The sequence below is a fragment of the Tardiphaga sp. P9-11 genome (assembly GCF_008329525.1).
Taxonomy (GTDB): Bacteria; Pseudomonadota; Alphaproteobacteria; order Rhizobiales; family Xanthobacteraceae; genus Tardiphaga.
Genome location: NZ_NPKQ01000001.1, coordinates 1,147,957 through 1,261,559, shown reverse-complemented (window position 1 = coordinate 1,261,559; position 113,603 = coordinate 1,147,957). Strand labels below are relative to the sequence as shown.

Annotated in this window: 107 protein-coding genes (2 of these 107 only partly in view); 41 read left to right on the top strand and 66 right to left on the bottom strand. The window is 62.1% G+C overall.

Annotated features, from left to right (window positions below; all coding sequences use genetic code 11):
• On the bottom strand, positions 1-372 hold the 5' portion of the coding sequence (wrbA, locus tag CIW50_RS05800) for an NAD(P)H:quinone oxidoreductase (RefSeq protein WP_149530247.1). Its footprint begins 228 nt before the window's first position; the window shows 372 of its 600 coding nt (coding positions 1-372); the start codon lies at positions 370-372; its stop codon lies off the left edge, out of view.
• A gap of 58 nt (positions 373-430) precedes the next feature.
• Positions 431-1,129 (bottom strand): pirin family protein, encoded by a 699-nt coding sequence (locus CIW50_RS05795; RefSeq protein WP_149530246.1) that lies wholly within the window; start codon positions 1,127-1,129, stop codon positions 431-433.
• Positions 1,130-1,247: 118 nt separating this feature from the next.
• On the opposite strand from CIW50_RS05795, the gene CIW50_RS05790 reads away from it, so the two are divergent.
• A complete protein-coding gene (locus CIW50_RS05790) occupies positions 1,248-2,168 on the top strand; it encodes a LysR family transcriptional regulator (protein ID WP_149530245.1) in 921 nt (306 codons plus the stop codon).
• A 1-nt stretch (position 2,169) separates the two neighbouring features.
• Here CIW50_RS05790 and CIW50_RS05785 read toward each other — a convergent pair whose 3' ends face one another.
• Positions 2,170-3,270 carry a glycosyltransferase family 4 protein gene (locus CIW50_RS05785; RefSeq protein WP_172980225.1) on the bottom strand — a complete coding sequence of 367 codons (1,101 nt, stop codon included), beginning with the start codon at positions 3,268-3,270 and terminating at the stop codon, positions 2,170-2,172.
• A gap of 387 nt (positions 3,271-3,657) precedes the next feature.
• Between CIW50_RS05785 and CIW50_RS05780 the strand changes: the two genes are divergently transcribed.
• Positions 3,658-4,626, top strand: a complete 969-nt coding sequence (locus CIW50_RS05780) for an ABC transporter substrate-binding protein (RefSeq protein WP_149530243.1) — start codon at positions 3,658-3,660, stop codon at positions 4,624-4,626.
• On the opposite strand, the gene CIW50_RS05775 is transcribed toward CIW50_RS05780, so the two are convergent.
• The 3 genes from CIW50_RS05775 to CIW50_RS05765 all read right to left on the bottom strand — a co-directional run bounded on the left by CIW50_RS05775 (position 4,598) and on the right by CIW50_RS05765 (position 8,534).
• On the bottom strand, positions 4,598-5,812 hold the full coding sequence (locus CIW50_RS05775; protein WP_246664153.1) for an MFS transporter: 1,215 nt from the start codon (positions 5,810-5,812) through the stop codon (positions 4,598-4,600). The two genes, CIW50_RS05780 and CIW50_RS05775, sit on opposite strands and share 29 nt — an antisense overlap.
• Positions 5,813-5,850: 38 nt before the next feature.
• Entirely contained in the window at positions 5,851-6,219 is a 369-nt protein-coding gene (locus tag CIW50_RS05770) for a hypothetical protein (RefSeq protein WP_149530241.1), read from the bottom strand.
• A gap of 98 nt (positions 6,220-6,317) precedes the next feature.
• Positions 6,318-8,534 (bottom strand): TonB-dependent receptor, encoded by a 2,217-nt coding sequence (locus tag CIW50_RS05765; RefSeq protein WP_149530240.1) that lies wholly within the window; start codon positions 8,532-8,534, stop codon positions 6,318-6,320.
• A gap of 237 nt (positions 8,535-8,771) precedes the next feature.
• Between CIW50_RS05765 and CIW50_RS05760 the strand changes: the two genes are divergently transcribed.
• Positions 8,772-9,812 (top strand): helix-turn-helix transcriptional regulator, encoded by a 1,041-nt coding sequence (locus CIW50_RS05760; protein ID WP_246664152.1) that lies wholly within the window; start codon positions 8,772-8,774, stop codon positions 9,810-9,812.
• A gap of 4 nt (positions 9,813-9,816) precedes the next feature.
• Here CIW50_RS05760 and CIW50_RS05755 read toward each other — a convergent pair whose 3' ends face one another.
• From CIW50_RS05755 to CIW50_RS05740, 4 genes are read right to left on the bottom strand one after another with little or no spacing between them, the layout of a single operon-like run.
• The gene (locus CIW50_RS05755; protein ID WP_149530239.1) at positions 9,817-10,713 is read right to left on the bottom strand and encodes an efflux RND transporter periplasmic adaptor subunit; all 897 of its coding nucleotides are present in this window, start codon (positions 10,711-10,713) and stop codon (positions 9,817-9,819) included.
• Positions 10,710-10,919 carry a DUF1656 domain-containing protein gene (locus tag CIW50_RS05750; protein WP_149530238.1) on the bottom strand — a complete coding sequence of 70 codons (210 nt, stop codon included), beginning with the start codon at positions 10,917-10,919 and terminating at the stop codon, positions 10,710-10,712. Before CIW50_RS05750 ends, CIW50_RS05755 begins: the two co-directional genes overlap by 4 nt.
• On the bottom strand, positions 10,916-12,982 hold the full coding sequence (locus tag CIW50_RS05745; protein WP_149530237.1) for an FUSC family protein: 2,067 nt from the start codon (positions 12,980-12,982) through the stop codon (positions 10,916-10,918). The genes CIW50_RS05750 and CIW50_RS05745 overlap by 4 nt, the downstream gene beginning before the upstream one ends.
• Positions 12,979-13,458, bottom strand: coding sequence for a MarR family winged helix-turn-helix transcriptional regulator (locus tag CIW50_RS05740; RefSeq protein WP_149530236.1), 480 nt, complete (start codon positions 13,456-13,458; stop codon positions 12,979-12,981). The genes CIW50_RS05745 and CIW50_RS05740 overlap by 4 nt, the downstream gene beginning before the upstream one ends.
• Positions 13,459-13,766: 308 nt before the next feature.
• Here CIW50_RS05740 and CIW50_RS05735 point away from each other — a divergent pair, with 308 nt between their 5' ends.
• Together CIW50_RS05735 and CIW50_RS05730 are read left to right on the top strand one after the other, a co-directional pair.
• Positions 13,767-14,522, top strand: coding sequence for a P-loop NTPase family protein (locus CIW50_RS05735; RefSeq protein ID WP_149530235.1), 756 nt, complete (start codon positions 13,767-13,769; stop codon positions 14,520-14,522).
• A gap of 47 nt (positions 14,523-14,569) precedes the next feature.
• Positions 14,570-15,238 (top strand): Rossmann-fold NAD(P)-binding domain-containing protein, encoded by a 669-nt coding sequence (locus CIW50_RS05730; RefSeq protein WP_149530234.1) that lies wholly within the window; start codon positions 14,570-14,572, stop codon positions 15,236-15,238.
• A 7-nt stretch (positions 15,239-15,245) separates the two neighbouring features.
• On the opposite strand, the gene CIW50_RS05725 is transcribed toward CIW50_RS05730, so the two are convergent.
• The 10 genes from CIW50_RS05725 to petA form a co-directional block, all read right to left on the bottom strand.
• A complete protein-coding gene (locus CIW50_RS05725; protein WP_149530233.1) occupies positions 15,246-15,791 on the bottom strand; it encodes an adenine phosphoribosyltransferase in 546 nt (181 codons plus the stop codon).
• A 27-nt stretch (positions 15,792-15,818) separates the two neighbouring features.
• Entirely contained in the window at positions 15,819-17,981 is a 2,163-nt protein-coding gene (locus CIW50_RS05720; RefSeq protein WP_149530232.1) for an anthranilate synthase component I, read from the bottom strand.
• Positions 17,982-18,199: 218 nt separating this feature from the next.
• A complete protein-coding gene (locus CIW50_RS05715) occupies positions 18,200-18,679 on the bottom strand; it encodes a GNAT family N-acetyltransferase (RefSeq protein ID WP_149530231.1) in 480 nt (159 codons plus the stop codon).
• Between the two features lie 55 nt (positions 18,680-18,734).
• Complete coding sequence (locus tag CIW50_RS05710; RefSeq protein WP_149530230.1) at positions 18,735-19,220, bottom strand: GNAT family N-acetyltransferase; 486 nt, start codon at positions 19,218-19,220, stop codon at positions 18,735-18,737.
• Positions 19,221-19,234: 14 nt separating this feature from the next.
• Complete coding sequence (locus CIW50_RS05705) at positions 19,235-19,909, bottom strand: dienelactone hydrolase family protein (protein ID WP_149530229.1); 675 nt, start codon at positions 19,907-19,909, stop codon at positions 19,235-19,237.
• A 50-nt stretch (positions 19,910-19,959) separates the two neighbouring features.
• The gene (locus tag CIW50_RS05700; protein ID WP_149530228.1) at positions 19,960-21,237 is read right to left on the bottom strand and encodes a flavin-containing monooxygenase; all 1,278 of its coding nucleotides are present in this window, start codon (positions 21,235-21,237) and stop codon (positions 19,960-19,962) included.
• Positions 21,234-22,187: an SDR family oxidoreductase gene (locus tag CIW50_RS05695; protein ID WP_172980224.1), complete on the bottom strand. Its 954-nt coding sequence runs from the start codon at positions 22,185-22,187 to the stop codon at positions 21,234-21,236. Before CIW50_RS05695 ends, CIW50_RS05700 begins: the two co-directional genes overlap by 4 nt.
• Positions 22,188-22,195: 8 nt before the next feature.
• Entirely contained in the window at positions 22,196-23,125 is a 930-nt protein-coding gene (locus CIW50_RS05690; protein WP_149530226.1) for a bile acid:sodium symporter family protein, read from the bottom strand.
• A 170-nt stretch (positions 23,126-23,295) separates the two neighbouring features.
• Entirely contained in the window at positions 23,296-25,365 is a 2,070-nt protein-coding gene (locus CIW50_RS05685) for a cytochrome c1 (protein WP_149530225.1), read from the bottom strand.
• Positions 25,366-25,424: 59 nt separating this feature from the next.
• Positions 25,425-25,952 carry a ubiquinol-cytochrome c reductase iron-sulfur subunit gene (gene petA / locus CIW50_RS05680; protein WP_116661343.1) on the bottom strand — a complete coding sequence of 176 codons (528 nt, stop codon included), beginning with the start codon at positions 25,950-25,952 and terminating at the stop codon, positions 25,425-25,427.
• Between the two features lie 602 nt (positions 25,953-26,554).
• Between petA and CIW50_RS05675 the strand changes: the two genes are divergently transcribed.
• The 3 genes from CIW50_RS05675 to CIW50_RS05665 all read left to right on the top strand — a co-directional run bounded on the left by CIW50_RS05675 (position 26,555) and on the right by CIW50_RS05665 (position 30,777).
• Positions 26,555-28,846, top strand: coding sequence for a TonB-dependent siderophore receptor (locus CIW50_RS05675; protein WP_502707357.1), 2,292 nt, complete (start codon positions 26,555-26,557; stop codon positions 28,844-28,846).
• A gap of 107 nt (positions 28,847-28,953) precedes the next feature.
• Complete coding sequence (fsrB, locus tag CIW50_RS05670) at positions 28,954-30,243, top strand: siderophore utilization protein FsrB (protein WP_149530224.1); 1,290 nt, start codon at positions 28,954-28,956, stop codon at positions 30,241-30,243.
• Between the two features lie 84 nt (positions 30,244-30,327).
• Positions 30,328-30,777, top strand: coding sequence for a tRNA (cytidine(34)-2'-O)-methyltransferase (locus CIW50_RS05665; protein ID WP_149530223.1), 450 nt, complete (start codon positions 30,328-30,330; stop codon positions 30,775-30,777).
• Here the strand turns inward: CIW50_RS05665 and CIW50_RS05660 are convergent, their stop codons facing one another.
• Positions 30,778-31,320, bottom strand: a complete 543-nt coding sequence (locus CIW50_RS05660) for a hypothetical protein (protein ID WP_149530222.1) — start codon at positions 31,318-31,320, stop codon at positions 30,778-30,780.
• A gap of 192 nt (positions 31,321-31,512) precedes the next feature.
• On the opposite strand from CIW50_RS05660, the gene queE reads away from it, so the two are divergent.
• A complete protein-coding gene (gene queE / locus CIW50_RS05655) occupies positions 31,513-32,145 on the top strand; it encodes a 7-carboxy-7-deazaguanine synthase (RefSeq protein ID WP_149530221.1) in 633 nt (210 codons plus the stop codon).
• A gap of 30 nt (positions 32,146-32,175) precedes the next feature.
• Entirely contained in the window at positions 32,176-32,541 is a 366-nt protein-coding gene (locus CIW50_RS05650) for a 6-pyruvoyl trahydropterin synthase family protein (protein ID WP_149530220.1), read from the top strand.
• On the opposite strand, the gene CIW50_RS05645 is transcribed toward CIW50_RS05650, so the two are convergent.
• Both CIW50_RS05645 and CIW50_RS05640 read right to left on the bottom strand, forming a co-directional pair.
• On the bottom strand, positions 32,538-32,987 hold the full coding sequence (locus CIW50_RS05645; protein ID WP_149530219.1) for a PaaI family thioesterase: 450 nt from the start codon (positions 32,985-32,987) through the stop codon (positions 32,538-32,540). The genes CIW50_RS05650 and CIW50_RS05645 overlap by 4 nt on opposite strands.
• Positions 32,988-33,087: 100 nt before the next feature.
• Positions 33,088-33,567 (bottom strand): MarR family winged helix-turn-helix transcriptional regulator, encoded by a 480-nt coding sequence (locus tag CIW50_RS05640; RefSeq protein ID WP_149530218.1) that lies wholly within the window; start codon positions 33,565-33,567, stop codon positions 33,088-33,090.
• A 50-nt stretch (positions 33,568-33,617) separates the two neighbouring features.
• On the opposite strand from CIW50_RS05640, the gene CIW50_RS05635 reads away from it, so the two are divergent.
• The 3 genes from CIW50_RS05635 to CIW50_RS05625 all read left to right on the top strand — a co-directional run bounded on the left by CIW50_RS05635 (position 33,618) and on the right by CIW50_RS05625 (position 35,137).
• Complete coding sequence (locus CIW50_RS05635) at positions 33,618-33,971, top strand: nuclear transport factor 2 family protein (RefSeq protein WP_149530217.1); 354 nt, start codon at positions 33,618-33,620, stop codon at positions 33,969-33,971.
• A gap of 106 nt (positions 33,972-34,077) precedes the next feature.
• Positions 34,078-34,803, top strand: a complete 726-nt coding sequence (locus CIW50_RS05630; protein ID WP_149530216.1) for an aspartate/glutamate racemase family protein — start codon at positions 34,078-34,080, stop codon at positions 34,801-34,803.
• Between the two features lie 82 nt (positions 34,804-34,885).
• A complete protein-coding gene (locus CIW50_RS05625; RefSeq protein WP_149530215.1) occupies positions 34,886-35,137 on the top strand; it encodes a YodC family protein in 252 nt (83 codons plus the stop codon).
• A 47-nt stretch (positions 35,138-35,184) separates the two neighbouring features.
• On the opposite strand, the gene CIW50_RS05620 is transcribed toward CIW50_RS05625, so the two are convergent.
• The 5 genes from CIW50_RS05620 to CIW50_RS05600 are packed head-to-tail and all read right to left on the bottom strand — an operon-like array spanning position 35,185 to position 38,885.
• Positions 35,185-36,048 carry a serine hydrolase domain-containing protein gene (locus CIW50_RS05620; RefSeq protein WP_149530214.1) on the bottom strand — a complete coding sequence of 288 codons (864 nt, stop codon included), beginning with the start codon at positions 36,046-36,048 and terminating at the stop codon, positions 35,185-35,187.
• A 14-nt stretch (positions 36,049-36,062) separates the two neighbouring features.
• Positions 36,063-37,316 carry a CCA tRNA nucleotidyltransferase gene (locus CIW50_RS05615; protein ID WP_149530213.1) on the bottom strand — a complete coding sequence of 418 codons (1,254 nt, stop codon included), beginning with the start codon at positions 37,314-37,316 and terminating at the stop codon, positions 36,063-36,065.
• On the bottom strand, positions 37,313-37,576 hold the full coding sequence (locus CIW50_RS05610) for a DUF6111 family protein (protein ID WP_149530212.1): 264 nt from the start codon (positions 37,574-37,576) through the stop codon (positions 37,313-37,315). The genes CIW50_RS05615 and CIW50_RS05610 overlap by 4 nt, the downstream gene beginning before the upstream one ends.
• Positions 37,573-38,238: a CoA pyrophosphatase gene (locus CIW50_RS05605; protein ID WP_149530211.1), complete on the bottom strand. Its 666-nt coding sequence runs from the start codon at positions 38,236-38,238 to the stop codon at positions 37,573-37,575. The genes CIW50_RS05610 and CIW50_RS05605 overlap by 4 nt, the downstream gene beginning before the upstream one ends.
• A gap of 35 nt (positions 38,239-38,273) precedes the next feature.
• Positions 38,274-38,885, bottom strand: coding sequence for a DUF1285 domain-containing protein (locus CIW50_RS05600; protein ID WP_149530210.1), 612 nt, complete (start codon positions 38,883-38,885; stop codon positions 38,274-38,276).
• Between the two features lie 261 nt (positions 38,886-39,146).
• On the opposite strand from CIW50_RS05600, the gene CIW50_RS05595 reads away from it, so the two are divergent.
• The 4 genes from CIW50_RS05595 to CIW50_RS05580 are packed head-to-tail and all read left to right on the top strand — an operon-like array spanning position 39,147 to position 45,981.
• On the top strand, positions 39,147-40,151 hold the full coding sequence (locus CIW50_RS05595) for an AAA family ATPase (protein WP_149530209.1): 1,005 nt from the start codon (positions 39,147-39,149) through the stop codon (positions 40,149-40,151).
• A complete protein-coding gene (locus CIW50_RS05590; protein WP_149530208.1) occupies positions 40,151-41,095 on the top strand; it encodes a DUF58 domain-containing protein in 945 nt (314 codons plus the stop codon). The genes CIW50_RS05595 and CIW50_RS05590 overlap by 1 nt, the downstream gene beginning before the upstream one ends.
• Entirely contained in the window at positions 41,095-43,908 is a 2,814-nt protein-coding gene (locus CIW50_RS05585; protein ID WP_149530438.1) for a DUF4159 domain-containing protein, read from the top strand. Before CIW50_RS05590 ends, CIW50_RS05585 begins: the two co-directional genes overlap by 1 nt.
• 9 nt (positions 43,909-43,917) lie before the next feature.
• Positions 43,918-45,981: a hypothetical protein gene (locus tag CIW50_RS05580; protein WP_149530207.1), complete on the top strand. Its 2,064-nt coding sequence runs from the start codon at positions 43,918-43,920 to the stop codon at positions 45,979-45,981.
• A 21-nt stretch (positions 45,982-46,002) separates the two neighbouring features.
• Here the strand turns inward: CIW50_RS05580 and CIW50_RS05575 are convergent, their stop codons facing one another.
• Complete coding sequence (locus CIW50_RS05575) at positions 46,003-46,989, bottom strand: Bug family tripartite tricarboxylate transporter substrate binding protein (RefSeq protein ID WP_149530206.1); 987 nt, start codon at positions 46,987-46,989, stop codon at positions 46,003-46,005.
• Positions 46,986-48,680 carry an FAD-dependent oxidoreductase gene (locus CIW50_RS05570; RefSeq protein WP_149530205.1) on the bottom strand — a complete coding sequence of 565 codons (1,695 nt, stop codon included), beginning with the start codon at positions 48,678-48,680 and terminating at the stop codon, positions 46,986-46,988. The genes CIW50_RS05575 and CIW50_RS05570 overlap by 4 nt, the downstream gene beginning before the upstream one ends.
• Before the next feature lie 101 nt (positions 48,681-48,781).
• On the opposite strand from CIW50_RS05570, the gene CIW50_RS05565 reads away from it, so the two are divergent.
• From CIW50_RS05565 to CIW50_RS05555, 3 genes are all read left to right on the top strand, one after another.
• The gene (locus CIW50_RS05565; protein WP_149530204.1) at positions 48,782-49,708 is read left to right on the top strand and encodes a LysR family transcriptional regulator; all 927 of its coding nucleotides are present in this window, start codon (positions 48,782-48,784) and stop codon (positions 49,706-49,708) included.
• A gap of 204 nt (positions 49,709-49,912) precedes the next feature.
• Entirely contained in the window at positions 49,913-50,290 is a 378-nt protein-coding gene (locus tag CIW50_RS05560) for a DUF2946 family protein (RefSeq protein WP_149530203.1), read from the top strand.
• A 123-nt stretch (positions 50,291-50,413) separates the two neighbouring features.
• The gene (locus CIW50_RS05555; protein ID WP_149530202.1) at positions 50,414-52,768 is read left to right on the top strand and encodes a TonB-dependent receptor; all 2,355 of its coding nucleotides are present in this window, start codon (positions 50,414-50,416) and stop codon (positions 52,766-52,768) included.
• A 174-nt stretch (positions 52,769-52,942) separates the two neighbouring features.
• Here the strand turns inward: CIW50_RS05555 and CIW50_RS05550 are convergent, their stop codons facing one another.
• Both CIW50_RS05550 and CIW50_RS05545 read right to left on the bottom strand, forming a co-directional pair.
• Entirely contained in the window at positions 52,943-53,455 is a 513-nt protein-coding gene (locus CIW50_RS05550; RefSeq protein ID WP_149530201.1) for a GNAT family N-acetyltransferase, read from the bottom strand.
• 57 nt (positions 53,456-53,512) lie between these two features.
• Positions 53,513-54,001, bottom strand: coding sequence for an NUDIX domain-containing protein (locus tag CIW50_RS05545; RefSeq protein ID WP_149530200.1), 489 nt, complete (start codon positions 53,999-54,001; stop codon positions 53,513-53,515).
• Positions 54,002-54,139: 138 nt separating this feature from the next.
• Here CIW50_RS05545 and CIW50_RS05540 point away from each other — a divergent pair, with 138 nt between their 5' ends.
• A complete protein-coding gene (locus CIW50_RS05540; protein WP_149530199.1) occupies positions 54,140-55,024 on the top strand; it encodes a metallophosphoesterase family protein in 885 nt (294 codons plus the stop codon).
• A 23-nt stretch (positions 55,025-55,047) separates the two neighbouring features.
• On the opposite strand, the gene CIW50_RS05535 is transcribed toward CIW50_RS05540, so the two are convergent.
• Positions 55,048-55,554 carry a hypothetical protein gene (locus CIW50_RS05535; protein ID WP_149530437.1) on the bottom strand — a complete coding sequence of 169 codons (507 nt, stop codon included), beginning with the start codon at positions 55,552-55,554 and terminating at the stop codon, positions 55,048-55,050.
• Between the two features lie 269 nt (positions 55,555-55,823).
• Entirely contained in the window at positions 55,824-56,033 is a 210-nt protein-coding gene (locus tag CIW50_RS05530; RefSeq protein WP_068733054.1) for a DUF4170 domain-containing protein, read from the bottom strand.
• Between the two features lie 183 nt (positions 56,034-56,216).
• Between CIW50_RS05530 and CIW50_RS05525 the strand changes: the two genes are divergently transcribed.
• The 5 genes from CIW50_RS05525 (at position 56,217) to CIW50_RS05505 (ending at position 61,857) form a co-directional block, all read left to right on the top strand.
• Positions 56,217-57,662 carry a helix-turn-helix domain-containing protein gene (locus tag CIW50_RS05525; protein ID WP_149530198.1) on the top strand — a complete coding sequence of 482 codons (1,446 nt, stop codon included), beginning with the start codon at positions 56,217-56,219 and terminating at the stop codon, positions 57,660-57,662.
• A 46-nt stretch (positions 57,663-57,708) separates the two neighbouring features.
• Entirely contained in the window at positions 57,709-58,608 is a 900-nt protein-coding gene (locus CIW50_RS05520; protein ID WP_149530197.1) for an HNH endonuclease, read from the top strand.
• Positions 58,609-58,668: 60 nt separating this feature from the next.
• A complete protein-coding gene (locus CIW50_RS05515; protein ID WP_149530196.1) occupies positions 58,669-59,904 on the top strand; it encodes a lytic murein transglycosylase in 1,236 nt (411 codons plus the stop codon).
• Between the two features lie 169 nt (positions 59,905-60,073).
• On the top strand, positions 60,074-60,577 hold the full coding sequence (locus CIW50_RS05510) for a DUF1993 domain-containing protein (RefSeq protein WP_149530195.1): 504 nt from the start codon (positions 60,074-60,076) through the stop codon (positions 60,575-60,577).
• A gap of 179 nt (positions 60,578-60,756) precedes the next feature.
• The gene (locus CIW50_RS05505) at positions 60,757-61,857 is read left to right on the top strand and encodes an alkene reductase (RefSeq protein WP_149530194.1); all 1,101 of its coding nucleotides are present in this window, start codon (positions 60,757-60,759) and stop codon (positions 61,855-61,857) included.
• Between the two features lie 110 nt (positions 61,858-61,967).
• On the opposite strand, the gene CIW50_RS05500 is transcribed toward CIW50_RS05505, so the two are convergent.
• The 20 genes from CIW50_RS05500 to CIW50_RS05405 all read right to left on the bottom strand — a co-directional run bounded on the left by CIW50_RS05500 (position 61,968) and on the right by CIW50_RS05405 (position 86,381).
• The gene (locus CIW50_RS05500; protein WP_172980238.1) at positions 61,968-63,713 is read right to left on the bottom strand and encodes an ABC transporter substrate-binding protein; all 1,746 of its coding nucleotides are present in this window, start codon (positions 63,711-63,713) and stop codon (positions 61,968-61,970) included.
• Between the two features lie 114 nt (positions 63,714-63,827).
• Entirely contained in the window at positions 63,828-64,157 is a 330-nt protein-coding gene (locus tag CIW50_RS05495) for a DUF2160 domain-containing protein (RefSeq protein WP_149530192.1), read from the bottom strand.
• A gap of 10 nt (positions 64,158-64,167) precedes the next feature.
• Positions 64,168-64,974 (bottom strand): carbohydrate ABC transporter permease, encoded by an 807-nt coding sequence (locus tag CIW50_RS05490; RefSeq protein ID WP_149530191.1) that lies wholly within the window; start codon positions 64,972-64,974, stop codon positions 64,168-64,170.
• On the bottom strand, positions 64,974-65,876 hold the full coding sequence (locus CIW50_RS05485; protein WP_149530190.1) for a carbohydrate ABC transporter permease: 903 nt from the start codon (positions 65,874-65,876) through the stop codon (positions 64,974-64,976). The genes CIW50_RS05490 and CIW50_RS05485 overlap by 1 nt, the downstream gene beginning before the upstream one ends.
• Entirely contained in the window at positions 65,876-66,961 is a 1,086-nt protein-coding gene (locus tag CIW50_RS05480; RefSeq protein ID WP_149530189.1) for an ABC transporter ATP-binding protein, read from the bottom strand. Before CIW50_RS05480 ends, CIW50_RS05485 begins: the two co-directional genes overlap by 1 nt.
• A gap of 2 nt (positions 66,962-66,963) precedes the next feature.
• Positions 66,964-68,052 carry an ABC transporter ATP-binding protein gene (locus tag CIW50_RS05475; RefSeq protein ID WP_149530188.1) on the bottom strand — a complete coding sequence of 363 codons (1,089 nt, stop codon included), beginning with the start codon at positions 68,050-68,052 and terminating at the stop codon, positions 66,964-66,966.
• Positions 68,049-69,593: a glycerol-3-phosphate dehydrogenase gene (gene glpD / locus CIW50_RS05470; RefSeq protein ID WP_149530187.1), complete on the bottom strand. Its 1,545-nt coding sequence runs from the start codon at positions 69,591-69,593 to the stop codon at positions 68,049-68,051. Before glpD ends, CIW50_RS05475 begins: the two co-directional genes overlap by 4 nt.
• Positions 69,594-69,732: 139 nt before the next feature.
• Positions 69,733-70,551 carry a DeoR/GlpR family DNA-binding transcription regulator gene (locus tag CIW50_RS05465; RefSeq protein WP_349636736.1) on the bottom strand — a complete coding sequence of 273 codons (819 nt, stop codon included), beginning with the start codon at positions 70,549-70,551 and terminating at the stop codon, positions 69,733-69,735.
• A gap of 118 nt (positions 70,552-70,669) precedes the next feature.
• Positions 70,670-70,867 carry a hypothetical protein gene (locus CIW50_RS05460; protein ID WP_149530185.1) on the bottom strand — a complete coding sequence of 66 codons (198 nt, stop codon included), beginning with the start codon at positions 70,865-70,867 and terminating at the stop codon, positions 70,670-70,672.
• An 87-nt stretch (positions 70,868-70,954) separates the two neighbouring features.
• Positions 70,955-71,386, bottom strand: coding sequence for an acyl-CoA thioesterase (locus tag CIW50_RS05455; RefSeq protein WP_149530184.1), 432 nt, complete (start codon positions 71,384-71,386; stop codon positions 70,955-70,957).
• Between the two features lie 27 nt (positions 71,387-71,413).
• A complete protein-coding gene (locus CIW50_RS05450) occupies positions 71,414-73,513 on the bottom strand; it encodes a 3-hydroxyacyl-CoA dehydrogenase NAD-binding domain-containing protein (RefSeq protein ID WP_149530183.1) in 2,100 nt (699 codons plus the stop codon).
• 7 nt (positions 73,514-73,520) lie between these two features.
• Positions 73,521-74,804 (bottom strand): acetyl-CoA C-acetyltransferase, encoded by a 1,284-nt coding sequence (locus tag CIW50_RS05445; RefSeq protein WP_149530182.1) that lies wholly within the window; start codon positions 74,802-74,804, stop codon positions 73,521-73,523.
• Between the two features lie 13 nt (positions 74,805-74,817).
• A complete protein-coding gene (locus CIW50_RS05440; protein WP_149530181.1) occupies positions 74,818-77,094 on the bottom strand; it encodes an acyl-CoA dehydrogenase in 2,277 nt (758 codons plus the stop codon).
• A gap of 236 nt (positions 77,095-77,330) precedes the next feature.
• The gene (locus CIW50_RS05435) at positions 77,331-77,954 is read right to left on the bottom strand and encodes a flavin reductase family protein (RefSeq protein WP_149530180.1); all 624 of its coding nucleotides are present in this window, start codon (positions 77,952-77,954) and stop codon (positions 77,331-77,333) included.
• A 36-nt stretch (positions 77,955-77,990) separates the two neighbouring features.
• Positions 77,991-78,590: a TetR/AcrR family transcriptional regulator gene (locus tag CIW50_RS05430; RefSeq protein ID WP_149530179.1), complete on the bottom strand. Its 600-nt coding sequence runs from the start codon at positions 78,588-78,590 to the stop codon at positions 77,991-77,993.
• Positions 78,591-78,609: 19 nt separating this feature from the next.
• On the bottom strand, positions 78,610-81,750 hold the full coding sequence (locus tag CIW50_RS05425; protein WP_149530178.1) for an efflux RND transporter permease subunit: 3,141 nt from the start codon (positions 81,748-81,750) through the stop codon (positions 78,610-78,612).
• Positions 81,751-81,777: 27 nt separating this feature from the next.
• Positions 81,778-82,884 (bottom strand): efflux RND transporter periplasmic adaptor subunit, encoded by a 1,107-nt coding sequence (locus CIW50_RS05420; protein ID WP_149530436.1) that lies wholly within the window; start codon positions 82,882-82,884, stop codon positions 81,778-81,780.
• Positions 82,885-82,996: 112 nt separating this feature from the next.
• Positions 82,997-84,343 carry an MFS transporter gene (locus CIW50_RS05415; protein WP_149530177.1) on the bottom strand — a complete coding sequence of 449 codons (1,347 nt, stop codon included), beginning with the start codon at positions 84,341-84,343 and terminating at the stop codon, positions 82,997-82,999.
• A 115-nt stretch (positions 84,344-84,458) separates the two neighbouring features.
• A complete protein-coding gene (locus tag CIW50_RS05410) occupies positions 84,459-85,040 on the bottom strand; it encodes a TetR/AcrR family transcriptional regulator (protein WP_149530176.1) in 582 nt (193 codons plus the stop codon).
• Between the two features lie 87 nt (positions 85,041-85,127).
• Positions 85,128-86,381: an Hsp70 family protein gene (locus tag CIW50_RS05405; protein WP_149530175.1), complete on the bottom strand. Its 1,254-nt coding sequence runs from the start codon at positions 86,379-86,381 to the stop codon at positions 85,128-85,130.
• 238 nt (positions 86,382-86,619) lie between these two features.
• Between CIW50_RS05405 and CIW50_RS05400 the strand changes: the two genes are divergently transcribed.
• Positions 86,620-88,962 carry a Tex family protein gene (locus CIW50_RS05400; RefSeq protein ID WP_149530174.1) on the top strand — a complete coding sequence of 781 codons (2,343 nt, stop codon included), beginning with the start codon at positions 86,620-86,622 and terminating at the stop codon, positions 88,960-88,962.
• Positions 88,963-89,039: 77 nt separating this feature from the next.
• Here CIW50_RS05400 and CIW50_RS05395 read toward each other — a convergent pair whose 3' ends face one another.
• Entirely contained in the window at positions 89,040-90,215 is a 1,176-nt protein-coding gene (locus CIW50_RS05395) for an amidase (RefSeq protein WP_149530173.1), read from the bottom strand.
• 32 nt (positions 90,216-90,247) lie between these two features.
• Positions 90,248-91,483, bottom strand: coding sequence for an amidohydrolase family protein (locus CIW50_RS05390; RefSeq protein ID WP_149530172.1), 1,236 nt, complete (start codon positions 91,481-91,483; stop codon positions 90,248-90,250).
• 266 nt (positions 91,484-91,749) lie between these two features.
• On the opposite strand from CIW50_RS05390, the gene CIW50_RS05385 reads away from it, so the two are divergent.
• The 6 genes from CIW50_RS05385 (at position 91,750) to CIW50_RS05360 (ending at position 96,738) form a co-directional block, all read left to right on the top strand.
• Entirely contained in the window at positions 91,750-92,181 is a 432-nt protein-coding gene (locus CIW50_RS05385) for a nuclear transport factor 2-like protein (RefSeq protein ID WP_149530171.1), read from the top strand.
• A 133-nt stretch (positions 92,182-92,314) separates the two neighbouring features.
• Positions 92,315-93,451, top strand: a complete 1,137-nt coding sequence (locus CIW50_RS05380) for an ABC transporter substrate-binding protein (protein WP_172980223.1) — start codon at positions 92,315-92,317, stop codon at positions 93,449-93,451.
• 6 nt (positions 93,452-93,457) lie between these two features.
• Entirely contained in the window at positions 93,458-94,324 is an 867-nt protein-coding gene (locus tag CIW50_RS05375; RefSeq protein WP_149530169.1) for a branched-chain amino acid ABC transporter permease, read from the top strand.
• Positions 94,325-94,326: 2 nt separating this feature from the next.
• Positions 94,327-95,259 carry a branched-chain amino acid ABC transporter permease gene (locus tag CIW50_RS05370; RefSeq protein WP_172980222.1) on the top strand — a complete coding sequence of 311 codons (933 nt, stop codon included), beginning with the start codon at positions 94,327-94,329 and terminating at the stop codon, positions 95,257-95,259.
• Entirely contained in the window at positions 95,256-96,035 is a 780-nt protein-coding gene (locus tag CIW50_RS05365; protein WP_149530167.1) for an ABC transporter ATP-binding protein, read from the top strand. Before CIW50_RS05370 ends, CIW50_RS05365 begins: the two co-directional genes overlap by 4 nt.
• The gene (locus tag CIW50_RS05360; RefSeq protein ID WP_149530166.1) at positions 96,028-96,738 is read left to right on the top strand and encodes an ABC transporter ATP-binding protein; all 711 of its coding nucleotides are present in this window, start codon (positions 96,028-96,030) and stop codon (positions 96,736-96,738) included. Before CIW50_RS05365 ends, CIW50_RS05360 begins: the two co-directional genes overlap by 8 nt.
• 42 nt (positions 96,739-96,780) lie before the next feature.
• Here CIW50_RS05360 and CIW50_RS05355 read toward each other — a convergent pair whose 3' ends face one another.
• The 5 genes from CIW50_RS05355 to CIW50_RS05335 all read right to left on the bottom strand — a co-directional run bounded on the left by CIW50_RS05355 (position 96,781) and on the right by CIW50_RS05335 (position 102,147).
• Positions 96,781-97,740: a Bug family tripartite tricarboxylate transporter substrate binding protein gene (locus CIW50_RS05355; protein ID WP_149530165.1), complete on the bottom strand. Its 960-nt coding sequence runs from the start codon at positions 97,738-97,740 to the stop codon at positions 96,781-96,783.
• Between the two features lie 177 nt (positions 97,741-97,917).
• On the bottom strand, positions 97,918-98,883 hold the full coding sequence (locus CIW50_RS05350) for a Bug family tripartite tricarboxylate transporter substrate binding protein (protein ID WP_149530164.1): 966 nt from the start codon (positions 98,881-98,883) through the stop codon (positions 97,918-97,920).
• Positions 98,884-98,961: 78 nt separating this feature from the next.
• A complete protein-coding gene (locus tag CIW50_RS05345; RefSeq protein ID WP_149530163.1) occupies positions 98,962-100,311 on the bottom strand; it encodes a hemolysin family protein in 1,350 nt (449 codons plus the stop codon).
• Between the two features lie 55 nt (positions 100,312-100,366).
• Entirely contained in the window at positions 100,367-101,509 is a 1,143-nt protein-coding gene (gene aroB / locus CIW50_RS05340; RefSeq protein ID WP_149530162.1) for a 3-dehydroquinate synthase, read from the bottom strand.
• Positions 101,506-102,147, bottom strand: coding sequence for a shikimate kinase (locus tag CIW50_RS05335; RefSeq protein ID WP_149530161.1), 642 nt, complete (start codon positions 102,145-102,147; stop codon positions 101,506-101,508). The genes aroB and CIW50_RS05335 overlap by 4 nt, the downstream gene beginning before the upstream one ends.
• Before the next feature lie 175 nt (positions 102,148-102,322).
• Here CIW50_RS05335 and CIW50_RS05330 point away from each other — a divergent pair, with 175 nt between their 5' ends.
• A complete protein-coding gene (locus CIW50_RS05330) occupies positions 102,323-102,469 on the top strand; it encodes a histidine kinase (RefSeq protein WP_089262632.1) in 147 nt (48 codons plus the stop codon).
• Here the strand turns inward: CIW50_RS05330 and CIW50_RS05325 are convergent.
• Positions 102,459-103,037 carry a TetR/AcrR family transcriptional regulator gene (locus CIW50_RS05325; RefSeq protein WP_149530160.1) on the bottom strand — a complete coding sequence of 193 codons (579 nt, stop codon included), beginning with the start codon at positions 103,035-103,037 and terminating at the stop codon, positions 102,459-102,461. The genes CIW50_RS05330 and CIW50_RS05325 overlap by 11 nt on opposite strands.
• 101 nt (positions 103,038-103,138) lie before the next feature.
• Between CIW50_RS05325 and CIW50_RS05320 the strand changes: the two genes are divergently transcribed.
• From CIW50_RS05320 to xerD, 3 genes are all read left to right on the top strand, one after another.
• Positions 103,139-104,179: an SDR family oxidoreductase gene (locus CIW50_RS05320; RefSeq protein WP_149530159.1), complete on the top strand. Its 1,041-nt coding sequence runs from the start codon at positions 103,139-103,141 to the stop codon at positions 104,177-104,179.
• A 32-nt stretch (positions 104,180-104,211) separates the two neighbouring features.
• Entirely contained in the window at positions 104,212-104,622 is a 411-nt protein-coding gene (locus CIW50_RS05315) for a nuclear transport factor 2 family protein (protein WP_149530158.1), read from the top strand.
• Positions 104,623-104,705: 83 nt separating this feature from the next.
• A complete protein-coding gene (xerD, locus tag CIW50_RS05310) occupies positions 104,706-105,659 on the top strand; it encodes a site-specific tyrosine recombinase XerD (RefSeq protein WP_149530157.1) in 954 nt (317 codons plus the stop codon).
• Between the two features lie 3 nt (positions 105,660-105,662).
• On the opposite strand, the gene CIW50_RS05305 is transcribed toward xerD, so the two are convergent.
• A complete protein-coding gene (locus CIW50_RS05305) occupies positions 105,663-106,445 on the bottom strand; it encodes a class I SAM-dependent methyltransferase (protein ID WP_149530156.1) in 783 nt (260 codons plus the stop codon).
• Between the two features lie 125 nt (positions 106,446-106,570).
• Between CIW50_RS05305 and gloB the strand changes: the two genes are divergently transcribed.
• Positions 106,571-107,338, top strand: a complete 768-nt coding sequence (gene gloB, locus CIW50_RS05300; protein WP_149530155.1) for a hydroxyacylglutathione hydrolase — start codon at positions 106,571-106,573, stop codon at positions 107,336-107,338.
• Complete coding sequence (locus CIW50_RS05295) at positions 107,338-107,772, top strand: cupin domain-containing protein (RefSeq protein WP_149530154.1); 435 nt, start codon at positions 107,338-107,340, stop codon at positions 107,770-107,772. Before gloB ends, CIW50_RS05295 begins: the two co-directional genes overlap by 1 nt.
• A gap of 316 nt (positions 107,773-108,088) precedes the next feature.
• Here the strand turns inward: CIW50_RS05295 and phbB are convergent, their stop codons facing one another.
• Positions 108,089-108,814 (bottom strand): acetoacetyl-CoA reductase, encoded by a 726-nt coding sequence (gene phbB / locus CIW50_RS05285; protein ID WP_149530153.1) that lies wholly within the window; start codon positions 108,812-108,814, stop codon positions 108,089-108,091.
• Between the two features lie 201 nt (positions 108,815-109,015).
• Entirely contained in the window at positions 109,016-110,194 is a 1,179-nt protein-coding gene (locus CIW50_RS05280; RefSeq protein WP_149530152.1) for an acetyl-CoA C-acetyltransferase, read from the bottom strand.
• Between the two features lie 308 nt (positions 110,195-110,502).
• On the opposite strand from CIW50_RS05280, the gene phaR reads away from it, so the two are divergent.
• Positions 110,503-111,102: a polyhydroxyalkanoate synthesis repressor PhaR gene (gene phaR / locus CIW50_RS05275; protein WP_149530151.1), complete on the top strand. Its 600-nt coding sequence runs from the start codon at positions 110,503-110,505 to the stop codon at positions 111,100-111,102.
• Between the two features lie 88 nt (positions 111,103-111,190).
• Positions 111,191-111,712 (top strand): methylated-DNA--[protein]-cysteine S-methyltransferase, encoded by a 522-nt coding sequence (locus CIW50_RS05270; RefSeq protein ID WP_149530150.1) that lies wholly within the window; start codon positions 111,191-111,193, stop codon positions 111,710-111,712.
• Here the strand turns inward: CIW50_RS05270 and CIW50_RS05265 are convergent, their stop codons facing one another.
• Positions 111,713-113,603 carry the 3' portion of a [protein-PII] uridylyltransferase gene (locus CIW50_RS05265; RefSeq protein WP_149530149.1) on the bottom strand. 905 nt of this gene lie beyond the right edge of the window, so only the last 1,891 of its 2,796 coding nucleotides appear in the window; its start codon lies off the right edge, out of view; its stop codon occupies positions 111,713-111,715. It lies immediately after the preceding gene.

Genomic DNA, 113,603 nt, shown 5'->3' with positions numbered 1-113,603 from the left:
CGTGGTTTCCTGGCCACCGTGCTGGGTCGCGGTCGACGTGAAGGCACCGCCGACCTTGCCATGCAGCGCGCCCTTCATCCACAGGCCACCGGCCTGATCGAGGAAGTTGGCCATCTGCGAGGCCATGCGGCCGAAGCGGGTGCCGGTGCCGACGATGATCGCGTCGTAATTGGCGAGATCGTCGATGGTCGCGATCGGCGCTGCCTGGTCCATCTTGTAGTAGGACGCCTTGGCGACCTCGGCAGGCACCAGTTCAGGCACGCGCTTGATATCGACAGTGGCGCCGGCTTCGCGGGCACCTTCGGCGACGGCATTGGCCATCGCTTCGATGTGGCCATAAGCGGAATAATACAGAACGAGTACTTTGGTCATGGTCAGTCTCCGTTGGATATCTGATTGAGGGGGGTGGGTTGATGATCGATGGGCGCCGTCAGGCCGCGTCCACCAGAACGAGTTCGGAATCTTCCAGCGCGGTGATCGTGACGTTGGCTTCATCACGGATGGCGACGCCATCGCGGGCATTGACGCGAATGCCGTTGATCTCGATCGCGCCGGCGGCCGGCACGAGGTAGCCGTTGCGCGCGGCACCGAGCGGATATCGCGCAGTCTCACCGGCCTTCAGTGTGGTTGCCAGCACCCGGGCGTCAGCCCGGATCGGCAGTGCCCCGGCGTCGTCCTTGAAGCCGCTCGCAATGGTCACGAACTGGCCCGAACGATCGGCCTTCGGGAACGGCTTGGCGCCCCAGCAGGGCTGGCCGCCCGTTTGGGTGGGCTCGATCCAGATCTGGAAGATCCGCGTGGTCGCCGGCTCCAGATTGTATTCGGAGTGTCGGATGCCCGAGCCCGCGCTCATCACCTGGACGTCGCCAGCCTCGGTGCGGCCGGTATTGCCCAGACTGTCCTGATGCGTGATCGCGCCTTCGCGGACATAGGTGATGATTTCCATGTTGGAATGCGGATGCGCAGGGAAGCCGGTGTTCGGCGCGATCTCGTCGTCGTTCCACACGCGCAGGCTGCCGTGACCCATATTCTCGGGGTCGTAGTGACTGCCGAACGAGAAATGGTGCTTGGCTTTGAGCCAGCCGTGGTCGGCGCCACCGAGTTTGTCGAAAGGTCTGAGGTCGATCATGACGAAATCCTCATCTGGTTACTTGCGTTTGATGCATTTGCATCCTGGGCATCTGGATATGTCCTCACAGATGGCTCATAAATAGAAATGATTGAAACTCATCGTTTCGGATTTTGACATGCCCAAACTCCCCGATTTCGAGGCGCTGGCGATTTTCGCCAAAGTGGTTGAGCTGCGGTCCTTCGCGGCGGCGGCGACCGAATTGACCCTGTCCAAGGCCACCGTCTCCAAGGCCATCAGCCGGTTGGAGGATCGCCTGGGCGCGCGGCTGTTCAACCGGACCTCGCGGCGGCTGGCGCTGACGGACGCCGGCAAGACGCTGGCGGTGAAGGCCGCGCAATTGCTGGTGGACGGCGAAGCGCTCGAGAACGAGGCGCTGGCGCAATCGGCGACACCGCGCGGGCTGGTACGGCTGGCCGTGCCGATGACCTTTGGCACCAATACGGTGGCGCATTTGCTGCCGGAGTTCCTCGCCAAATATCCGGAAGTCTCCATCGACCTCAGCCTCAGTGATGCGACCGTCGATCTGATCGGCGAAGGTTTCGACGCTGCAATCCGCATCGCCACGCTGCCGGACTCATCACTGATCGCGCGGCGGCTCTGTCCGGTGAAGCGCCATATCGTGGCGGCGCCGTCCTACTTCGCAAAATACGGTCGGCCGACGCATCCCATGCACCTCGCCGACCACAAATGCTTTGGCTACACCTATCTCTCCACACCCGGCGTCTGGCACTTCACCAATGCGGCCGGCGAACAGGCCAGCGTTCGGCCTGCCGGGCCGCTCCGCGTCAACAATGGCGAGGCGCTGCTGCCTGCGCTGATTGCCGGATTGGGGATCAGCGACTTGCCGGATTTCATCGTCGGCGACGCGTTGGCAAGCGGCGCGCTGGAAGCCGTGTTGCAGGACTGGTCGCAATCGTCGAGCGGTGTCTATCTCGTCACGCCGCCGGGCGGTCCGCGCCCCGCCCGCGTCGAGGTGCTACTGGAATTCCTCGCTGACAAACTCGCCGCGACCGGCAAGCGCGCACGCCGGACCTGAACTAGCTCGCCTTCATCATCTGCCCGTAGATGCCGAAATACTGGTCGCGCATTGTGGCAATATCGAATTCGGTGACGAAATTCTTCGCGGTCTTCGCAATTCTCTCCGCGACCTTCGGCTGTGCTGCAAGCGCCACAATCTTGTCGGCAAGATCCTCCGCCGAACCGACCTTGAACTTGATGCCGTTCAAGCCGTCCACCAGCAGTTCCGCAGGGCCGTCGACATCTGCGGCGATGATGGGCAGGCCGACGGCCATGGCCTCCAGCAACACCAGGCCGAAACCTTCGAAGCGTGACGGCAACACGAAGATGTCCGCCTCCTCCAGCGGCCCGCGCACGTCGGTATGACCGCACAGAAACCGAACGCGATCGGCAACGCCTTCGGCAATCGTCAACGCCTTCAGGCTGAGCAGCGGCCCCTGATCGTCGCGCGGCGGACTGCCGACAAAGTCGCAGCGGAGATTGAGCCCGCGCGCCACGCAGAGACTGATCGCTTTGATCAGGATGTCCTGACCTTTCTGTTTCGGATAGATTCGGGCGACATTGATCAATCGCAACGGTGTACCAAAGCGACGCTGTCGCGCGACCGCGTCGAATGTCGCCAATGGAATACCATTATGCACCTTGAAGAGGCACTTCAGTTTGGCGGCTTGGCACTCGCGCTCGACCGCCGCCGAAATTGCGATGTTCCAGTCGACGAAACGCTGATGGAGTCGAAGCTTCACGCGGTCCCATGCATTGACGAGGCCTGTGTTGTGGATCGTGTAGCCAACGCTCATTGGTCGGTAGAGTTTGCTCAGCATCGCGAAGTGCTTGGCGCCGCTGTCATGCGCATGAATGACGCGAACGTCGTGCTTGCGTATGATGTTGAGCAGCGTCAGGATGATGCGTGGATTGCGGTTCCCGGGTGCACGCTTGAGGAAATAGACGGGATGACCGGTGGCCGCCAACTCGGCGGCGAGATCGGGATGGAACCAGTCATTGATGACGACGAAGACCTGCGGAACACCCTCCTCCGACGTGCAGCTAGCCGCAAAATTAATCAGCAATCGCTCTGAGCCGCCCACTGTCAGCGACGAAATCAACTGAAGTACAGACGCCACTTTGAAATGCTCCCGGCCCGAATGCCGGGCGACTTCCAAATCCGTCGCACTCCAAACGGCCCGATTGCGAAATAGCGCGAGGGCTTTTGTCTGTTCAGAGTAATCCATTCCCTATTTCTGCTGATGGTCATGGCTATTCTGCGGCGCACCAAATGCGTCGCGGAAGCGAATTCTGGCGGAAAGGCGGCAGAGTTGGGCGGGAATGCGCACCCAGGTTGACGGTGCGCCAAAACACATCAGATTTTCCGAAAGCGCAAAACTTCCACGCTATTTCCAGCAACGCTACATTCGTTGCTTTCGCTCGATGATATTCAGTCAGCCATTTCATTGACTGAATCCGTGTCGGACGTAGCTTTGATGCTCGCCACTGCATCAGAGAAAGTGACCATGACCGCCTCTTCCACATCGCGCCGCTTGCTTTCAACGCTCATCGCCACCGCCTTCAGCGCAGCACTCGCCACCTCCGCCTTTGCAGCCGATCAGATCACGCTGCGCATCGGCGACCAGAAGGGCGGTAACCGTTCGCTGCTGGAAGCGGCTGGACTCACCAAAGACCTGCCTTACAAGATCCAGTGGTCGGAATTCCCTGCAGCCGCGCCGATCCTCGAAGCCATCAATGCGGGCGCGCTCGATGTCGGCCACACCGGCGATCTCGCTTTCCTAACGGTGTTTGCCAACGGCTCGCCGATCAAGGCGATCGGCGGCGTGCGCGCCAATGCCGATACGCAGGCAATCCTCGTGCGGCAGGACTCGCCGATCAAGACCGCGGCCGACCTCAAGGGCAAGCGCCTCGCCGGCACGCGCGGTGGCTGGGGCCAGTTTCTGATCGACGCCACGCTGGAGAAAGCCGGCTACAAGATCACCGACGCCACCTTCGCGCCGCTCGGTCCCGTCGATGCCAAGATCGCGCTGGTCGCTGGCTCCATCGATGGCTGGGCGGTCTGGGAGCCCTATGTCTCCTATGCCGTGCTGAAGGACAACGCGCGCGTCGTCGCCGATGGCGCTGGACTCACGCCGACGCTCACCTTCATCATCGCCTCTGACCAGGCCATCGCCACCAAGCGCGAAGCAATCGCTGACTTCCTGCGGCGTCTCGACAAGGCGCGCAACTGGTCGCGCGAACACATCGAAGACTACGCGAAGAACACCGCCGAACTGACCAAACTGCCGGAAGATGTGCTGGTGCGTGCCTACAAGGCACAGGACACCCGGCCGATCGCCATCGACGACGGCGTGGTGAAGGAGTTCCAGGAGGCGTCGGACCGCGCCACACGCTACGGAATCCTGTCGAAGCAGGTCGACGTCAACAAAGCGGTGGATCGCAGCTTCACACAGGCTGCGCCGGCGTCGAACTGACGGAGGGCTGCGCGGCGAGAATGCGCATCGTCGCAATCGCCGCGATCAGCGACAACACTGTGGCGACGCTGAACAGCGTCCCATAGCCGAGCAAATCGGCAATGCGGCCCGACAGCATCGAGCCAATGAAATAGATAATGAGCTGGGCACATGCTAAAATCGTGAAGTCGGTGCCCGGCTGATCTTTCGAGGCCGCCGCCATGAACAGGCTGTAGAGCGCCACAATCTCCATATAGCGGATCAGCGTCTGGAATCCGGCCGCGCCGAGGATCGGCCAGATGCCGCTGACCACGCCCAGCGCATGCGCCGTGAACAACGCAAAGCAGATGGTGCGGAGAATGCCCAGCAAGCCGAGCGTCCAGCCGGTGCCGCAGCGTTGCAGCAGCCACGCCGCACCGGCAGCGCCTGCGAGACCCGCCGTCGTCGCAGCACCACCGGAGAGATAACCGATCTGTTTGAGCGGCACGCCGGCATCGACGAGGTAACTGCCCTCCATCGCCTTCACGAGGCCCTCGCTCATCCGGTAGATCAGCGCGATCCAGAGAATGTTGCGCACCTCGCGGCGGCGCAGGAAGGCCATCACCGACGGCCGCGGCTTCGCGGGATCCACATGTTCGGCTTCGTCCTCGCGCATGGCGAAGGCGGCAAAAAGCGGGATCAGCGAGAAGCCGGCGATGGTCAACAGCATGCCGGCCCAGCCGATATGGGTATACAGCACGAGACCCAGCGTGCCGCCGATCACTACGCCGAAGGCGACGGATCCACCCTGGATCGCATTGCCGATGGCGCGATCTTCCGGCGCGAGATACTTCGCGGCATAGCCGTCGGTGGCAACGTCCTGCGTCGAGATCAGCAACGAACCGAACAAGCCGACGGTGATAATGCCCCAGATATTAGTTGCGCCGAGCGGGATCAAACACAGCAGGCTGACAATCACGCCGGCCTGGGTCACGATCACCCAGCCAGCGCGATGCGCGCGCGCGAAGGGACGAATGCGATCGACGACGGGAGCCCAGAAGAATTTCAGCAGCAACGGCAGGAACCAAAGGCTGAGATAGCCGATCTCGCTGCGCGAGACTCCGGCCTCGCGCATGATCGGTGGCAGGGCTGCGGCGAACAGATAGGACGGGATCGCCTGCGCCAGATACAGCCCACCGAGCACGACGAACAGGCGCTTGCGTCCCATAACGGCAACCGGCGTGGATGCGTGAAGCCCCGCGGCGCTCATGCGGGGTCGCGATGGTCGGCGAGAAAGGCGCGCGCGGCGGTCTCGTCCTCGAGTACCACCAGCCGCATTGGCCAGAGCTTCTGAAACGTCTCTTCCATCTTCCTGTTGGCTCCGGGCCGTACGATCGCTGCCGCGCGGCAGTGCGCCGAGATATGACTGCGGGTGGCCTTGAACCACAGCGCCTGTTCGCGCTCGCCCGCGACCGACAGTTTGCCGCCGCCACCGAAGATGGTGAGCAACTCGAACGGTTGGTCGTGCTGGCCGATCCGGACCAGCGCGGCCAGATAGTCGCGCTCGTCCGTATCGGCATAGGGCGGCAGAAACCGTAGCGTCAGCAGGCTACCTGCGATATCCAGATCGACCATGATGGCAATTCGAACTCCCTGGGAAGTGGCCTTGGAAGGTTTGTCTTGTTTGAGCGTGATCTGATCCGAAAGCCGGCGACCACTTTTCGAGATCACGCCTAGAATGTCTTGCGATAGCCGACAGTCACCGTACGCCCCCATGAATAGACCGGCAGGTTGCGCACCGACGTCGCGGTCGGATTCTGCAACTCCGCATCGAACAGGTTGTTGACGGCTGCATAGGCCTCGCCGCCATAGACCGGTCCGCTCAGCGCGGCATTCATCGTAAAGCCACCCTCGATGGGATAGACCGTATTGGTCAGGTTGATGCCGCGGTTGCGGCCGGCATAGCCCTCGCCCTCGATGCGCAGCTTGATGCCATTGTCGAAACGATAATCGCCGAAGATCAGACCACGCACCGGGCTTCCGATCCGGTTGTTGGGCAACCACGAGTCAAGGACGCCGTCCTTGTTGGTGTCATAGCGGCCTTCCTTGTAGCCGATCGTGGTGCCAAGCGTGAAATTACGATTGATCGCCATCTCGCCGATATATTCGACGCCGTAGATCATTTCCTTCTGCTGCGAGATCAGGTTGGTGACGGGATCGAAGGTCACGCCCTTCTCGGAGGTGCTGACGAAGCCGGTGATGCTGCCCTTGTAGGGGCCATCGCCGCCACGGATGCCAATTTCGTAATTGTTGACGATCTGGGCTTCCGGCGCGATCGAACTGAAGGAGATAGTCTGACGTGCAACCGGCAGACAGTTCGGCGTCGCCACCGGACAGGCATAGGCCGTGGACGACAGGCCGGCACGGCGCGTATAGGCGCCGACATCAGGCAGCGCATAGCCCTGCGAGAAGCCGCCGAACAGATCGATCTTGTTGTTCAGCTTGAAGGTGGCGCCCAGATTATAAGTTGGCGAGGCATATTCGTACTGTCCGCCAACGACGTTGAGCTGCGGCAGCACCAGCGGCACGACGCCGAGGCCTGGAAACGCGACAGCCGCATAGGCCGATGGGCGGAGGAAGTTGTCGACGCTGAGATCAAAATGTTCATAACGCACGCCACCGCGCGCGGTCAGGCGATCGGTGATCGGTACCTGCAGCAACGCAAAGCCGGCGGTCGTCACCTGCGTCAGCGGCGTGAACACGTCGCGGCCATCGGTGAGCGTCTGCCAGGTCTTGTCGTGAGTGACGTCGCTACCCCAGGTGATCTTGGCGCCATTCCAGATGCGGTCGAGCGGCGTATCGATGGACAGATTTACGCCGCCGCGCTCCGAATACAGCGTGGTCTGGTTGGCCGAGCTGGTCGGGCTCCGCGGATTGCCGGAGTAATAGACCAGCGAGTTGTAGGGATAGGAGAACTCCGAATAGTTGAACCGCTTCTTGATGTCGTTATAGAAGCCGACCACGCTGAGATTGCCGAGCACGAAGTCGGTATCGCTATAGCGCAATTGGAACGAGCGCGAATCTTCCAGCACGCTCTGCCCGGTATAGGGCTTAGTGAAATCCGGCTTCGCATAGGCGCCGGAATAATCGGTGAGATATTTCGGCGTCTGGTCGAGATAGAACTGGCTGACCGACGCTTCGATGCGCTTGCCGCCGTCGAAGTCGTAACCGATCTTGCCCAGGAAATTTCCGCTGACGAGGCGATCGCCGCCGCCCTGGCCGAGCATCGCATCCGATGGCTGCTCGCGGCCCGCGCCGTCATAGGTTTTCTGCGCGCCGCGGCCGCTACCGACGAACACATAGTCGATGCCGTTGGTACCCTTACCACTGACCGTCGCCGACATTTCCGGCGCCAGCGAACCGCCGGGATCCGCCGTGAAGGTGCGCAATGCAGTGTTGACGCTGACGCGCGGACCGCCCGGCTGAGCCTTCTTGGTGATGAAGTTCACGGTGCCACCGGTGGCGCCGGCGCCATAGAGGCTGGAAGCACCGGCGACGAGTTCGACCCGCTCGACCGTATTCAGGTCGATTAATGCCAGGATGCGCGAGACATCGCGCAGCGGCGTTGTCAGCGGCACGCCGTCCATCAGCACCAGCAGGTCGCGGCCGCGATAGCTCTCCGAGGCGCCGGAGATGGTCTGGTTCGAGACCGAGAAACCCGGCAGCAGCTTGGCAAGCAGCGCGGATGCGCTGCCGTTCTGCTTGAGCTGTTCCTCAATCTCTTTCTGTTCGACCACCTGCACCGTCTGCGGAATATCTGAGATCAATCGTTGCGCACGCGCGGCGGTCACCGTGATCTCGTCGAGCGTGACGCCCGCGCTTTGCTGCGCGACGGCCTGCGATGACATGAACCCGACGACGGGGATGAGAACGAATTTGCTGTAACGCATGGGCTCGGGGTCTTCCGTTTGTTCGTGGCGACGAAGCGCTGGAGACATCGAGCCGGTCAACTCGACCAGGGGCCGCAGCAGTTTGGAATCAATGTAAATTCCAGACGCGGCTTTACTCTTCTTACGCCTGCGCATTCCGTCTATCGTTACAGCGATACGGCACAGCCCATGGCATGACTTGGACTCGATGAATTGATAGTCGGACTGGAGCGAACGAAGCGGTTTGGATTCGATGCTGTGGCAAACGCGCATCAGTCACGGTCTTCGTCCTGCGCCGATGCCGCTCCCGATTGCCCGCTGGTGCCGCTCTGGCTCGTCGCCGACGATATCGACGACAGCTTGCGCAAGCCGTTAGAAAGCCGCCTGCCGTGGAAGAGCGTACAGCGCAATTCGCTGGGATCGTTTCGCGCCGCTCCGTTCCACTCGAAGGCGATCCTGCGAATGCAGCCGCATCTCGGATTGATGTCGTGCTTCGATCCGGCGCCGCTCTGGACCATGCCCGACGACGATAGCGCCACGACTGGCAACGACACACCGCAGGACATCCTGGTGCTGCGTCCATCCGATGGCGTGGTGATCGTCCAGCAGGACGGCCAGCGCCAGATATGCATGCCGCGCGAGGCGATCATTCTGGATCCCAGCCGCGCCACCACCTTCATCATGAAGGATGTGAGCCGTGTCGATTGCCTGCTGCTTGCAGGCACTGGCCATACCGGGTTGCGCCACATCGCCCACGACAATGGCGGGCTGATCGCGCTCGGTCACTACGCCGCCGCAGTGATGCGCGGCTTGCTGCCGATGAATTCGGCGGCGCTCACCGGCCTCGCCATCGACTACATGAACGGCCTCGTCGGCACGATAATCGACGAGGCGGATGCACCGGAACGACGCGCGGGTCTGCGGCAGGACCGGCCTACCATCAGTCTGCTGTCCCTCAAGGCCGATATTGAGGCCAGCCTCAGCCAGCCGACGCTGTCACTGGAACGGCTGGCGACGACACATGGCGTGACCGCGCGCTATTTCCAGAAACTGTTTGAGGCCGAAGGCCGCACATTCTCGGATTATCTGCTGGAGCGTCGGCTCGAGCGCGCCTTCCACATGCTGCGCGACGGCCACCGGATAGACCGCACCGTCAGCACCATCGCCTTCGATGTCGGGTTCGGCGACCTGTCTTACTTCAACCGCACCTTCAAGAAGCGATTCGACGCGACACCCCGTGAAATACGGGCGCGGTTTGAAACGATGCTGCTGGATACGATGCCGGACGCGGACGCCTGAAGCGTCAGTTCACCTTAGCGACCGTCGTGTCCTTGCGCGGCAAGATCTCCACCGTCGCCGTGCGGCCCGCGACCAGCGTCGCACCTGCCTGAACAGCGTCGAGTGCGATGCGCACCGGCACGCGCTGGGCGAGACGGACCCAACTGAAGGTCGGCGTCACATTGGCCAGCAAGTTGCTGCCCTCTGCCCGGTCGCGATCCTCGATGCCCGCAGCCACGCTCTCGACATGGCCAGTGAGTTTGGCGGCATCGCCCATCAGATGAATATGGACGGAATCGCCGACGTGAATGCGCGACAGCTTGGTCTCCTCGAAGTATCCATCAACATGCAGACTCGATGTATCGACCAGCGCCATCACGCCCTTGCCGGCGGCGACATAGGTGCCGGGACGCAAATCCATGTTGGAGATCACGCCGGAGACCGGAGCATGAACCTCGCTGCGATCGAGGTTGAGCTGCGCCACCGCCTGATCGGCGACAGCCTGATCCAGTGACGCCTTGGCCAGGAGCTGCGTTGCCAGCACCTGCTCCTTCTTCTGCTGCGACACCGCCGCAGTGGTAAGGTCATTGTAGCGCTTCAGATCGAGATCGGCCTGCTCGAGGCTGGCCTTGCGGCCGGCCACGACCGCCTCGGCCTGCTGCAGTGCCAGGGCAAAGCGCGCGCGATCGATCCGCATGATGACATCGCCGCGCGTCACTTTCTGATTGTCCTTCACCAGGATCTCGGTGACGAAGCCGGACACATCTGGCGCCACGGTGACCACATCAGCGCGGACGCGGCCGTCGCGCGTCCACGGCGCATCCATGTAATAGATCCAGAGATAACGCCCCACGGCGAGCGCAGCGACAACCGCCAGCGCGGTGACGGCGAAACGACGAACAAAACTCACAGTGTTTTTCATGACAGCAATCCGGAGGATAAATAGACCACGCCGCCGAGCAGGCAGACGTACAGAGCAAGATCGAACAGTGCGCGGTGCCAGACATAGCGATAGAGGCCCGAGCGCTCGATCAACGGGCGCAGCAGCGCGCCCATGGCGTAAGTGATGACCAGCCACAGCATCAGCGATGGCATCAGCACACCGAACAGATCGATTTCATATCTCATGCCGCCACACTCCCGGCGAGAAGGCCCGGTTCGGGCAGATAGGCGGGCGCGGATGGAAACAGTCCACGGCGAATGCCGACGAGTCCGATCAGCGCATCCGCGCGCCCGGCCCCGCGCTCGCTGATGGCCTCCGACAGCGCGTGATCGACCTTCGCCAGCAGCGGCTCGGGCATCGCGCCGCCTCTGTAATTGCGGAAGCTCACGGCCAGTTCGTCCAGCATCGTGTCCATGGCACTGAGGGTAGGTGACGACAGGTGATGCCGCGCGCGGCGCAGATCGACGATATTCAGTCCGACGCGCAATTCGCGCAGGTTATCGACCGTGCGCAGTTCGGAATCTTTCAGCGCCGTCAGCCGCGGCGCCAGCAGACCGATACGGTTCAGCATCAGCCCGGCAAAGGCGGCACGATCGCGATTGCCGCGCTGTTCGGCGGCCTGCGCGATGGCGATCCAGCCGCGCCGCATCAGTCGCTTGACGCTCCATTCGGCGCCGACCGAGCGGATCAACTGGATCGAGATGACAGATAGTTCGGTGCCGACGAAGAAGGCGACGCTGGAATTGGCGAACGTCGCGAAGTCCGCGTTATAGGTCGTCTGCAGCGCCATCAGAGTCGCGGTATTCGCCGCCAGCAGCATGCCAATGAAGAACGTCGCCGGACGTGCGATCAGATAGCCAAACAGCAGGAAGGTTGGCGCCAGCGCAGCGACCAGCAGTTCGACATCGGTAATGGCCGGCAGGATGGCGAACAGATAGATCGCGATGATCACCATCGCGACCAGCGTCCATTTGGCGAACCCGCGCAAGCCGACGGCGGGATCATCCATGCTGGCGAAGAACGAGCAGCCGACAGCCGCCATGGTCGGCGCCGTCGCGCCATCGGTCCAGCCAGTGGTGATCCAGAAGGCACAGCAGACCAGAATGGTGATGAACACGCCGGCTGCGGACCACAGCGCCATGCCGTGATCGACATGCCGCACCGGCGCGACGCCGGCTTCGGCCTGAAACGCAAGTTTCGCGCCCGGCGGACGGCCGCCTTCGGCAATCGCCTGATTGAGGACGCGGCAATCCGCGGAAATATCGACGAGCTCGCGCATCCGCAGCAACAGGCTCGCGATCATGATCTCGTTCCACGACGACGACGCGCTCAGCTTCGGCTGCTGCGCAGCGATCATGCTGCGTAGTTTGTCGGCGGGCTCTCGCGCCGTGCCATTGTCGGCAATCCAGGCGGAGACGTCGTCGACCAACGCCATCAGTTGCGGATAGGTCGTCCGCGCATCTTCGCCCAAAGCGTCGATGCGGTCGCCCATGGATGACAGCAGCGGCAGGAATGTCAGCATCCGCGTGCGCAGCGCGCGCATCCAGCGCGAGGCCTCGCGTCCGCCGAGCCGGTCATAGGCCAGATGATCGGCCAGCGTATCGATATCGACGGCATCGGCCGCAAGCTTGAGGCGTAGATCGCGGGTCGCCGGATCGGCGCTTCGGCCGGCGAGCACGTCTTGCGTCAGCCTGCGCGCGTCGGCAAGCCAGCTATCGACGCGCGCGGCGACGGCAGGGCCGACGCTGCGCGGCAGCAGAATGGTCGAGACCAATGTCGCGCAGAGGATACCGACGATGATCTCCTCACTGCGCGCCACGGCGGTATCGAAGATCGCGGCGGGTTCGTTAACTGAGGGAAAGCTGATCAGCGCGCAGGTGTAGCCCGCCAGCATGAACATGTAGCCGCGCGGCGCCTTGTCCAGCAGCGACACATAGAGACAGAGGCCGACCCACAGCGCGATGGCCAAGCTCAGCAGTTCCGGTGAATTGACGAGGTTTGGCACCAGCACGACGCTGGCGGAGGCGCCGACCAGAGTGCCGATGACGCGAAACAGCGCTTTCGAACGCGTCGCGCCAGCCAGCGGCTGCGAGGCGATATAGACCGTGGCCAGCGCCCAATAGGGCCGCGGCAGATCCATCGCAAAACCAATCAGCAGCGCCATCATGCCGGCGATAAAGGTTTTCACGGAGAAGATGATATCGGCGTGACGGACAAGAAACGGCGGTTGGGCAGCAGTGGAGGTCATGGCAGTGCGTCCGCCTCCTCGGCGGCCTCATACAGGCGATTGGCCGATTGCTCGATCCGTCCGAGCACATCGAAGGCGATCGCGAGCTCGTCCGGCGCAATGCCTGTCATCAAGTCGGCGCGCAAGCGGCGCATCACACGCTTGATTCCCTCGGCCTTGGCCTGGCCAAGCTCGGTCAGATGCAGCACCTTGGCGCGGCGGTCGGTCGGATCCTCGCGGCGCTCGACCAGCCCTTCTGCGGCGAGCAGATCGATCAGCCGGACCACCGATGGACCTTCGAGCCCCATTTCATCCGCGAGCACGCCCTGACGCACATTCTCCCGCCCGGCGCGTGACAGGATCAGGAGCGGATGGGCCGTCGCCTCGGACAGGCCATGCGCCGACAGGGTCTGGTCAGCCTTGCGGCGCCAGACCCGTGCCAGTCGCGCAACCAGCAGGCCCAGTTCGGCCTGGATATGTGCTTGGGAGTGGGGCATGGAATTTAGATAGGATGCTATCGATTAGGCTGCAATCGATTTTGTGCGGCGCGTCAATCACGCTGTGGTGAGGATTCGACGACGGGCTGGCAGACGCGTGAGCCCGGCCGGCAAGCCTGGATTGTCGAACGGCGCCCGCGGCCGAAAGAGGGAATTTTCTTAATGTTTCCCGTGGGCCGCGCCTTTCAGCGATTGAAATCCCCCTTGTTTCTGCCATGTTCGCGCCCAAAGCAGGCATCGGGTAGTGTTCTCAAGCGCGCGAATCTCCATCGCGCGGATGCTCCATTTGAAAGCGGCAAAGGAATTCCATGGCGAAGCCAGCAGTGATTGTCGTCGGCGCGGACAAGGGTGGCGTCGGTAAGACCACAGTGTCGCGGACGGTTCTGGATTATTTCAGCGCCAACAACGTCCCGACACGCGCTTTCGACACCGAAGCGCCGCGCGGCACGCTGAAGCGGTTCCATTCGGACATCACCGAGATCGTCGACATGACGACCACGGCCGACCAGATGAAGATCTTCGATACGCTCAACAGCGCGTCCCCCTCGGTGACCGTGATCGACGTCCGCGCAGGCCTGCTGTCGCGGGCGTTGGCCGATCTGCGTGACATCGGTTTCCTCGATGCCGCCAAGTCCGGCCAGATCACCTTCGCCGTGTTTCATATTTTGGGCCCATCGATCGCCTCACTGGACGAAATCGCCGAGACCGCCGGTTTCATGGACGGCGCCAAGTATTTCCTGGTGAAGAACTTCATCAACAACACCAGCTTCTTCGAATGGGACCAGGCGACCTACAACTCCTATTTCCACCGCATCAAGGGTGCCACCGAGATCACCATCCCGAAGCTGAACGAAATGGCCTATGAGCAGGTCGAAGTCTCCAGCGTGCCGTTCCTGAAATTCGTCGCCAACAAGGGACCGCAGGACGAGGCCGCGAATTACTCGTTCGTGCTGCGCGGCTATGTCCGGCACTGGCTCGCCAATGTCTGGAGCGAATTCGACCGCATCAAGCTGACCGACATCGTCCACGACAAGCCGGGCGCCCGCACCCCCGGCGAGAAATAACCCGATTATCGATTGGATGGGCGGCGGTTTAGCCTGATATTACGCCGATGCGCCGCACGCCCGTCTATATCATCTGCTCAACGCGACCGATGGTCGGCAAGACGCTGCTCGCACGTCTGCTGTGCGAGTTCCTGAAGCTACAGCGCGGTGATGTCATCGGCTTCGATGTCAGCCTCAAGGAGCCCTCGCTGCTGGATTTCCTGCCGAAGCTGACCGAGACCGCCGACGTGGGCGACACCTTCGGCAAGATGTCGCTGATGGACCGGCTCATCATCAATGACGACGTCGCCAAGGTGATCGACCTCGGCTACCACGCCTTCGACGAATTCTTCACAATGACCGGCGAGATCGGTTTCGCCAAGGAAGCCGCGCGCCGCGGCGTCGCGCCGATCGTGTTCTTCATGGGCGACAGCAATCGGGCCTCATTGCGTGGCTACGAGATGCTGCAGCAGCAATTCTCCCGCAACTCGCTCTATGTGATCGACAACGAACACGTGCTGCGCGGCGAGATTCCGGTCGCACTGGCGCAGGGCCGCCTGCTGCGCATTGCGGCACTGCCGGTATTTCTCAAGACCTATATCGACCGGCTGAATTTTTCCTTCACCGGCTATTTGCGCTCGGAACAGGATTCATCGACCGAACTGCACCAGTGGATCCGGAAGAACTATTTCAGCTTTCGCGAGATCGAGCTGGGGCTGTTGCTGCAGGGGTCGTGACGGGCAATCAATGCCCGTCAAACGTCATCAACGTCCGCACCGGCACGTTCATCGCACGCAGCTTCGCAGCACCACCGAGATCCGGCAGGTCGATGATGAAACAAGCCGCCACCACCTCCGCGCCGATCTGGCGCATCAGTTTCACGGCGCCTTCGGCGGTGCCGCCAGTGGCGATGAGGTCATCCACCAGAATCACGCGCTCGCCGGGCTTGATGGCATCGGCATGCACTTCCATCTCGTCGATGCCGTATTCCAGCGAATAGGCAATGCGCACGGTCGTATGTGGCAGCTTGCCCTTCTTGCGGATCGGCACGAAGCCGGCCGAGAGCTGATGTGCCACCGCGCCGCCGATGATGAAGCCGCGCGCTTCCATGCCGGCGACCTTGTCGATCTTCAGCCCCGCCCAGGGCTGCACCAGCTCGTCCACCGCGCGACGGAACGAGCGCGCATCACCGAGCAATGTGGTGATGTCGCGAAACAGGATACCCGGCTTCGGATAATCCTGGATGGTGCGGACAGACGCTTTCAGATCGTGTGCAAGTTCGGGTGTCATCAGGGTCTTTCGATTCTTCAGATGGAATCAGCCGGGGCGTTGCCCCAGCCGAAATGCGTTTTCGACGATACGTAGACCGACCTCACCGCCAAGCGACATCAGCGATTCCGGGTGGAACTGTACGCCGCCCACGGGAAGCGTCTTGTGTTCGATGGCCATGGCGACGCCGTCTTCGGTCGAGGCCGTGACGGTCAGTACATCCGGCATGCTATCCTGCTCGACGAACAACGAGTGATAGCGGCCGATGACGATCTCATTCGGCAAACCGTTCATCAACCGCCCGCCTCTCACCTGCACGCGCGACGGGCGGCCGTGGGCCGGCTGCGCGAGTTGTCCGAGCACGCCGCCGAAATATTCGCCGATCGCCTGCACACCCAGGCACACCCCGAACACCGGCAGCTTCTTTTCCATTGCTGTATCCAGCGTCTTGCCGATGCCGAAATCGGCGGGACGTCCCGGCCCCGGCGACAGCACCAGAAGATCGAAGCTCTCGCGGTTCAGCACGGTCTGCGCGTGGACATGCCGGACCACGCTGACTGTTGCACCAACCTGACGGAAGTAATCCGCCAGCATATGCACGAAACTGTCGTCGTGATCGATCAGCAATACCTTCTTGCCCGAGCCCGACGCATCGGGCGCGAAAGACGACAGCGACTTCGGCGGATCGCCGCGGAGCGCCTGGAACAAAGCCGCGGCCTTGGTCTGGCATTCCTTTTCTTCGGCGACGGGATCCGAGTCGAATAGCAACGTCGCGCCGACGCGGACCTCGGCGAGGCCGTCCTTCATGCGAATGGTGCGGATGGTGATGCCGGTATTGATACCGCCATCGAAGGACACCGCACCGATCGCGCCAGCATACCAGCGCCGCGATGAGCGCTCGTTGTCCTCGACGAATTGCATTGCCCACAGTTTCGGCGCACCGGTCACCGTCACCGCCCAGGCGTGCGTCAGGAACGCATCGAGCGCATCGAAACCGGGGCGCAGCATGCCTTCGACGTGATCGACGGTGTGAAACAGCTTTGAATAGGTCTCGATCTGCCGCCGCGCGAGAACCTTGATGGTGCCGGGAACGCAGACGCGCGCCTTGTCGTTGCGGTCGACGTCGGTGCACATGTTGAGTTCGAATTCGTCTTTCTCCGAATTCAGGAGCTGGCGAATCTGCTCGGCATCGCCGATGGCATCGACGCCGCGCGCGATGGTGCCTGAAATCGGACAAGTCTCGACCCGACGGCCATCCGAGCGCACGAACATCTCGGGCGAGGCGGCGACGAGAAACTCGCCATCGCCGAGATTCATCAATGCGCCATAAGGCGACGGATTGATGACGCAGAGCCGCTGGAACACTTCCGCCGGCGAACGTTCGCAAGGCTCTGCGAACAACTGGCCGGGCACGGCCTCGAACAGATCCCCGCGCGCGAAGGCAGCGCGGGCATTCTCCACGGTGCGCTGATATTCGCCGGGCGCGTGATCGGCAAAGCCCTGGCGCGGCGCCTTGTTGTAGCCGCTGTCCGGCGTATCGCGCGGCAGGCCCTCGGTCGAGCGATCCTTCCAGCTGAAGTCGTAGGACAGCAGCACGCCGCGGCCGGTGGCGCGGTCATAGGCCAGCAGCGTATCGGGCAGATACAGCACGATGTCGCGCTGATCGGCCTCGCGCGCACGCTTCTGCTTCAGGTCTTCCATCTGGAACACGAGATCGTAAGCAAACGCGCCATAGAGGCCGAGCATCGGATCATCCGACGAGAACAATTGCGCGACCATGTCGCGCACCAGCGACATCACGCTGGCGCGGCGGGTGCGCTGGTCTTCCTCGACCGGCGCCTCGCCACGGATGATGTGGCCCGTGAGCTTCGACATCGTCCGGCCATCGAGCGCAATGCAGGGATCGCGCAGCGTATCGGCAAGGAAGGCGATCAGCACCTGGCCACGCTTGTTCAGCGCGGTCAGCGAGAAGTCCGTTCCGGTGGTTTCCAGCAGCAGCGGCGGATCGGAAAAACCGAGATCGAAGCTCTCATAGCGCCCGGGCACGGTGGTGCCCGACGACAGCACCACGCCGCGACGGTGATCGAGCCGGACGATCAGATCGTCCAGCGCGGTGCCGCCGGTGAAAGTTTCGACATGGCGCGCCACGGAGAGACCCGCACGGGTCTTGTAGGTGCTGTCAGCGGGGAGTGAAAAAACCGACCTGTTCATGGTGTCCTCTTAGGAAACGTGCCGGAGGGGCGCCACACAGGACAAACAAGCCAAAAGAACAACAAAGGCCGTCGCACTGCGATGGCGGCCTTCGACGATTGAAAAAAAGCAAATCGCACCGACCACCTCTTCAGGAGGTGCGCCACCAACGACGGCTGTTGCGGACAGGGGTGCTCATGGCCGGCAAATCACCATGGCCGGGCCGGAAGGTCAAGGGGTCAGAGGATTTGCGGCCATTCCCGCATGAATACCGTCAGTTTCAGCGGCCCGACGTCATCCTCGACAGGCGTCCAGCCAAGGTGCTCGTAATATGCCCGGCGCGGTGGGGCGGCGCAGAGGTAGACACGCGAATGTCCCCGTTCAAGCGCCTCCCGGCAGGCCCGATCGATCAATGCGGGTGCCACCCCCTGCCGGCGGGCTTCGGGCTCGGTCCAGACTGCGGCCACCCATGGCGTGTATTGCGGACGTTCGTCGAGATCAGACACCAGCAGTGAAGCGGTACCGAGAAAGTCGCCCTCACGATGTGCCACCAGCGCCACCGGCAATCCCGCGCCGACCATGTTTTCGCGCAGCCGCTCGACGATATAGACCTCCGGCACGTCGTGGCGTTTCCACCACGCCTGCCAGATGCGCTCGGCCACGATATCGAAGAAATCGGGCCGCCGGCGCAGGTCGGAGATGGTGAAATCTGGTGTCATGGGATCCGACCTACAGTGTGATCCACGCAGCAGCAAGCTGACATGGGGCCACACATCATGGCTTGGAGGGCCGGGCGACAAGCCGCTTCAGCATGGGAAAGGATGACGTCGTGCCGAATTTTCCCTGCGGCACCCCGCAATCTTCATAGCCGGCAGACAGATAAAGCCGATGGGCCGTCTCGGTGCTGATCAGATGGCAGACGTCGTTGCCATGGTCCCGTGCGGTCGCCTCAAGCTGTGCCAGCATCGCCTTGCTGACGCCTTTGAAGCGCGCATCGGGCGAGACGTAGTTGCACGTAATCTCGCCATCGTGTCTGACGATGCCGACGGCGAGCACGGTTTCTTCCTCGACCGCCACGAGAACGAAATTGTCCGGATGGGCAATCCAGCTCCCGACCACCGCCGGCGTCTTGTTGGCGAGCCAGCGCCTGAGGATCGCCGGATCGTCATGATGGTCGGCACCGCAGAGCTCGGCGATGGAGCGGCGCAAGACATCGCATATCTCGGCCGCCTCATCGAGTCGCGCTTTGCGGATCAACATCCGATCGAAAAACCTCAGCCCAGATGCTTCTTGAAGAACGCGGTCGCGCGGCCCCAGGCGAGCTCGGCGGCTTCGCGGTCATGCACGCTGACGCGCTGTTCGTTGACGAACGCGTGGTCGGCGTCATAGCGGAAGAACTCGGCCGACTTGCCGGCGGCCTTCAGGCCGTTCTCGAACGCATCGACCACGGCGGGCGTACACCAATCATCGCGATTGGCGAAATGGCCCTGCAACGGCACCTGCACATCGGCGGGCTTCGCCGCCTGCTCCGGGGGGATGCCGTAGAATGCCACGGCGGCCTTCAATTCGGGAAGCTTGCACGAACCGATGATCGTCACCGCACCACCAAGGCAGAAGCCCGTGAGGCCGACCTTGGCGCCGTTGCGCGACAGATACTGCGCGGCACCGCGCACCGTCTGCGTGGTGGCATCCATGAAATCCAGCGAGTTCATCTCTTTGCCGGCGGCGTCCGTGTCATGATAGGGGACGACCACGCCATTATAGAGATCCGGCGCCAGCGCATCGAAACCGGCCAGTGCGAGGCGGTCGGCCAGGCCCTTGATCTGCTCCTGAAGGCCCCACCATTCCTGGATCACGACGACACCCGGTGCATTGCCGGTCGAGGCGTTGGCGAGATAGCCCTTGGCTTCCTTGCCGTCCGGCCGCTTGAAGCTGATCGATGTTCCCATGGTGTCCTCCGCTTGGAATGGCTCGGGGCAACTTATAGACCCCTCACGTGTCAACTCAACCGGGCCAGCGCGCGCTGCAGGTCTCGTTTGTAGGTCAGAAAATCAACAAATAGTCCGTGCTCGCCGCCGTCGCGCCGTACCGGCTGCGCGAACCATTGCGTGATCTCTTGCCGCAGATCCGATGCCGCATCCGGCCGTGCGGCGCGCGCAGCAAGATAGGCCGCGATCACGCGGGCCTGCAGCGCACGCCCCTCCCATCCGACGCCTGCGCCTTCCAGCAGCCCGGCCACATACAGGCCGTTATCATCGGACGGGAACATGTTCATGAACAGCCTGGGTGCGCTGGTTGCGTCCTGCCAGTCGAGTGCATTGAGATCGTCGAGGAACGGAAACGTGATCCGGTAACCGGTCGCGAGCAGCACCAGATCGACCTCGTCGCGGCGGCCATCGGCAAACACGACCAACTTGCCGTCGAATTCTCGGACCGGCTTGCGCAGGGCAACATCGCCCTGACCGAGATGCTGCAGCACCAGCGAATTGACGATCGGCGTGCGGTCATAGAGCCGATGCTGTGGCTTCGGCAGGCCGAAGCGCTCCGGCGCACCGACGATGAAGCGCAGGATCGGCTCATGCAGCCTTGAGCGCAGGTTCTTCGGAATGACGAAGCGCTTCGGCTTGTGATTGCCCTCATCCGCCGGCTTGCCGCCGAGAAACTTTGGCACGAAGTGGTTGCCGCCGCGCACGCTCCACAACACCTTGTCGGCGCGATGAACCGCATCGACCACGATATCGCAGCCGGTATTGCCCATGCCGACCACCAGTACGCGCTTGCCCGCGAAGATGTCGGCGCTCTTGTAATCCTTCGCGTGCATCACCGGGCCATCGAACGTGCCTGAGGTCTTCGGGATCAGCGGATCGCTGAGGTGGCCATTGGCGATGATGATGCCGACATAGTCGGACGCCGTGCCATCGCTGAAGGTTGCACGCCATCCGCTACCCAGCCGCGTCAGGCTGCGCACGCCAGTGTTGAAGCGGATGAGCGGATAGAGATCGAAATGCCGGGCATAGCTCTGCAGATAATCCAGCACCTGACGATGGCCGGGATAGGCCGGCCAGTCCTCCGGCATCGGGAAATCCGCAAAGGCCGTGGTGCGCTTCGACGAGATCAGATGCGTCGAGGCATAGACGGCACTGGGCGCCGCGCCATACAGCCACTGGCCGCCGACATCGGCATTCTGCTCCACGGCTTCGACGGCATGGCCGGCCGCCTTCAGGCTCTGGATTGCGGCCAGACCCGCAGGGCCCGCGCCGATGACGAGAAAGGTCATGACTTTGGCTCCAGGCGCTCATCGCGATAGCGCTCGAACACCGCGCGCGCATCAAGACGTGGCGTATATCCGAATTCGGATTTGAGGCAGGCGTTATCGAGCACCGGGCGGTACTGGATAAACTTGACGTTTTGCGGTGTCAGTTTTGTCAGGCCGAGCGCATGGAGTATCCACAGCACGCCCTTCATCACCGCCGGCGGAATTGGGATGAATGGCTTGCCGTTGAGGCGGGCGATCTCGCGCAGGCTGAGCGTGCCATCGCCGGCGAGATTATAGATCCCGTCTCTGCCGGTACGCACAGCCTGTGCCAGCGCCGCCACCACATCGGAATCGGCGATCAGCGAGAATGGAGTTGCGGTGCCGCTGAGGCCGGTCACAACGGCGCGCTCGAACAGCGCAGTGATCTGGTTGTTCGTGGTCGGCCCCAGCACCGTGCAGGGGCGGAACACGGTCTGCCGCAATTGCGGATGGTCTTGCCGCCAGCGCGCCAGCATCTCCTCGACCTCGCGCTTGTTGCGCGCATAAGAAAAGTCCGCGTTGCCACGCAGCGGATCTGTCTCGCGCAGCGGGACGGGATTGTCGGCGTGATAGCCATAGGTCGCGCCGCTCGACGTGACGATCAGATGGCCGACGCCGGCCGCAAGACACGCCTCCAGCACGTTAAGCGTGCCCAGCACGTCGATCTCGTAGTCACGTCTGTCGTCACCGCCGACAGCCACGACGGAGGCCAGATGCACCACAGTGCGCGGCTTCACACGGGCAACGATCTCTTTCAGTCCGGGATCGCGAATGTCGCCGTGTTCATAGGCAATGCCGGACAGACGTTGCGGCGGCGGCACCTCGCGCAGATCGAGCGCCGTCACGGGATCGTCGCCACCAGCCAGTTCGCGCAACAGTGCACTGCCGATAAAACCCGCAGCACCGGTGATCAACACACCGCTGTTCGTCATCGCGTCGCTCATACTGCACCACCCGCACGCAGGTGGTGTGGATCGCGCCGTTTCCACCAGGCCGCCAGCGCCCAGCCTGACACCAGATGCCAGACGCCCCATCCGGCTGCGACCAGTGCCGCACCGCCAAGGCCGTCGAACTGCGTCAGGATCAGCGCCAGTCCCAATCCGGAATTATGCATACTGACTTCGATGGTGAGCGCGCGTGTATCGTAGTCGCTCAGCCGCAGGATTTTCGCGACGCCCCAGCCGAGCGCAACCCCGATGGCGTTATGCAGCACGACAAATGGCAGCACCGACGTCGAGAACACCGAGATGTAACGCCAGTTGGTGATCGTCGCCGCGAGGATGAAGCCGATCAGAAAGACAAAAGACAATATCTGCAGTGGCCGCCGCAATCGATCGGCGAGCCCAGGCAAATAACGCACCGTCAGCAGACCCGCGACCATGGGCACGCCGAGCAGCAGCAAGGTCGATCCGATGAAGGACACCGGATCGACGCTGACCTGCTTCAGCAGCGCTGCGGTCTGCGGATTGAGCCCGGCCCAGAACAGAATGTTCAGCGGCGTGGTGATCACCGCCAGAAGACTCGATACGCCGGTCATCGACACCGACAGCGCGGTGTTGCCGCGCGCCATGTGGGTGATGAGGTTGGAAATGTTGCCACCGGGACAGGCCGCCACGACCATCATGCCGAGCGCGATGGACGGCTGCGGCTTCAGCAGCATGATGATGGCCCAGGTGACCGCCGGCAAGAACAGCAGTTGCGAGACAAGTCCGGCAATCGGTGCAGCCGGACGCCGGAACACATCGACGAAATCGGCTACGCGCAGATCGAGCGCAACGCCATACATGATCAGCGCCAGCACGATGCCGAGCGCCAATTGCCCATTCGGGCTGATGTTCAACAGAATATCGTCGATCCCCGCGCCCGGCATCCATCCCCCTGATAAGCGTGGATGTTCGTGACGCTCACCGAGCCCGCGCCTCCCGCCTTAGCGCGAAGCTTAGTCAACGGTTCCCCGGGAATCCATGGTCCGTGCGCGCAACGCCTGAGAACGAAAAAAGGGCCCCGTCAGGGGCCCTTTTCAAAGCATGGTGCCTGCGCTCAGTGAGCGTTGGCCCAGACCTTCTTCTTCGTGAAATACATCAGGAACGCGAAGATGATCAGGAACACCATCACCTGCAGGCCGAGACGCTTGCGGGCCTCGAGATGCGGTTCGGCCGTCCACATCAGGAAGGTCGCGACGTCCTTGGCGTAGTTCTCGACCTTCTGCGGGGTGCCGTCGTCATAGGTCACCTGATCGTCGGAGATCGGCTTCGGCATCTTGATGGCGTGGCCGGGGAAGTACTTGTTGTAGTAGGCGCCTTGCGGCAACGCGAAATCCTTCGGCGCCGGATCGACGTAACCCTGCAGCAGGGCGTCGATGTAGTTCGGGCCCTTTTCCTGGAACTGGGTGAAGAAGTCGAACACGAACTGCGGAAAACCGCGATCATAGTTGCGCGCCTTGGCCATCAGCGACAGATCCGGCGGATAGGCACCGCCGTTGGCTGCGCGTGCCGCGTTCTCGTTCGGGAATGGCTTCGGGAACGGGTCTGCGAGACGGCCAGGACGCTCGAACATGTCGCCGGCGTCGTTCGGACCGTCCTGCACCTTGATCTCGGATGCGACTGCCTGCGCCTGTGCTGCCGTGAAACCGGGACCGCCTTCATCCGCGAGATTGCGGAAATGCAGCAGGTTCATGGAGTGACAGGTCGAGCAGACTTCCTTGTAGACCTTGTAACCGCGCTGCAGGGCACCGCGATCAAACTTGCCGACAGGGCCCCAGAAGCTCCACGACAGCGACGGCGGCGTCGGGCCACCATGCTCGTCGGCCGCCTCGGCCTTCTGCGTGCCGCCGGCCATCAGGCCACCGGCGAGAACCAGCGCGACGATCGCGGACACAGCCTTCTTGCCGTATTTCGCCAACACATCATCGGCGATCGAGTTCGGTATCGCACGCGGCGTCTCGATACGGCTGAGAATCGGCAACACGATCAGGAAGTAGGCGAAGTAGCAAAACGTCAGGACACGGCCGGCGATGATGTAGATGCCTTCCGCGGGCTTGCCGCCGAGCCAGCCGAGCAGGACGGCCACCACGACGAACATCCAGAAGAACTGCTTGGCCAGAGGACGATACTTCGACGACTTGGTCTTGGCGGTATCGAGCCATGGCAGGAAGGCCAGCACGATGATCGCCGAGAACATCGCGATGACGCCGCCGAGCTTGCTCGGGATCGAACGCAGGATGGCGTAGAACGGCAGGTAGTACCATTCCGGCACGATATGCGCGGGCGTCACGCCCGGATTGGCCATGATATAGTTATCGGGATCGCCGAGATAGTTGGGGATGTAGAACACGAACCAGGCATAGAAGATCATGAAGCACACCATGCCGAAACCATCCTTGATGGTCGCGTAGGGTGTGAACGGCACGGTATCCTTCTCGGTCTTCGGCTCGACGCCGGCCGGGTTGTTCTGACCGGCGACGTGCAGCGCCCAGACGTGCAACACGACGACACCCGCGATCACGAAGGGCAGCAGGTAGTGCAGCGAGAAGAAGCGGTTCAGCGTCGGATTGCCGACCGAGTAGCCGCCCCACAGCAGCGTCACGATGCTCTCGCCCACATAGGGAATCGCCGAGAACAGGTTGGTGATGACGGTGGCGCCCCAGAAGCTCATCTGGCCCCACGGCAGCACGTAGCCCATGAAACCGGTCGCCATCATCAAGAGGTAGATGATCACGCCGAGAATCCAGAGGATTTCGCGCGGTGCCTTGTACGAGCCGTAATACAGGCCACGCAGCATGTGGATGTAGACGGCGATGAAGAACATCGATGCGCCGTTGGAGTGCAGATAACGCAACAGCCAGCCGTAATTCACATCGCGGACGATGCTCTCGACCGAGTTAAAGGCCATGTCCACATGCGGCGTGTAGTGCATCGCCAGGATCACGCCGGTGACAATCTGCACGCCGAGCATGAAGGACAGGATGCCGCCGAACGTCCACCAGTAATTCAGGTTACGCGGTGTCGGATAGGCAACGAAGGAGGAATGGACGAGGCCGATAATTGGCAGACGCTTTTCAATCCACTGCAGGGCAGGATTGGTCGGCTGGTAGGTGGATGGTCCGCTCATGATGCGATCCTGAGAAGAGAAAAAACGTTATCGGCGCGAGTTCGGATGGGCTCCGACGCTCAGCCGATCTTGATTTTGCTGTCAGAGACGAAAGCGTAGGGCGGGATCGGCAGGTTGAGCGGAGCGGGCCCCTGGCGGATGCGGCCGGACGAGTCGTATTGCGAGCCGTGGCACGGGCAGAAGAAACCGTCGTAATTGCCTTCATGGGCGATCGGGATGCAGCCCAGATGGGTGCAGATGCCGATGACCACGAGCCACTGGTCGTGGCCTTCCTTGACGCGGGCCTGGTCGGTCTGCGGATCGGGCAGGCTCGCCACCGGAACGGCACGCGCCTCGTCGATCTGCTTCTTGGTCCGGTTCATGATGTAGATTGGCTTGCCGCGCCAGAACACCTTGATGTCCTGCCCCTCGGCGATGGGGGCCAGATCGACCTCGATCGGCGCACCCGCCGCTATGGTCGAAGCATCTGGATTCATTTGAGAAATCAGCGGCCAGACGGCGGCCGCGGCGCCAACAGCAGCCACTGCCCCAGTGGCCACGAACAAGAAATCACGGCGCGTGTGTTCCGCCGAAGACGTTGTCGTCACGATCCCAACCCTTTCTTATCTGCAGCCGGCTTTGACACCCCTGGTCACGTCTTTGCGTTGACCTGAAGCAAAAACCGACGCCCGCGATTCTCCCCACGGCGGCAGAGGACCACTTATCCTTGCCTAACAGGCAGAACACGCAGTCCAGAATCGTTCTATTGGCACCCTTGGTGCGGCAGTGCAAGCCTACGATCGGTGAAGCAGGATGCGATGCACCAGAGATTGCCCACCTTTCCGCGCGGCGGATAATTTGGCGCACCACGAGCCGCCAAGCTTCTGATCGCACGCGCAGCGGCAGGCTCGGGAGCGGCGCTCGGATTCGCCGGCCCTCGATCCGTTTCCGTTCGGTGATTTCCTGGTAACGCTGTGCGGCGATTCGTCGAGGTGGTCTATTCGCCCCGGTGCCCCCCCTCACGGGGGGCACAACGCCGACAATTCATGACCGTGAATAATTCTGCGTCGTTTCTGCAACATTTCTCGTCGAAGCAGCGCGTTTGCAGAGGTTCTAAATTCCTAATTCTATTCTAATTTTTCCTCTGCGCTAAAGCGACAGCATCCAAATCTTACCGGTAGAGCCGGCCTAACTGGGGCATCGCAGCGTCATGACAACACCACACCTCATCGAATCGACAACTCGGCTTCAGGCGCTTCGGGCTCTCTGTCTTTGCGCCGTCAGCGGCTTTGCTTTGTCGATCCCGACGGGTGCTGCCGAGGCGCAATCTGCCCTGCCGCCCGTGACCGTGGATGCGCCGCAGCAGCGTGTGCGTCCGGCGGCGGCCCGGCCGACCCAGCGCGCATCCACCAGCCGCGCCGCCCGCACCAATCGCGCAGCCCGTACACCGCAGGCCGCGCCAGCGGCGACGCCGAACGATCCCGCCGCCCGCGAGCGCGCCGGCGGCCCCGTGGTCGGCTTCGTCGCGACCCGCAGCGGCACCGGCACCAAAACCGACACACCGCTGATCGAAACCCCGCAGTCGATCTCGGTGGTGACCCGCGATCAGGTGAGCAATCAGGGTGCCGGCTCGATCGGCGAAGCACTGCGCTACACCGCGGGCGTCAGCGGCGACGTCAATGGCGGCTCCGACACCCGTTTCGGCGGCTTGCAGATCCGCGGTTTCGACATGACCATGCCTGGCCTCTACCTCGATGGCCTTCGCTTGCCGAGCAGCCAGTACGTCCACTTCCTCGGGCTTGAGCCCTACGGCGCCGAGCGCCTCGAAGTGTTGAAGGGCCCCTCCTCTACCATGTATGGCGGCAGCGGCACCGGCGGCCTGCTCAACTATGTCAGCAAGCTGCCGACGGCCAAGGAATTCGGCGAAGTCTCCATCTCCGGCGGCAGCTTCAACCGCTTCCAGGGCGAGTTCGACTTTGGCGGGTCCGCCAACAAGGAAGGCACGGTGCTGTATCGCCTGACCGGCGTCGTCCGCGACAGCGAGACCCAGGTCGATTTCTCCAAGAACAACCGCGTCTTCATCGCACCTGCGGTGACCTTCAAGCCGAATGAAGACACCAGCATCACATTCCTGTCGAACTATCAGAAGGACACCGCGGGCTGGGGACTGCAGTTCTTCCCTCCGTCCGGCACGGTTTGGGCGAACAACGGCCGCTACATCCCGAACACGCGTTTCGGCGGCGAACCCGGCATGAACCAGTTCGATACCGAACAGGCCTCGGTCGGCTACCTGTTCTCACACAACATCAACGACGCGCTGACGTTCCGGCAGAACCTGCGCTATTCCTACATGTACAACCAGCAGGCCAGCTTCTACGGCACGGGTTACGCCTCAGCTGCCGACGAGGCCGCCGGCCTGATGGGCCGTGGCGGCAGCGCCGGCACGTCAACGATCAATTCCTTCGCCGTCGACAATCAGTTGCAGGGCAAGTTCACAACAGGCATCCTGAGCCACACCGCACTGTTCGGCATCGACTATCGCAACACGTCATTCCGCGACAATGCGACGGGATATACCACCGGCAAGATCAACATCTTCGCGCCCGTCTATACCAACACCTGGACCAGCACGGGCCCGGCCGACGACACCGGCGTCAAGCAATCGCAGGTCGGCATCTACCTGCAGGATCAGATCAAACTCGGCCGGCTTTCGTTCCAGCTCGGCGGGCGGCAGGATTTCGTCACCACCGATGTCGATGCCTCTCTATTGAACTCGAAAGCTTCAACGGATGCCTCGGCCTTCACCGGCCGCGCCGCGGTCATGTACAATTTCGACAACGGCATCGCACCGTATTTCAGCTACTCAGAGTCGTTCCTGCCAGTGCTCAACACTGACGGCTTGGGCAATCTGCTGAATCCGGAAACCGGCGTGCAGTACGAAGTCGGCGTGAAGTATCAGCCGGTCGGCGTCAACGCCCTGATTACCCTGGCCGCTTTCGATCTGACGCGCGCCAATGTCGTCACCTTCCCGCCTCCGACCTACGCCGCACAGCAGACCGGCGAGATCAGGTCGCGCGGCATCGAACTGGAGGGCACAGCCACCCTCGCGGAAGGCTTCAACATCCGCGGCGGCTATTCCTACATTGACGCCGTGGTTACCAGGGATCCGGTGAATATCGGCAAGGCTCCCCCTACCGTGCCGCTCAATCGCTTCTCGCTATGGACCGACTATACGCTGCAGGGCGGCCCGCTCAGGGGCGTCCAGATCGGCGGCGGCGTACGTTATGTCGGCTCGACCTTCGGTGATGACGCCAACACCTTCAAAGTATCAGCTTCAACCGCCATCGATGCATTGCTGGCCTACAGCAAGGACAACTGGCGGCTGGCGCTCAACGTTACCAACCTCGCGGACACCCGCTATGTTGCAGCCTGCTACGGCTATAGCAGTTGCTTCTATGCCGAAGGGCGCAAGGCAATCGCGAAACTCACCTATCGTTGGTGATCTTTAGAACCCTCCTAAAACGCGACAATACGTCACCGCCGGACTCTCGACCGACGGTGGCGACACTTGGTAGTTAAACGCGACGACAACAACACGGGCGGAACGCCATGAGATTGATCTTCGGGCGCCTGCATCGCTGGGCTGGACTCCTCACCGCCGCCTTCCTGTTCTTCTCGGGCGTCACTGGCGCGATCATCTCGTGGGATCACGAACTCGACGATCTCCTCAACAGCAAGTTCAAGAACGTCACGACGTCCGGCCCCGCCAAGCCGTCGATCGAACTCGCGGCCCTGATCGAGCAGCGCGATCCGCGTGCGCGTGTGATCCACATGTACATGACGCCGGAAAAGAATGAGTCGCTCTCGTTCTTTGTTCTGCCGCGGATCGATCCCTCGACAAGCAAGCGTTACACGCTCGACTACAACCAGATCTTCCTCGATCCCAACACCGGCGTGGAACTCGGGCGGCGCTATTGGGGCGCGGTGTGGCCGGTCACATCGGAGAACTTCGTCTCGTTCCTCTACAAGCTGCACTACACAATGCACGTCCCGGAATTCTGGGGCAGCGACCGCTGGGGCATGCGCATCCTCGGTGTCATCGCCATCATCTGGACCATCGATTGCTTCATCGGATTCTATCTGACACTGCCATCACGCAAACGCGTCAAGGCGGGAGCCGCTCCCGCCGTCGCCCGCGAACTCGGCAAGGGTTTCTGGGCGCGCTGGAAGCCGGCCTGGATGATCAAGACCTCGGGCAGCCCCTACCGGATCAATTTCGACATCCACCGCGCCTTCAGCCTGTGGACCTGGGGTTTACTGTTCATCATCGCCTTTACCGCGTTCTCGTTGAACCTCTATTTCGAGGTGTTCTCGCCGCTGATGAAGAAGATCTCGGACTACACGCCGACGCCTTACGAGCAGCGTGAGTATCGTCACCTCGATAATCCGATCGAGCCCAAGATGACCTGGGCCCAGATTCTCGAGCGCGCCACCGCCGACGGCAAGGCGCGCGGCTGGACCACTCCGGTCGGCTCGCTGTTCTACGGCCCGGCACACGGCGTGTATCAGGTGTTCTTCTTCGAGCCTGGTGACGATCACGGCGCCGCAGGCGTTGGCCCGGCGTCGCTCTTTTACGACAGCGAAGACGGCCGTCCGCTCGGCGCCAAATTGCCATGGGTCGGCACCGCCGCAGACATCTTCGTGCAGATACAGTTCCCCATGCATTCGGGACGAATCCTGGGCTTGCCCGGCCGCATCCTGATTTCGGCGATGGGTCTGGTCGTGGCGGCGCTGTCCGTGACCGGCGTCGTGATCTGGTGGCGCAAGCGCCGCGCGCGCGTCAGGGTGCGCGAAACGACGGAAGAACGCTCGAACACGCGGCTTGCACCGGCGGAGTAGATCTGCCGGTCTTGTCCGGCTGCACGTCAGGCGCTATCGCCTGACTCGGGCTGCGTAATCACGCCGTAGCCGGAGACAGTCCCCGTGCGTATCGCTCTCTACCAGCCAGATATTCCGCAGAACACCGGCACCATCCTGCGGCTCTGCGCCTGCCTCGACGTCGAGGCGCATATCATCGAGCCGGCGGGCTTTCCGACATCCGACCGGCACTTCCGCCGCGCCGGCATGGATTATCTCGATCAGGTCTCCATCGTCCGGCACGATTCATGGCGGCACTTCGAGAACTGGCGGCGCGAAGCAGGCCACCGCCTCGCACTGTTCACGACCAAGGGCGCTGTGCCCTATCTCGAACACCGCTACGCCGATGACGAGATGCTACTGTTTGGCCGCGAGAGTGCCGGTGTGCCGGAGGATGTCGCCGCGGCGGCCGAGAGCCGCGTCGTCATTCCCATGCGCGAGAGCCTACGCTCGATCAATCTGGCGATGACGGTGGCCATGGCGCTGGGCGAAGCGCTTCGGCAAACGCGCGAGTAACTACCGCCCGCTCGGTACCCGCGTGGCGATGTAGTCCTTGCCCTTCGCGGTAAACGTCTCGCGGATGATGAAGCCATCCGCCGGCGACATCGGGCCTATCGGGACCGGGCCGGTGGGCATGATCAGCGTGGCATTGCCGCCGACAAAGATCAGCAGGTGGCGACGTTCGGCCAGCAGTTTCTCCGACCACATGATCAGGCCGGAATAGATCGGCTCCTTCTGCCAGGCGAACGGTGTCCCGGGATCGACCTGGCCATAGATGAAGCCGGTGGTCGGATAGACAGAAAACACGACCTTGGAATTTTCCGGCTTCCAGGATTCCGGCATCTCGTCGTCCTGGATCCAGACGCAATCGAAGGCGCGGCATTGCTGCGGCCGGGTGTCGTAGATCTTGCAGCCCTGAGCGATCGCGCAATGCTCGCACCACTTACCGGCCGGCTTGGCGAGGTCGTCGATACGATAGACCTTGCAGCACATGGTGCAGGTCCCGCACGTGCGCTTAGTGGCGGCAGAACTGCCGGATGTGACGAGCGACGGCTGCATGGTATCCAGATGCGACAATTTGACGTGATGTCATCGACCTTTGGCCGCCGCAGCCCGACATCGCAATTGACATGTCGGTGATCGACCGGGACATCCACGGTCCAGCCGTGCTAAGAGCCGCCGCTTACCCCATATGGAACCGAGATGTGGCCCGAGCCGGATCGGGCATGCCGGTTTTAGAGAGCTGAAACAGTGAGTTACGCGGTCAAAGAGATCTTCCTGACGCTGCAGGGCGAAGGTGCCCATGCCGGCCGTGCGTCGGTATTCTGCCGGTTTTCCGGCTGTAATCTCTGGACCGGCCGGGAACAGGACCGCGCGGAGGCCACCTGCCAGTTCTGCGACACCGACTTCGTCGGCATGGACGGCACGCTAGGCGCCCGTTACCCCACTGCCGAAAAGCTCGCCGACACCATCGCCGCGCAATGGGTCGGCCCTTCCGACAATCGCTATGTGGTGCTGACCGGCGGCGAGCCGCTGCTGCAGGTCGATGCCGAGCTGATCGACGCATTGCATGATCGCGGCTTCGAAATCGGCGTCGAAACCAACGGCACCGTGGCGCCGCCCGAAGGCATCGACTGGATCTGCGTCAGCCCGAAGGCCGGCGCCGAGCTTGTGATCCGCCGCGGGCACGAATTGAAGCTGGTCTATCCGCAGGCGCAGGCGATGCCGGAAAAATTCGAAGGCCTCACCTTCGAGCGTTTCTCATTGCAGCCGATGGACGGGCCGGACGCCATCCGCAATACCGCGCACGCGGTGGACTACTGCCTGCGCAACCCGCAATGGCGACTGAGCGTGCAGACACACAAGACACTTGGGATCCGCTAAGGACCAGGACTTCAAGGAAGACGACTTCCAATGTGGGAATTGACCAAATCGTTTCGCTTCGAGGCGGCGCATGCGCTGTCTCACACTACGCTCGGCGAAGTGAGCCAGGAAATCCATGGCCACTCCTTCCGTGCCGAAGTCACCATTCGCGGCGTGCCTGATCCCGTGACCGGCATGGTGATGGATCTTGGCCTGCTCGACCGCAGCCTCGATGAACTGCGCAAGACGCTCGACCACAAGTTTCTCAACAAGATCGAGGCGATCGGCATTCCGACACTGGAAAATCTCTCGCGCTTCATCTGGGACCGCGTCGCCGACAAGGCTCCGGTGGTCCGGGTCGGCGTCTTCCGCGACAGCTGCAATGAGAGCTGCGTCTATTTCGGGCCAGCCAGCTAGTCTTTCCCTGTGATCATGCAGGTGGCAGTGGCATGCGCGCAAAGCCTGCCATCCTTGTCGGTCAGGGTCCCCTCCGTCGCGGCCATCCTGCGCCCCATGTGAATGATGCGACCCTCGGCGCGGATCGGCCCTGACGCGGCCGTCATGGCACGGATATAGGTGACCTTGAGATCGAGCGTCGCGTAACCGGTGCCGGCCGGCAGCGACGTCTGCACCGCCAGCGCGATGGCGCCATCCAGCATGGTCGCAGCGTAACCGCCATGCACCGTTCCGAGCGGATTGTAGTGATCCTCATTCGGCGAGCCGACCAGTACGACCTTGCCCTGCTCCGCGGACTCGCCCTTGATGCCCAGCGTCCGGCCGATGCCACGGGCAAATCCGCCTGCAGCAAAAGCCCGCTGCACAAGCTCGAGACCGCTACCCGTGTCACCAATCTCATTCGTCATGTTCGCCTCCGCTGTCCCTGAGCGTCCTTGTTATGGGACCGGGATGACAGAGCGCATTTCTCAAGTCAATACTATTGACCTTAAGACATGGAACCTGACGCTAGTCGCGTGCCGCCTCCGCCATCACCGCCGACCATGCGGCCTGACTGCCTTCCCCTGCTCTCTTGAAGGCGCGTGCCATGATCTTGCGCTCGTGGCCGGATGCAATGCGCTCGACCGTGCGGCCGGCGGGCGTCAATTCGAGAAGCTTGAAACGGTGCCGCGCCGGATCACGCTTGACGGCCACATAGCCTTCATCGAGCAATTGCTTCATCGGACGATGCAGCGCTTGTTTCGAAATCTGCAGGATCGCCAGCAGATCCGACATGGTGATGCTGTCGCCCCGCAGCACGGTATAGAGGATGCGATGGTGAACCCGCGACAGGCCGACTGTTGCCAGATACTCGTCAGCCGCTCGCGTCATTCCGCGCCAGCCGAAATACATCAGCGCCAGCGCGTCATCGAGCGGATCGAGTTTCCTAAGGTCAACGACATTGACTTGAGAAGCGGCGATGCTAGATTTTCTGGGAGATGGGCTCATCGAAGGCTCTCGATAGGGAGACGGGACGCGTGTTGAGGCGGCAGGACGCGATGGCATTCGCGCAGCAATGGGCTGCAGATTGGAATCGGCTCGCGATCGATACGATCGTTGATCATTTTGCTCCCGAAGGCGAGATGCGCAGCCCGCTGGCGACGAAATTCACGGGATCATCCATCATAAAGGGGCGCGACGCCATTCGCACCTATTGGCACGCCGCCTATGGCGGACTGACCGAGCCAAACCTCACGTTGGAAAGCGCCGCCTGGGATGGCGAGTTGCAGCGCCTGACGATCTGGTGGAGCGCGCCGCTGCCCGGTGGACCGACCCGGGCATGCGAAATGATGGATTTCGATGCCGATCACCAGGTCGTTCGCAGCGAAGCCTATTATGGCGCGGGCAGCTAAGACGACCGCTGGCGACACGTCATGCGCCCCCGCCTGGATGCGGACTATCGCCGTGCATTTCCCACGCTGACGCCTATAGTGGACGGACTCATCGAGAGCCCATCCCGTGCGCATCCTGCTGATCAATCCCAACACCACCGAGAGCGTCACCACGCTCGTAAAACGGCATGTCGAGGCCATCGCCGGCGATGCGGCGACCTTCGTGCCCGTGACCGGCCGGTTCGGAGCGCGCTACATCTCGACACGCGCCTCGGCGGCCATCGCAGGTCATGCCGCGCTCGACGCATATGCTTCCCATGGAGGAGACGTCTGCGATGCGGTTTATCTCGCCTGTTTCGGCGACCCTGGCCTGCTGGCGTTGCGTGAAATCGCCGATATCCCGGTGGTCGGCATGGCAGAGGCATCCTGCATCGAGGCATCCAGACGCGGCCGCTTCGCCATCGTCACCGGCGGCGCACTCTGGGGGCCGATGCTCCGGGAATTCGTCGGCAGTATTGGTTTGGGCGACAAACTCGCTTGCGTTCGCACCATCGCGCCAACCGGCGGCGAAATTGTACGGAATCCCGACGCAGCACTGGCCGCACTTGCAAACGCCTGCACCGCATGTGCAACGGACGACGGCGCCGAGGTCGTGATCCTCGGCGGCGCGGCACTTACCGGCCTGGCGTCGCGCATCCAGTCCGAAGTGCCGGTGCCTGTCTTGTGTTCGGTGGAGACTGGCACCCGTGCCGTGATCGCCGCGGCAACAAAAGGTTTCGACAGCAGCCGGCCGCCTGCGCTGGAGAGCATCGGCCTCGGCGCGGAACTCGCAAAACTGCTTCAGCAAAAATAGCTGGCAGAAACATCCCCGTGTTCGGCCTGTCATGACGCGCAGCTAGACTCGACACGCGTCAAACACATTTCGGGAGCCGACCATGGAATTGAAATCAGGCGATGTCGTCATGCTGAAGTCGGGCGGTTGCCCTCTGACAGTGGCCGACGTTGACGGCGACAACATCGAATGCATCTGGCTGGGCGAGGAAGGCGATTTGTTCCGCGAGACCCTTCCGCGTGCCGTGCTCGAACTCGCCCTCGTCGTCCCGCATGACGACGAAGACGAGAGCGAAGACGATGAGACTGAAGAACACGACGACGAAGAAGAAGAGCACAAGAGCAAGGTGGCCTGATCAGGCCTTCCGCCGCCGGGCGCAAATGTCCGGCGGCAGCTTGTTGCTCACCTTTGCAGACCGAGTTTGAAAGCGTCCGCCTCGATATTGCCTGCAGCACCGCCGGTCGCGAAGACCGCAACGGTTGCATGCGCATGTTCGGGGCAATGATAGACGGCAATGCCGCTGCCCGGACCTCCGCCGGTATGTCCGACCACGCGCAGAGCGTTGACTGTCGTTCCGGTCATCACGCCAAGACCATAGGCCGCGTGTTGCCAGGGACGCCCTGCGCCGGGATCGCCCACAGCGAGCCCGTCGCACATTTCTTTGTGCAGTGCTGCCGGCAGCAAGTCCGTCGTCATCAATCGATGCAACAGCGTTGCGGCATCGCGCAAAGTGCCGACCGCCAGCCCGTGATAGACCCAGCGCGGGTCGTAAGACTGCGCATCGCCCATACGCACGTTGGCAAGATCGCTGCGCTGACCGGCGATGCATGGCCCGACCACGCCAAGCGGTTCGAACAGCCGGCGTTGCATCAAGGCATCGAGCGGAAGCCCGCTCATGCGTTCGAGATGTTGTCGGATCATGAGATAGCCGACATTCGAATAAGCGAAATCACCCGGTTCCATTCCGGCATGCAGAGCAGCGACCGATTGCAATAACCGTTCCGCGGGCCACGCTTCTTCATCGGCGGCAACTGCGGCATGATAGGCCGGAAGTGAACCGTAATCTGCCAGACCGGCACGATGCTGCAGCAACTGGCGAAGCGTGAAGGTCTCGCCCGGCAACGCATCATCCAGCGCCAACTGACCATCGCGCACCATGGTCAGTACCGTGGCGGCAATCAGCGTCTTGGTGAAACTCCACCACGGCACAACGACATCGGCATCATCGCTGGTATCGACGGAACCGGGGCGAACGACATGCTTCATGACGCCGTCGAGACCTAGAGCTGATGGTCGTGCTTGAACCGCGCAATCGTCTGGTCGGCGATGACAGTCATCACATCGACTTCCATTGGAAAGTCCAGCGCCAGCCAGGCATCTTCCGCCAGCGCCAGGACATGGCCGAGCGCCGGGCCCTTGGCGATACCGCGCGCCATGAAGTCGGCGGCCTTGAGCGGAAATACCGGCGGCGTCCATCGCTCCGGCAAGGTCACGAGTGCTTTCCACGCCGCCACATCGGCATCGCTGCCGGCGCGCGCCCAGGCCAGCATCATGCGATTACGATAACGGACCTCGCCGAGCCGATAGAGCCGCCGCCGGGCGTGCGGTTCATCCATGCCCTTCAGCCGCCACCAGCGATGGCCCATGGAATCCAGTGCCTTGGTTTCGTCATTGGATAGACGCAGCTTTTGCGCAAGCCGGCGCGCGTCTTCGGTGACAGCCACGCCAAGCGCGCCAAGCCTCAAAACCGCATCTGGTTTTAGCTCCAGCGCCTGCTCGATAGCGATCATCGCCGCGAACGACCCTTTATAGGTGACACCGCCCATGACGCGCAGCATCAGCCCGGCATCGACCATTGCATCCACCGCCGCGAAGGCCCCATCGGCCACCAGCAGCTTCAGTAACTCCATCCTGATACGTTCGGCCGATATTCCCGCCAGTCCATCGCGGCCACGAATGCTGGCGAGAGTGCCCTCGCGATCCGGCGCCCCGGCGCCATAGGCGGCATGAATGCGGAAGAACCTGAGAATGCGCAGGTAGTCTTCGGCGATACGCCGATCGGGATCGCCGATGAAGCGTACGCGCCGTGCATCGAGATCGGCGAGACCGCCGACGTGATCATGCACCACACCGTCGATCGACGCCGACAACCCGTTTATGGTGAAGTCGCGGCGCTCCGCATCGCGTTTCCAGTCGCGCCCGAACGCCACTCTGGCCTTGCGGCCGAAGGTCTCGACGTCTTCGCGCAAGGTCGTGACCTCGAACGGCGCGCCATCGACCACCAGTGTTACCGTGCCGTGCTCGATGCCCGTCGGCACGCTCTTGATATGCGCCACCTTGGCGCGACGGATCACTTCGTCGGGTGTCGCCGTCGTGGCGATGTCGATCTCGCCCACCGGTAATTTCATCAGCGCGTTGCGTACGGCGCCGCCAACGACGCGGGCTTCCTCGTCATGGCCATTAAGCAGCGCCAGTACCTGCCCGGACGGTCCTGACGTCAGCCACGGAGCGTCGTGCAGCTTGCGCGCACTCATTTTTCCACCCCGGGAACGAGCCTGCCATTTTCGATATGCGCGGGGACATAGGTCGAGCCCGGCGGCGCACCGGAAAATTGCGCGAGTAGCACGAGGCTCACGATCACCAGCACGGAGGCGGCGATGGCAAGCCTGATCATCACCGCCATCGGCCATGACGACTTCAGCACCACGCCGTTTTTGGTCGCGAACAGAAACAGGGCGTAAAGCGCAAACGGGATGAGAAAAATGCCGACTTCGGTCAGAACCGGACGGATCATGTCAGCACGATCCGTTCATACAGCACGCGCAGGATGCCTGCGGTGGCGCCCCAGATGTAGCGTTCCGCAAACGGCATCGCGTAATAGGACCGCTCCATGCCGCGGAATTCCTTGCTGTGCAGCTGGTGATTGGCCGGATCCATCAGGAACGCCAGCGGCACTTCGAAGGCGCTTTCGACTTCATTCTCATTGATGGTTAGCTTAAAGCCCGGCTTCACACGCGCCAGCGTCGGCAGGATGCGGAAGCCGAAGCCGGTCGCATAGAGATCGAGATAGCCGATCGGCTCCACGAAAGAGCGATCGAGGCCAATCTCCTCCTCGGCTTCGCGCAAGGCTGCGTCGAGCGGCGAGGCATCGGTCTGGTCGATCTTGCCGCCGGGAAACGAGATCTGCCCGGCATGGTCGTTGAGATGCGCCGAGCGCTGGGTGAGCAGCACGGTTGGCTTTTCGTGTTCGACGATGCCGATCAGCACCGCGGCGGGGCGGACTGGCCGCTCCTGCGCTACGATCTGGATCATGCGGTCGTTGCCGGCATCGCCCGTGACGGGAATGATGCTGGCGTCGGTGAGCCCCTCGGGCACATCGAAATTCAAACGTGCCTTCGCCCGCTTGAAAAACTCAACTGAACCGATATCCACGGCATCCGCGTCGGTCTTCAGCATCGGCTCATTCGCCCGGCTCACTTCAATCCGCTCACTTAGGTGGCTTCCCTGACCTGCTCCGCATTGGCCATGGCGAAAAACGCGCCCGCGGAGGCAATGCCGAACATCGCAGTACCATCGACCATCCGCTCCTCACCCATGTCAACCAGATCGTAATAGATCGCCCGCGTCACCTTGGCCCACAAGTCGCTGCGCACATGCAGATAGGGCGTCAGCCCACCGTCCTCGGCCATCTCGAATCGCAGCTGATGTTCGCCGTCACACGCCACCCAATCGTCGACATTGGTGCGAAACTTCAGTGTCGTTCCGCGCGCGTCCTGCTCCTTGAGCATCTCGACGGCGAGAAAAGGCGCATCGTCGACGGTGATGCCGACCTTCTCCACGGGGGTCACGAGAAAGTGCTTGCCGTCCTCACGCTTCAGGATGGTCGAGAAGAGCCGCACCAATGCCGGCCGCCCTATCGGCGTTCCCAAATAGAACCACGTACCATCGCCAGCGATTCGCATGTCGAGATCACCGCAGAATGGCGGATTCCACAGATGCACCGGCGGCAGGCCCTTAACGGCTTTACCATCAGTCGCTGCATCCCTTGCCGCTGTGGTCAGGCCATCCAGCCCCTGATTTGCGATCTGCCCTTGCTTCGCCATTGTTTGCCCTGACTTTACCACTGCCATTTGGCACGTTTGGTGCAAGCCTTGAAACTCAAGTCTTGAAACGTGCGGTGTCACAATCCAACTCGCCACAACGTGATGCAGTTCATAGCCGCATCCCGATATTGTGGGGATAGTTTAATTCAACAAATACATGGCCTTCGCTTAAGTTTAGCATCAGGTTCATGGAATACTAAGATGGCGTGACGACAAATGCGGCGGCGTATTTCAGGCGCCGTTCACCCGAAGGAGCAATGGATGGCTGGCGCTGACAGTGTCGAGAAACTCGAAGACGTGATTGTCCGCTCCGCGGAACAGGTGGCTGGCCAGATGCGCGCCGCCAAGGAAGCGATTTCCACTGTCATCTTCGGCCAGGAACGCGTCGTCGAAAACACGCTGGTGACGATCCTGTCCGGCGGCCATGCGCTGCTGATCGGCGTCCCAGGCCTCGCCAAGACCAAGCTGGTGGAAACGCTCGGCGTCACGCTCGGCCTCGACGCCAAGCGCATCCAGTTCACACCCGACCTGATGCCATCGGACATTCTCGGCGCCGAAGTGCTCGACGAGAGCGTGGCCGGCAAGCGCTCGTTCCGTTTCATCTCGGGACCCGTGTTCGCGCAGCTTCTGATGGCCGACGAAATCAACCGCGCCTCGCCGCGCACGCAATCCGCCTTGCTGCAGGCGATGCAGGAACAGCACATCACCGTCGCCGGCGCACGGCACGACCTGCCGAAGCCGTTCCATGTGCTGGCGACGCAGAACCCGCTGGAACAGGAAGGCACCTATCCGCTGCCGGAAGCGCAGCTCGACCGCTTCCTGATGGAAATCGATGTCGATTATCCCGATCGCGATGCCGAGCGCCGCATCCTGTTCGAAACCACCGGCGCCGAGGAGACCATCGCCAAGGCCGCGGTGACCGCCGACACGCTGATCACCGCACAGCGCCTCGTGCGCCGCCTGCCGGTCGGCGACAGCGTCGTCGAAGCTATCCTCACGCTCGTGCGCTCCGCACGTCCGGGACCGGACGCAGGCGATGCCTCGAAGCTGATCGCCTGGGGTCCTGGCCCGCGCGCGTCGCAGTCGCTGATGCTGGCGGTGCGTGCGCGTGCATTGCTCGATGGCCGTCTCGCACCGTCGATCGACGACGTGCTCTATCTCGCCGAACCGATCCTGAAGCATCGTATGGCGCTGACCTTCTCGGCGCGTGCCGAAGGCCGCACGGTCGCCGACGTGATCCGTCAGCTCAAGTCGCGGATCGGTTGATGGCCGCAGCGCCGGATCACGCCACACAGGAAATTCTGGCAGTCCGCCGCGCCGATGGCGAAAGCCGCTCGCTTGCAGCAAGCCTGCCGCGTTTGGTCCTGGAAGCCCGGCGCATCGCTGCGACCGTGATCCATGGCCTGCATGGCCGGCGCCGCGCCGGCCATGGCGAAAGCTTCTGGCAATATCGCCGCTTCGTCTCCGGCGAGCCGTCGCAGAATGTCGATTGGCGCCGCTCGGCACGCGACGATCATTTGTATGTCCGCGAGCAGGAATGGGAAGCAGCGCACACCGTCTGGCTGTGGCCCGATCGTTCTCTGTCGATGGCTTTCGCATCGAAAGGCGCACGCGACAGCAAGCTCGAGCGCGCCTTGATCGTGACTTTTGCCCTGGCTGAACTTCTCGTCGCTGGCGGCGAACGCGTCGGCGTGCCCGGCCTGATGAATCCGACCTCCAGCCGCAGCGTCATCGACAAGATGGCGCAGGCGATGCTGCACGATACATCGAACCGCAACAGCCTGCCGCCGTCATTCGTGCCGTCTGCGCTGGCCGAGATCGTGGTGCTCGGCGATTTCTGGTCGCCTATGCCGGAGATCAAGGAAATGCTGGCGGGACTTTCTTCATCCGGCGCGCATGGCGCGCTGGTGCAAGTCGTCGATCCCGCCGAAGAAAGCTTCCCTTATTCGGGCCGCGTCGAATTCGTCGAGCCGGAAAGCGGCAATGTCATTACTGCCGGCCGGGCGCAGACCTGGGCCGAGGATTACGTCGCCCGCGTCGCCGCGCATCGCGAGGAAATCCGTGCCGAGACGACCAAACTCGGCTGGCTGTTCTCGACGCACACGACGAGCCGCTCTGCGGCTGAACTGCTGCTGTTCCTGCATGGCGGCATGATGGTCAGCAAATCTGCCGGCGGCGGCATCATGGTCAAGGCAGGACGTTCAGCATGATCGGTGGTTTTCCGCTCGCTTTTGCCCAACCGCTGCTGCTGCTCGGCCTGATAAGCCTTCCGGTGCTATGGTGGCTGCTGCGCGTGATGCCACCGCGTCCGCAGCGCATCGCGTTTCCGCCGACACGCCTGCTGTTCGATATCACGCCCAAGGAAGAGACTCCATCGCGCTCGCCCTGGTGGCTGACGCTGCTGCGCCTGCTGGCTGCGGCGCTCATCATCTTCGCCGCCGCCGGCCCGATCTGGAATCCGCAGACCGGCACCGCGGGCAGCAACGCACCGCTGACCATCCTGCTCGACGACGGATGGAGCGCCGCCGCGAGCTGGGACGCACGCGTCAAGGCGGCGGATGAGCTGATCGCCAATGCCGACAGCAATCGCCGCGGCGTGGCACTCGTGCCGCTGTCGGAGCCGAACCGCGACATCACACTGCTGCCCGGCGGTACCGCGCGCGTGACACTGCGCCAGCTTTCGCCGAAGCCTTATGCCATCGATCGTGTCGATACGCTGCCGGCGCTGGAGCGTTTTTTGAAAGCCACCGGCGACAGCGAAATTGTCTGGCTCTCTGACGGAGTCGACACGGGCCGTGGCGCGGACTTCACGCAGGGCCTTGCAAAGACCATCGGCGACCGCACACTGACCATCTATGACGGCGGCGCCACGCCGGCCCATGCGCTGGTCGCAGCGGAGAATGCCGCAGCCAAAATGACAGTGAAGGTGCTGCGCGCCAATAGCGGCGGCCCCGACGGCGGCATCGTGCGCGGCCTCGACCAGAAGGGATCGCCGATCGGCGAAGCCAAGTTCCTGTTCACGCCGAGTGACCGCGAGACCGAAGCCTCGTTCGATCTTCCCGTCGAGCTGCGTAACGACATCGCACGGCTGGAAATCACCGGTGAACGCTCCGCCGGTGCCGTGCAACTGCTCGACAAGCGCTGGCGCCGCCGCGCCATCGGCATCGTATCCGGCGCGACATCAGACACAGCGCAGCCGCTGCTGGCCTCGACCTTCTATCTCACTCGCGCGCTGGCACCTTTCGCTGATGTTCGCCTTGGCGACCGCGGCGCGCCACAGCAGGCGATCACGCAGTTCCTCGATCAGAAGCTGCCGATGATCGTGCTGGCCGATGTCGGCACGCTGTCGCCGGAAATCCGCGAGCGCCTGAACACCTGGATCGATGCCGGCGGCGTTTTGGTACGCTTTGCCGGTCCGCGCCTCGCGCAGGGCGATGACGATCTGGTGCCAGTGAAACTGCGTCGCGGTGACCGCAGTCTTGGCGGCAGCCTCACCTGGGAGAAACCGCAACATATGGCGTCGTTCTCCGCGGACGGTCCGTTTGCCGGTCTGACTGTGCCGAAGGACATCACTGTCAATCGTCAAGTGCTTGCCGAGCCTAATGCCGCACTGGCCTCGAAGAGCTGGGCCTCACTGGCCGACGGCACGCCGCTGGTCACTGGCGAGCGTCGCGGCAAGGGTCTTGTCACCCTGTTCCATGTCAGCGCCGATATGCGCTGGTCGGACCTGCCTTTGTCTGGCACCTTCGTCGAAATGCTGCGCAGAGTCGTCGATATCTCCGGCTATACGTCCACCCCCGGCGCAGGTGTCGCGGGCGAGACCGGCGCGGAGACGGTTGCGCCGCTGCGCACGCTGGACGGCTTCGGTGCCTTCACGCCGCCGCCGTCGACTGCAAAGCCGCTCGCGGCCGATTATCGTGACCGCGCCACGCTCGATCACCCACCGGGTTTCTATGGCCCTGCCGATGGTCCGCTTGCCGTGAATGCGCTGGCATCGGCAGATCGCATTGGCCCGATCGACTTCTCGGCGCTCAGGGCCAACCGCGCCAGCTACACAAACGCCGAACCGCGCGACCTTCGCGGCATCCTGCTCTCCACGGCGCTGGCGCTGTTTTTGGTCGACGCGATCATCGTCGCGCTGCTCGGCGGCGCCATCGCCGCGATGTTCCGCCGCCGCGCTGTGTCGACCGTACTCGCGGTGGCTCTCGCGCTAACGACGGTGATGAGTACCCCTTCGCCATCGCGTGCCGACCAGGCCAGCGACGATTTCGCCATCAAGGCCGTGTCGCAGACCCGGCTCGCTTATGTCGTGACGGGGAATGCCGACGTCGACTCCATCGTGAAGTCGGGCATGACAGGACTGACGCTGTTTCTGGCGCAGCGTACGGCGCTGGAAGCCGGCGAACCTGTCGGCATCGATCCGGCACGCGATGAACTGTCGTTCTTCCCGCTGATCTATTGGCCGATCATTCCCGGCACGGCCAAGCCGCCGCAGGAAGCCATCAACCGCATTGACGCCTACATGAAGCAAGGCGGCACGGTGCTGTTCGACACCCGCGACGCCGTCGAGGCGCCCCCCGGACCGAATGGCGAATCACAGACGCCGGGCATGCTGACGCTGCGCAACATTCTCTCGTCGCTCGATGTGCCCGAGCTCGAGCCGGTGCCGCGCGAGCACGTGCTGACCAAGACCTTCTATCTGCTGCGCGACTTCCCCGGCCGCTTCAATTCCGGACCGACCTGGGTCGAAACGCTGCCGCGCGACGACGGCGATGACGCTGCCTCGCGTCCGGCCCGCGGCGGCGACGGCGTGTCGCCGATCATCATCACCTCGAACGATCTCGCCGGCGCATGGGCGATGCGCCCCGATGGCCAGCCGATGCTGCCGCTGACGCCCGGCGAACCGCGCCAGCGCGAATTCGCATTCCGGGCTGGCGTCAACATCGTGATGTACACGCTGACTGGCAACTACAAAGCCGATCAGGTGCACGCGCCGGCGCTCATCGAACGTCTCGGACAATAGGAGCGCGACATGCAATACGGCATCGCGTTTACGCCCCTCGTTCCGACCATCGTGCTGTGGATCGGCCTCGCCGCCATCATGGTGATCGCTGCGCTGCTGCTGCTCGGACGCGCCCGTGGTGCTGCTATACGCGTGGCAGCGCTGGCGCTGATCCTGCTGGCGCTCGCCAATCCGTCCTTTACCCGCGAAGAGCGCGAACCGCTGTCCTCGGTCGCCGCCGTCGTGATCGACAAGAGCCCGAGCCAGAATTTCGGCGAGCGCACCAAGGAGACCGAGGACGCGCAAAAGCAACTGGTCGACCGGCTGAAGCAGGTCAAAGGCCTCGAGGTCCGTGTTGTCGAAGCCGGACAGGCCGATGGTGAGACCGACGGCACCAAACTGTTCGGGGCGTTGTCCTCCGCTCTCTCCGACGTGCCGACCGATCGCGTCGCCGGCGCCTTCCTGATCACCGACGGCCGCGTCCACGACATTCCCGCCAATGTCGCCGGCCTTGGCTTCAATGCGCCGGTGCATGCACTGATCACTGGCCGCAAGGACGAGCGCGACCGCCGCATCGCCATTACGGCTGCGCCTCGTTTTGGAATCGTCGGCCAGTCGCAGAAGATCACCTTCCGGCTCGACGATCAGGGCGTCACAGGCGAGCGCGCCCGCGTCGCCATCCGCCGCGACGGCGATACGCTGAGCGAGCGCACGGTGCTGTCCGGCCAGACCGTGTCTGTCGATATCGACATCAAACATGCCGGCCCGAACATCGTCGAGATCGAGGCCTCGCCACTCGACAACGAACTGACGCTGGTGAACAACCGCGCCGTGGTTGCCATCGATGGCGTGCGCGACAAGCTCCGCGTGCTGTTGGTGTCCGGCGAGCCGCATTCCGGCGAGCGCACCTGGCGCAACCTGCTGAAGTCCGACGCCTCGATCGACCTCGTGCACTTCACCATTCTGCGCCCGCCGGAGAAGCAGGACGGCACGCCGATCAACGAACTGTCGCTGATCGCTTTCCCGACCCGCGAACTGTTCCAGCAGAAGATTCACGAATTCCAGCTGATCATCTTCGATCGCTATGCCCGCCAGGGTGTGCTGCCGATCGCCTATTTCGACAATATCGCGCGCTATGTCCGCGCCGGCGGCGCTGTGCTGGTCTCGGCCGGCCCCGATTACGCATCGAACACCTCGATCTGGCGCACGCCTCTGGATTCGGTGCTGCCCGCCGAGCCCGTCGGTGTCAGCGAGAAGCCGTTCTATGCGCATCTCAGCGATGTCGGGAAGCGCCATCCGGTGACGCGCGGCCTCGAAGGCTCCAGTTCCGAGCCGCCGAAATGGAGCCGCTTCTTCCGTACCGTCGAGACCCGCAACACCACAACCCCACCGGTGATGACCGGCGCCGACGGCAATCCCCTGCTGCTGCTGTCGCGCTCCGGCGAAGGCCGTGTCGCACTGCTGCTGTCGGATCACATCTGGCTATGGGCACGCGGCTATGAAGGCGGCGGCCCGCATCTCGATCTGCTGCGTAGGATGTCGCACTGGCTGATGAAGCAGCCGGATCTCGACGAGGAAGCACTGAAGCTGCAGAGTCAGGGCAAGGATCTCGTGGTGGTCAGGCAGACCATGGGCGACACAGTCCAGCCCGTAACCGTCACCTCGCCTTCCGGCAAGACCCGCGAACTGACGCTGTCGGCCGGCGAGCCGGGTCTCTGGCGCTCGACCACTCCGGCGGACGAACTCGGCCTGTGGCAGGCCACCGACGGCACGCTGAAGGCGCTGATCAATGTCGGCCCGATCAACCCGAAGGAATTTTCGGAGGTCACCTCGACCACCGAAATGTTGAAGCCCCTGGCACTGGCCAGCGGTGGCGATGCCCGACGCATCAATGAAGGTTCGGGCATCGAGCTACCGCGCATCGTGCCGGTGCGCTCCTCGACGGTGTTCCGCGGCGATGGCTGGATGGGCGTGCATATGCGCGACGCGAGCGTGGTCCGTGGCGTCGGCGTGCTGCCGATGTTCGCCGGCCTCATCGGGCTCTTGCTGCTGCTCGGCGCTTTTGCGGCGACGTGGTTGAGAGAGAGCCGGTAATACGAACGATCGCGGCGCGGATCATTGCGCCGCGAGGTTCATCTCCCGCGTGAGGCGCCCCCATTTGGCGCTTTCCGAGCGGATATAGGCGGCGAAGGCTTCCGGCGTCGTTGGTGCCGGTTGCGCACCGATCGTCCGCAGCTTCTCGATCACGTCCGGATCTCCCAGCGCCTTGACGAAGGCGGCATTCAAGCGCGCAACGATGTCGCCAGGTGTCGCGGCGGGAGCGACGAGGCCGAACCAGCCCGTCGATTCAAACCCGGCAACACCTTGCTCATCAAGTGTGGGCACTTCGGGAAGGAACGGCACGCGCCTGCCGCTGGTGACACCGAGTGGTTTTAACCGCCCGGCACGGATCAATTCCAGTGAACTGGGGATGTCCAACACCGCAAGCGGGATATGCCCGGCAAGGACATCGGTCACCGCGGGCCCCGTGCCCCGATAGGGAACCAGAGTCAGTTTGACATTCGTTGTTTGGAGAAACAGCGCAGCCGTCATGTGCATCACGGTGCCATTGCCGCCATAGCCCACCGATAGTTGCCCGGGCTTCGCGGTAGCGACCGCAATCGCCTCTTTCAACGTGGCAAATGGGGCGTCAGCCGCTGCGACCAGAACAAACGGAATGTCTGCGAGCAGCGTAATCGGCGCCAGATCCTTGATAGGATCGAACGGCATCGACGGATTGATATGCGGGTTGATTGTCAACACACCGGCGGGCGCGACACCGAGGGTGTAGCCGTCAGGCTTGGCCTGCGCCACCGCCTGCATACCGATATTGCCGCCCGCGCCGCCGCGATTTTCGATGACGAAGCCCTGCTTCAGATCTGCAGCGATCACCGGTTCGAGTGCACGAATAAAAATATCGGCGCTGCCGCCCGGCGGAAAGGTGACGACAATCTTGATGAGTTGGTCAGGATAGGCGGCCCACACAGGCGTCGTCGTGCCGACCACGATCGAACTGGCCGTGCCCGCAAGCAACATCCTGCGGGTAGGAGTAAATACGGTCATGCGATAGCTCCCGAAACAGTATGCAAAGCCGGGCTTTCCTGCGCACCTCTACCGGTGATCAGATGAATCAACGCCTCGGGATTCGTTGGCGGGAGATGGCCACGCCAGGCAATGTGCTGATCCGGTCGCACCAGCAGAAGCGCTTTGGCCGGCTGCCCTCCGCTGACCTCCACCATCGACAGATCGATCACCGTCAGGGGAACTCCGTTGCGGCGCGCGGCCTCACTCAGTGCCGTGACGTCGCAAGCCGGGTCGTAGCGCAACAGCGTATAGCCGGGCCCCATCGCGTCGAAGATCGAGCGACCATCGCTTAGCCAGACATGCGGCATCCTGGCGCCCGGTGCCGTCGAGGGTTCGAAGTCGCCCATCGTGTAGGCCGGAGGTGCCTCGCCATCATAGGCGATGACCGGTGACTGGTCGTAAAAATAGCCGAAATTGAGCCCGGCGCAGCAGTACTGCTTCACGTTCAGATCATAGGCGGCACGGCCGACCGCGGTACGCGCCGCTGCACCAGCCTCGCTGTCCTCTTCAATCACCGCAGGTACTGCGCCGCGCTGACTGATGCTGGCAAGCGCATGCTCCATCGCAAACCGCGACACCTGATCGGTAATCGGCTGACGTTCGGCCGCATAGGCATCGAGCAGACCGGCATCCGCCCAGCCGTTGAGATGCGCTGCAAGCATCCAGCACAGCGAAACCGCATCCGCGATGCCGGCGTTCATTCCATAGCCGGCGTAAGGCATCCACAGATGCGCAGCATCGCCGCAGATGAAGGCACGCCGGTCACGGAAGCGGTCAGCGACGAGACGGCGCCCGACCCAATCTTCCTTGCTGACGACCTCGTATTTGAAATCAAGCGCGACACCCAGGATTGTTCGAATCGACCAGTCGCGGTCGACCGAGTCGAATTCCGGCTCGTCCGGTTTGAGGTGATTGTGAATCAGCCATCGGTCATGCCCGTCGATGGCAACGACAGTGCCGGTCCGGCGCGGATTGAGCGCCAGCACCATCCAGGCTGGTGTATGCGGCTGCATCAGGGTCTTCAGATCCGGCGCATCGATGAGTGTCGATTGCACCCGCTGGATCACAGGCGTGCCGACGAAAGACGCGCCGATCAGTTTGCGCGTCAGCGAGCGGCCGCCATCGCATCCGACGAGGAATTTGGTGCGGATGCTGAAAGATCGGTCCTCATCGAGCGCGCGGGCCTCGACCGAGATACCCGATATGTCCTGATCGAAATGCATCATCTCCGTGCGGGACAGAATCGTGATCCTGGGATTGGCGGCAGCGTTCGCAAACAAGACGGGTTCGAGATAGATCTGATTGATGCGGTGCGGCGGCTCAGGTGTCGGCCACCAGGTGTCAGGTCCATCGCTCGCGGTGTAGCGCGTTGCACGCGACGGGATGACGATCCGACTGAGCTCGATGCCCGTTGCGGTGGTGCGATACGAACAATCGTTGGGAAAGTCGGCCGGCAGACCGGCGTCGCGGATCTGGGCCACGATGCCAAGCCGGCGAAAGACTTCCATCGATCGCGCCGAAACATGATTGCATTTTACATTGGGCGGCTCGCCGGCGTGCCTCGTTTCGAGGACAATCACGTCGATTCCTCTGGAGGCGAGGTCCAGGGCAGCGGTGAGACCCACGGGCCCTGCACCGACAATCACGACGGATGTTTCATAGTCTTGCATGGCTGGCTCCCTCGACCGCGTCTGCGCGCGTTACGTTGAAGCTAGCTCAAACTCTTGATAAGAGAAGTCGCTTTTCGAGCATGGATTGATAAGATCAGCTCATGAATATCACCCTTCGCCAACTGGAAGCATTGGTCGCGGTCAACCGCACAGGCTCGATGACGCGCGCAGCGCAAGAACTTCACATCACTCAGGCGGCAGTCAGCCTGCTGCTCCGCCAGCTTGAATTGCAGCTGGGTCTGTCCATGTTCGACCGCACGACACGGTCGTGTATACCGACCGCAGCCGGGCGCGACGCAGTACGAGCCGCGGAGCGCATGTTGGGCGACGCGCTCGGCCTCACGCGTCAGATGCGCAGTTTGTCGGAAGCACGGAGCGGCACAGTCGTCTTCGTCGCATCGGCCGGTGCAGCCTCCGCGCTGATGCCGGCCGTGCTCGCGACATTCAGCACCGCATATCCCGACGTCGATGTCATCATGCGCGATGTTGCATCCGATCAACTCGTAAGCGCGCTGCTGGCGTCGGACGCCGAATTCGCCATCGGCAGCGTGGATGGCCCGGTGCCCGAGGTGGCGCTGACGCCTCTGGTCAGAGGACGTCTCTGCGCCATTGGCTGGCCAGGTTGCCCGATCGCGGCGATGCAAACGTTGTCGTGGGATGAACTTGCGACACTGCCGACCATCGCAATGCGTCGCAACACGCTGATCCGCGCTCAGATCGACAAACGACTGGGTCGCGATGGCAAGACGCTCATCCCGACCCATGAAGTATCCCTCATCAACACGGCGCTTTCGATGACGGCGAAGGGCATCGGCTATGCGATTTTACCCTCATATATGATGCCGACCGAGCAGTACCCGGGTCTGATCGCTCTTCAACTGGTGCGACCGGCGATCACGCGGCAACTGTCCTGGATTCAGCAGACCGGCCGCAGTCTGTCGCCGGCAGCGCTCCAATTTCAGAAGACGGCGGCGCGTGTATTGGCCGGCGCACACGCGACAGCCGTTGCAAGACGCGCGACGGTGTAGCCGACAACTTTGATGTCTCTCGTTATCAGCGTGGATTGGCCGCCATCCGTCGCCGCGAAACGTTGCCGTAATCCCACAGCAAGCCCCGTTTCTGTGTCTGGAGATGACTGGCCGTTGACACCCGGCCGCCTGCCGCGCGATGTTACATTATAACATCGGGCATGGCAGACCTCTCCGCCGGCCGATGCAAGGCGGCCTGTCGGCATGAAGTGGTTTCGGACGAATATCAGACATGGGGCAAAGCTGGCGCTGTTCGCGCTGGCGGTGCAGCTCATCCTGTCGTTCGGCCATGTCCATGGCGGAACGGTCCATGCGGCTCCGCTCGACGCGACCTTCGCGCGCGCGGCGAGCGACGCTGTGCAGACACCGGCCGCTCCCGATACCGACCACCATCATCGCGCTGCCGATCCCTGCGCCATCTGCGCCGTCATGGCGATGGCCGGCACGGCGCTGTTTGCCGCACCGCCAGTCCTACTGTTGCCGCAGGCTGCCGTTCTGCTGCAGCGGATCACCACAGCCGAATTCGAGCATCTCGACGCCATCAGCGGCGCATCGCAGCCGCGCGGCCCTCCCGTTTCCTGACATCACCTTTGACGATCGCTGCCGCGAATTCCTCGCGCGCAGCGTAACCGAAGTGAGATTCGCATCATCGCGAGTCCCGGCCCAAGCGCAACGATGCGCAGCCGGTAAAGTCAGGACAACCCCATGTCGATTCAAGTCAAGCGCGCCCTCCTGCTCGGCACATCCGCTGCGGTGGGACTGAGCTGCCTCCCACAATCTGCACTGGCGCAGACGCAGCTTCCCGCCGTGGAAGTCACAGCACCAAGCCCGATCGTGCGCCGCAAGCCGGTGCCGGCACGCACCGCCCACACGCATGTCACGCGCGCCGCCCCCAACCGCAATGCCGCACCGGTGCCCGTCGAGGCCGAGCCGCCGGCTCAGGCGCAGCAGGGCGAGTTGCCCATCGTCACCGATCAGTTCGCCACTGTCACCGTGGTGCCGAATGACGAGATCCGCCGCTCCGGCGCCTCGACGCTCGGCGACCTCCTCGCCAACAAGCCCGGCATCACCGGCTCCGGCTACGCACCGGGCGCATCGAGCCGCCCGATCATCAGGGGTCTCGACGTCAACCGCGTCGGCATCGTCGAAAACGGTATCGGCAGCAATGGCGCTTCGGACCTCGGCGAAGACCATTTCGTGCCGGTGGATCCGTTCGCTGCCAATCAGGTCGAAGTCATCCGCGGCCCGGCGACGCTGCGCTACGGCTCGCAATCGATCGGTGGCGTTGTCAGCTCATCCAACAATCGTATTCCCGACGCGCTGCCGAACTGCGCCGTTGCATCCCCGTTCCAGAGCTATGGCCTGCCGGCGAAGGCACCGGCTGCCAATCTTGCCGCGCCGGGCTGCATGAATGCTGAAGTCCGCACCTCATTCAGTTCGGTGGACCGCGGCGTCGATGGCGGCATCCTGCTCGATGCCGGCGGCGGCAATGTCGCCGTTCATGCCGACGTCTATGGCCGCAAGGCCGGCGACTACAATGTGCCGAGCTATCCCTATGCCGCCCCTGGGTTGGCTTTCAACGGAAAACAGCCGAACTCGTCGATGCAGTCGGGCGGCGCGTCAGTCGGCGGATCATATTTCTTCGATGGCGGCTATCTCGGCGCAGCGATCACCCAGAACAATACGACCTATCGCATCCCCGGCGTCGAGGGTGCGCAGGTCGGAACGCGCATCGCCGGTCAGCAAACCAAGTTCACGGCCAAGGGTGAATATCGCCCGGATGCCGCCGCCATCGAGGCGATCCGCTTCTGGGTCGGCGCAACGAACTACAAGCACAACGAAATCGGCCTTGCCGATGCGACCGATCCGACCAGCGACGGCGTGCGCCAGACCTTCACCAACAAGGAGCAGGAAGGCCGGCTCGAAGTGCAGATGATGCCCTTCAATGCACGTTTCGCCACGATCACTTCGGCCTTCGGTCTGCAGGTCAACCACCAAGAACTGACGGCACCGAGCCCCGATGACATCGGCAGCCCTCTCAATGGTCTGTGGGATCCGAACAAGAACACCCGGGTCGCGGGCTACAGCTTCAACGAGTTCAAGTTCACCGAAACCACGAAAGCCCAGATCGCCGGCCGCATCGAGCATGTTGAATTGTCCGGCACGACACCATCGTCTATCCCGAACGAGTTCGATCTCAATGCCGATCCCGGCGCAATCGGTCCCTCAGTCGGACGCAACCTGACCTTCACGCCGAAGAGCGGCAGCATCGGCCTGATCCAGGATTTGCCCTGGTACGGCCTCTCCGCCAGTATCACCGCGCAATATACCGAACGCGCACCGAAGCCCGCCGAACTGTTCTCGCGCGGAGGACACGATGCGACCGAGACCTTCGATATCGGCAATCCCAATCTCGGCATCGAGACGGCGAAGTCGGTCGAACTCGGCTTGCGCCGCGCTGCCGGGCCGTTCCGCTTCGAGTTCACCGGCTACTACACGCAGTATAACGGCTTCATCTATCGCCGCCTGACCGGCAACACTTGCGGGGATGGCGTCTGCCAGGCGGGCCTCGGCCTCGAACTGAACCAGGCGATCTATTCGCAGCGTGACGCCACGTTCCGCGGCGGCGAATTCCAGAGCCAGCTCGACGTCGCGCAGATCTATGGCGGCACATGGGGCATCGAGACCCAGGCCGACATCGTGCGCGCGACCTTCAGCGACGGCACCAATGTGCCGCGGATCCCGCCGGTGCGTGCCGGCGGCGGCCTGTTCTGGCGCGATGCCAACTGGTTTGCGCGCGTGAACATGCTGCATGCTTTCGCGCAGAACGACATTGCTCCCATCGCGGAGACACCGACATCGGGCTACAATCTGCTGAAGGCGGAAGTGAGCTACAAGACCCTGCTCGATCCGCGCATCTACGGCGCCAAGGAAATGACCCTCGGCGTGGTCGGCAACAATCTCCTGAACGAGAACATCCGCAACGCGGTGTCCTACAATAAGGACAACGTCCTGCAACCCGGGCTCAATGTGCGGGCGTTTGCGAGTGTAAAGTTCTGATTTCCACACACACTCGTCATTCCCCGACACGCCAATTGGCGTGTCGGGGGCTGCGCCGACTTCGGCGCAGACCCGGAATCCCGTGCGGCTCTGGCACTTAGCGATTCCGAGAATCCGGGTTCGCATGCCGCTCGCGCTGCCTGCGCCCCGGAATGACAGCGTTTGGTGGAGAAGCTACTTCGCTGCGTCCCAGTCCGGACGCACGGCGCCCGCGAGACCCGCAGCGGCACCTTCGACCAGCTCCAGCACCAGCAGCCGGTTCTGATCCACCGGACCCGGCATGGTTACATTGCCCTTCGGGATCGCCTTGAAACCGACCCGGCTGTAATAGGGCTCGTCGCCGACCAGCACGATGAGCCTGTGGCCCTTCGTCCGCGCATCGGCGATGGCGCGATCCAGCAGCTTGCGGCCGACACCACGGCTGCGGAACGGCGGCTCCACGGTCAGCGGCCCGAGCAGCAGGGCCGGCGTATCGCCCACACAGATAGGCAATTGCCGAACCGAGCCGACCAGCAATGTGCCGATCCGCGCGGTGAACGACAGGTCGAGCAGATGACTGACATGTTCGCGCAGCCGGTAGGCTGACAGCACGTAACGGCCCGGGCCGAAGGTACGGGCGTGCAGCCGTTCGATGATCTGGGCGTCATTGGCGGTTTCCGCCAGGATGGTCAGAGAGAGGTCATTCATGTCGGGAGGCGGGATAGCATCTGGCGGGCGCGCGGTCCATTGCCGGGCGCGCCGGGACTATCCCCGCCAGATGGCGCTGATCGGCTTGCCGTCAAAGACCTCGGCCAGCCGCAGCCTTGTGCCCTCTGTGGTGTCGTGGGGCAATGCGTCCAGTGCGAAGAAGCCGGTTTCGGCGATCTCGCGATTGGGCTCGGGCAGCCGGTCCTGCCGGAATTGCCTGACCACATAGACCACCACATGATCGCGGATCGAGACATGGCTGTTGAGAAAGACGCCATGCAGAACCGGCTCGCCCGTGAGTTCGATGCGCCCCTCTTCCCGCAGCTCCATATCCAACGCCTCGCGAAAGGTCTGGCCGACCTCGACGCCGCCGCCGGGCAGATACCAGCCGGTGACATACGTGTGCCGGACCAGAAACACGCGATTATCGGCATCGAGCACCACGGCGCGGACGCCCAGCGTCATCCCGCGCGCGAAGCGGAAATACAGATGCACGAATTTGCGCAAGGTCGGCTCCAGCCGCTGCCGCAACGTCGGTGAGGTCATCGCGGTAAATTCCTGGCTGGCGACACGGTGGGTGCTTGCGTCATATGCCCCACCTTGCCAAAACATGCAGGGATTTCACAGGCATGAGGGCGCATTGATCCGGCTTGTTCACACACGCGCAGGGGCAGATTGCTTCCGATGACGGCCTTCACCCTCGCCCATCTGTCCGATCCACATGTTCCGCCGATGCCGGAGCCGCAATGGCGCGAGCTCCTGGGGCAGCGCGTGCTCGGCTACCTGAACTGGCGGCGCAACCGACACCTGATCCACCGCCGCGACATGCTCGATGTCATCGTCAGCGACATGCAGGCGCAGCAACCGGACCATATCGCCATCACCGGCGATCTCGTAAACCTTGCACTGACTGCTGAATTCCCGCGCGCGCGCCGCTGGATCGAAAGCGTGGGGACACCGGACAAGGTCTCGCTAGTCCCCGGCAATCACGACGCCTATGTGCGCGGAGCACCCGAACGTTTCGCCGAGACATTCGGCGACTATATGCGCAGTGACGGCACCCCCGATGCGCGCTTTCCGTTCCTGCGTATCCGCGGTCCGCTGGCACTGATCGGCGTGTCCTCCAGCGTACCGACCGCGCCCTTCATGGCAACGGGCTGGCTCGGCGACGCGCAACTCAACGCGCTCGGCCTTATGCTTGGAGGCCTCGCCGACGCGCATCTGTTTCGCGTATTGCTGATCCATCATCCACTGCGCTCAAAGCATTGGCACAAGAGCCTGACGGATTCAGATGCGCTGCAGGCCTTGCTGAAGCGCCATGGCGTCGAACTGATCCTGCACGGTCACGACCATATCCATTCGACCATGTGGTTCGACGGCCCGCAGCGCCGCATTCCCGCTATCGGCGCGCCGTCGGCATCGTCGGTTGCGCACGGCCACAAGCCGGCATCAGCCTACAATCTCTTCGCCATCGAACGCGACGGAGAACGCTGGCGTTGCGAGCAAACGGTGCGGGGATTCGGCGACAGCAATATGGTGCATGAGATCAAGCGGGTGATGCTGGTGTAACACGCCTCGGAATGACAGTGAGATTAGTGCCCGCGCACTGAGACGAACAGCGCCAGCGCAAACAGGCCGATGACGCCGACGAGAATTCCAAACACAAAACTCCAGAACCGGCTGCGCGGCTTCTTCACCGATGTCGGCACCTGCGGCGGCAGCATCGTCACCAGCGCATGCTCACGCTCGATCATGCGGCGCGCGATATAGTTGGTCACGGCTTTCACGATGGTCGGAACGTCATGCGCCTCGGCCAGCACCACGCGGCCATGGCGGGTGTCCTGCACGAAGCGATACATGCGCTTGTCGCGCCCCATCACCACATGGGCGACCATGTCGATCCACAGCCGCGGCGTGTCGCCCTGGCTGACGCCTCGGTCGAACATCTCGATTCCTGGAGGAATTTCGGCGAACAGCGGATCGAGCGCCTCGTTAAGAATCTCCAGCCGCGCCACTTCGGCGTCGCGCAGCTCGACGACGACACCGGTGCGATCGGCCGCCTCGATACGGGCCTGACGCAGGGCGTCGCGCAGACGCATCGGCTTGGCTTCCTCGACAGGCTTCGTCCCGTTACTCGCCACGCTGGATCTCTTTCTGACCGCCTGAGCGCGCCATCCACCGGCAGTAACCTATCAGTAACTACGAGTGCCGGAAAGACCGTTTGTTTCCAGAGACTTGCCTCCTGAACGCGTCAACGGCCCCACCCGGTTGCCCGGATGAGGCCGTTGACGTCCTTGGACGTCTTCTTATGACTTTCTAGCGGCAGGCTTGCGCCAATCCAGAGGCGTGGACGCGTCCGGCGCTAAGCTCAGGCGACCTGACGGCTCGGCTCTTCGACGATGGAGAAGCGGACGCCGGCGCGGTGGCGATTCTCTTCCGACACGGTCTTCCAGGCTTCTTCGGCCTGCTTGCGCGTCTTGAACGGGCCCTGCACCTGGGCCGAGCCCTCGACCAGCTTGTGGAAGTTCATCGAACCAAACTCACCGCCGATGACCCAGAAATTGCTACCGTGTGACATGTCGTGCTCCTGTATATCTTAATATCGACATTCGTGACATGCGATGCATTCACCGTGTGATGAGATAACGCCATATCGGCCGAAACCGCTAGCTGCCTTGTGTTTGAATGGTGATGTGATGTAACATCACGACTTGTAATAAATGTCATTTTGTAAATTTTGTCACAAACGAGTGATGCGGCGATGGCAGGCGAGTCCGGCAAGAAACTGTTCGTGGGGCCGCGCTTCCGGCGCATCCGGCAGCAACAGGGCCTGTCGCAGACCCAGATGGCCGAGGGCCTCGGGATTTCGCCGAGCTACATCAACCTGATCGAGCGCAACCAGCGGCCGGTCACCGCGCAACTGCTGCTGCGTTTGGCCGAGACCTACGACCTCGATCTGCGCGATCTCGCAACGGCGGATGAGGATCGCTTCTTTGCAGAACTGAACGAGATTTTCTCCGATCCGCTGTTTCGCCAGATCGATTTACCGAAACAGGAATTGCGCGACCTCGCCGAACTCTGCCCTGGCGTGACGCATTCGCTGCAGCGGCTCTATGCGGCCTATACCGAGGCGCGGCGCGGCGAGACGATGGTGGCGGCGCAGATGGCCGATCGGCATGAGGGCGCGCAGTTCGAGGCCAACCCGATCGAGCGCGTGCGCGACCTGATCGAGGCCAACCGCAATTACTTCCCCGAACTCGAAGCGGCTGCCGAGAGCCTGCGCGACGAGATCAATGTACCCTCGCAGGATCTGTTTGCGGCGCTGAGCACGCGGCTGCGGGACAAATATTCGATCGTCACCCGCATCATGCCGGTGGACGTGATGCGCGAAACGCTGCGGCGCTTCGATAGGCATCGCCGGCAATTGTTGATCTCGGAAATGGTCGATGCACCCGGCCGCGCGTTTCAGGTCGCGTTCCAGATCGGCCTCGTCGAATGTTCATCGCATTTCGAGACCATCGTCGGCCGCGCCGGCCCGCTGGACGACACGCCACGCCGGCTCTATCGCATTACGCTTGCAAATTATTTCGCCGCCGCCGTACTGATGCCTTACGGCGCGTTTCACGCCGCCGCGGAAGCGCTGAGCTATGACCTTCAGGTGCTCGGTCAGCGCTTCAATGTCGGCTTCGAACAGATCTGCCACCGCCTCACCACGCTGCAGCGGCCGAATGCCCGCGGCGTGCCGTTCTTCATGCTCCGCGTCGACAATGCCGGCAACGTGTCGAAACGGTTTTCGTCGGGCACCTTTCCATTCTCGAAATTCGGCGGCACCTGTCCCTTGTGGAATGTGCATTCGACCTTCGATACGCCGGATCGGCTGCTGCAGCAGGTGATCGAACTGCCCGATGGCAGCCGCTACTTCTCCATTGCGCAGACGCTGCGCCGGCCCGCGGCTCCGCATCCACAGCCGCAACCCCGCTTCGCCATCGGCCTCGGCTGCGAGATCCGTCACGCCGGCAAGCTGGTTTATTCGGCGGGCCTCGATCTGGAGAAGACCGAAGGCACACCGATCGGCGTCAACTGCCGGCTGTGCGAACGCGAGAACTGCAGCCAGCGCGCCGAGCCGCCGATCACACGGAGCCTGATCCTGGACGAGAACACACGGCGGGTGTCGAGCTTTGCGTTCAGTAATGCGCGAGAGTTGTAACTCATAGCTATCTGGGCACAGAGAAAAGCCATGCTATACAGACCGCATGGGATTTGGGGTCTTCATTCATCGTACGGATTCGATCTACGACGACAGCCCGGCTGAGCAGTATCAATTTCCCAGCCAGTATCTTAGTCGCGCGGAGAACTTCGTTGGCGATTGGATCGTTTATTATGAGCCACGTAAGGTCGAAGCGACGCGTGGTTACTTTGCCATTGCCAAAGTTCAGCAGATCATCCCCGATCCTTCAGCAGCGAGTATGTACCTCGCGTTAATCGAGCCATCGAGCTATCTCGAATTCGCGACCCCAGTTCCATTTTCCGATACTGACGGCGTCGTTGAACGCGGGGTCCTCAATGAACAGGGGCGGATTTCAGGACGAGCCCAGTCGGCAGTTCGTCCAATAAACCCTAGCGATTTCGAACGCATTATTACGCGCGGGCTAGATGAGACCGTTCAGATCCTGCCAAGAATTGGTGACATCGCGTCGCCTCCCCATCTCAATGAGGAGCAAGCCCCCTTCCAATTCGAAGAAACGCGAGATCGCCTGAGCTTCCTTACCTCAAGAACTGTGCGGGATCGGACTTTCCGCCGCGTTATCCTTGATGCTTACGACCGACGCTGCGCAGTAACCGGACTGAAGTTGATCAATGGTGGCGGTCGGGCAGAGGTCGATGCGGCTCATATCCGACCGGTCGAAGCGAATGGCCCAGATATCATCAACAACGGAATCGCTCTTTCGGGCACTGCTCACTGGATGTTTGATCGTGGGTTAATCAGCCTTTCGGACGATCTCGAAATCATGATTTCGCGCCACGTGAATGACTTTGAGAGCGTGCGCGCTCTTGTGAACAAGAACGGTCGTGCACTTCCACCTCAGCGAGCGTCTCAGCGCCCGCATCCACATTTCCTAAGTTGGCATCGCGATCATTGTTTTAAGCAATAGCCGTTGTAAGACGTGGATGCCCGGGTCAAGCCCGGGCATGACGTGAAGAGAGGTCTGCTCATGCTGCGAATATCGGTGTTGAAGCAAGTTGCGGCAGTCGTCGCGGTCTTGACTGCTACTACTCTCGCCTCCCCCGCCTCCGCCCAGCGCAGCGCGTCCTGCCATGGCGGCCAGAGCTTCGATCAATTCCTGGCCGGGCTGAAACAGCAGGCCGTCGCCGCCGGCGTGTCACCGCGCGCGATGGCGGAGGCTTCGCCCTACCTCGTTTACGACCAGGGCATCGTCAATCGCGACCGTGGCCAACGGGTGTTCGGGCAATTGTTCACGCAATTTTCCGGACGCATGGCGGCGGACTACCGGATGCAGAACGGGCAGTTGAAGATCAAGGCCAATGCTGCGGCCTTTGCACGCGCCGAGAAAGAGTATGGCGTGCCGCCGGCCGTGATCGCCGCGTTCTGGGCGCTGGAAAGCGACTTCGGCGTGCAGATGGGCAATCTGCAGACGCTGCGTTCGCTGGTGTCGCTGGCTTATGATTGTCGGCGCTCGAAGATGTTTCAGGACGAGACCATCGCCGCGCTCAAGATCATCGATCGTGGCGATCTGTCGCCGGCGGAGATGATCGGCTCATGGGCCGGCGAACTTGGCCAGACGCAATTTCTGCCGACACACTACTTCAACTATGCCGTGGACTATGACGGCGATGGCCATCGCAATTTGCTGCGTAGCCCTGCCGACGTGATCGGCTCGACTGCGCATTACATTTCCACCGGCCTGAAATGGCGGCGCGGCGAACCGTGGCTGCAGGAGGTCCGCGTTTCCGACAGCGTTCCCTGGGATCAGGCCGATCTCACCATTCAACTGCCACGCGCCAAATGGGCGTCATTCGGCGTCAGCTATCCCGACGGGCGCCCCCTGCCGAACGACAGCATGCCGGCCTCGCTGCTGCTGCCGATGGGCCGCCACGGCCCAGCTTTCCTCGCATATGCGAATTTCGCCGCCTATACCGAATGGAATAACTCGCTGATCTATTCGACCACCGCGGCCTATCTCGCGACGCGCATCGCCGGCGCATCGAAGATGCGGCAGCCCTCCGCCCCTGTCGCGCAGTTGTCACATCCTGAATTGCGCGAACTGCAGCAATTGCTGGCCAAGCGCGGCTTCAATGTCGGCAAGATCGACGGCATTCTCGGACAGCAGAGCCGCACCGCCGTCAAGGCGATGCAAGTCAAGTTCGGCCTGCCGGCGGACTCGTGGCCGACGGCCGAATTGCTTGCCGCATTGAAATCCGGGCGCTAGGTCCGATCCGAGAAACGGTATCCACGTCTCGGGATCACGCTCGAAATTTCTTCTCTTTTGTGAGGCCGGGGCGGTTGAATTCGGCTGGCCGCGCCCCAAGTCCATGCAGCAGCATCTTTCTGATCGCCCGCCGCTGCACGCCTCGAAACGCCTCACAAAAGAGCATCCCATGTCATTTTACGATTCCGCCGTGCCTGCCTATTTGCAGATGCTCAGCAGCCTCTCGGCTATTCTCGACAAGGCCGAAGCCCACGTCGCGGCGAAGAAGATCGAGCCGGAGGCACTGCTCGGCGCGCGGCTCTATCCGGATATGCTGCCGCTCTCTCGCCAGGTTCAGGTCGCCTGCGACCAGGCGATGCGCGGCTGTGCCCGGCTCACCCAGAACGAGCCGCAGTCGGTGCCAGACACCGAGAAAACCTTCGGTGAATTGAAGCAGCGGCTGGCCAAAGCGATCGACTATGTGAAAGGCTTTACGCCCACGCAATTCGAAGGCGCCGACGCACGTGAGGTCACGTTTCCGATCGGGGGCGGCAAGACCACGACCATGACGGGCCAGCAATATCTGAGCAGCTTCTCGCTGCCGAACTTCTACTTCCACATCGCCATCGCCCACGGCATCCTGAGGCATAGCGGCGTCGAAATCGGCAAGCGCGACTTCCTCGGCGCGCAGTAAGCCGGACCATCATCAAAGGATATTCGACTACTGGCCGGCCGATAGGGAGATCATGATCATTCAATCCGTCGTCGCCACGATCGCTTTATCCTGAACCAACGACATGCAGCGCAGCGATATTGCCAATGCGCTGCATGATGCCCAACTCGATTTCACCTTTCATCGCTGGATCATTCAACATGAGCACGTCCAAACTCTTCGAATCCTACAAACTTGGTAAGAACACGCTGACCAATCGCACAGTGATGGCGCCGCTGACGCGCAATCGCGCATTGCCGGGCAACGTACCGAATCCGCTGGCGGTCGAGTATTATAGCCAGCGTGCCAGCGCCGGCCTTCTGGTGACCGAAGGCACACCCGTGTCGCAGCAGGGCCAGGGCTACCAGGACGTCCCGGGCATCTACACCAAGGAGCAGATCGCCGGCTGGAAGAAGGTGACCGAGGCCGTGCATGCCAAGGGCGGTCACATCTATATGCAAATCTGGCACGTCGGCCGCATCTCGCATGTCAGCCTGCAGCCGAATGGCGGTGCGCCGGTGGCCCCTTCGGCGATCCGCGCCAACACCAAGACCTTCGTCAACAACACCTTCACCGACGTCTCGGAGCCCCGCGCGCTGGAGCTGGGTGAAATTCAAGGCGTCATCGACAGTTTCGCACGCGGCGCTGCCAATGCAGTCGAGGCCGGTTTCGACGGCGTGGAGATCCATGGCGCCAACGGTTATCTGCTTGAGCAATTCGCGCGTGACAGCACCAACAAGCGCACCGACGCCTATGGCGGTTCGCTGGAGAACCGCGCCAAACTGATGCTGGAAGTGGCCGCGGCAGTTGCCAAGGAGATCGGCGGCGACAGAACCGGCATCCGCATCTCGCCGGTGACACCGGCCAACGATGCTGCCGCCGACACGCAGGCGCAAAAGCTGTTCGACTACATCACCGACGGGCTCAGTGCTGAGAAGCTGGTCTATCTGCATGTCGTCGAGGGCGCGACCGGCGGCCCGCGTGACAACGCCCCGTTCGATTACGCCAGCCTGCGCAAGCGCTTCAGCGGAACGTATATCGCTAATAACGGCTTCGACCTCGCACTCGCCAACAAGGTTCTCGAAGCGAACGCGGCTGACCTGATCGCCTTCGGCAAGCCGTTCATCTCGAACCCGGATCTGGTGGAGCGCCTGAAGACCGGTGCACCGTTGAACGAGGCCGACAAGGCGACATTCTATGGCGGTGGCGCCAAGGGCTACACGGATTATCCCGTGCTGGGCGCGAAGCAGGCGGCGGAGTAAGCACGTCATTCTGGGGCGCGCACGCCTCTTTGCGGGCACGACCCCGGAATGACAACAAGAGAAAAGGCCGGGATCGCTCCCGGCCTTTTTGTTTGTTCAGGAAGTTCGCCTCAGTTCGCCGACGCGCGCTTCTGCGGCGGGGTCGCGGGCCACGACTTGATCAGCGTGTCGTAGTCCACCGTCTCGCCCTTCGGCTTCTCGTTGGCCAGCTTGCGCTGGGGCGCGATGTTGCCGTCCTTCGCCGACTTCGCGTACCAGAACTCGGCGGTTTCCTTCTTGTTCAGCTTCGGTCCGCATTCGCCCTGAACCTTGGATCGTTCAAGACGCTCAAGCACCGAGTCCTGCGCCGCGGCCAGCGAGTCCATCGCCTGCTGCGGAGTCTTCGCACCGGACGACGCGTCGCCGATGTTCTGCCACCACAATTGCGCCAGCTTCGGATAATCCGGGATGTTGTTGCCGGTCGGCGACCATTGCACGCGGGCCGGCGAGCGATAGAACTCGACCAGACCGCCGAGCTTCGGCGCACGTTCGGTGAACGACTTGTCCCAGATGTCGCTCTCACGGATGAAGGTGAGACCGACATGGCTCTTCTTCAGCGACACCGTCTTCGAGGTGATGAACTGCAGATACAGCCACGCTGCCTTGCGGCGATCCGGCGGAGTCGATTTGAGCAGCGTGCCCGAACCAACGTCCTGATAGCCGAGCTTCATGCCTTCCTTCCAGTACGAGCCATGCGGCGACGGAGCCATGCGCCACTTCGGCGTTCCGTCGGCATTCATGACCGCGAGACCCGGCTTCACCATGTCGGCGGTGAAAGCGGTGTACCAGAACATTTGTTGGGCGATATTGCCCTGTGCCGGCACCGGACCCGACTCCGAGAAGGTCATGCCTTGCGCCTGCGGCGGGGCATATTTCTTCATCCAGTCGAGATATTTCGCGATTGAATACACGGCGGCCGGACCGTTGGTATCGCCACCGCGCTCGATGGAGGAACCAACCGGACGGCAGCCTTCCATGCGGATGCCCCATTCATCGACGGGCAGACCGTTCGGAAGACCCTTGTCGCCGTTGCCGGCCATCGACAGCCAGGCGTCGGTGAAACGCCAGCCGAGCGACGGATCCTTCTTGCCGTAGTCCATGTGGCCATAGACCTTGACGCCATCGATCGTCTTGATGTCGTTGGTGAAGAACTCGGCGATATCTTCATAAGCCGACCAGTTCACGGGAACACCGAGATCGTAGCCATACTTGGCCTTGAATTTTGCCTTGTAGTCGGGATTGGTGAACCAGTCGTACCGGAACCAGTAAAGGTTGGCGAATTGCTGATCGGGTAGTTGATACAGCTTCTTGTCGGGCGCGGTGGTGAAAGGCGTGCCGATGAAGTCCTTGAGGTCGAGGGTCGGGCTTGTGACGTCCTTGCCTTCGCCGGTCATGTAATCCGTCAGCGCGATGGTCTGGCCGTAGCGGAAATGCGTGCCGATCAGATCGCTATCGTTGATCCAGCCGTCATAGACATTCTTGCCGGACTGCATCTGGGTCTGCAGCTTCTCGACCACGTCACCTTCCTGAATGATATCGTGCTTCAGCTTGATGCCGGTGATCTCGCTAAACGCCTTGGCCAGCGTCTTCGCTTCGTATTCGTGGGTAGTGATGGTTTCGGAGACGACATTGATCTCCATGCCTTTGAAGGGCTGCGCGGCCTTTTCATACCACTGCAGTTCCTTCAGCTGCTCTTCCTTCGACAGCGTCGATGGCTGGAACTCGCTGTCGATCCACTTCTTTGCGGTCGCATCGTCGGCGCGCGCCGGTGCGGCGAGCGTCACGGTCGCGACGATCAGCGCAGCGGCGCTGGTCATCATGACCTGGCGTGTCGGCCCACGACGGACCTGTGATATCAGTTGTCTCATAACGTCCTCCCTCGTTCATGTTTTCAGCCCCGGATTGATCCCGGACCTGACCTTCCTCACTCGTCAGACGGTGCGAAAAATCGCCACGGCTGATATCAGCGAAATCACTGTCGCGAACCACAGGTTCGAGATCTCAAGCCCTTCCTCACCGATCGGCAGCGTCGCGATCGGATCCGAGCCGACGAAGCCAATCCACAACAGGTGGATGACGGCAGCCGCGATCAGCGACAGGAACAGCCGGTCGCCGCGCGTTGTGGGAATGCGCAGGATGCCGACGCGCTCGGCCTCGGGATAGACGACCGCGAGCCATGTCATCGTGCCCAGCGTGATCGCCAGCAGCGCAAAGAAGATCGCGGTCGGCGGCGTCCAGGCCATCCATGCGATGTTTTCCATGATGACCTCCCTAGACTCTGCCGAGCGCGAAGCCGCGCGCGATGTAATTGCGGACGAACCAGATAACAAGCGCACCGGGGATGATGGTCAGCACGCCGGCTGCAGCGAGCAGACCCCAATCCATGCCTGAGGCCGACACCGTGCGCGTCATGACAGCCGAGATCGGCTTGGCGTTCACCGAGGTCAGCGTGCGCGCGAGCAGCAGTTCGACCCAGGAGAACATGAAACAGAAGAACGCGGCGACGCCGATGCCCGACGCGATCAGCGGCACGAGGATCTTGATAAAGAATTTCGGGAACGAATAGCCGTCCAGAAACGCGGTCTCATCGATCTCGCGCGGCACGCCGGACACGAAGCCTTCAAGAATCCACACGGCGAGCGGAACGTTGAACAGGCAATGCGCCAGCGCCACTGCCCAAGGCGTATCGAACAGGCCGATGGCCGAATAGAGATTGAAGAACGGCAATGCGAACACCGCTGGCGGGGCCATCCGGTTCGACAGCAGCCAGAAGAACAGGTGCTTGTCGCCGAGGAAGCGATAGCGCGAGAACGCATAGGCCGCGGGCAGCGCGAAGGAGATCGACAGGATGGTGTTGATGATGACGTATTTCAGCGAGTTGATGTAACCGGAATACCAGCTCTCATCGGTGAAGATGCGCGTGTAATTGGCCAGCGTCGGCGCATGCGGCCACAGCGTCATCGTCGAGACGATCTCGCCATTGGTCTTGAAGCTCATATTCACGAGCCAGTAGATCGGCAGCAACAGGAAGATCAGGAACAACAACAGGATAATGCGGCGTCCAGGGATCGTATGCATCAGACCGCTCCCTCGCGTTTGGTGTGATCGACGCCGACATTCGTCATCACCGTGTAGAATATCCAGCACACGATCAGCACGATGATGTTGTAGACCAGCGACAGCGCCGCGGCCTTGCCGAGATCGAACTGGCCGAGCGCGATCTTGACGAGCTCGATGGAGACGAAGGTGGTCGAATTTCCGGGGCCGCCGCCGGTGACCACGAAAGGCTCGGTATAGATCATGAAGCTGTCCATGAAGCGCAGCAACACGCCGATCAAGAGCACGCGGTTAAGCTTCGGCAGCTGGATCGCACGAAACACCGCCCAGCGTGATGCACCGTCGATCTGTGCCGCCTGATAATAGGCATCGGGGATCGACTTCAGGCCGGCGTAACACAGCAGCGCAACGAGGCTGGTCCAGTGCCAGACATCCATCACGATGACGGTGGCCCAGGCATCGAATTCGTTCGACACGTAATTGTAGTCGATACCCATATGATTGAGCGTGTAGCCGAGCAGACCGATGTCAGGGCGCCCGAATATCTGCCAGATTGTGCCGACTACGTTCCATGGAATCAGTAGCGGCAGCGCGAGGATCACCAGACACGCGGCGACACGCCAGCCGTCACGCGGCATCGACAGCGCGACCAGAATACCGAGCGGCACTTCGATGGCCAGGATGATCGCGGAGAAAGCGAGATTGCGCGCCAGCGAGGCGTAAAAGCGCCCGCCGAGATCACTGGAGGGATCGAGCAATTCCTTGAACCAGCCGACGCCGTTCCAGAAGAACTGGTTGTTGCCGAAGGTGTCCTGCACCGAATAGTTCACCACCGTCATCAGCGGCAGCACCGCAGAGAATGCCACGATGAGAAACACCGGCAGAACGAGGAACCAGGCCTTTTGGTTGACGGTCTTGTCCATCATGCGGTCCCTTCAACGAGACGGCTGTCGGCGTAAACGTGCACCCGGCCGGGATCGAACACCAGCCCGACCTCGCTGCCGACGATAGAAAATCCCTGCGGCACGCGCGCGGCGAATTTGACCCCGCCGATGCGAACGCGCGCGAAGCTAATGCGGCCGAGATCGTCAACGCGCTCGACCTGCGCCTGCAGCAAGCCCGGCGCGGGCGTTGCAACATGGACGAATTCGGGGCGAATGCCGATTTCGATCGTCGCGTCTGCGGACATCCTGTCGTAGCTGCGCTGGAGCGCGATGACATGACCGCCAATACGCGCCTCGCGGCCACTGACTTCGGCGGGAACGATATTCATCCCAGGCGAGCCGATAAAGTAGCCGACGAATGTATGCGCCGGCTTGTCGAATAGCTCCTGCGGCGTGCCTGATTGTACGACGCGACCGTCATGCATCACCACCACCGTATCGGCGAAGGTCAATGCCTCGGTCTGATCGTGAGTCACGTAGATCATGGTTAGATCCAGCGCGCGGTGCAGCGCCTTGAGCTTGGAGCGCAGCTCCCATTTCAGGGCGGGGTCGATCACCGTCAGGGGTTCGTCGAACAACACAGCGGCAACATCGGAGCGCACCAGGCCGCGGCCGAGCGAGATCTTTTGCTTGGCATCCGGCGTCAGCCGTGTCGCCTTGCGACCGAGGTAAGGCGTGAGGTCCAGCAGCTCGCTGATCTCGGCGACGCGCGCATCGATCTGCGCCTTCGGTACGCCACGATTCTTCAGCGGGAATGCGAGATTTTCGCCGACCGTCATGGTGTCGTAGATCACCGGAAACTGGAACACCTGCGCGATGTTGCGCTTTTGTGTTGACAGCGGCGTGATGTCCTTGCCGTCGAACAGGATCTGGCCACGCGTCGGGGTGACGATGCCCGAAATAAGATTGAGCAGCGTGGTCTTGCCACAGCCGGATGGGCCGAGCAACGCGTAGGCCCCGCCCTGGCGCCAGGTCATGGAGATCGGCTTCAGTGCAAACGATTCCGGATCGGCATCGTTGCCGCTATAGGACTGCGCGAGATCGACGAGATCGATGCGGGCCATGTTTACGCTCCCTGCGTCATGTTGGGAGCGGCGACCAGACGATCGCTGCCATCGAAGACAAACAGATTGGCGGGATCGAGCACAGCGTCGAGCATGTGGCCGGGCTGGAATTCATGAACGCCCTGCAGCACCGCGACCCAGTTCGATGCACCGCGCTTCAGATGGACGAAGCTTTCCGATCCGGTGATTTCGGTGACGGTCACTTCGGCCGAAAACGCATGCCGTCCAGCGAGACCGCTAGCGACTTCGAGCTGATGCGCGCGGAAGCCGACGCGGTAGCTGCCGTCGGCCAAATCTCCATAGAGCCCGCTGGCGGGCGCCGTCGCGCCACCGGCATAATGCACGTTGCCGTTCCTCTTCTCGATCGCAACGAGATTAAGCGGCGGATCGGAGAACACTTCGGCGGCCTTGAGAGTCTCGGGATGGCGATAGACTTTGGAGGTCTGGCCGACCTGCAGGACCTGGCCTTCCCACAGACACACGGTGCTGCCGCCCAATAAAAGCGCTTCAGAGGGCTCCGTCGTCGCATAGACGAAGATCGCGCCGGAGGCCTCGAATATCTTGGGCAGTTCGGTGCGCAGCTCTTCGCGCAGTTTGTAATCAAGATTCGCCAGCGGCTCGTCGAGCAGCACCAAGTCGGCACCCTTGACCAGCGCGCGCGCGATCGCTGTGCGCTGCTGCTGGCCACCGGAGAGCTGCAGTGGCGTGCGCTTCAGATAGGGCTCTAGCTTGAGCAGGGCCGCGGCCCCGCGCACGCGCGTCTCGATCTCTGCTTTCGGCTTGCCCTGCACGCGCAGCGGCGAAGCGATGTTCTCATAGACCGTCAGCGACGGGTAATTGATGAACTGCTGATAGACCATCGCCACCGAACGCTTGCGGATATCGACGCCGGTGACGTCCTTGCCATCGACCAGCACACGGCCCTGGACCGGCTTGTCGAGCCCGGCCAGCAACCGCATGATCGAGGTCTTGCCGGCTAGCGTTGGCCCGAGCAGCACGTTGAGGGTGCCGCGTTCCAGCGTCAGCGACACGTCACGGATCGTCGTGACGCCATCCACCATCTGCGAGACGTGATCGAGCGCAACGCTCATGATCGCGCTCCCGCTTCACGCATCGGATTTACAGGCTGGGTGCGATTGACCTGCAGCCACTGATCGAGCGACGCGATCTCATCCTTCGACAAGCGCAAGCCGAGTTTCGAGCGACGCCAAACGATATCCTCGGCACTGACGGCCCATTCATGGGCCATGAGATAGCGTACTTCCCGCTCGGTGAGCGTTGCACCAAAGGCCTGACCGAGATCGACCGAGGACTTTGCAGTGCCCAGCATCTTCGCCGCGCGCGTGCCATAGGCATGCGCCAGGCGGTTGGCATGGGCCGGCGTCAGGAACGGATAGTCGCGCAACAGCTCTGCGATGAGCGCGTCGACGGCAGAGACGTCGAAATCGCCACCGGGCAGCGTGGCGTGGGCCGTCCAGCCCTCCTTCGCTTTGCTGCCCTTCAGATACGGCGCAAGCTTCTGCAAGGCTTCTTCGGCAAGGCGGCGATAAGTCGTGATCTTGCCGCCATAGATCGACAGCAACGGCAAGCCTCCGGGCAGATCGAGTTCGAACACATAATCGCGCGTCGCCGCCTTGGCCTCATTGGCGCCGTCATCATAGAGCGGACGCACGCCGGAATAGGTCCACACCACGTCTTCGGCCAGCACGGGCCTTGCGAGATATTCGCTGACCGATTTGCAGAGATAGTTGATTTCGTCGGCAGAGATTTTCACATCGGCAGGATCGCCGTGATAATCGATATCGGTGGTGCCGATCAAGGTGAAATCGTCCTGATAGGGAATAGCGAACACGATACGGCCATCGGCATTCTGGAAGATGTAGGCACGGTCGTGGTTGTAGAGTTTCGGCACCACGATATGCGAGCCCTGCACAAGGCGGACTTTCGCCTTCGCATTGACGCCGGCACCGACCGCCAAAACATTCTCGACCCACGGGCCGCCGGCATTGACCAGCGTGCGCGCGCTGACGGTCGAACGCTCCCCGGTCGACGTGTCCTGCACCGTAACCTGCCACAGGCCATCGGCCTGTCGAATCTCGGTCGCACGGGCGCGCGTGCGGATCACCGCGCCACGGTCGGCGGCATCACGCGCCGTCAGCACCACGAGGCGCGCGTCGTCGACGAAACAATCGGAATATTCGAAACCGCGCGTGAAGCGCCCGGGCGCCAGTGGCTTGCCGGTCTCGTCCGTCGTGAGATTGAGCGTCCGCGTCGCCGGGAGAAGTTTTCGGCCGCCGATATAATCGTAAAGGAAAAGGCCGAGCCGCAGCAGCCAGGCGGGACGCAGACCCGCGTGATGCGGCAACACGAAGCGCAGCGGGCGGATGATGTGCGGCGCGATCTGCCAGAGGATTTCGCGCTCGAGCAGCGCGTGGCGGACCAGTTTGAAGTCGTAATATTCGAGGTAGCGCAACCCGCCATGGATCAGCTTGGTCGACCACGATGACGTGCCGCTGGCCAGATCGTTCATCTCGCAAAGGAACACGGAATTGCCGCGGCCGACGGCGTCGCGGGCGATGCCGCAGCCGTTCACACCGCCACCAATGATTGCGAGGTCGTAGATCTGACCCACCCCGTCTCCCCTCCTGCGCCAGTTGTCTGGCGCCTTCCTTCGGACGCGCCATCTTCGCTTTCAGCGATTTGGCTTTCGTTTTCGATTAAACCACAACCTAAAGCGAAAGCAACCGGCGTTTTTGGGGTCTGAACAGGCTCTAAAGCGGGGTCGGCTCGGGTTCCGGGTCGTCAGAATCATCCGCTGACCCCGGCAAGGCAGCGATGACCTGGACGCCCCGGCTCCGGCAGATCTCCTGCAGTGACGGCGGCAGCGGCACATCGGTGACGAAGGTCTGGATCTGGCTAATATGGGCAATGCGGACAGCCGCCGACCGCCGCAGCTTGGTCGAGTCGCAGACCAGCATGACGCTGCGGGCATTGGCGATGATCGCCTGCGCCGCCTGCACCTCGCGATAGTCGAAGTCGAGCAGCGCGCCCTCCTCGTCGATCGCCGAGGCGCCGATGATGGCGTAATCGACCTTGAATTGACCGATCAGCTTGATCGCCGTGGAGCCTATCACGGCGCCATCGGACCGGCGCACGGTGCCGCCAGCGACGATCACCTCGATATGCGGATGCCGGTACAGCATCATCGCGACATTGAGGTTGTTGGTGATGACCAGCAGGTTTTCGTGATTGGTCAGCGCACTCGCGACTTCTTCCGTCGTGGTGCCGATATTGATGAACAGCGACGAGCCATTGGGAATCTGTGCGGCGGCGGCGACGCCGATCGCCTTCTTCTCTTCGGCGGCCACGAATCGCCGCGCTTCATAAGCAAGGTTTTCCACGCCGGAGGCGACGATGGCGCCGCCGTGAATGCGCGTGAGCAGGCGCTGGTCGCAGAGATCGTTGAGATCCTTGCGGATGGTCTGCGCGGACACCTCGAAACGGCGCACGAGGTCGTCGACCATTACGCGCCCGAAGGCACGCGCATGATTCAGAATTTCGGATTGGCGATGGGTCAGGCCAGCAGTCACAACGGCACCTCGGAGCGAACAGTTCCATGGTGCGGGTGTTGGCGGCGATGGTCAACGCATCAGCGCTGACGCGCGGCCATGCGATTTCGCCGCCGTGATGTCTTCAGGGCGTCGCCGTTTAAGGCGTCACTGCCGTCTGACTGCCCTGTGCTGCGAACTGGAAAGCAGCGCGTTCAGCTTCGCGAGCATTGCGAAACAGCTGGCCTTCCATCGGGTTGAAACGGTGAGACGCGGCGAAGAACCTGTACCCACCGGGATCGCGAACGACGATGCCGGCAGCCTGCGATGAGACTTCGATGATGTAAGTGTCTGACATGGCGGCCCCCTACGCGATAGGCGATGCATATTCCGGGCCACCAACCTGGAAGGGGGTATTTCGTTCCCGTCGTCAGTCTGGAATCGTTCAGGTCGCGATCGTCGCGTCCGGGCGTGTGATCGGTTGGGGCCGGCCGGCCTCGTCGATGGACACGAAGGTAAAATTGCCATCGGTGACCAGGATCGGGGCGCTTTCGTTGCGACGAAGCACCCAGGCCTCTATATGCACGGTAAGTGACGTACGGCCCATCCGCACCAGTTCCGCATGCACGGACACGACGTCACCGACATGAACGGCCTTGCGGAAGGTCATCGCCTCAATGGCAACGGTGACCGTGCGCGTCTTGGCCACTTTGGCGGCAAAGATGCCGCCGCCGAGATCCATCTGACTGAGCAGCCAGCCGCCAAAAATATCGCCATTGGCATTGGTATCGGCCGGCATCGCCACCGTGCGGATGGTGAGATCGCCAGTCGGTTCCGCATCCAGCCCCGTCACTGGCTGCATCTTTGATTCAGTCATGAGCAAGGCCTGCCGCAAATTGAGTCATTACTTAAAAGTTTCCCAGCCGGCATCCGGCGCGAAGCGATCGCCGAACCTGGCGGCCAGCGTGCGCAGCGTGGCGGTGATATTCTCGGTTCCGCGCGTCCGCGCATAGTTCAGCGGGCCGCCGCGAAACGGAGCATAGCCGGTGCCGAAGATCATTGCGCCATCGACCACATCGGGATTGTCGACGATGCCTTCGCGCAGACACGCAACACAGACGTTGGACATCGGAAGCACCAGCCGATCGATCATCTCCTGCGTCGGCCGCGCTGTGGCGACCGCGCTGGAACTCTTCTCGGCCTTGCCGTCGCGCCACGTATAGAAGCCCTTGCCAGTCTTCTTTCCGAGCTCGCCCTTGTTGACCTTCTCGCGGAGCCAGGCAGGTGTCGGCGGCAGCAGGTCGCCGAACTTGGAGCGCAGCATGTCGCCGACGGCAAGGCAGATATCAAGCCCTACCTGATCGGCCAGCTCGATCGGTCCCATCGGCATGCCGAACTGTTCGGCCGCGGCATCGATGGTCTCCTTGTCGACCTTCTCCTCCATCAGCATCATCGCCTCGAGCATGTAAGGCGTCAGCGCGCGGTTGACGAGAAAGCCCGGCGAGCTCTTTACCGGCAACGGCAGGCGATCAATGGCGCCGACAAAGGCTGTTGCCTTCCTCAGCATCTCCGCATCGACACCGTCATGGCTGACGACCTCGACCAGTTGCAAACGCGACACTGGATTGAAGAAATGCAGGCCAAGCAACCGCTCCGGCCGCGCCAGTGTGCTGCGTAGATCCTGCAGTGGAATGCTCGACGTGTTGGTGGCGAGGATCGCATCCGGCTTCATGCGCGGTTCCAACCCCGCATAAACCTTCTGCTTCAGTTCCAGTTTTTCAGACACCGCCTCGATGATGAGATCCGCATTGCGCACGCCCTCGCCGTCCATGTCGGGGATCAAGCGATCCAGGGCATCGCGTACATCGGTGCGCTTGCGGATAATCTTACCGAACAGATCGGTGGCGCGTTTGATGGCGCCGGCGATCGGTTCTGGCTTCATATCGGCCAGCGTGACCCGCAGGCCCTGATTGGCACACCACGCCGCGATATCGCCGCCCATGGCACCGGCACCGATGACGTGGACATGTTTGATGTCCCCGTTACCGTCGCCCGCGAGTTTCTTCATCTGCTCGCGCAGGAAGAACACCCGGATCAGGTTCTGCGCCGTCGGCGTCACCATCAAGCGGGCAAAGGACGCCTTCTCGGCAGTCAGCATCGCGGCACGATCGCCGCCATGCTTCTCCCAAAGATCAATCAGCGCATAGGGCGCGGGATAATGCTCACGCGGCGCGGCTTTCGACGCTTCCGCCACCATGCGCGAGGCGAGAATGCCGCGCACCGGCGAGAAGTTCATGATCGGGATCAGCGCGCTCGGCCTGGCGCACTTGAGCTTGCCGAAAACCGCATCGCGCACGGCGTTGCGGACATGGCACTCCTCGGTCACCGCATCGACGAGACCGATCGCCTTCGCCTTGCGTGCGTCGATGGTCTTACCGGTCAGCATCATCGGCATCGCCTGCATCGGATTCACCAGATGCGTGAAACGCGCGGTACCGCCAAGGCCGGGATGCAGACCAAGCATGACTTCCGGAAAACCGAAGCGCGCGCCATCGATTGCGATACGCATCTGGCAGGCCAGCGCGACTTCGAGACCGCCGCCCAGGCAGAAGCCATGAATGACGGCCACCGTCGGAATCTTCAGCGCCTCGAAACGATCGATCACCGCATGAGCGCGGCTGATCTGCGTTTCGACTTCCAATGGGTCGCTGGCGCCGCGAAATTCATTGACGTCGGCGCCGGCTATAAAGCCGGAAGTCTTGGCCGAACGAACCACGATGCCGGTCGGGCGCTGGGCTTCCAGCGCGTTCAGCACTTGATCGAATTCTTCCAGCACCACAGCCGACAGCGTATTGGCGCTGGCATCGGCGCGATCGAACAGCAGCCACGCCACGCCATCGGCATCGCGCGTCAGCTTGAAGTGGCGATAGGCACCGCTGTCATCAGGCTTGGGGCCTAGTTCGAGCACGCGATCCCCGAGAACGTCCATGATCTTGCTGTCCATGACGCCCTCACACCGTCTCGATCAACATCGCACCACCGAGGCCGCCACCGATACATTCGGTGGCGATGCCTCGTTTGGTGCCGAGCCGCTTCATCGCATTGACGAGATGCAGCACGATACGATTGCCGGACGTGCCGACCGGATGGCCGAGGCTGATGGCACCACCATCGACGTTCAGCTTCGCGCGATCGATCTCGCCAGCCGCACCATCGAGGCCGAGCACCTCGCGGCAGAATTTTTCATCATTCCACGCAGCGAGACAGCCGAGCACCTGCGTGGCGAAAGCTTCGTTCAACTCCCAGGTCTCAATGTCCTGGATCGTCATGTTGTTGCGCTTGAGGAGGTCGTTTGACGACAACACCGGACCGAGCCCCATGATCGATGGATCGAGCGCCGACCACTGGCTGTCGACGATCACAGCCTTCGGCGTGAGACCATGTTTCGCCACCGCGTCTTCGGACGCAAGGATCGTCCATGATGCGCCATCGGTGATCTGCGAGGAATTTCCGGCGGTGACCTGCCCCCACGGACGTTCGAATACCGGCTTCAGTGTCGCGAGCTTGTCGACCGACGAATCCGCGCGGACGCCGTCATCGTGGTCGTAGAAATTGCCCTTGCGATCGAAGGCGGTTTCGACCTCGCCTTTCAGCCAGCCCTGTTCCTGCGCACGCGCAAGGCGCTTGTGACTTTCGACGGCATAGGCATCGGCCTGCGCGCGCGTGATACCGAACAGATGCCCGACCTTTTCGGCAGTCTGGCCCATATTGAGGTCGGTGATCGGATCGGTGAGACCGCGTTCGAGGCCGATGATCGGCTTGAAATAAGCCGGCCGGGCTTTGGCGATCGCCGCCACCTTGCCGAGCACACCCTTGGCCATGGCAAGCCCGGCGAACCAGCGCACACCGTTCTGCGGCCACACCAGCGGCGCGTGGCTGAGCGCTTCGGCTCCGCCGGCCAGAATGAGATCCGCATTGCCTTCGCGGATATAGCGATAGCCGGTATCGATCGACTGCATGCCGGAACCGCAATTGATCTGCACCGTGAAGGCCACCATCGCCTCGCCCATGCCGAGGCGCAGCGCGGCCACGCGGGCCGGATTCATCTCGTCGGCGATGACATTGACGCAGCCGAGGATCACCTGATCGAACGCGTCAGGCGCGAACGGTTGCCTCGCCAAGAGAGGTCGGCCGCATTGCACGGCGAGATCGACCGGGGTGAACGGGCCGGGGCCGCTGCGCGCCTTCAGGAACGGCGTCCGGCTGCCGTCGACGATATAGACCGGCCTTGTCATGAGAGTCTTGCCATCAGCTTGCTGCCCGCTGCTCACCAAGTTCCTGGAAGAACTGGTGCACGTTATCGGACTTCTTGTAGCCCGGCGACAGCTCTTCCGGCGCGAAGTGATCGACCTCGATCACCAGCTTGACGGCTTCCTGCGCGGCGGCGAGCTTCTCGCCTTCCGCCTGGGTGATGACGCCCTGTGCCACTGCATCCTTCCAGTTCTTCAGCTTCGCCGTCCGGATGCGCTTGGCAATATCGTCACTCGATGTCACCAGTTTGAACGCCTTCTCCAGCCGCGCCAGCCCGCGATCGTCGTCAACATGCGAAAGGTCCGGCGTCAGGCGATCGCGTGTGGCCGATGGCTCCAGGATCATCTGGGCGCAGCGATGCACCACGCGATCCGAAGGCCCAAGTACCGAGGCGCCATAGGGCTGCACGATGAATTTGAGGATGCGGGCGACAAAGCGGTTCGGCAGGTTGGCCAGAATCTCCGCAAAGCGGTTCTCGATGGTCTTGAAGCCGGACGCCATACACCATTCAAGCGCCGGCAGGTCATCCTGCTGACGGCCTTCGTCCTCCCAGCGCTTCAGCGCAGCCGAGAGCAGATAGAGCTCGGAGAGAATATCGCCGAACCGCGCCGACAGCATTTCCTTGCGCTTCAATGCTCCGCCAAGCGTCAGCAACGCCATGTCGGCGCAGAGTGCGAATGCCGACGAATAGCGCGAGAGCTGGCGATAGAACTGCGTGGCATCGCCCGCATCCGGCGCCGGCGCGAACATCCCGCCAGTCCAGCTACGCGCCCAGGCGCGGAACAGCGTGATGACGCTGTGGCCGATATGTTTCCAGAACGCGGTGTCGAAGGCGTCGAGACCCTTCGCCTTGTCGGGATCGCCGAGCGCATTCATTTCCTGCAGCAGATAAGGATGCGCACGGATGGCGCCTTGTCCGAACACGATGAGATTGCGCGTCAGGATATTAGCGCCCTCAACCGTGATGCCCACCGGCACCGCGCGATAGAGATTGCCCATATAGTTCTGCGGCCCATCGATCACGGCCTTGCCACCATGGATGTCCATGGCATCGTCGATGGCGAGGCGCATGCGTTCGGTGGCATGCAGCTTCATGATGCCGGAGATGACCGCGGGATGATGGCCCAGATTGAGCGCTGCCGAGGTCAGGCGCCGCGCAGCGTCGAGCAGATAGGCCGTGCCGGCGATGCGGGCGAGCGGCTCCTCGATGCCCTCAAACTTGCTGATCGAAATGTTGAACTGTTCGCGGATGCGGGCATAGGCACCGGTGGTGCGCGCGGCATAGGCGGCACCGGCCGCGGACAGCGACGGCAATGAGATGCCACGACCGGCGGCGAGCGCCGACATCAGCATCTTCCAGCCCTGCCCCAGACGTTCCTGACCGCCGATGATGTAGTCGAGCGGGATGAAGACATCGCGGCCCCAGTTCGGACCGTTCTGGAACACCTGCATGGACGGCAGATGACGCTGACCGATCTCGACACCCGGCAGGTTGTGCGGGATCAGCGCGACGGTAATGCCAAGCTCGCCCTGATTGCCGACCAGATGATCGGGGTCATAGGCCTTGAAGGCCAGACCGATCAGCGTCGCGACCGGGCCGAGCGTGATATAGCGCTTGTGCCAGTTGAGGCGCAAACCCAGAACCTCCTGGCCTTCGAACGTGCCCTTGCAGATGATGCCGCTGTCGATCATCGACGCCGCGTCCGAGCCCGCTTCCGGGCTAGTGAGGCCAAAGCAGGGGATGTCGCGCCCATCGGCAAGGCGCGGCAGCCAGCGTCGGCGCTGTTCGTCGGTGCCGAATTTCATCAGCAGTTCGCCGGGGCCTAATGAGTTGGGCACCATCACAGTGACAGCGGCAACTACTGAGCGCGACGAGATTTTGCGTACCACTTCAGAATGGGCATAGGGCGAGAAGCCGAGGCCGCCAAATTCCTTCGGAATGATCATGCCGAAGAATTTTTCGCGCTTGATGAAGTCCCAGACCTCGGGCGGCAGGTCGCGCAATTCCCAATTGATCTTCCAGTCGTCGATCATCTCGCAGAGACGATCGACCGGCCCGGTCATGAAGGCCTGCTCTTCATCCGTGAGCTTCGCCGGCTTCACCGCGAGCAGCTTAGCCCAGTCCGGATTGCCGGTGAACAGATCCGCATCCCACCAGACGTCGCCGGCTTCCAGCGCCTCGCGCTCGGTGTCCGACATCTTCGGCAACGCGCTCTTGGCCCAACCGAAGATCGGCTTGGTGAGATAGTCGCGGCGCAAGCTGGATGAGCTCATGGAGGCTTCCTCTCGATCGAGGCGACCGGCAGTCCAGGCGGACCGCGGGCGCCAAAAGGCGGACGCTCTTAGCAGGACGGTATCCGTGTCACCTTAGCTTTCGCATTGATATTTAAGCGAAAACTGACAGCATCGAGCCATCATTAACGGCAGGATACCGCAACGGTTCCCGAAAGGCGATTTCTCACCGCGTGACCAGTGGTCGCGCGACCCAAACGCCGGAAGAATAGCCAGCCTCAGTCCGGGCGGGCCATCTCGAACATGGCATCCTGCTTGATGTGGAAGTAATCCCCGCGGCGACCGGCGCGCAGGATCGGGCCGGCGAGCGCGGTTTGGTACACGCCATCCACGATCAGGGTCTTGTCGATATGGACGGCAACCACCTCACCCATGGTGAGGAAGGCGTTGGCCGAAGCACCGTTGGCGCCCTTGAGCTCGATGATCTGGGTCACTTTGCATTCGAAGGCGACCCGGGCTTCGCCGACACGGGGCACGTTCACCAGCTTGCTCGGCACCGGCGTCAGGCCGGCGATCTCGAATTCATCCACTTCCGGGCCAACACTCGCGGCCGTCGCGTTCATCTGCTTCGCCAGATCCATGGTGGCCAGATTCCAGACGAATTCCTTCGTCGCCTGCATGTTGCGGGCGGAGTCCTTGATCCCGATGCTGGAGAAGCCGATCAGCGGCGGCGTGTAGTTGAAGGCGTTGAAGAAGCTGTACGGCGCCAGATTGACGTGTCCATTGGCATCCCGGGAGGAGACCCACCCGATCGGACGCGGACCGATAATGGCATTGAAGGGATCGTGCTTGAGGCCGTGGCCGTTGACGGGCTCGTAGGAATGCAGATCGAATGCGGTCACGCGGAAGATCCCCTGAATTAACGTCAGAGAGATCGTCTAGCCCCGCGGGGCCAACCCGGCAAGAACGAAGTCGATCATCTGGTCCAGGCTCGGCCCCGGCTTGGTAGCGCATTGGGCGATCATCTGCGGATGGAAGAACCGCATCATCGCGGTGAAGGCGCACATCGCCGCCAGCTCGACATCGGGGGCGTGGAATTCGCCTTTGGCTGCGCCCTGCGCGATCACGGCGCCGATGGTGCCTGTGATGCGCTCCATATGGGCGGTGCAGACGTCCCAGCTCTCTTCCATGGCGATGGCGACCATCTCATGCAGCTTGGCGTCGCCGACATAGCGTTCGGCATTCATTTGGTGGATCGAGGTCAGCAATTCGCGCAACTGCTCGGACGCCGGCTGCGGGTGGGCAATGATGACCTGCGCGGCCTCCTCGACCTCGCCCATCAGCCGCTGCGCTACCGCCGAAATAATCGACCTCTTCGAATCGAAGAAGCGATAGACATTGGCCGGCGACATCCGCAGCACCTTCGCGATATCCGCGACGGTGGTCTTTTGGTAGCCGAGCTCGCGAAACAGCTTTTCCGCGACCACAACGATGCGGCCCCGCATATCGGCTTCAACGTGATCAGAAATCAGAGTCATCTCGGAGTGCAATCTTCAGTTATTCGGCAGCAAGCGGAAAGGCCTGTTGCTTGTCATGATGTTGCGGTGCGTGATGATCGACATCCTCGCCCGATCCGCGTTCATCCAGACTCTTGCGAAACCATAGGGCATAGAGACCCGGGAGATACAACAACGTCAAGAACGTCGCCACAAACAATCCACCCATGATGGTGACCGCCATCGGGCCCCAGAAGGCCGAGCGCGACAGCGGGATCATCGCCAGAATGGCCGCCAGCGCTGTCAGGATGACCGGACGCGCACGGCGCACGGTCGCCTCGACGATGGCTTCACGGCGGGTCAGGCCGTGCCGCACATCGGTTTCGATCTGGTCCACCAAAATGACGGCGTTGCGCATGATCATACCCGCGAGTGCGATCAGGCCGAGCAGCGCCACGAAGCCGAACGGCTTGTTGGCAACGTTCAGCGCCAAAGAGGCACCGACGATGCCGAGCGGCGCCGTCAGGAACACCAGGATCAACCGCGAGAAGCTCTGCAACTGCACCATCAGCAGCGTCAGCATGATGATCATCATCAGCGGAAACAGCACGGCGATCGAGGCATTGCCCTTGCTGGATTCTTCCACCGCGCCGCCAATCTCAATGCGATAGGCCGGCTGCAGGCTGTCGCGGATCTGCTGCAACTGCGGCCAGATCTGGTTGGTGACATCCGGCGGCTGCACGCCATCGACGACGTCGCCGCGCACGGTGATCGCCATGTCGCGGTTACGGCGCCAGAGGATCGGCTCCTCATGGGCGTATTCGATCTTCGCCACCTGCGACAGCGGCACCGGGACGCCGTTGCGCGAGATGATGGTGAGATCGCCCACACGGCCGAGATCAAGGCGTTCCGACGGAACGGCACGGGCAACGACGCCAACCTTCTCGATGCCGTCACGCACGGTCGTGACCGACGCGCCGGAGATCAGCATCGCCAGGGATTGTGACAACTCCTGCGGCGTCAGGCCGAGCGCACGGGCGCGGTCCTGGTCGACCACCAGCCTGAGAGAAGGCGTTTGCTCGTTCCAGTCGAGCTGCGGATCGACCATATTCTTGTTGGCGCGCATTACTTCGCGCACCTTGTAAGCGATATCGCGCACGGTCGCGGTATCTGGCCCGATGACGCGGAACTGGACGGGGAAACCGACCGGCGGACCGAAATTGAAGCGATCGACGCGCACGCGTGCTTCCGACAGCTGGCCATCGGCGACGGCCTTCTCGATCTTGGACTTGATGCGCTCACGTGCCTCGACATCCTTGGACACGATCACGATCTCGGCGAAGGCCTCGTTCGGGAGCTGCGGATTGAGGCCGAGCCAAAAGCGCGGCGAGCCGCGGCCGACATAGGCCGTATAAGTGGCAATGTCCTTGTCGTCCTTGAGCAGCTTCTCGGCGTCCTTGACCGCCTTTTCGGTAACGCCAAAAGCCGTGCCTTCCGGCAGGCGCAGCTGCAGGAACAGTTCGGGGCGCTCAGACAGCGGGAAAAACTGCTGCTGGACATGGCCGAAACCGACAATGGCGGCGATGAAGATGCCGACCGTGGCAGCTACCACCTTGATGCGGTGCGTGACGCACCACTGCACGACGCTGCGCAGACCGCGATAGATGCGCGTCTCATAGACCGCATGCGGATCGTGATTGGCCTTGCCGTGAGCGGCGAAGTTCGGCAGCAGCTTGACGCCGATATAGGGCGTGAAGATCACCGCGACGAACCATGAGGCGATCAGCGCAATCGCGACCACCCAGAAGATGCCACCGGCATATTCGCCGACTGCGGAATTGGCAAAGCCGATCGGCAGGAAACCGACAGCCGTGATCAGCGTACCCGTGAGCATCGGAAACGCCGTCGACTCCCAGGCGAAGGACGCCGCGCGGACGCGGTCCCAGCCCTGCTCCATCTTCACCACCATCATCTCGACCGCAATAATCGCGTCGTCGACCAGAAGGCCGAGCGCGATGATCAACGCGCCGAGCGTGATGCGATGCAGGTCCATGCCCATCGCATTCATGACCATGAAGACAATACCGAGCACCAGTGGCACCGACAGTGCGACCACGATGCCGGTGCGCCAGCCGAGCGCAAGGAAGCTGACGAACAGCACAATCCCCAGGGCCTCGATGAACGAGTGCGTGAATTCGCCAACGGCATGTTCGACCACCAGCGGCTGATCGGCGATCTGTTCGACCTCGACGCCCTGTGGCACCGCCCCCATGAATTCGTTCTTGGCGTTCTCGACGTCCTTGCCGAGTTCGAGAATATTGGCGCCGTTGGCCGTCACCACGCCAACGCCAAGCGCATACTTGCCCTTCTGGCGAACCTTGAAATCCGGCGGGTCGACGAAGCCGTGGCTCACCGTCGCGATATCGCCGAGGCGGAACGTGCGTCCGTTGCTCTCCACCGGCGTCTCCGCCACCGTCTTCACGCCATCGAGCGCGCCGGTGACGCGCAGCGGTACGCGCTGCGACGAGGTTTCTACCGTGCCTGCCGGCTGGATCGCGTTCTGCTTGGCAAGCGAGTCGAACAGCGTCTGCGGCGTGATGCCGAGCGTTGCCAGCTTGGCATGGGAGAATTCGACGAAGATGCGTTCGTCCTGGGTGCCGTAGAGATTGACCTTGGTGACACCCTTCACCTTCAACAGACGCTGGCGCAGGCCTTCGGCAACCTTCTTCAACTGCGCGAAGTCGGCGCCATCGCCAGTCATCATGTAGAGAATGGAATCGACGTCGCTGAACTCGTCATTGACCGTTGGCCCGACCAGATTGGCCGGCAGGCTGCCCTGCACGTCGGCGAGCTTCTTGCGCAGCAGATAGAACAGGAACGGCACGTCCTTGGCCGGCGCGTTGTCCTTGAATGTAACCTGCAGCGCCGTGAAGTTCGGCTTGGAATAGGTCTGCACCTTGTCGAAGTAAGGCAGCTCCTGCATCTTTTTCTCGATGGGATCTGCAACCTGCTCCTGCATTTCCTTGGCGGTCGCGCCCGGCCAGATCGCCGTGACGTTGACCACCTTCACCGTGAAGGACGGGTCTTCGGCTCGGCCGAGCTTCTCGTAAGAGAAGAAGCCACCGACGCCGAGCGCGATGATCAGAAACAGGATCAGCGCGGGATGAGCGACGGCCCAGGCGGAGAGGTTGAAGCGATGCATCGGCTTCGTCCTTTGAATGCGAGCGTCTTAAAACGACAATGCGGAAACGACATGGACCTTCAACGCAGGGTCCAGTTTCTGCACCCCGAGCGTCACGATCTTGGCACCTTCATCGACGCCACCCGAGATGATGACGTCGTTGCTCTCATAGGACTTCACCTTGACCGGCTGCAGTGCGACATCGCCCGATGCGCTCACGACGTAGAGCGACGGGGTGTTGCCTTGGCTGAACAGTGCCGAGAGCGGCACGCGCGCAACGCGTTCGGTGGCGGGATCGGAGAGTGTCAGCGTCGCCGTCATACCGAGCGAGACCTTGTCGTCGGCCTCGGGCAGCGAGAACTTGGCGAGATAGGTACGGGTCGCGGTGTCGGCATTGGGCGCGAGTTCACGCAGCTTGGCGGCATATTGCTTGCCGGGCTCGGACCACAACGTGACGCTGGCCTTGCCTTCCTTGGCACGGCCAACCAGCGTTTCCGGAACGGAGACCACTGCCTCCTTCTCGCCGAAACGCGCGACACGGATGGCGGCCTGCCCCGCGGCAACGACCTGACCGGCATCGACCAGCGTCGCGGTGACAACACCGCGGGTGTCGGCGATCAACGTCGCATAAGAGAGGCTGTTCTTGGTGAGTTCGACCGAGCGCTCCGCACGGTTGAGGCGGGCACGAGCTTCGTCGCCCGTAGCTTTAGCCTGATCGAGCTGTGCCTGGGTGGACCAGCCCTTGGCGCGCAGCTCGGTTGCGCGGCCCTCGGCGGCACTGGCATTGGCCAGCACACCCGTCGATGCGTTGAGTTCGGCGACAGCCTGCTCGGCCTGCAGCTTTAGATCGACCTCATCGAGCGTGGCCAGCGGCTGGCCGATCTCGACGGTCTGACCGACCTCGACAAGACGCTTGGCGACCTTGCCGGTCACCCGAAAACCCATATCGGTCTCGATCCGCGGGCGAATGGTGCCGACGAAGCTGCGCTGCGGCGATTCCGGTTCGTAATGGACGGTCGCGACCAGAACGGGGCGCGTTGGCTTAGCTTCCGCCTCGGTTTTCTTGCCGCACCCAGCCAGAGCCAGAGCAGGGATCAACAGGAGCGCGGCGGCAAATGGCTTGCGGAAAGCGTTGACTTTGGTGTGGCCGAGCATCGCGAGGCGTCCTTCGAATGGCTGTTCGGAGGACACTTAGGCCTGACCAATGACGAATGTCAATAATCGTCAGTGGTCACAATCCCGTCAGATTGACGCACCGCAACATACCTCACTTCGCCTTGGCCGGCTTTCCTGCCGAGGTAAATTCGGTGGTGGTCCCGTGATTGCCGGCCAGCACAAGGATGCCGGCCACCAGCGGCATGGCCGCCAGCACCAGAAGCCCGGTCGAGGTGCTGCCCGTCAGTTCCTTGACCCAGCCAATCAGATAGGGACCGCCGAAACCGGCAAGATTGCCGATCGAGTTGATCAGTGCGATGGCGCCGGCCGCCGCCGTGCCGCTAAGCCACGCGGTCGGCAGCGTCCAGAACAATGCAAAAGTGCAGAACACACCGATCGCGGCGACCGTCAGCGCGACCATGGTCAGTGTCGGATTGGTGGAAATGCCGGACAGCGCGAGCGCCACGGCGGTCAGCAGCAGAGGCAGGCCGACATGCCAGACGCGTTCGCGGGTTTTGTCGGAATGCTGAGCCCACAGCACCATGGCAATGGAGCCGAACAGATAGGGGATCGCAGTCACGAAGCCGGTCTGCAGATTGGTGAAGCCGAACGCCTTCACGATCTGCGGCAGCCAGAACTGCATGCCATAGAGGGCGCCGACGAAACCGAAATAGATCACACTCAGCATCAGCACCTTCGGCGACGACAGCGCCTGCCTCAGTGTCATGCCATGGGCGCTCTCCTTGGCGAGACGCTCGCCTTCAAGCTTGTCGGAGAGCCACATCTTCTGGTCGGGCGTCAGCCATTCGGCCTTTTCAGGCTTGTCGGTCAGGTAGAACCAGGTGACCACGCCGAGAATGACCGACGGAATGCCCTCGATGATGAACAGCCATTGCCAGCCCTTCAGGCCCGTGACGCCGTCGAGCCCCAACAGCATCCCGGAGATCGGCGCGCCAATCACCGTGGATACAGGGACCGCAATGGCGAAGGCGGCGAGGAAACGCGCGCGATATTCGGCCGGAAACCAGTAGGTCAGATAGAGGATGATGCCCGGGAAGAAGCCGGCCTCGGCCACACCGAGCAGAAAGCGCAGCGTGTAGAAGCTCCACGGACCACTGACGATCGCCATCAGCGCGGAGATGATGCCCCAGCTCACCATGATGCGCGCGATCCAGCGGCTGGCGCCGAATTTCTCCAGCGCGATGTTGCTGGGAACTTCAAAGATGAAATAGCCGATGAAGAAGATGCCGGCGCCCCACGCAAAGACCGTCGGCGAGAAATTCAGCTCCGCATTCATGGTCAGCGCGGCGAAGCCTAGATTGACGCGGTCGAGATAGGCCAGGAAATAAGCCAGCACCAGAAACGGGATCAGCCGCCACGAAATGGCGCGGATGGTCGAGGTTTCGATGTCGGATTTTGCGCTGCGTGCGGCGCGTGCGCCGACGGCGGTCTGGCTCATGATTCACTCCCGGTCGTTTGTTGTCGGCAACGGCCTCTGCGGGCCGCGCTGTCATGTCGCACGGTTTAGCGAAACAGCCGGGGAGCGGCAATGTCTGTGCAGAGCAGCAATCAGCTCAGCGCAGCACCTGTGTGAACAGCACCTGCGCGAAGCGCTCGATCGGCGCCGGGCTGCGCTCGGCTTTCGACAGCAGGTTGGCGCCCTGCAGCGACGAGACGATGAAGCCCGCAACCTCCGCGCATTTGAAGTCGACCGGCAGCTCTCCGGCTTTCACCGCGGAGGTCAGGCATTCGGCGATACTCTCCTGAACATCGGCGAAGATCGTCAACAGCCGGTCGCGGATCAGGTCGCTATGGTCGCTGGCTTCCGCGGTGAAGTTGCCGAACAGGCAGCCATTGCACATCTGGTCTTCGGTCAGCCGGGCCACATTGGCATCGATATAGGCGCGCAGCCGTGCCAGGGGTGAAAGGGCCTCGTTGCGCAGCGTCTGCACCATCAGCTCACGGCCTTTGGCGAAATAGAGATCGATAATCTCGAGGCCGAATTCTTCCTTGGAGGTGAAGTGATTGGTGAAAGTGCCCTGCGGGACGCCGGCGGCATGCACAATGTCGCGAACGCTGGCCCCCGCATAGCCGCGCGCATGCACGACCGCGAGGCCTGCGGTGAGAATCCTGTCGCGATTCGAGAGCTTCGCCATGGGCCTAATATGGCTGCGCCCGGCGCCGGATCAAGCGACAGCAGCGCATAGCCACACGACGTTCGAGCCGTATTTCGGCTTTCGGACCTAGCCGGCCCCGTAGCGTCGGGCGGCCTCGACGGTCAGGCCCTTGCCGACCGCCCCGAACGTGTCGCCATCGATGGCGCGGGCGGCCGGCAGAGCCGCCGTGATGGCCTTGCGAACATGGGCGAGTTGCACCGACCCGCCGGTCAGGAACACCGCATCTATCGCTTCCGGCTTCAGCCCGGCCTGAGTCAGGCAGATCCTGATCCGGGCAGTGATGCGGTCGGCCAGCAATTGCGTATGGCTGACGAGTTCCTTGCGGGCAACGCCGGCAGCCAGACCCGGCTCGATCCAGTCCAGCGCGATGCTCGATTTCGGCTTGTCGGACAGGCCTATCTTGGCGCCCTCGACTTCCATCGCCAGCGTATGGCCGCGCTGCTCGTCCAGCACGCGCACCAGGCGATCCAGCAACTCCGGCTGCTGCGCCTCAAAGCGCACCTGCTTGACCTCGTTCATGACCTTGGAATCGTACATCCGGTTGATGCTCGACCAGGTCGCCAGATCATGGAAATAACCCGACGGCACATCGAGCCCGGCGCGCTTCATCGCCGAGCGATAGCCGAGCAGCGGCATGATCACACCAAGGCTGAGATGCCTGTCGAAATCTGTGCCGCCGATACGCACGCCGTCATTGGCAAGAATGTCGTCCTTGCGGTCGGCATGACGATGTCGCTCCGGCGAGAGCCGAACGATGGAAAAATCCGACGTGCCGCCACCGATATCGGCGATCAGCGCGATCTCTTCCGAATTGATCTGCCGCTCGTAATCCAGCGCCGCGGCGATCGGCTCGAACTGGAACGTGACGTCCTCGAAGCCGACGTCTTTGGCGATGGCACGGAGCGTATCTTCGGCCTTGGCATCGCCCGCCGGATTGTCATCGACGAAATGCACGGGCCGGCCGTGCACAACCTTGCGAAGTTCAAGCCCCGTGGCCTGCTCCGCACGACGTTTCACCGTACCGAGATAATAGGCGATGACATTGCGGAAGCTGACGCGCTCGCGACCGACGCGCGTCGTCTCGTCGATCAGCGACGTACCGAGCACGGATTTGAGGCTGCGCATCAGGCGCCCCGGTGCGCCCTCCACATAGGCCTCAATGGCCTTGCGGCCGATGAAGGCGCCGGTATCGGCCTTGTAGAAGATAGCGCTCGGAATTGTGACATGATGGTCTTCGAGCGCCGCCAGTACCGGAACATCATTGATGACGGTACCGAGCGTCGTGTTCGACGTTCCAAAATCCAGACCACAAACCGACATTGCCGCTCCCGAAAGGAACGTCCGTCTACACAGTTCGCAGGCTCCGATCTAGCATTATATTTTTGCACAGCCGCACTGTCCGGAAGCGCTCCAATCACTGGAATTTTCGAAGCAAAACAACGTGATCCACAGAACAATCGACTGCGTTTGGCGGGGTTGATGAATCGTGCGGCATCGGTCCATAAGCGTTTTGCGACGGCGGTATGACCCGCCACAGAATTCGAAGGAATCTCCAGGCGTGGCAAGCATCAATCAGAAGATCGCAGACGAACTTGGCGTACGCGAGCAACAGGTCACGGCGACCGTCGAGTTGCTGGACGGCGGCGCGACGGTGCCGTTCGTTGCGCGCTACCGCAAGGAAATCACAGGCGGTCTCGATGACGCACAATTGCGCACGCTGGAAGAGCGGCTGACCTATCTGCGCGAGCTGGAAGACCGCCGCAAGGTGATCCTGGAATCGGTGCGCGAACAGGGCAAGCTCGACGCGACGCTCGAAGCCGCCATCATGAGCGCCGACAGCAAGGGCCGCCTCGAAGACATCTATCTGCCCTACAAGCCGAAGCGCCGCACCAAGGCCGAGATCGCCAAGGAAGCCGGCCTGGAGCCGCTGTCGGAATTGCTGCTCACTGAGCCGCAGAACGATCCGAAGAAAGTCGCTGAAGCTTTCGTCAATGCCGAGAAGGCCGTCGCCGATGTGGCTGCCGCGCTCGATGGCGCGCGCGCGATTCTGGTGGAGCGCTTCGCCGAAGACGCCGATCTGATCGGCGCGCTGCGCGAACAGATGTGGTCGAATGGACTGATGGCCTCGACGGTGCGCACCGGCAAGAAGACCGAAGGCGAGAAGTTCAAGGACTATTTCGAATTCAGCGAACCGCTGCACAAGCTGCCGTCGCACCGCATCCTCGCGCTATTCCGTGGCGAGAAGGAAGAGATCCTTGATCTTGCGATGCAGCCCGAGCCGGTGCCGACCACACCGGCCCCGACGACGATACCCAGCTCCTATGAGCTGAAGATCATGCAGCGTTTCGCGATCTCTGATCAGGGCCGTCCCGGCGACAAGTGGCTCACCGAAACCACGCGCTGGGCCTGGCGCACCAAGATTCAGGTGCATCTCAATATCGATCTGCGGATGCGGCTGTGGACCGCGGCTGAAGAAGAAGGCGTGCGCGTATTCGCCTCGAACCTGCGCGACCTTCTGCTCGCCGCGCCCGCCGGCGCCCGCGTGACCATGGGCCTCGATCCCGGCTTCCGCTCCGGTGTGAAGACCGCGATCATCGACGCCACCGGCAAGGTGGTGGCGACCACCACGATCTATCCGCATGAGCCACAGCGTCAGTGGGACGCGTCGCTTGCTGTGCTTGGCAAGCTCGCGGTCCAGCACAAGGTCGACTTGATCGCCATCGGCAACGGAACGGCTTCGCGCGAAACGGACAAGCTGGCGATGGAGCTGGTCAAGCTGCTGCCCGATCTGAAGATGTCGAAGATCGTGGTATCGGAAGCCGGCGCGTCGGTCTATTCGGCCTCGGCTTTCGCCTCAGAAGAATTGCCTGAGCTCGACGTGACGCTGCGCGGCGCCGTCTCGATCGCTCGCCGCCTGCAGGATCCGCTGGCCGAACTGGTGAAGATCGATCCCAAGGCCATTGGCGTCGGCCAGTACCAGCACGATCTCGGCGAGAGTAAACTGGCGCGTTCGCTCGATGCCGTCGTGGAAGACTGCGTGAACGGCGTCGGCGTCGACGTGAATACCGCATCGGCTCCGCTGCTGGCCCGTGTGTCGGGTATCGGCACTGGTCTGGCGCAGAGCATCGTGCAGCATCGCGATGCCAATGGCCCGTTCAAGTCCCGCAAGGCGCTGAAGGAAGTGCCGCGGCTTGGCCCGAAGGCGTTCGAGCAGTGCGCGGGCTTCCTGCGCATCAATGACGGCGAAGATCCGCTCGACAAATCCGGCGTGCATCCGGAAGCCTATCCGCTGGTAAGGAAAATTCTGGAAGCCACCAAGAGCGACATCAAGGCGCTGATCGGCAATGCCGAGATCCTGCGCAAGGTGCAGCCGAAGAGCTTCGTCGATGACACTTTCGGTCTGCCGACCGTCACCGACATCCTGAAAGAACTCGAAAAGCCTGGCCGCGATCCCCGCCCCGCCTTCAAGGCTGCGGTGTTCATGGAAGGCGTCGAGAAGCTCAGCGACCTCAAGCCCGGCATGGTGCTCGAAGGCACCGTCACCAACGTCGCAGCCTTTGGCGCCTTCGTCGATATCGGCGTGCATCAGGACGGCCTGGTGCACATCTCCGCAATGTCGAAGACCTTCATCAAGGATCCGCGCGAAGTCGTGAAATCAGGCGACATCGTCAAGGTGAAGGTGCTGGAGGTCGAGGTCGCCCGCAAGCGCATCGCGCTGACGCTGCGCATGGACGATCCCGTCGGTGCCAAGGCCGATCGCCCGCAAGCCGATCGCGGCCCGCGCTTCAACGAACGCCAGATGACGTCGCGTGCACCGGCCAAGCAGGAAAGCAGCGGGGGCGGCGCGTTCGCCGAGGCGTTGCGCCGTGCGGCCGAGAAGGGTGCGGGGAAAGCGAAGTAATACTTTAACCTCTCCCCGCCTAACGAAGCAAAGCTTCACTAGGCGGAGAGAGAGAGCCGGCCGCCGGTGTTTAAAGACTAGCGGGCCAGCTCCACAGCCAACTGCAAAACATCCTCATCGCAGTTTCTCCCGCCCATGATCGACAGTCCGATCGGGCAATCGTCGAGCTTGGCGACAGGCAGCGACACCTGCGGCGTGCCGGCATGGCCGGACACGCAAAGCAGTTCGATGGCGCGAGCACGGAATACATCGAGCATCGCGTCCGGCGTGTTACGCAGTGGCGCGATGCCCGGCGCTGTCGGCAGGACCAATACGGTGTCTTCCGTCAACAGCGACAGCACCCTCTCCACGATCGCCTTGCGCATCACTTTGGCGGCCGCGATCTCAGCGGAGTCCATCACCGCAGCAGCAGCAAAACGCTCCTTGACGCCGGGACCGAGCTTCGGCTGCGTCGCCTTGATCCAGTCGCCCTGCGCTGCCCAGGCTTCTTCCGATTGCAGCACGCGGAACGTATTGCGCCAGGCGGCGAGTTCACCGCCAGCGACATCGACCTGTTCGCTGTTACCGACGAGCTTCACGAGGCGATCGACCGATGGCTGCAGCAGATCCTGCACCTTCTGATCCACCGACGCGAACAGATCGCTTGCGATCAGCAGCTTCTTCACCCGACGCGGAGCACGCGCCTTGTCAAGCAGCACCTTGCCGACCTCGACCATCAAATCCGGCGCGCGCGCGAACCAGCCGACGGTGTCGTAGCTCGGCGCCAGCGGTACAGCACCATCGAGCGGAATACGTCCATGCGTAGTGCGAATGCCATAAATGCCGCAATAGCTGGCGGGCAAACGCACTGAGCCGCCGGTGTCGGAGCCGATGGCGAAATCGACCAGCGCGCCAGCGGTCGCAGCGGCCGACCCGCTCGACGAGCCGCCGGGGATGCGGCCGGGCGCGGCGGGATTGATCGGCGTGCCGTAATGCGCGTTCTCGCCGTTGAGGCTCCAGGCCAGTTCATCCGTGTGCGTCTTGCCGACGAGCTTCGCGCCGGCATTCAACAAACGATCCACGACCGGCGACGATTTTGTCGGCACTGGATGCGTCGCCAGCCATTCCGGGCTGCCGGCACCGGTCGGCACATTGGCGAGATCGAAGAAATCCTTCAGTGCAAAGGTCAAACCCGCGAGAGGCCCCTCTGTCGTGGTCTGCACTTCGATGTGGCCATGATCCACAAAGGCGTTGAGCGTGTCATTGATCGGCATCGAAGTCTCCGTACGACAAAAGGACGCCCGCTTCAGTGGGGCTTGAGCAGACTCGCAGCCGGCCTGATAAAGGTCCTGATTCCGTTCTTGAAACCGAACAGCGGCTGCGCGATCTCGCATACCGCCTCTGCCTTGGTCTCGCAATCGAGCACCACGAGATCGGCGAAATTGCCGACGGCGATGCCGTAGTGCTTCAGGTTGAGCAGCTTTGCCGAAGCCGACGTCACCAGATCGAGACATCCGGCGAGTTCGTCCGTCGCGCCGACCTGCAGCACATTGGCATAGAGATTGATCATGCGGATCAGCGAGACGTCGCCGAACGGCGTGAACGGATTCAGCACATTGTTGGTGGAGATATTGGCGTTCACGCCCAAAGCGCGCAGTCCGTGCGCCGATGTCACACCGCGCGGCACGTTGTGATCGCTGTCGCGGCCTGTGAGGAACAGGTCGGTCGCTGGCAATACGGTGACGGCGACACCGGCATCGGCGAGCCGCTTCGCAGCGGCCTCGAAATCCGCTGGCGGCATCGCCGACAGCTTTGTGGCATGGCCGATGGCCACGCGACCGCCCCAACCGGTCGCTTCCGTCATGCGGCAGACCTCTTCAAAATCTGACCGCGTGGGATCGAGATCGAAATCAAGGTGGAAATCGATATCGACGCCGAATTCGTTGGCTATGGCGAAGATCTTCGCGATCTGGCCATTCGCATCCTTGTCGATATAAGGCACGCCGCCGATCAGATCGGCGCCTTCTTTCATCGCTTGCAACAGAATTTCCTCGCAACCGGGATCGTCGAGCAGGCCCTCCTGCGGAAACACGCAGAGCTGCAGATCGATCGCCCAGGCGTAGTCCTGCTTCAACTTCTTCAGCGCGCGAAAACTGGTCAACCCGACACGCGGATCGACCTCCACATGCGTGCGCATGCGATTGGTGCCGTGGGTGATCGCCTTCTCGAGGGTCCGCGATGCGCGCGCATAGACGTCTTCTTCGGTGAAGTCGCGCTTGGCGCGGGAAACTTCGCCGATCACCTCCGCGAGCGTGCCGTTCGCACAGTTGCAGCGACCAAGCAGACAGGATTTGTCGAGATGGATATGCGTTTCCACGAAGCCCGGTACGAGCAGGCGTCCATTGACGTTCTGATCCGGCGCATCGCCCTTGGGGAGATTGATCTCGATGGCCTCGAAGCGCCCGTCGCGAATGCCGATATCCACCGGGCCATCTGGCCGGTCGGCAATGCGCGCGTTGCGCAGGATGAGGTCAAAGCTCATGGGAGGACTCCTGAAGAGGCCGCGTCACCTATCGGGCGCAGCAAAAGCATATGTGCCGGCAAGCAAGGCATGTGCCAAGGCGCATGCGATCCAATCAACTGTTAAATAGCTGAAGATAATGGAATATTCTTAGATAACCCTTCACAAAACGCCTAATAATCAGCCGCCGCGCACAATAATTGTATACGATCTGATGGGTCCACCGAATACAATTTGGCACTGAATTTGCTATGATGACGCCAGTGTCTGCCTGCAGGAGAAACCCGATGTTGCCGTCCCCCACCACGCTTGCGCCCGCCACCGACGAGACTGCCAAGGCGGCAGATCTGGTCGAGCGATTTCTCGTGGCCTCCATGGTGCCGGACCCGGAAACCGCCGGCACTTTCATGTCCGCCGATGTGGCGATCACCTTCACAGGCGGCCGCAAGTTCAAGCATCCGCGCGACGCCACCGCCTTCAACGCCATGCGCTACAAATGGGTGAAGAAGAAGATGGAGCGTACCGACGTATCGCCAGGAAACGGCGAGACCATCGTCTACAATACCGGAACGCTTTATGGCGAATGGCATGACGGCACGGCGTTCGAAGGCAATCGTTATGTCGATCGCTTCGTGGTGCGCGAGGGCAAGATCGTCAAGATGGACGTCTGGAACGACAGCGCCGAACGCATCCTTGTGCGCATGGATATCGAAGCGTAACGCGAACACGGCGGCTTGATCGCCGCAGGTGTTCAACACCTCGAAATGTCGACAATCTGGCACCCGGCTTGCATACAAAATGCAAGCTGAGTGTAACCAGGGAACGTCGATGTTGCAGGGATTCTCCAGAACGATGATGACAGGCGCAGCGCTGCTGTGCCTGATCGGTGTCACCAACACTGCCAAGGCCGATGTGGCGGCCTGCCCGGCGACGATCCCGTTAGGATTGACCACGCCGCTGACGGGCAACCTCGCGCTGCTCGGCACGCAGGCGCGCAACGGCGCCGAATTCGCCGTCGATGAAATCAACGCGGCGGGCGGCATCGCCGGCAAGAAGATCGCGCTCACCACCGAGGACACCGGCGCCTCTTCGACCGACGCGCTGAATGCGATGAACCGCATCATCGAGAGCAAGCCGCTGGTCATCATGTCGTCGATGATCTCGCCGCATGTGTTCGCGCAGACCGAGAGCGTCAACAAGTCCGAGACGCCGTTCATCGTCGGCGCGACAAATGCCAAGGTGACCGCGCAGGGCTCGAAGTGGCTGTTCCGCACCCATGCCCATGACGGTCAGCTCGCCGACCTGATCCCCGAATATCTCGTGAAGTCGCTGAAGAAGACCAAGCCCGGCATTCTCGTCGTAGCCGACGATTACGGCCTCGGCGCGTCGAAGGGCATTCAGGCGGCACTCGCCAAACTCAATGTCACGCCGGTCGCCACGGCGTCCTACGCGCCGTCTGACAAGGACATGAGCGCACAACTTCTGGAGATCAAGGACAAGGGCGCCGATAGCCTGATCCTGTTCGGTCGTCCCTCCGACATCACGCTGGTGCTGAAGCAAATGGGTGATCTCGGCATCAAGCTCACCACCATCGGCAATACCAGCATCGTCGCCCAGACAACACTAAACAATCTCTCCGCGGCCGAGGCCGATGGCAATTATGCGATCGGCGGCATGATCCCGCAGACCTCGACCGATCCGAAAATCCTGGATTGGGCCAAGCGCGTGCAGGACAAATACAAGGTACCTGCCGACAATTTCACAGTCTCCTACTACGACTCCGTCTACATGCTGAAATCGATCATCGAGAAGGTCGGCTGCGACAAGCCGGCGATCCGCGATGCATTGGCTGCCACCAAAGACTTCAAAGGCATGCTGATTTCCTATCAGGCGGACGCCAATGGCGATCTCACCCATACACTCGGCATCTACCGCAACAAGGGCAAGACCCCCGAATTCACCGGACCGATCAAAGAGAGCGGGTTCTAAGACTTCATGGGCCAGCTCGTCGTCAACGGCCTGGCGCTCGGGAGCATCTACGCTCTCGTGGCACTCGGCCTGCTGCTGATTTTCAACACCGTCCAGATCGTCAATTTCGCGCAGGGACAGTTGTTGATGCTCGGTGCCTTTATCGGCATTTCGGGCGCGGTGACGCATGAGCTGCCGATGGCGCTGGCTTGGGCTTCCACCATGTTGGCAATGGCGCTGATCGGCATCGTCTTCATGGTGCTGGTCTACTTCCCGCTGCGCGGCCGTCCGCCATTCCTGGTAATCCTCACCACCATCGCGATGGGAATCGTTCTTGAGAACATCGCGCTGATCGTCTGGGGGCCGTTGCCGGTGTCGCTGCCCTCGCCGGTGCGCGGCCCGCCGCTGCGATTCGCAGGCGTTATCATCTCGATGCATCAGCTCTTCATCTTCGGCACACTGGCCGTGATTCTGCTGCTGCAGTATCTGATGCTCACCAGGACACGCTTCGGCATTCTAATGCAGGCCACCGCGCAGGATCTGCACACCGCACGGCTGGTCGGGATTCCGGTCAACCGCACCATCGCAGTGGCCTTTGCGTTCGGCGCGATCCTGTCCGGCATTGCCGGCCTTCTGGTGGCCCCAATCTTTCTCGCTGAGCCCACCATGGGCGGAAGCCTCGGCCTCAAGGGCTTCGTCGTCAGCGTGATCGGCGGATTCGGCAACCTGCCGGGTGCCGTGATCGGTGGCTTGTTCCTCGGCCTGATCGAAACCTTCGGCGCGCGCTACATCTCCTCGAACTTCCGCGATGCCTATGCCTTCATCGTGATGATCGGCGTGCTCGTGGCCTGGCCGCGCGGATTATTCGGCGAGAAGAGCAGCGAGAAGGTGTGACGGTGAAAAACTGGCTTCCGCTCGCACTTGGCGCTGTCGTGGCGCTGCTGATCCCGGCAGCGACCCATGACAACTACGTCATCCAGCTCCTGAACATTGCCATCCTCAATGCCATCGTCGTGCTCGGCCTGAACTTCGCGACCGGCTGGGTCGGCCAGATCAATTTCGGTCAGGCCGCATTCTACGGCCTCGGCGCCTACACGACAGGCATCGCAACCAAAGCCGGCCTGCCCTGGATCACAACGCCGTTCCTGTCGGTCATCATCGTGATGACCGCCAGTCTGGTACTTGGCCTGCCCACCTTGCGGTTGCGGACCTACTATCTCGCAATGACCACGATCGGCTTCGGCGAGATTATCAGATTGATCATCGTCCATTGGGAGCCTGTGACCGGTGGCACCTCGGGCCTGCGCGCCATTCCCGGCATCAGCGTGTTCGGCATCGGCCCGCAGGGACAGATCCAGCATTACTACTTACTGATCGTAGTGCTGGGGCTCGCCGCATTAGTCGCCGCCCGTATCCGGCAGTCGTCGCTCGGCCGCGCCATGATTGCCACCAAGGATTCCGAGATCGCCGCTGAACAGAGCGGCGTCGACACCACGCGCACCAAGCTGATCGCCTTCATGATCGGCGCGGTCTATGCCGGCCTCGCCGGTTGCCTCTATGCCTCATCGATCCGCTTCATTAGCCCGGACAGTTTCTCCGGCACCCAGGCCATCCTGCTAATGACCATGTTGATCGTCGGTGGCATGGGCTCGATCCCCGGCTGCATCATCGGTGCTGTCGGCCTCACCATCCTGCCGGAGGCGCTGCGGTTTCTCGGGCAATGGTACCTCGTGCTCTACGGCCTCGGCGTCATTGCCATCATCGTGCTTGCTCCCGGCGGCCTCGCGTCTCTGGCCGCGCGACTGCCGCGCTGGGCAGGTGCGCGATGACGGATCAGGCGATCATCACCGCACGCGGCGTGACACGCCGCTTCGGCGGCCTTGTTGCGCTCGACAGCGTCGATCTCGATGTCCCCAAAGGTATCGTGCAGGCGATCATCGGCCCCAATGGGTCCGGCAAGACCACGCTGCTGAATGCACTGTCGGGCGCCTCGCATGCCGACGCCGGTTCGATCCGCATTGACGGCAAGGAGATATTTCGCCTCAGGCCACATCGCATCGCGCGGCTCGGGCTGGCGCGCACATTCCAGAACATCCGGGTGTTTTCCAATCTCACCGTGCTGGAAAACGTGAAAGTCGCCGCCGCCTGCAACGCGCCGATGTCGATGTGCGACATCATGCTGTCGACCGCGACTCAGCGGCAGCACGAGGCGGAAATCGAGAATACCGCGCGCGAGGCGCTGGAGATCGTCGACCTCGCCGGACGCGCGGATGATCGTCCCACACAACTTCCTTACGCGCAGCAACGCCTGCTGGAAATTGCGCGCGCGCTGGCTTCGAAACCGAAGGTGCTGTTGCTCGACGAACCCGCGGCCGGCATGAACATGACCGAGAGCATGACGCTGCTCGATACCATCGCGAGGCTGAAGGGTAAGGGCATCACCGTATTGCTGGTCGAGCACAATGTGCGACTGGTAATGGGGATCAGCGACCGCGTTGCCGTCCTCGATTTCGGCAAGAAGATCGCGGAAGGCGCGCCATCCGACGTGCAACGAAATTCATTGGTGATCGAGGCCTATCTCGGCAGGCGGCACCGCCATGCTTAAGATCGACAACCTCCGCGTCTCCTACGGTCATATCGAGGTGCTGAAAGGCATCTCCTTCAGTGTCGAGATGGGCGAGATCGTTGCCCTGATCGGCGGCAATGGCGCCGGCAAGACCACGACGCTCAGCACCATCTCCGGCCTGCTGCGGCCGACATCGGGCACGATTTCGTGGAAGGGCGAAAACATTCACGGCACGGCCGTGGAAACCATCGTTGGAGCCGGCCTCGCCCATTGTCCGGAAGGTCGCCGGATTTTTCCGGGGTTGACCGTGCGCGAAAACCTGATCACCGGCACGGCATCGCGGCCCTCCAGGAAGGCCGAAGTCGAAGATGATCTCGCGCTGGTGTTCGAACTGTTTCCGCGCCTGAAGGAACGCATCAAGCAGGGAGGCTGGTCACTTTCCGGCGGCGAGCAGCAGATGCTGGCCATCGGGCGCGCGCTGATGTCGCGGCCGAGCCTGCTGATGCTCGATGAGCCGTCACTCGGCTTGGCGCCTATCGTGATCGAGCAAGTGTTCGACAAGATCGTCGAACTCAACAAGCGCACGGGTCTGGGCGTGCTGCTGGTGGAGCAGAATTCAGCGATGGCGCTGGAAGTGGCTGCACGTGCCTTCGTGCTTGAGACAGGCTCCATCACATTATCAGGCCCAGCTGCGGTCCTGGCAGACGATCCGCGAATCCGCGAAGCTTATCTCGGCGGATAGATCTGACCTCTCCCGATTGCGGGGAGAGGTCAGATCGCCCTGTTACTTTACATTCTTCAGCAACTCGATATTCGCAGCGACTTCCTTCGCAACGAGGTCGTCCATCGCATTCGGCTGCATCGGCACAGTCTCGACGCCGATCTTCTTCAGCGCTGCCTGCATCTCCGGCTTGGCCAGCACCTTGACGCCAGCATCATGCATCTTGTCGACGATCTCGCGCGGCGTCTTGGAGGGCACGAATACGCCGATCCAGCTCTCGCTGACACCGTCCTTCAGACCGACTTCCGTCATCGACGGCACGTCGGGCAATTCATTGCTGCGCTTGTCGGTGGAGACGACCAGTGCACGCACTTGCCCTTCGCGGATCAGCGGCAAAGCGGTCGCCGCCGGGCAGAAGTAGAAGTCGATGCGGCCACCGAGAATATCGGCGATCACTTCCGGACCGCCGCGATACGGCACGTGGGTCGCTTCGAAATTGGCAGCGAGGCGGAATTTCTCGGCACTGATATGCACGGCGCTGCCGACGCCCACCGAACCGAAATTGATCTGCGATCCCTTGGCTTTCGCATCCTTGAGAAAATCGTCCACGGTCTTCCAGGGCCGCTCCTTCGGAATGATCATGATTTGCGGGCTAGAGCCGATCATGATGACCGACGACAGGTCCTTCGACGTGTCATAAGGCAGGTTCGGAAAGATCGCCGGCGTGATCGCCAGCGCTGAGGAGTGCGCCAAGATGCTGTAGCCGTCCGGCTCCGCCTTCGCCACCGCGTTGGTGCCGATCGAACCGCCGCCGCCAACACGGTTCTCGACCACGATCGTCTGACCGAGTTCGGGGCCAAGGCGCTCAAAGAAGATCCGCGGCACCACGTCGGTCGCGCTACCGGGGCCGAACGGGATGGTGGCCTTGATCAAGCGGCTCGGCCAGTTGCTTTCGGCCTGCGCCGCGACGGACGACAACAGCACACCGGCGAACACACACGACCACCGCATAAGCTTATTCATTACTTGCTCCAATAATACCATCCACAGGGAATGGCGGCCCAGTGATCGGGCCAATCGGCGACAACGAAGCAAGTTTCGGACCGTTTGAAGCCTAAAACAACGCCCAAACGCGCGGTGATCCAGCCCAGACAAAGGACGATGCCGGCCTCACCCGTACTGACAAGGCCGGCAGCCTGCCTACTTGGCTACGACCTCGCTTTTGAGCAGCACCTTGTTGTCGGCGATCTCCTTGACGAGCAAAGCATCCATCTCGGATGACTTCATGGGCATCGGTTCGACGCCAATCTTCTTCAGCGAAGCCTGCATGTCGGCCGTGTTCAGCACCTTGGTGCCGGTCACATAGAGTTTCTCGATGATCTCCGGCGGAGTCTTCGACGGGACGAATACGCCGAACCAGATCGAACTGTCCGCATTCTTGAGGCCCGCATCGATCGGCGTCGGCACATCGGGCAGATCACGCACCCGGGTCGGCGTCGACACCACCAGCGCGCGAACCTGGCCTTCACGAATGAGTGGAAGTGCCGTAGCCAGCGGGCAGAAATAGAAATCGATACGGCCGCCGATGATATCGGTGATCACTTCGGAGCCCCCGCGATAGGGAATATGCGTGGCCTCGAAACCGGCGGCGGCGCGGAATTTTTCCGAACTGATATGCACGGCACTGCCGACACCCACCGAGCCGTAATTGATCACGGTGCCCTTGGTCTTCGCTGCGACCAAGAAATCCTGAATCGTTTTCCACGGCCGCTCGTTCGGTACGATCATCACATTGGCCGCATAGCCAATCATCACCACCGAGGACAGCTCCCTGGTGGTGTCGTAGTTAAGGTTGGGAAAGATCGCGGGCGCGATGGAGATGGCGTTTGTCTGCGACAGCAAGGTGTAGCCATCCGGATCGCTCTTCGCGACCGCGCCGGTGCCCACCGAGCCGCCCGCACCCACGCGATTTTCAATCACGATCGGCTGCCCGAGCTCCGTGCTCAGTTTTTCGAAGAAAAGGCGCGGGACCACGTCACCCGCACTGCCGGCACCGAACGGATTGACTGCCTTGATCGGCTTCATCGGCCAGTTGGTGTCGGCCAGCGCAGTGCCGGACATCAACACAGCGGCCAATACGCAGGACAATCGCCAGGACTTGTTCATCGCTCGCTCCAGTTGCGCCATTCAATGGAATGGCAGCTCATGGAATAAAGCAAAAGCAAGAACCGGACCGGCTGAGGGCTAGAACGACGTCCCGGCCCGCGGCTTTTTCTCCGGCACTTCCGGCTCGGTCGGCACCGGCCCGATGCGCAGCGCGGTGATGCGGTTGCGCTCACGGCGCAGCACGCGGAAGCGGAAGTTGTAGAAGGTAAAGCTCTGCCCGCGTTCGGGGATGGAACGTGCCTCGTGAATGACGAGACCGGCCACCGTGGTCGCTTCATCATCCGGAAGATGCCAGTCCATGGCGCGATTGAGGTCGCGGATCGGCACCGAGCCATCGACCACCACCGAACCATCGGCCTGCGCGCGCACGCCTGCGACGACCACGTCATGCTCGTCCGAGATGTCGCCGACGATCTCCTCGAGCAGATCCTCCAGCGTCACCATGCCTTCGACTTCGCCATACTCGTCGACGACGAGCGCGAAGTGCGTCTTGCGGCGGCGGAACGCCTTGAGCTGATCCGACAGCGGGCGCATTTCCGGCACGAACCACGGAGGCAGCGCGATGCTGGCGACATCGATCTTTGCGGTCTCGCCATCAACGGCGCGGATCGCGCGCAGCAGATCCTTGGCGTGCAGCACGCCGATGATGTTTTCCGGCTTCTCGCGCCACAGGGGAATGCGGGTGTACTCTGTGGCCAGCACCTCGCGGACCAGTTCTTCGGACGGCAGATCGGCATTCAGCGTTACCATAGCCGTGCGATGAACCATGACGTCGGACACCGCGAGATCGCCGAAACGGAACACGTTCTGGATATATTCGGCCTCGCCTGACGCGATGCCGCCATGTTCGGCGGATTCGCCGACAAGGCCTTCGATCTCCACACCGGTGAGGATTTCATGTGGCGATGCTTCCTGCACGCCGAGCAGGGCCAGCGTGCCGCGCGACGCCGCATTGAGCAGCCAGTTCAGCGGATAGAACAGGATGTAGGAGGCGTAGAGCGGATAGGCGATCCATTGCGACACCGGCTCCGGCTGGCGGATCGCCAGCGTCTTCGGCACCTGCTCCCCGATCACGATGTGCAGCGACGAGAAGACAAGGAACCCGGTGATGAACGAGGTGAAATGCAGCGCGGATTCCGAGAGGCCGAGCGGATCGAGCACCGGCTTCAACAGTGCGGCCACCGTGGGCTCACCAACCCAGCCGAGTCCCAGCGATGCCATGGTGATACCGAGCTGGCAGCAGGCCAGATAGGCTTCAATATTGCCCATCATATTCTGCAGCAGACGCGCGCCGAAGCGGTTTTGCTCGACCATGCTCTTGACGCGGAAGCCGCGGCTTTTGACCAGCGCAAACTCCGCCGCCACGTAAAACGCGTTGGCGGCGAGCAGGAAGATCGCGATCAGCAGATTGACGGTAATCGAATTCATGAAAGTCCTGCGACGGTGCCGGCGTTGGTGACTCCCAAGCCGGACACGATCAAATCTATCCCGTCAGCTTCTGATGCAGAAAGGCGCGAACCGTCGCGGGATCGACATCGTTCGCGATGACGGCCTGACCGATGGCTTCGAGAAGAATGAACGTGAGCTTGCCGCGCTTGACCTTTTTGTCCTGCGCCATCAGCGCCATCAACGTGTCCGCGTCCGCGAGACCTTCCTGCGCAAAGCCGGCGATGTCCTGCAGCTTTGTCGGTAGGCCCACATCGGCGAGATGATGTTGCACTCGGGTCGCATCCTTCTCGGCGATCATGCCGAGCTGCGCGGACAGCTCCGCCGCCAGCACCATGCCGACTGATACACCCTCACCATGAAATAACCGGTCGGAGAAACCGGTCACCGCTTCCAGCGCATGGCCGAACGTATGGCCGAGATTGAGCAGCGCGCGCTCACCATTCTCGCGCTCGTCACGCGACACGACGCCAGCCTTGGCGCGGCACGAGGTGGCGATGGCGTGTTCGCGCCCCGCACCACCGCGCATGATGTCAGCATGATTGGCCTCAAGCCAGGTGAAGAACGCCGCATCGCCGAGCACGCCATACTTGGCGACTTCGGCATAGCCGGCGCGGAACTGCCGCGGCGACAGTGTATCGAGCACGGCCGTATCGGCCACCACCAGCACCGGTTGGTGAAACGCGCCGAGCAGATTCTTGCCCTGCGGCGAATTGATCCCGGTCTTGCCGCCAACAGACGAGTCGACCTGCGCCAGCAGTGACGTCGGCACCTGCACGAAATCGACGCCGCGCCGCACGACCGCCGCGGCAAAGCCGGCGAGATCGCCGACAACGCCGCCACCCAGCGCGATGACGAGATCATTGCGCTCGATCTTCGCCGCGATCAGCGCTTCGGAGACTTTTTCGAGCCCGGCATAGCTCTTCGAGCTCTCACCTTCATCGACGACAATATGCGAGGTCGGAATATCAGCGGCCGCAAGCGAAGCCTCAGTCGCGGCCAGCCAGTGCTTGGCGACGGTCCTGTCGGTCACGATCGCAGTCCGCACGCCCGGCCGCAGCTTCGCGATACGCGCACCAAGCGACGGCAGCACATTGCGGCCGATGACGATGTCATAGGCGCGGTCAGCAAGTGCGACGTCCACTGTGATCGGGTCGGAATGCTTCAACGGCGCAGTCATAGTTGAGAACTCAAGGGGTCGCCTGTCGGTTCGGAAATGGCGGAGGCCGCGTGCGGGCGGAACAGATGTTCATGCAGCGCGATGATGCTTTCCTCGACGATCTTCTCGTGCGGCACGTCGCGCGAATCGATCGTGATGTCGGTCTGCTCGTAAAACGGATGGCGCGCCTCGATCAGCCGCGCGATGGTCGCGGCGGGATCAGCGGTCTTCAGCAGCGGACGGTTTTCCCGGCGTCTGACACGGCGCAGGATCACGTCGGCATCGGCTTTCAGCCACATCGAGATCGCCTTGTCCCGGATACGCTGCCGGGTGTCCTCGCGCAGGAAGGCGCCGCCGCCGGTCGCCAGCAGGATCGGACCGCTGTCCAGCAGCCGGGCAATCACCCGTGCCTCGCCGTCGCGGAAATGCGGCTCGCCATGGACCTCGAAAATGTCCGGGATCGACATCCCGGCGGCCGCCTCGATCTCATTATCGGCATCGACGAAAGGCAGCCGCAGCCGCGTCGCCATGCGTCGGCCGATAGTTGATTTACCCGCGCCCATCATGCCCACCAGCACGACCGAGCGCTTTCCCAGCGCCGCGGCGATGGCGGCCTCCTGGGGTGCGCTGGCAATCGCCGGCAAGATGGTCTCGGACATCAAAAACACCTGCAAAATCAGTGAGCGACAAGGGATCGCAGAGGTTTGCCGCATTCCGGTCACCTATACTACCCCCAGCGCCAGCGTTGCCAGCACCTCTTGCAGTCTGTATCCGAACAGGGTGACCGCCCCCGGCGGAACGAATCACCCCATTTCGCCGCTGAGTTCCCTGATCATGCCCAGCCTGTTCCGCTTTTTGACGGTGGTCGCGGTGATCGTCGGCGTGGTCTATGGCGTGATTTTCGCGCTGGCCAATTTCGTCAATCCGAAGCCGCGGGACATGACGGTCACCATCCAGCCGGACAAATTTCTCAAGAAATAGCCGTGCGCAGCAGCCGCATGAAGAGCTGCATGTCCTCAGCGAATTTCGGGCCAGCCCCTTCCGCGTGCTTGATGCCATCGATCGCGGCGACGATAACGCTCGCCACGTCCGCGGGCCGGGCTTGTAATGAGCCCAACGTCACCGCCCCGGCGACCTCCGCATCGCCAAGCGCCTGGGCCAGCAGAGCGACCAATCTGTCGCGCGCGGCAAGCGTGATATCTTTGGCCAGGGCCATGTTGACGTCGAACAGTTCAATGGCGTCGGCGCTGCCCGCGAAAGGGGCGATCAGTTCGCGCTGAAACACGGCCATCGCGGTCTCGATGCGGCCAAACACATCGCCATCGCCGGAGAGTGCCGCCTCGACATCGCGCATGGTCCGCGCATGGGCGCGCATCGAGCCCGCCCGAAACAATTCTTCCTTGCTGTTGAAGCTCAGATAGAGCGACGCCCGCGAAATTCCGGCCGCGCGCGCGATATCGGCCATGGACGCCTTGCGAAAACCGTGTCGGACGAACACCGGCAGCGCGGCATCCAGAATGTGATCGGATTTGGCATCTCGTTCGCTCATTCAGACAGATTGACATTTCATGTCTAAAGCGTCAAAAGACAAATAGACAATAACAGTCCAATTGTCTAATTTGCGCATTCGATCACCTGACGGGAGCAAACATGCATTCAGGATCGGCCGACAACCACGAGATCACTGTCCTTGTCACCGGCATCGGCGGCTTTCTGGGTGGACATATTGCCCGGCAGTTGCTGGCCAAAGGCTACTCTGTTCGCGGTAGCGTTCGTCGCATGAGCGGCTGCGACCAGATCGCGAAGCAGATCTGTGCGGCGCCAACCGACTCGCACTCGCTCAGTTTCGTCGAAGCCGACCTCTCCTCCGACATGGGATGGGATGCCGCCGTCACAGGCTGCAGCTATGTGATCCACACGGCATCGCCGTTTCCGGCAGGCCTTCCGAAGGATGAAAACGAACTGATCCAACCCGCGCGGGACGGTGCATTACGGGTGCTGAGCGCCGCGCATCGAGCAGGCGTGACGCGGGTGGTGCTGACCTCCTCGATTGCAGCCACCAATCACGGAAACGGCAAGGCGCCGTATACCGAAGAGAACTGGACCGATCCGACCAGCAAGCGGGCAACGCCCTACTATAAATCCAAGACGCTGGCCGAACGGGCCTCATGGACTTTTGCCGCGGAAACGGGCCTCGATCTCGCCGTCATCAATCCCGGCATCATTTTCGGACCTCTGTTGGGTCCGGACTACGGCACGTCGATCGCGCTGGTTCAGCAGATGATGAGCGGCAAGCTCAAACGCATACCGCGCTTCGGCATAGCTGTGGTCGATGTCCGCGATGTCGCCGACGCGCATATCAGGGCGATGACCCATCCGGATGCGTCAGGTCAGCGCTTCATCGCGGCCGGGCAGTTTTTATGGATGCGCGACATGGCGGCGGTATTGGCGCAGTCGTTTCCCAGTTTTGCGCCAGCGCTGCCGTCTGGCGAGGTGCCAAACTGGATGATCAAGGCAATGGCACCGTTCAGCGCCCGGTCGCGCATGATCGTCCACGAACTCGACGTCGATCTGAGTGTCAGTGCCGAGAAGGCGCAGCGAGTGCTGGACTGGCAACCACGACCGGCCGAAGAGGCCATTCGCGCCAGCGCGCAAAGCCTGATCGACCACGGTCTGCTCGCGACATCCTGAATTCTCACACCTGACAACAACGGAACAAGCCTATGACCTCATCCATCGTCGATCCAACAGAGCACCCAGATGCGGAAGATATCCGCAGCATCGAACGCGGACGGCTGCGTGCGCTTGTCAGCGCCGACATGGCAGCGGCCGAGCCGCTGCACGCCGCAGACTTCCAGCTGATCACGCCGATCGGCGCGGCTCTGTCAAAAGCCGAATATCTTGGCGCCGTTGCAGGTGGCCACATCAAGTACCTAACATGGACGCCCGGTGACATCGCCGTGCGGCTGTATGGCACGAGTGCCGTGATCCGATATCGCGCCCGCATTGAGGTGGTTTTCGGGGGCCACAAGGTCCCGCCAGGCGACTATTGGCACACCGATGTTTATGAAATGCGTGACCGGCAGTGGATGGTGATCTGGTCGCAGGCCACATCGATCACACAGCTTGCCTGATCTTTGTGGATCTGCATTCGCTCCGGGTTGCTGTAGCCAGTGAAAACCGCTGCTGCAGCCCGGATCATGGGTTATGATGGCACATGACCACTTCCTCAGACGCCAAGCTCTCCAATCTGTTCCTCGACATGCTCGCCGCCGAACAAGGTGCTGGCGTCAATACACTGGACGCCTATCGCCGCGACCTCGAAGATTTCTCCGAATTTGCTGCCGGGGCGAAATCCAGTTTTGCCGGTGCCGACACCCAGTTGCTGCGCGACTACCTGGAAGACCTCGACGAGCGCGGCTTCAAATCGACCACCGTGGCGCGGCGGCTGTCCGCCATACGGCATCTGTTTCGCTTTCTGCTCAGCGAAAAAATCCGCACCGACGACCCGGCTGCCATCCTGTCCGGCCCGAAGCGTGGCCGCAGCCTGCCCAAAGTGCTGTCGATTGCCGATGTCGACCGCATGCTGGTACAGGCCCGCACGCAGGCACAGAATGCCGAAGCCTCTGCGCAACAGCGGCTGCGTGACGCCCGGCTCTATTGTCTACTCGAAGTGCTCTACGCCACCGGGCTTCGTGTCTCCGAGTTGGTCTCGCTACCGCTCACCGCGGCGCGCCGCGATGCCCGCATGATCGTGGTGCGCGGCAAGGGCAACAAGGAGCGGCTGGTGCCGCTCAACGAAACTGCCAAACAGGCGATGGCCGAATATCTCGCCGCGATGGCCGAGTTGCAGAAGTCTCAACCAAAAAAGAGTGCCGCCTCGAAGTGGCTGTTTCCGTCTTTTGGCGAGAGCGGCCACCTCACCCGACAGCATTTCGCGCGCGACCTGAAAGAACTCGCGGCGGCATCCGGCATTGCGCCGCGGCTGGTGTCGCCGCACGTGCTGCGTCACGCCTTTGCGAGTCATCTGCTGCATAACGGCGCCGATCTTCGCATCGTGCAGACGCTGCTCGGCCATACCGATATTTCGACAACGCAGATCTACACCCACGTGGTGGAAGAGCGGCTCAAGAGCCTGGTCCGCGACCTGCATCCGCTCGCTGAGAAATAGCCTTCAGCGCGGCAGCGGCTCCGCATCGCCGATATCGTCCGCCTCATCGTCGCGTCGCATCCCGGAAGTCGGCACCAGCACCGGCTGCAGTGCCGGAATCAGCCGCGTGCGCTCGCGCTTGGCGGGGATCGCGCGATAGACCTGTTTGGTGGCTTCAACGATATGCACGCCGGCAAACGGCAGCGACAGCGCCGCACCGATGCGCTCCCAGGCCATTGCCGAGCGCAGGAACCAGCCCATACCAACGGGCGGCATGAACAGCGCCTCGCTCCACGCTGTCGGCGTAAACCAGGTCTGCCGCAGCAATTGCGTGATCTGCGAGCGTGAATAGGGTCGGCCGTGACCGAACGGCGTCGAGTCCGTGCGGGTCCAGACACCCCGACGATTCGGAATCACCGCCATCATCCGCCCGGACGGCGACAACACACGCCAGACCTCACGCAGCAAACCTTCGGGGTCGTCGGACATTTCGAGAGCATGCACCAGAATGATGCGATCGACGGCGGCATCCGGCAACGGCAGCGAAAATTCGTCCACAAGTGTGGCCAGCGCGGGTTTTGCTGTCGGCCATTTCAACACGCCCTGCGCAGCCGGCATGAAAGCGATGCAGCGCTCGGAATTTTCGCGAAACAGGCCAAGATAGGGCGTGGGGTAACCGAGGCCAAGCACGCGCTGGCCCTCGGCATTCGGCCAATGCGCCTGAATACCGCGATTGATCAGCCGCCGCGCCACGATGCCAAGGCGGCGCGAATAAAAATCCCGGAGATCGATCACATCGATGGTCATGATGGCTTTCTAACACGTCACGACGCGCTACGATCCCCCGAATCGCGCATTGCCCGGGAAGCGTTAACGCCATATGTCAGAAAAGCCGTTGGCGATTACCGGACGATTTGAATTACGGAGATATCATGGCTGCTGAAATTCGTGTTTTCCCCTGCCTGTCCGACAATTTCGGCTACCTGATTCATGATCCACAGAGCCTGAAGACCGCCGCCATCGATGCGCCGGAGGCCGGTCCCATCATGAAGGTGCTGCAGCGCGAGGGCTGGAAACTTACGGATATTCTGGTGACGCATCACCATGCGGACCATGTCGGCGGCATCGCCGAGCTGAAGAAAACCTATGGCTGCAAGGTCACGGCACCGCACGATCAGGGCACAGCAATTCCCGAAGTCGACGTCCGGGTCGCCGAAGGCGATACCGTGCAGGTCGGCGCGCTCACAGCGCGAGTGTTCGAGACCCCCGGCCACACACTCGACCATATCTGCTATGTGTTCGACAGCGAGTTGGCGCTGTTCTCGGCCGATACGCTGTTTTCGGGCGGCTGCGGCCGGGTGTTCGAAGGCACTTATCCGATGATGTGGCAGTCATTGAAGAAGCTGCGCACGTTGCCTGACGACTACCGTGTCTATTGCGGCCACGAATACACCGCGGCCAACGTCAAGTTCTGCCTCGGTATCGATGCCAACAACGAGGCACTGAAGGCTCGCGCCGAGGAAGTGACGCAGTTACGCGCCGTCAACAAGTCGACTATCCCGGTGCTGTTGGGGCTTGAGAAAAAGACCAACGTGTTTCTGCGCGCCGACGACCCAGCTATCGCCGCGGCCGTGCGCCTCAAGGGCTACAGCGAAGATGACGTGTTCGCTGAACTCCGCGAACGTAAGAACAAGTCCTGATGGCAAACAAGATGCCGACTGCGGTCGAGGTCATCGCGACGCTCGGCCTGCAGCCGCACCCCGAAGGCGGACACTATCGCGAAACGTTTCGCGATAGCCGCATCGACGCGAACGGGCGCGCCGCCTCGACGGCGATCTATTTTTTGCTCGCGCGCAGCGAACGTTCGCACTGGCACCGCATCGATGCCGTCGAGATCTGGCACTATCATGCGGGCGCTCCGCTTACGCTGGAAATCGCCAGCGACGCCGGCCAGCGCACGATCACGCTCGGGCCGGACATCGCCGCTGGACAAGAGCCACAAGGCATTGTCCCACCCCATGCCTGGCAGGCCGCCTCCACCACTGGCGACTGGACACTGGTCGGCTGTACCGTCGCACCGGGTTTCGATTTCGCGACGTTTGAGTTGGCTCCGAAGGGCTGGACGCCCTACTAGCTCGGCTTCCAGATCATATCCTTCGCTGCGTTCAAGCCGCCACCTGCGATCAACGCTGCCGCGACAGCAATATTCGCGTTCGCCTCCGCGAAGCCGCCCACAATCAAGAACGCCGTCGATAACAGCGGCGGCGCATCGGAGGCGGCACCGAGCGCGATGATCGCCGCACAGGCCAGCGGGCTTGATGGCCATGCGGCGTCCTCCGTAAAGCGATGTACGGCGAAGGCCAGAAACGCGGCGGTAGCGCATGTCCCACATCCTTCGAGACGCCCGCAAGGGCGGGCTCCTCAGGATGAGGTCCGAGCTTCGAGGCCCGTTACGCGTGATATTGCCCGCCATTGATGGTCATGGTCGAGCCGGTAACGAAACCGGACTCATCGGCGGCCAGGAACACGACGGCACGCGCGATTTCCTCGGGCTCGCCGAGGCGATTGACCGGGATCTGCGGCAGGATGTTCTTCTCGAGCACGTCCTTCGGCACCGCTTGCACCATTTCGGTGTTGATGTAGCCGGGGCAGATCACATTCACCGTGATGCCGAGCTTGGCATTCTCCAGCGCCAGCGCCTTGGTGAAGCCGATGTCGCCGGCCTTTGCCGCGGAATAATTGACCTGGCCGAACTGGCCCTTCTGCCCGTTGATCGATGAAATGTTGATGACGCGGCCAAACTTGCGCGACCGCATGCCCTCGATCACCTGGCGGGTCACGTTGAACAGCGAACCGAGATTGGTGTTCACCACCTTGTTCCACTGGTCGGGCGTCATTTTGTGGAACGCGCCGTCCATGGTGATGCCGGCATTGTTGACCAGCACATCGACCGGCCCGAGTTCGGCCTCGACCTTCTTCACGCCTTCGGCGCTGGCTTCAAAGGAAGCCACGTCCCATTTGAAAACGGGAATGCCGGTCTCGCTCTTGAATTTCTCGGCGGCGGCATCGTTGCCGGCATAGCTCGCGGCAACCTTGTATCCCGCAGTCTTCAACGCCTTGCTGATCGCAGCGCCAATCCCTCGTGTTCCCCCGGTCACCAATGCTATGCGCGCCATGATCGATCCCTCCAAAAGCACTTTATTATTTATAGCTACGAATTAATCCGGCGATACGACGAACATCAAGTGGAATTGGGCCACCAAGTGAAAATGCCCGACGCAAACGCGCCGGGCATTCTGTTGTAGCAGTGTGTGCAGTGCACTCGCGAGCTGATGTTTTCAGCACGCAGCGCGCAAAGTTTGCGCGGCGTGTTGCGATCAGTCGCGGGCGAGGCACATGGCGATGCCCATGCCGCCGCCGATGCACAACGTGGCGAGCCCCTTCTTGGCATCGCGCTTTTCCATTTCGTGCAACAGCGTCACCAGCACGCGGGCGCCCGATGCACCCACCGGATGACCGATCGCGATCGCGCCACCATTGACGTTGACCTTCGACGTATCCCAGCCGAGGTCCTTGTTCACGGCGCAGGCCTGCGCAGCGAAAGCCTCGTTGGCTTCGATCAGGTCGAGATCATTGATGGTCCAGCCGGCCTTCTTCAGCGCGGCGCGCGATGCCGGGATCGGACCAGTGCCCATGATCTTCGGATCGACGCCGGCCTGGCCCCACGACACGATGCGGGCGAGCGGCTTGAGGCCTTCCTTGGCTGCCTGCTTGGCGGTCATCAGCACGACGGCAGCAGCACCGTCATTGATGCCCGATGCGCTGCCTGCAGTGACGGTGCCGTCCTTCTCGAAGGCCGGGCGCAGCTTGGCCATCGCCTCGATGGTGGCGCCGTGACGCGGATATTCGTCGTCGCTGACGATGACGTCGCCCTTGCGGCCCTTGATAGTTACAGGGACGATCTCGTCCTTGAACTTGCCTGCCTTCTGCGCCGCTTCTGCCTTCTGCTGCGACGCAACAGCGAACTCGTCCTGCTGCTGGCGTGTGATCTGGTACTGCTTCGCCACGTTCTCGGCGGTGTTACCCATGTGATAGCCGTTGAAGGCATCCCACAGACCGTCCTTGATCATGGTGTCGACGAATTCCACCGGACCCATCTTCACGCCACCGCGCAGATATTGCGCATGCGGGGCCATGCTCATGGATTCCTGACCGCCGGCAACGACGATTTCCGAATCACCATTGAGCAGCGCCTGATAGCCGAGCGCGACCGTGCGCAGGCCGGAGCCGCACAGCATGTTGACGCCCCAGGCCGACGTTTCCACCGGAAGGCCAGCAGCGATCGATGCCTGGCGCGCGGGGTTCTGGCCCTGCGCCGCAGTGAGGATCTGCCCCATGATGACTTCGGAAACGCGCGCGGGATCGATCTTGCCGCGCTCGAGCGCTGCCTTGATGGCAATGGCGCCGAGATCGTGCGCCGGCATGGTCGCGAAAGCGCCGTTGAAGCTGCCGACGGGTGTGCGGGCAGCGCTGACGATGACGACATCGTCTGACATGGACATCTCCTGTTGTTGAGGTTTTTTCGACGGTCAGAGCCAGAATGGCGGGGCCCGCGTTGCAAACTATCCTGTTAACTGAGGGTTGGACTGTCAATTGGTCAGAGGCCAAATTCCGGCCGCAACGCACGCAAAATGGCACGGATGTCGCTTTGCATAGCACAATGCTGCTGCCATTTTAACCGTGACGCACAAAACGGTAGCCGAGCCCCTTTGAAAGTGCTTACTTTATTGCATTGCGTTGTTCGACAACCTTATGGCGCGCTGCCGTAAGGTTCCCTGTCCTCGGTCCGTATGTGTGAGCCCCCATGGCGAAATCAGATCAACCCACGACAATCAAAAAATATGCGAACCGCCGGCTTTATAATACCGGAACAAGCACTTACGTGACGCTTGAGGACCTCGCTGCGATGGTGAAGGACGGCGAGGATTTTCTCGTCTATGACGCCAAGACCGGTGACGATATTACCCGCTCGGTGCTGGCCCAGATCATCTTCGAACAGGAAAACAAGGCTGGCCAGAATCTCCTGCCAACCACTTTCCTGCGCCAGTTGATCCGCTTCTATGGCGACAGCATGCAGATGGTGGTGCCGAAGTATCTCGAGCAGTCCATCGACAGCCTGACGCGTGAGCAGGAAAAATTCCGCAAGCAGATGACCAACACATTCAGCTTGACGCCGTTCGCGCCGCTGGAAGAAACCGTCCGCCGCAACATGGAATTGTTTCAGCAGACGTTCTCGATGTTCAAGCCGTTCGTGCCACCGCGCGGCGGCGCTGCCTCGCCGGAGCCGGAAAAGACGCCGGAGCCGACCTCTGAGCCTGCCGACACCATGGACGACCTGCGTCGCCAGATGAAGGAAATGCAGGAACGCCTCGAGCGCATGTCGCACGAGCCGAAGCCGGAATAATTCGCGGCTCACTTATCGGAAATCGGAATGACGCCGGCCGTGGCTAAACCTACGGTCGGCGTTTCCATTTGATGAGCGCAACATCGCCATGGCGAAGCAACCCACCCCACTCACTCTCGACCGACTCGACACCCCGATCGGCATCGCACTGATGGTGACGAACCACGGCGGCGCACTCTGCGCACTCGACTGGATCGATTACGAGGAACGCCTGCTGACTTTGCTGCGTCGTTACTATGGGCCGGTGGAACTGATCGAGAACTCGGCACCATCCGAAATCCGCAACGCACTCTCACGCTATTTCGACGGCGACCTTGACCAGCTCAATGGCATCACCTGCCACATCCCCGGCACGCCGTTTCAGAACCGTATCTGGACGGCACTGCGCAAGATCCCTGCGGGCAGCACACTCAGCTACGGCACGCTCGCAGCGCAACTCGGTGTCCCCACCGCGATGCGCGCGGTCGGCCATGCCAATGGTGCAAATCCCCTGAGTGTCGTCGTGCCCTGCCACCGCTTGATCGGCGCTAACGGTTCGCTCACCGGCTACGGAGGCGGCATCGCCCGCAAGCGCTGGCTGCTAGAGCATGAAGGCGTTGCGGTGAAGTAACTACGCCGCCGGCTTCTCCGCCGCATCGCCATTTGCCAGCAGATGGATCAGCGCGCGCTTGATCGCCGCCTGACGCGTCGGGGCGTTGATCTGCGCGCCCAACAAATCGGTGACGTAGAACACGTCTCGCGCGCGCTCGCCGAAGGTCGCGACATGCGCCGAGGCGATATTGAGGTTCAGCTTCGAGATCGCCGTGGTGAGCTGATACAAGAGGCCCGGCCGGTCGAGGCCGGACACCTCGATCACCGTGTAGCGATCAGACCACTGGTTGTTGACGATGACTTCCGGCTCCACCGTGAAGGCCTTGATCTTGCCTTTGGTCGAGGCGCGCTTGGCCACGGTTTCCGGCAGCCGCACCTTGCCTTCAAGCACGTCCTCGATCATGTCGCCGATTCGTGTTGCACGGCGGCCTTCGTCGTCATCGCGATCGTATTCCCGGGAGATCGCGATGGTGTCGAGCGCGCGGCCATCGGTGGTCGTGTAGATCTGCGCGTCGACGATATTGGCGCCGGCCGCAGCGCAGGCGCCTGCGATGATCGACAGCAGCCAGGGATGATCGACTGCCAGAATCGTCAGTTCGGTAACGCCGCGGGCTTCATCGAACCCGACATTGATCGCCAGCTTGTGCCCGGCCTCTTCCGATGCCCGCAGGAAGCGCGCGTGGCGAATCTTGCGCTCAAGTTCGACCTTGAGCCAGTACGCCGGATAGTGCCGGAGAATATAGGCGTTGAGATCCTGCTCGGGCCATTCGGTGAAGGCCCGGCGGAATTCCGCCTGAGCCGACGCGATGCGCTGGGCGCGATTGACCTCGGAGAAGCCGCCGGTCAGCACCGGCTCGGTCTCGTAATACAGCGTCCGGATCAACTGCGCCTTCCAGCCGTTCCAGACGCCGGGACCGACACCGCGAATATCGGCGGTGGTGAGAATCGTCAGCAGCTTCATTTGCTCCACCGACTGCACCACGGCAGAAAAATTCTCGATAGTCTTGCTGTCCGACAGGTCGCGCGACTGCGCCACCGTAGACATGGTCAGATGCTCTTCGATGAGCCAGGCGACGAGCTCCGTGTCGGCCGCATTGAAGCCGAGCCGCGGGCATAGCCGCCGTGCGACCTTGGCGCCGGCGATGGAGTGATCCTCCGGACGTCCCTTGGCGATGTCGTGCAGCAACACGGTGATATAGATCACCGCCCGATGTTCCGGACGTATCTTGCGCATCAGATCGCTGGCGACAACGAACTCGTCATTCCCGCCCCGCTCGATCTCCTGAAGGATACCGACACAGCGCAGTAGATGCTCATCCACCGTGTAGTGATGATACATATTGAACTGCATCATCGAGACGATGCGGCCGAAAGCGCGAATGAAATGACCGAGCACGCCGGTCTCGTTCATCCGCCGCAGCACGATCTCGGCATTGTCCGAGGTCAGTATCTCCATGAACAGCGCATTGGCTTCGGCGTTCTCGCGAATCTCGGGCGTGATCAGCCGGAGTGAGCGCGTCGCGGTCCGCATCGCATCCGGATGGAATGCGAGATTGTGCTTCTGCGCCAGCCGGAAGAACCGGATCAGGTTGATCGGGTCTTCCTTGAACACGTCAGGCGCAGCAAGGTTGATGCGGTTATTATCGACGATGAACGCGTCGCTGTCCGGCAGCCGGCGGCGATGCATCTCGGGCCGCAGCTTGGCCATCATGCGCGTCAGCGCTGGGGCCGGCTTGGCCTGTTGGTCTTCGAGCTTGGCGCACAGGATTGCAGTGAGATCGCCGACTTCCTTGGCAATCAGGAAGTAGTGCTTCATGAAGCGCTCGACGTCCTGCATGCCGGGATGCGACGTATAGCCGAGGCGGACCGCAATCTCGCGCTGCAGGTCGAAGGACAGCCGCTCTTCCGGC

Excerpts from the sequence above, each read along its gene's own strand:
- CIW50_RS05590 (WP_149530208.1), top strand. The coding sequence starts at position 40,151 with ATGGCCGCAGCGCCGGATCACGCCACACAGGAAATTCTGGCAGTCCGC.
- CIW50_RS05765 (WP_149530240.1), bottom strand. The coding sequence starts at position 8,534 with ATGCGTTACAGCAAATTCGTTCTCATCCCCGTCGTCGGGTTCATGTCA.
- CIW50_RS05515 (WP_149530196.1), top strand. The coding sequence starts at position 58,669 with ATGCTGCGAATATCGGTGTTGAAGCAAGTTGCGGCAGTCGTCGCGGTC.
- CIW50_RS05740 (WP_149530236.1), bottom strand. The coding sequence starts at position 13,458 with ATGCCCCACTCCCAAGCACATATCCAGGCCGAACTGGGCCTGCTGGTT.
- CIW50_RS05660 (WP_149530222.1), bottom strand. The coding sequence starts at position 31,320 with ATGCAGCCGTCGCTCGTCACATCCGGCAGTTCTGCCGCCACTAAGCGC.
- CIW50_RS05440 (WP_149530181.1), bottom strand. The coding sequence starts at position 77,094 with ATGAGCTCATCCAGCTTGCGCCGCGACTATCTCACCAAGCCGATCTTC.
- CIW50_RS05445 (WP_149530182.1), bottom strand. The coding sequence starts at position 74,804 with ATGACAAGGCCGGTCTATATCGTCGACGGCAGCCGGACGCCGTTCCTG.
- CIW50_RS05415 (WP_149530177.1), bottom strand. The coding sequence starts at position 84,343 with ATGAGCCAGACCGCCGTCGGCGCACGCGCCGCACGCAGCGCAAAATCC.
- CIW50_RS05770 (WP_149530241.1), bottom strand. The coding sequence starts at position 6,219 with ATGGTCGATCTGGATATCGCAGGTAGCCTGCTGACGCTACGGTTTCTG.
- CIW50_RS05405 (WP_149530175.1), bottom strand. The coding sequence starts at position 86,381 with ATGTCGGTTTGTGGTCTGGATTTTGGAACGTCGAACACGACGCTCGGT.
- CIW50_RS05270 (WP_149530150.1), top strand. The coding sequence starts at position 111,191 with ATGGCGAAGCAACCCACCCCACTCACTCTCGACCGACTCGACACCCCG.
- CIW50_RS05560 (WP_149530203.1), top strand. The coding sequence starts at position 49,913 with ATGAAGTGGTTTCGGACGAATATCAGACATGGGGCAAAGCTGGCGCTG.
- CIW50_RS05790 (WP_149530245.1), top strand. The coding sequence starts at position 1,248 with ATGCCCAAACTCCCCGATTTCGAGGCGCTGGCGATTTTCGCCAAAGTG.
- CIW50_RS05345 (WP_149530163.1), bottom strand. The coding sequence starts at position 100,311 with ATGAATTCGATTACCGTCAATCTGCTGATCGCGATCTTCCTGCTCGCC.
- CIW50_RS05540 (WP_149530199.1), top strand. The coding sequence starts at position 54,140 with ATGACGGCCTTCACCCTCGCCCATCTGTCCGATCCACATGTTCCGCCG.
- aroB (WP_149530162.1), bottom strand. The coding sequence starts at position 101,509 with ATGACTGCGCCGTTGAAGCATTCCGACCCGATCACAGTGGACGTCGCA.
- fsrB (WP_149530224.1), top strand. The coding sequence starts at position 28,954 with ATGAGATTGATCTTCGGGCGCCTGCATCGCTGGGCTGGACTCCTCACC.
- CIW50_RS05745 (WP_149530237.1), bottom strand. The coding sequence starts at position 12,982 with ATGACCTCCACTGCTGCCCAACCGCCGTTTCTTGTCCGTCACGCCGAT.
- CIW50_RS05650 (WP_149530220.1), top strand. The coding sequence starts at position 32,176 with ATGTGGGAATTGACCAAATCGTTTCGCTTCGAGGCGGCGCATGCGCTG.
- CIW50_RS05505 (WP_149530194.1), top strand. The coding sequence starts at position 60,757 with ATGAGCACGTCCAAACTCTTCGAATCCTACAAACTTGGTAAGAACACG.
- CIW50_RS05420 (WP_149530436.1), bottom strand. The coding sequence starts at position 82,884 with ATGCTCGGCCACACCAAAGTCAACGCTTTCCGCAAGCCATTTGCCGCC.
- CIW50_RS05485 (WP_149530190.1), bottom strand. The coding sequence starts at position 65,876 with ATGGACAAGACCGTCAACCAAAAGGCCTGGTTCCTCGTTCTGCCGGTG.
- CIW50_RS05550 (WP_149530201.1), bottom strand. The coding sequence starts at position 53,455 with ATGAATGACCTCTCTCTGACCATCCTGGCGGAAACCGCCAATGACGCC.
- CIW50_RS05480 (WP_149530189.1), bottom strand. The coding sequence starts at position 66,961 with ATGGCCCGCATCGATCTCGTCGATCTCGCGCAGTCCTATAGCGGCAAC.
- CIW50_RS05335 (WP_149530161.1), bottom strand. The coding sequence starts at position 102,147 with ATGTCCGAGACCATCTTGCCGGCGATTGCCAGCGCACCCCAGGAGGCC.
- CIW50_RS05460 (WP_149530185.1), bottom strand. The coding sequence starts at position 70,867 with ATGTCAGACACTTACATCATCGAAGTCTCATCGCAGGCTGCCGGCATC.
- CIW50_RS05570 (WP_149530205.1), bottom strand. The coding sequence starts at position 48,680 with ATGCAAGACTATGAAACATCCGTCGTGATTGTCGGTGCAGGGCCCGTG.
- CIW50_RS05520 (WP_149530197.1), top strand. The coding sequence starts at position 57,709 with ATGGGATTTGGGGTCTTCATTCATCGTACGGATTCGATCTACGACGAC.
- CIW50_RS05710 (WP_149530230.1), bottom strand. The coding sequence starts at position 19,220 with ATGTTGATCCGCAAAGCGCGACTCGATGAGGCGGCCGAGATATGCGAT.
- CIW50_RS05565 (WP_149530204.1), top strand. The coding sequence starts at position 48,782 with ATGAATATCACCCTTCGCCAACTGGAAGCATTGGTCGCGGTCAACCGC.
- CIW50_RS05315 (WP_149530158.1), top strand. The coding sequence starts at position 104,212 with ATGACCTCATCCATCGTCGATCCAACAGAGCACCCAGATGCGGAAGAT.
- CIW50_RS05555 (WP_149530202.1), top strand. The coding sequence starts at position 50,414 with ATGTCGATTCAAGTCAAGCGCGCCCTCCTGCTCGGCACATCCGCTGCG.
- CIW50_RS05720 (WP_149530232.1), bottom strand. The coding sequence starts at position 17,981 with ATGAACAGGTCGGTTTTTTCACTCCCCGCTGACAGCACCTACAAGACC.
- xerD (WP_149530157.1), top strand. The coding sequence starts at position 104,706 with ATGACCACTTCCTCAGACGCCAAGCTCTCCAATCTGTTCCTCGACATG.
- CIW50_RS05365 (WP_149530167.1), top strand. The coding sequence starts at position 95,256 with ATGACGGATCAGGCGATCATCACCGCACGCGGCGTGACACGCCGCTTC.
- phbB (WP_149530153.1), bottom strand. The coding sequence starts at position 108,814 with ATGGCGCGCATAGCATTGGTGACCGGGGGAACACGAGGGATTGGCGCT.
- CIW50_RS05775 (WP_246664153.1), bottom strand. The coding sequence starts at position 5,812 with ATGGGACGCAAGCGCCTGTTCGTCGTGCTCGGTGGGCTGTATCTGGCG.
- CIW50_RS05525 (WP_149530198.1), top strand. The coding sequence starts at position 56,217 with ATGGCAGGCGAGTCCGGCAAGAAACTGTTCGTGGGGCCGCGCTTCCGG.
- CIW50_RS05510 (WP_149530195.1), top strand. The coding sequence starts at position 60,074 with ATGTCATTTTACGATTCCGCCGTGCCTGCCTATTTGCAGATGCTCAGC.
- CIW50_RS05580 (WP_149530207.1), top strand. The coding sequence starts at position 43,918 with ATGCAATACGGCATCGCGTTTACGCCCCTCGTTCCGACCATCGTGCTG.
- CIW50_RS05375 (WP_149530169.1), top strand. The coding sequence starts at position 93,458 with ATGGGCCAGCTCGTCGTCAACGGCCTGGCGCTCGGGAGCATCTACGCT.
- CIW50_RS05495 (WP_149530192.1), bottom strand. The coding sequence starts at position 64,157 with ATGGAAAACATCGCATGGATGGCCTGGACGCCGCCGACCGCGATCTTC.
- CIW50_RS05295 (WP_149530154.1), top strand. The coding sequence starts at position 107,338 with ATGGCAAACAAGATGCCGACTGCGGTCGAGGTCATCGCGACGCTCGGC.
- CIW50_RS05425 (WP_149530178.1), bottom strand. The coding sequence starts at position 81,750 with ATGCATCGCTTCAACCTCTCCGCCTGGGCCGTCGCTCATCCCGCGCTG.
- CIW50_RS05595 (WP_149530209.1), top strand. The coding sequence starts at position 39,147 with ATGGCTGGCGCTGACAGTGTCGAGAAACTCGAAGACGTGATTGTCCGC.
- CIW50_RS05450 (WP_149530183.1), bottom strand. The coding sequence starts at position 73,513 with ATGGACAGCAAGATCATGGACGTTCTCGGGGATCGCGTGCTCGAACTA.
- CIW50_RS05430 (WP_149530179.1), bottom strand. The coding sequence starts at position 78,590 with ATGACTCTGATTTCTGATCACGTTGAAGCCGATATGCGGGGCCGCATC.
- CIW50_RS05280 (WP_149530152.1), bottom strand. The coding sequence starts at position 110,194 with ATGTCAGACGATGTCGTCATCGTCAGCGCTGCCCGCACACCCGTCGGC.
- gloB (WP_149530155.1), top strand. The coding sequence starts at position 106,571 with ATGGCTGCTGAAATTCGTGTTTTCCCCTGCCTGTCCGACAATTTCGGC.
- CIW50_RS05390 (WP_149530172.1), bottom strand. The coding sequence starts at position 91,483 with ATGAGCTTTGACCTCATCCTGCGCAACGCGCGCATTGCCGACCGGCCA.
- CIW50_RS05325 (WP_149530160.1), bottom strand. The coding sequence starts at position 103,037 with ATGAGCGAACGAGATGCCAAATCCGATCACATTCTGGATGCCGCGCTG.
- CIW50_RS05475 (WP_149530188.1), bottom strand. The coding sequence starts at position 68,052 with ATGAGCGTTGCGCTCGATCACGTCTCGCAGATGGTGGATGGCGTCACG.
- CIW50_RS05620 (WP_149530214.1), bottom strand. The coding sequence starts at position 36,048 with ATGAAGCATGTCGTTCGCCCCGGTTCCGTCGATACCAGCGATGATGCC.
- CIW50_RS05605 (WP_149530211.1), bottom strand. The coding sequence starts at position 38,238 with ATGCTGAAGACCGACGCGGATGCCGTGGATATCGGTTCAGTTGAGTTT.
- CIW50_RS05750 (WP_149530238.1), bottom strand. The coding sequence starts at position 10,919 with ATGAGATATGAAATCGATCTGTTCGGTGTGCTGATGCCATCGCTGATG.
- CIW50_RS05675 (WP_502707357.1), top strand. The coding sequence starts at position 26,555 with ATGACAACACCACACCTCATCGAATCGACAACTCGGCTTCAGGCGCTT.
- CIW50_RS05730 (WP_149530234.1), top strand. The coding sequence starts at position 14,570 with ATGCGCCGCACGCCCGTCTATATCATCTGCTCAACGCGACCGATGGTC.
- CIW50_RS05690 (WP_149530226.1), bottom strand. The coding sequence starts at position 23,125 with ATGCCGGGCGCGGGGATCGACGATATTCTGTTGAACATCAGCCCGAAT.
- CIW50_RS05380 (WP_172980223.1), top strand. The coding sequence starts at position 92,315 with ATGATGACAGGCGCAGCGCTGCTGTGCCTGATCGGTGTCACCAACACT.
- CIW50_RS05355 (WP_149530165.1), bottom strand. The coding sequence starts at position 97,740 with ATGAATAAGCTTATGCGGTGGTCGTGTGTGTTCGCCGGTGTGCTGTTG.
- CIW50_RS05410 (WP_149530176.1), bottom strand. The coding sequence starts at position 85,040 with ATGGCGAAGCTCTCGAATCGCGACAGGATTCTCACCGCAGGCCTCGCG.
- CIW50_RS05700 (WP_149530228.1), bottom strand. The coding sequence starts at position 21,237 with ATGACCTTTCTCGTCATCGGCGCGGGCCCTGCGGGTCTGGCCGCAATC.
- CIW50_RS05645 (WP_149530219.1), bottom strand. The coding sequence starts at position 32,987 with ATGACGAATGAGATTGGTGACACGGGTAGCGGTCTCGAGCTTGTGCAG.
- CIW50_RS05395 (WP_149530173.1), bottom strand. The coding sequence starts at position 90,215 with ATGCCGATCAATGACACGCTCAACGCCTTTGTGGATCATGGCCACATC.
- phaR (WP_149530151.1), top strand. The coding sequence starts at position 110,503 with ATGGCGAAATCAGATCAACCCACGACAATCAAAAAATATGCGAACCGC.
- CIW50_RS05725 (WP_149530233.1), bottom strand. The coding sequence starts at position 15,791 with ATGACACCCGAACTTGCACACGATCTGAAAGCGTCTGTCCGCACCATC.
- CIW50_RS05695 (WP_172980224.1), bottom strand. The coding sequence starts at position 22,187 with ATGACGAACAGCGGTGTGTTGATCACCGGTGCTGCGGGTTTTATCGGC.
- CIW50_RS05305 (WP_149530156.1), bottom strand. The coding sequence starts at position 106,445 with ATGACCATCGATGTGATCGATCTCCGGGATTTTTATTCGCGCCGCCTT.
- CIW50_RS05780 (WP_149530243.1), top strand. The coding sequence starts at position 3,658 with ATGACCGCCTCTTCCACATCGCGCCGCTTGCTTTCAACGCTCATCGCC.
- CIW50_RS05320 (WP_149530159.1), top strand. The coding sequence starts at position 103,139 with ATGCATTCAGGATCGGCCGACAACCACGAGATCACTGTCCTTGTCACC.
- CIW50_RS05575 (WP_149530206.1), bottom strand. The coding sequence starts at position 46,989 with ATGACCGTATTTACTCCTACCCGCAGGATGTTGCTTGCGGGCACGGCC.
- CIW50_RS05600 (WP_149530210.1), bottom strand. The coding sequence starts at position 38,885 with ATGGCGAAGCAAGGGCAGATCGCAAATCAGGGGCTGGATGGCCTGACC.
- CIW50_RS05385 (WP_149530171.1), top strand. The coding sequence starts at position 91,750 with ATGTTGCCGTCCCCCACCACGCTTGCGCCCGCCACCGACGAGACTGCC.
- CIW50_RS05625 (WP_149530215.1), top strand. The coding sequence starts at position 34,886 with ATGGAATTGAAATCAGGCGATGTCGTCATGCTGAAGTCGGGCGGTTGC.
- CIW50_RS05500 (WP_172980238.1), bottom strand. The coding sequence starts at position 63,713 with ATGACCAGCGCCGCTGCGCTGATCGTCGCGACCGTGACGCTCGCCGCA.
- CIW50_RS05615 (WP_149530213.1), bottom strand. The coding sequence starts at position 37,316 with ATGAGTGCGCGCAAGCTGCACGACGCTCCGTGGCTGACGTCAGGACCG.
- CIW50_RS05330 (WP_089262632.1), top strand. The coding sequence starts at position 102,323 with ATGCCCAGCCTGTTCCGCTTTTTGACGGTGGTCGCGGTGATCGTCGGC.
- CIW50_RS05795 (WP_149530246.1), bottom strand. The coding sequence starts at position 1,129 with ATGATCGACCTCAGACCTTTCGACAAACTCGGTGGCGCCGACCACGGC.
- CIW50_RS05350 (WP_149530164.1), bottom strand. The coding sequence starts at position 98,883 with ATGAACAAGTCCTGGCGATTGTCCTGCGTATTGGCCGCTGTGTTGATG.
- CIW50_RS05545 (WP_149530200.1), bottom strand. The coding sequence starts at position 54,001 with ATGACCTCACCGACGTTGCGGCAGCGGCTGGAGCCGACCTTGCGCAAA.
- CIW50_RS05705 (WP_149530229.1), bottom strand. The coding sequence starts at position 19,909 with ATGGGAACATCGATCAGCTTCAAGCGGCCGGACGGCAAGGAAGCCAAG.
- CIW50_RS05640 (WP_149530218.1), bottom strand. The coding sequence starts at position 33,567 with ATGAGCCCATCTCCCAGAAAATCTAGCATCGCCGCTTCTCAAGTCAAT.
- CIW50_RS05530 (WP_068733054.1), bottom strand. The coding sequence starts at position 56,033 with ATGTCACACGGTAGCAATTTCTGGGTCATCGGCGGTGAGTTTGGTTCG.
- CIW50_RS05610 (WP_149530212.1), bottom strand. The coding sequence starts at position 37,576 with ATGATCCGTCCGGTTCTGACCGAAGTCGGCATTTTTCTCATCCCGTTT.
- CIW50_RS05735 (WP_149530235.1), top strand. The coding sequence starts at position 13,767 with ATGGCGAAGCCAGCAGTGATTGTCGTCGGCGCGGACAAGGGTGGCGTC.
- CIW50_RS05755 (WP_149530239.1), bottom strand. The coding sequence starts at position 10,713 with ATGAAAAACACTGTGAGTTTTGTTCGTCGTTTCGCCGTCACCGCGCTG.
- CIW50_RS05535 (WP_149530437.1), bottom strand. The coding sequence starts at position 55,554 with ATGCGTCTGCGCGACGCCCTGCGTCAGGCCCGTATCGAGGCGGCCGAT.
- CIW50_RS05360 (WP_149530166.1), top strand. The coding sequence starts at position 96,028 with ATGCTTAAGATCGACAACCTCCGCGTCTCCTACGGTCATATCGAGGTG.
- CIW50_RS05455 (WP_149530184.1), bottom strand. The coding sequence starts at position 71,386 with ATGACTGAATCAAAGATGCAGCCAGTGACGGGGCTGGATGCGGAACCG.
- CIW50_RS05715 (WP_149530231.1), bottom strand. The coding sequence starts at position 18,679 with ATGACACCAGATTTCACCATCTCCGACCTGCGCCGGCGGCCCGATTTC.
- CIW50_RS05635 (WP_149530217.1), top strand. The coding sequence starts at position 33,618 with ATGGCATTCGCGCAGCAATGGGCTGCAGATTGGAATCGGCTCGCGATC.
- CIW50_RS05685 (WP_149530225.1), bottom strand. The coding sequence starts at position 25,365 with ATGAGCGGACCATCCACCTACCAGCCGACCAATCCTGCCCTGCAGTGG.
- CIW50_RS05490 (WP_149530191.1), bottom strand. The coding sequence starts at position 64,974 with ATGCATACGATCCCTGGACGCCGCATTATCCTGTTGTTGTTCCTGATC.